This window comes from Rhizobium sp. 768_B6_N1_8 (assembly GCF_051811225.1).
Classification (GTDB): Bacteria; Pseudomonadota; Alphaproteobacteria; order Rhizobiales; family Rhizobiaceae; genus Rhizobium.
The window spans coordinates 1,395,085-1,506,951 of record NZ_JBPWPV010000001.1 but is presented as its reverse complement, the minus strand read 5'-3'; the positions used below and the strand labels follow the sequence as shown (position 1 = coordinate 1,506,951).

Annotated in this window: 112 protein-coding genes, 6 tRNA genes and 1 pseudogene (2 of these 119 cut by a window edge); 43 read left to right on the top strand and 76 right to left on the bottom strand. The window is 59.4% G+C overall.

Going from position 1 to position 111,867, the window contains the following annotated elements; genetic code table 11:
- Positions 1-76, top strand: partial view of a transcriptional repressor LexA gene (gene lexA, locus AB8B33_RS07740; protein ID WP_007822432.1) — the end only. Its footprint begins 650 nt before the window's first position; 76 of the gene's 726 nt are visible here — the last part of the coding sequence; its start codon lies off the left edge, out of view; its stop codon occupies positions 74-76.
- On the opposite strand, the gene AB8B33_RS07735 is transcribed toward lexA, so the two are convergent.
- Positions 57-2,432, bottom strand: a complete 2,376-nt coding sequence (locus tag AB8B33_RS07735; protein WP_439014882.1) for a ComEC/Rec2 family competence protein — start codon at positions 2,430-2,432, stop codon at positions 57-59. The two genes, lexA and AB8B33_RS07735, sit on opposite strands and share 20 nt — an antisense overlap.
- A 341-nt stretch (positions 2,433-2,773) precedes the next feature.
- Between AB8B33_RS07735 and gltA the strand changes: the two genes are divergently transcribed.
- Positions 2,774-4,063, top strand: a complete 1,290-nt coding sequence (gene gltA, locus AB8B33_RS07730) for a citrate synthase (RefSeq protein WP_007822430.1) — start codon at positions 2,774-2,776, stop codon at positions 4,061-4,063.
- Positions 4,064-4,094: 31 nt separating this feature from the next.
- Here gltA and lpxB read toward each other — a convergent pair whose 3' ends face one another.
- The 18 genes from lpxB to AB8B33_RS07640 form a co-directional block, all read right to left on the bottom strand.
- Positions 4,095-5,264, bottom strand: a complete 1,170-nt coding sequence (gene lpxB / locus AB8B33_RS07725) for a lipid-A-disaccharide synthase (protein ID WP_439014881.1) — start codon at positions 5,262-5,264, stop codon at positions 4,095-4,097.
- Positions 5,261-6,142 carry an LpxI family protein gene (locus tag AB8B33_RS07720; RefSeq protein ID WP_439014880.1) on the bottom strand — a complete coding sequence of 294 codons (882 nt, stop codon included), beginning with the start codon at positions 6,140-6,142 and terminating at the stop codon, positions 5,261-5,263. Before AB8B33_RS07720 ends, lpxB begins: the two co-directional genes overlap by 4 nt.
- A gap of 3 nt (positions 6,143-6,145) precedes the next feature.
- A complete protein-coding gene (gene lpxA / locus AB8B33_RS07715; protein ID WP_162748012.1) occupies positions 6,146-6,964 on the bottom strand; it encodes an acyl-ACP--UDP-N-acetylglucosamine O-acyltransferase in 819 nt (272 codons plus the stop codon).
- Positions 6,961-7,428 (bottom strand): 3-hydroxyacyl-ACP dehydratase FabZ, encoded by a 468-nt coding sequence (gene fabZ / locus AB8B33_RS07710; protein ID WP_113322821.1) that lies wholly within the window; start codon positions 7,426-7,428, stop codon positions 6,961-6,963. The genes lpxA and fabZ overlap by 4 nt, the downstream gene beginning before the upstream one ends.
- A complete protein-coding gene (lpxD, locus tag AB8B33_RS07705; RefSeq protein ID WP_439014879.1) occupies positions 7,421-8,482 on the bottom strand; it encodes a UDP-3-O-(3-hydroxymyristoyl)glucosamine N-acyltransferase in 1,062 nt (353 codons plus the stop codon). The genes fabZ and lpxD overlap by 8 nt, the downstream gene beginning before the upstream one ends.
- Before the next feature lie 50 nt (positions 8,483-8,532).
- The gene (bamA, locus tag AB8B33_RS07700) at positions 8,533-10,872 is read right to left on the bottom strand and encodes an outer membrane protein assembly factor BamA (RefSeq protein WP_439017199.1); all 2,340 of its coding nucleotides are present in this window, start codon (positions 10,870-10,872) and stop codon (positions 8,533-8,535) included.
- 201 nt (positions 10,873-11,073) lie between these two features.
- Positions 11,074-12,207 carry an RIP metalloprotease RseP gene (rseP, locus tag AB8B33_RS07695; protein WP_439014878.1) on the bottom strand — a complete coding sequence of 378 codons (1,134 nt, stop codon included), beginning with the start codon at positions 12,205-12,207 and terminating at the stop codon, positions 11,074-11,076.
- Positions 12,208-12,236: 29 nt separating this feature from the next.
- A complete protein-coding gene (locus AB8B33_RS07690; RefSeq protein ID WP_439014877.1) occupies positions 12,237-13,067 on the bottom strand; it encodes a phosphatidate cytidylyltransferase in 831 nt (276 codons plus the stop codon).
- On the bottom strand, positions 13,067-13,810 hold the full coding sequence (locus tag AB8B33_RS07685; protein WP_029869054.1) for an isoprenyl transferase: 744 nt from the start codon (positions 13,808-13,810) through the stop codon (positions 13,067-13,069). The genes AB8B33_RS07690 and AB8B33_RS07685 overlap by 1 nt, the downstream gene beginning before the upstream one ends.
- A 37-nt stretch (positions 13,811-13,847) precedes the next feature.
- Positions 13,848-14,408 (bottom strand): ribosome recycling factor, encoded by a 561-nt coding sequence (gene frr / locus AB8B33_RS07680; protein ID WP_113322813.1) that lies wholly within the window; start codon positions 14,406-14,408, stop codon positions 13,848-13,850.
- A 51-nt stretch (positions 14,409-14,459) separates the two neighbouring features.
- Positions 14,460-15,182, bottom strand: coding sequence for a UMP kinase (gene pyrH / locus AB8B33_RS07675; RefSeq protein WP_007822401.1), 723 nt, complete (start codon positions 15,180-15,182; stop codon positions 14,460-14,462).
- Positions 15,183-15,277: 95 nt separating this feature from the next.
- Positions 15,278-16,204: a translation elongation factor Ts gene (tsf, locus tag AB8B33_RS07670; protein ID WP_113322811.1), complete on the bottom strand. Its 927-nt coding sequence runs from the start codon at positions 16,202-16,204 to the stop codon at positions 15,278-15,280.
- A 239-nt stretch (positions 16,205-16,443) separates the two neighbouring features.
- On the bottom strand, positions 16,444-17,211 hold the full coding sequence (gene rpsB / locus AB8B33_RS07665) for a 30S ribosomal protein S2 (RefSeq protein WP_439014876.1): 768 nt from the start codon (positions 17,209-17,211) through the stop codon (positions 16,444-16,446).
- Positions 17,212-17,434: 223 nt separating this feature from the next.
- Positions 17,435-18,538 (bottom strand): hypothetical protein, encoded by a 1,104-nt coding sequence (locus tag AB8B33_RS07660; protein ID WP_439014875.1) that lies wholly within the window; start codon positions 18,536-18,538, stop codon positions 17,435-17,437.
- Positions 18,538-19,155, bottom strand: coding sequence for a 5-bromo-4-chloroindolyl phosphate hydrolysis family protein (locus AB8B33_RS07655; protein WP_439014874.1), 618 nt, complete (start codon positions 19,153-19,155; stop codon positions 18,538-18,540). Before AB8B33_RS07655 ends, AB8B33_RS07660 begins: the two co-directional genes overlap by 1 nt.
- A 7-nt stretch (positions 19,156-19,162) precedes the next feature.
- On the bottom strand, positions 19,163-20,734 hold the full coding sequence (locus tag AB8B33_RS07650) for a substrate-binding domain-containing protein (RefSeq protein ID WP_439017198.1): 1,572 nt from the start codon (positions 20,732-20,734) through the stop codon (positions 19,163-19,165).
- 11 nt (positions 20,735-20,745) lie between these two features.
- Positions 20,746-21,822, bottom strand: a complete 1,077-nt coding sequence (locus AB8B33_RS07645; RefSeq protein ID WP_439014873.1) for a toxic anion resistance protein — start codon at positions 21,820-21,822, stop codon at positions 20,746-20,748.
- Positions 21,823-22,029: 207 nt separating this feature from the next.
- Positions 22,030-22,869, bottom strand: a complete 840-nt coding sequence (locus AB8B33_RS07640) for a cell envelope integrity EipB family protein (RefSeq protein WP_310389484.1) — start codon at positions 22,867-22,869, stop codon at positions 22,030-22,032.
- A gap of 136 nt (positions 22,870-23,005) precedes the next feature.
- On the opposite strand from AB8B33_RS07640, the gene AB8B33_RS07635 reads away from it, so the two are divergent.
- The 5 genes from AB8B33_RS07635 (at position 23,006) to AB8B33_RS07615 (ending at position 26,305) form a co-directional block, all read left to right on the top strand.
- Positions 23,006-23,473, top strand: coding sequence for a RidA family protein (locus AB8B33_RS07635; protein ID WP_113322799.1), 468 nt, complete (start codon positions 23,006-23,008; stop codon positions 23,471-23,473).
- On the top strand, positions 23,473-24,192 hold the full coding sequence (locus AB8B33_RS07630; RefSeq protein ID WP_439014872.1) for a glycerophosphodiester phosphodiesterase: 720 nt from the start codon (positions 23,473-23,475) through the stop codon (positions 24,190-24,192). The genes AB8B33_RS07635 and AB8B33_RS07630 overlap by 1 nt, the downstream gene beginning before the upstream one ends.
- A gap of 77 nt (positions 24,193-24,269) precedes the next feature.
- Positions 24,270-25,472, top strand: coding sequence for a GNAT family N-acetyltransferase (locus AB8B33_RS07625; RefSeq protein ID WP_113322795.1), 1,203 nt, complete (start codon positions 24,270-24,272; stop codon positions 25,470-25,472).
- 54 nt (positions 25,473-25,526) lie between these two features.
- Complete coding sequence (locus AB8B33_RS07620) at positions 25,527-25,955, top strand: HIT family protein (protein ID WP_439014870.1); 429 nt, start codon at positions 25,527-25,529, stop codon at positions 25,953-25,955.
- 59 nt (positions 25,956-26,014) lie between these two features.
- Positions 26,015-26,305: a Dabb family protein gene (locus AB8B33_RS07615; RefSeq protein ID WP_439014869.1), complete on the top strand. Its 291-nt coding sequence runs from the start codon at positions 26,015-26,017 to the stop codon at positions 26,303-26,305.
- 146 nt (positions 26,306-26,451) lie between these two features.
- On the opposite strand, the gene clpA is transcribed toward AB8B33_RS07615, so the two are convergent.
- From clpA to AB8B33_RS07585, 6 genes are all read right to left on the bottom strand, one after another.
- A complete protein-coding gene (gene clpA / locus AB8B33_RS07610) occupies positions 26,452-28,944 on the bottom strand; it encodes an ATP-dependent Clp protease ATP-binding subunit ClpA (RefSeq protein ID WP_439014868.1) in 2,493 nt (830 codons plus the stop codon).
- 10 nt (positions 28,945-28,954) lie between these two features.
- A complete protein-coding gene (gene clpS, locus AB8B33_RS07605; RefSeq protein ID WP_037072724.1) occupies positions 28,955-29,305 on the bottom strand; it encodes an ATP-dependent Clp protease adapter ClpS in 351 nt (116 codons plus the stop codon).
- A gap of 263 nt (positions 29,306-29,568) precedes the next feature.
- The gene (locus AB8B33_RS07600) at positions 29,569-29,937 is read right to left on the bottom strand and encodes a phasin family protein (RefSeq protein WP_007827401.1); all 369 of its coding nucleotides are present in this window, start codon (positions 29,935-29,937) and stop codon (positions 29,569-29,571) included.
- Between the two features lie 284 nt (positions 29,938-30,221).
- On the bottom strand, positions 30,222-30,425 hold the full coding sequence (locus tag AB8B33_RS07595) for a DUF3126 family protein (protein ID WP_007827403.1): 204 nt from the start codon (positions 30,423-30,425) through the stop codon (positions 30,222-30,224).
- 138 nt (positions 30,426-30,563) lie between these two features.
- Complete coding sequence (gene cysE / locus AB8B33_RS07590) at positions 30,564-31,397, bottom strand: serine O-acetyltransferase (protein ID WP_007827405.1); 834 nt, start codon at positions 31,395-31,397, stop codon at positions 30,564-30,566.
- Between the two features lie 132 nt (positions 31,398-31,529).
- Entirely contained in the window at positions 31,530-32,315 is a 786-nt protein-coding gene (locus AB8B33_RS07585; protein ID WP_439014867.1) for an alpha/beta fold hydrolase, read from the bottom strand.
- 147 nt (positions 32,316-32,462) lie between these two features.
- On the opposite strand from AB8B33_RS07585, the gene AB8B33_RS07580 reads away from it, so the two are divergent.
- Together AB8B33_RS07580 and AB8B33_RS07575 are read left to right on the top strand one after the other, a co-directional pair.
- Positions 32,463-32,708, top strand: coding sequence for a zinc-finger domain-containing protein (locus AB8B33_RS07580; RefSeq protein ID WP_113322789.1), 246 nt, complete (start codon positions 32,463-32,465; stop codon positions 32,706-32,708).
- A gap of 28 nt (positions 32,709-32,736) precedes the next feature.
- The gene (locus AB8B33_RS07575) at positions 32,737-33,885 is read left to right on the top strand and encodes an FAD-dependent monooxygenase (protein ID WP_439014866.1); all 1,149 of its coding nucleotides are present in this window, start codon (positions 32,737-32,739) and stop codon (positions 33,883-33,885) included.
- 15 nt (positions 33,886-33,900) lie between these two features.
- On the opposite strand, the gene AB8B33_RS07570 is transcribed toward AB8B33_RS07575, so the two are convergent.
- On the bottom strand, positions 33,901-35,091 hold the full coding sequence (locus AB8B33_RS07570) for a cystathionine beta-lyase (protein WP_439014865.1): 1,191 nt from the start codon (positions 35,089-35,091) through the stop codon (positions 33,901-33,903).
- Between the two features lie 378 nt (positions 35,092-35,469).
- On the opposite strand from AB8B33_RS07570, the gene AB8B33_RS07565 reads away from it, so the two are divergent.
- The 4 genes from AB8B33_RS07565 (at position 35,470) to AB8B33_RS07550 (ending at position 39,736) form a co-directional block, all read left to right on the top strand.
- The gene (locus tag AB8B33_RS07565) at positions 35,470-36,495 is read left to right on the top strand and encodes an amino acid ABC transporter substrate-binding protein (protein WP_113322785.1); all 1,026 of its coding nucleotides are present in this window, start codon (positions 35,470-35,472) and stop codon (positions 36,493-36,495) included.
- A gap of 102 nt (positions 36,496-36,597) precedes the next feature.
- Positions 36,598-37,800, top strand: a complete 1,203-nt coding sequence (locus tag AB8B33_RS07560) for an amino acid ABC transporter permease (RefSeq protein WP_113322783.1) — start codon at positions 36,598-36,600, stop codon at positions 37,798-37,800.
- A gap of 1 nt (position 37,801) precedes the next feature.
- Positions 37,802-38,947, top strand: coding sequence for an amino acid ABC transporter permease (locus tag AB8B33_RS07555; RefSeq protein ID WP_113322781.1), 1,146 nt, complete (start codon positions 37,802-37,804; stop codon positions 38,945-38,947).
- A 15-nt stretch (positions 38,948-38,962) separates the two neighbouring features.
- Positions 38,963-39,736 (top strand): amino acid ABC transporter ATP-binding protein, encoded by a 774-nt coding sequence (locus AB8B33_RS07550; protein ID WP_007827421.1) that lies wholly within the window; start codon positions 38,963-38,965, stop codon positions 39,734-39,736.
- A gap of 59 nt (positions 39,737-39,795) precedes the next feature.
- On the opposite strand, the gene AB8B33_RS07545 is transcribed toward AB8B33_RS07550, so the two are convergent.
- Positions 39,796-40,134: a hypothetical protein gene (locus tag AB8B33_RS07545; protein WP_439014864.1), complete on the bottom strand. Its 339-nt coding sequence runs from the start codon at positions 40,132-40,134 to the stop codon at positions 39,796-39,798.
- Between the two features lie 191 nt (positions 40,135-40,325).
- Complete coding sequence (locus AB8B33_RS07540) at positions 40,326-40,499, bottom strand: hypothetical protein (RefSeq protein ID WP_439014863.1); 174 nt, start codon at positions 40,497-40,499, stop codon at positions 40,326-40,328.
- A 188-nt stretch (positions 40,500-40,687) separates the two neighbouring features.
- Here AB8B33_RS07540 and AB8B33_RS07535 point away from each other — a divergent pair, with 188 nt between their 5' ends.
- Complete coding sequence (locus AB8B33_RS07535) at positions 40,688-41,212, top strand: DUF992 domain-containing protein (protein ID WP_439014862.1); 525 nt, start codon at positions 40,688-40,690, stop codon at positions 41,210-41,212.
- Positions 41,213-41,360: 148 nt separating this feature from the next.
- Here the strand turns inward: AB8B33_RS07535 and AB8B33_RS07530 are convergent.
- The 5 genes from AB8B33_RS07530 to AB8B33_RS07510 all read right to left on the bottom strand — a co-directional run bounded on the left by AB8B33_RS07530 (position 41,361) and on the right by AB8B33_RS07510 (position 43,645).
- A tRNA-Arg gene (locus tag AB8B33_RS07530) sits at positions 41,361-41,437 on the bottom strand.
- A 57-nt stretch (positions 41,438-41,494) separates the two neighbouring features.
- Positions 41,495-41,800 carry an ETC complex I subunit gene (locus tag AB8B33_RS07525; protein ID WP_310383286.1) on the bottom strand — a complete coding sequence of 102 codons (306 nt, stop codon included), beginning with the start codon at positions 41,798-41,800 and terminating at the stop codon, positions 41,495-41,497.
- Between the two features lie 618 nt (positions 41,801-42,418).
- A tRNA-Pro gene (locus AB8B33_RS07520) sits at positions 42,419-42,495 on the bottom strand.
- An 83-nt stretch (positions 42,496-42,578) separates the two neighbouring features.
- Entirely contained in the window at positions 42,579-43,067 is a 489-nt protein-coding gene (locus AB8B33_RS07515; RefSeq protein ID WP_439014861.1) for a DUF192 domain-containing protein, read from the bottom strand.
- Positions 43,067-43,645, bottom strand: coding sequence for a cold-shock protein (locus AB8B33_RS07510; protein WP_007827433.1), 579 nt, complete (start codon positions 43,643-43,645; stop codon positions 43,067-43,069). The genes AB8B33_RS07515 and AB8B33_RS07510 overlap by 1 nt, the downstream gene beginning before the upstream one ends.
- Before the next feature lie 194 nt (positions 43,646-43,839).
- Here AB8B33_RS07510 and gloA point away from each other — a divergent pair, with 194 nt between their 5' ends.
- The 6 genes from gloA (at position 43,840) to AB8B33_RS07480 (ending at position 47,674) form a co-directional block, all read left to right on the top strand.
- On the top strand, positions 43,840-44,280 hold the full coding sequence (gene gloA, locus AB8B33_RS07505) for a lactoylglutathione lyase (RefSeq protein WP_112545722.1): 441 nt from the start codon (positions 43,840-43,842) through the stop codon (positions 44,278-44,280).
- Between the two features lie 96 nt (positions 44,281-44,376).
- Positions 44,377-45,474: a YcbK family protein gene (locus tag AB8B33_RS07500; protein WP_439014860.1), complete on the top strand. Its 1,098-nt coding sequence runs from the start codon at positions 44,377-44,379 to the stop codon at positions 45,472-45,474.
- A 194-nt stretch (positions 45,475-45,668) separates the two neighbouring features.
- Positions 45,669-45,743 (top strand) — tRNA-Glu (locus AB8B33_RS07495).
- A 74-nt stretch (positions 45,744-45,817) separates the two neighbouring features.
- Positions 45,818-45,892 (top strand) — tRNA-Glu (locus tag AB8B33_RS07490).
- Between the two features lie 232 nt (positions 45,893-46,124).
- Positions 46,125-46,199, top strand: a tRNA-Glu gene (locus AB8B33_RS07485).
- A 305-nt stretch (positions 46,200-46,504) separates the two neighbouring features.
- Positions 46,505-47,674, top strand: coding sequence for a TMEM43 family protein (locus AB8B33_RS07480; protein ID WP_439014859.1), 1,170 nt, complete (start codon positions 46,505-46,507; stop codon positions 47,672-47,674).
- A gap of 29 nt (positions 47,675-47,703) precedes the next feature.
- Here the strand turns inward: AB8B33_RS07480 and recJ are convergent, their stop codons facing one another.
- The 4 genes from recJ to AB8B33_RS07460 form a co-directional block, all read right to left on the bottom strand.
- Positions 47,704-49,506, bottom strand: coding sequence for a single-stranded-DNA-specific exonuclease RecJ (gene recJ / locus AB8B33_RS07475; protein ID WP_310383255.1), 1,803 nt, complete (start codon positions 49,504-49,506; stop codon positions 47,704-47,706).
- Positions 49,507-49,941: 435 nt separating this feature from the next.
- A complete protein-coding gene (locus AB8B33_RS07470) occupies positions 49,942-51,267 on the bottom strand; it encodes a homoserine dehydrogenase (RefSeq protein ID WP_007825159.1) in 1,326 nt (441 codons plus the stop codon).
- A gap of 64 nt (positions 51,268-51,331) precedes the next feature.
- Complete coding sequence (locus AB8B33_RS07465) at positions 51,332-52,549, bottom strand: LL-diaminopimelate aminotransferase (RefSeq protein WP_007825161.1); 1,218 nt, start codon at positions 52,547-52,549, stop codon at positions 51,332-51,334.
- Between the two features lie 224 nt (positions 52,550-52,773).
- A complete protein-coding gene (locus AB8B33_RS07460) occupies positions 52,774-53,196 on the bottom strand; it encodes a hypothetical protein (RefSeq protein ID WP_113322389.1) in 423 nt (140 codons plus the stop codon).
- A 126-nt stretch (positions 53,197-53,322) separates the two neighbouring features.
- Between AB8B33_RS07460 and phaC the strand changes: the two are divergent.
- The 3 genes and pseudogenes from phaC to AB8B33_RS07445 all read left to right on the top strand — a co-directional run bounded on the left by phaC (position 53,323) and on the right by AB8B33_RS07445 (position 57,090).
- Positions 53,323-55,177 (top strand): annotated as a pseudogene (gene phaC, locus AB8B33_RS07455) (class I poly(R)-hydroxyalkanoic acid synthase).
- A 292-nt stretch (positions 55,178-55,469) separates the two neighbouring features.
- Positions 55,470-56,813: a DUF2778 domain-containing protein gene (locus tag AB8B33_RS07450; RefSeq protein ID WP_439014858.1), complete on the top strand. Its 1,344-nt coding sequence runs from the start codon at positions 55,470-55,472 to the stop codon at positions 56,811-56,813.
- A 49-nt stretch (positions 56,814-56,862) separates the two neighbouring features.
- The gene (locus AB8B33_RS07445) at positions 56,863-57,090 is read left to right on the top strand and encodes a hypothetical protein (protein WP_439014857.1); all 228 of its coding nucleotides are present in this window, start codon (positions 56,863-56,865) and stop codon (positions 57,088-57,090) included.
- 12 nt (positions 57,091-57,102) lie between these two features.
- On the opposite strand, the gene AB8B33_RS07440 is transcribed toward AB8B33_RS07445, so the two are convergent.
- The gene (locus tag AB8B33_RS07440; RefSeq protein WP_439014856.1) at positions 57,103-57,954 is read right to left on the bottom strand and encodes a LysR substrate-binding domain-containing protein; all 852 of its coding nucleotides are present in this window, start codon (positions 57,952-57,954) and stop codon (positions 57,103-57,105) included.
- An 87-nt stretch (positions 57,955-58,041) separates the two neighbouring features.
- Between AB8B33_RS07440 and AB8B33_RS07435 the strand changes: the two genes are divergently transcribed.
- Together AB8B33_RS07435 and AB8B33_RS07430 are read left to right on the top strand one after the other, a co-directional pair.
- Entirely contained in the window at positions 58,042-58,743 is a 702-nt protein-coding gene (locus AB8B33_RS07435) for a haloacid dehalogenase type II (protein ID WP_113322394.1), read from the top strand.
- A gap of 22 nt (positions 58,744-58,765) precedes the next feature.
- A complete protein-coding gene (locus AB8B33_RS07430) occupies positions 58,766-59,557 on the top strand; it encodes an aldolase (RefSeq protein WP_113322395.1) in 792 nt (263 codons plus the stop codon).
- A gap of 7 nt (positions 59,558-59,564) precedes the next feature.
- On the opposite strand, the gene AB8B33_RS07425 is transcribed toward AB8B33_RS07430, so the two are convergent.
- Entirely contained in the window at positions 59,565-60,722 is a 1,158-nt protein-coding gene (locus AB8B33_RS07425; RefSeq protein WP_113322396.1) for an aminotransferase class I/II-fold pyridoxal phosphate-dependent enzyme, read from the bottom strand.
- A 206-nt stretch (positions 60,723-60,928) separates the two neighbouring features.
- Between AB8B33_RS07425 and AB8B33_RS07420 the strand changes: the two genes are divergently transcribed.
- The 5 genes from AB8B33_RS07420 to aat all read left to right on the top strand — a co-directional run bounded on the left by AB8B33_RS07420 (position 60,929) and on the right by aat (position 64,849).
- Positions 60,929-61,687 carry a DsbA family protein gene (locus AB8B33_RS07420; protein ID WP_113322397.1) on the top strand — a complete coding sequence of 253 codons (759 nt, stop codon included), beginning with the start codon at positions 60,929-60,931 and terminating at the stop codon, positions 61,685-61,687.
- Between the two features lie 244 nt (positions 61,688-61,931).
- Positions 61,932-62,369, top strand: a complete 438-nt coding sequence (gene aroQ / locus AB8B33_RS07415) for a type II 3-dehydroquinate dehydratase (protein WP_113322398.1) — start codon at positions 61,932-61,934, stop codon at positions 62,367-62,369.
- Positions 62,370-62,390: 21 nt separating this feature from the next.
- Positions 62,391-62,861: an acetyl-CoA carboxylase biotin carboxyl carrier protein gene (gene accB / locus AB8B33_RS07410; RefSeq protein WP_439014855.1), complete on the top strand. Its 471-nt coding sequence runs from the start codon at positions 62,391-62,393 to the stop codon at positions 62,859-62,861.
- Between the two features lie 10 nt (positions 62,862-62,871).
- Positions 62,872-64,224 (top strand): acetyl-CoA carboxylase biotin carboxylase subunit, encoded by a 1,353-nt coding sequence (accC, locus tag AB8B33_RS07405; protein WP_310383234.1) that lies wholly within the window; start codon positions 62,872-62,874, stop codon positions 64,222-64,224.
- Positions 64,225-64,231: 7 nt separating this feature from the next.
- Entirely contained in the window at positions 64,232-64,849 is a 618-nt protein-coding gene (gene aat, locus AB8B33_RS07400) for a leucyl/phenylalanyl-tRNA--protein transferase (RefSeq protein ID WP_310383232.1), read from the top strand.
- Positions 64,850-64,875: 26 nt separating this feature from the next.
- Here aat and AB8B33_RS07395 read toward each other — a convergent pair whose 3' ends face one another.
- The 6 genes from AB8B33_RS07395 to AB8B33_RS07370 form a co-directional block, all read right to left on the bottom strand.
- The gene (locus AB8B33_RS07395; protein ID WP_037106339.1) at positions 64,876-65,316 is read right to left on the bottom strand and encodes a DUF2155 domain-containing protein; all 441 of its coding nucleotides are present in this window, start codon (positions 65,314-65,316) and stop codon (positions 64,876-64,878) included.
- 117 nt (positions 65,317-65,433) lie between these two features.
- The gene (locus tag AB8B33_RS07390; protein WP_113322402.1) at positions 65,434-65,829 is read right to left on the bottom strand and encodes an NADH:ubiquinone oxidoreductase subunit NDUFA12; all 396 of its coding nucleotides are present in this window, start codon (positions 65,827-65,829) and stop codon (positions 65,434-65,436) included.
- A gap of 102 nt (positions 65,830-65,931) precedes the next feature.
- Entirely contained in the window at positions 65,932-66,399 is a 468-nt protein-coding gene (locus tag AB8B33_RS07385) for a GNAT family N-acetyltransferase (RefSeq protein ID WP_310383229.1), read from the bottom strand.
- Between the two features lies 1 nt (position 66,400).
- Positions 66,401-66,907: a GNAT family N-acetyltransferase gene (locus AB8B33_RS07380; RefSeq protein WP_439014854.1), complete on the bottom strand. Its 507-nt coding sequence runs from the start codon at positions 66,905-66,907 to the stop codon at positions 66,401-66,403.
- Between the two features lie 65 nt (positions 66,908-66,972).
- Positions 66,973-68,478 (bottom strand): Asp-tRNA(Asn)/Glu-tRNA(Gln) amidotransferase subunit GatB, encoded by a 1,506-nt coding sequence (gene gatB / locus AB8B33_RS07375; protein ID WP_439014853.1) that lies wholly within the window; start codon positions 68,476-68,478, stop codon positions 66,973-66,975.
- A gap of 77 nt (positions 68,479-68,555) precedes the next feature.
- Positions 68,556-69,065, bottom strand: a complete 510-nt coding sequence (locus tag AB8B33_RS07370; protein WP_439014852.1) for a GNAT family N-acetyltransferase — start codon at positions 69,063-69,065, stop codon at positions 68,556-68,558.
- A 322-nt stretch (positions 69,066-69,387) separates the two neighbouring features.
- On the opposite strand from AB8B33_RS07370, the gene AB8B33_RS07365 reads away from it, so the two are divergent.
- The gene (locus tag AB8B33_RS07365) at positions 69,388-69,645 is read left to right on the top strand and encodes a YjhX family toxin (RefSeq protein WP_310383221.1); all 258 of its coding nucleotides are present in this window, start codon (positions 69,388-69,390) and stop codon (positions 69,643-69,645) included.
- 51 nt (positions 69,646-69,696) lie between these two features.
- On the opposite strand, the gene AB8B33_RS07360 is transcribed toward AB8B33_RS07365, so the two are convergent.
- From AB8B33_RS07360 to AB8B33_RS07335, 6 genes are all read right to left on the bottom strand, one after another.
- Complete coding sequence (locus AB8B33_RS07360) at positions 69,697-69,972, bottom strand: hypothetical protein (protein ID WP_007825228.1); 276 nt, start codon at positions 69,970-69,972, stop codon at positions 69,697-69,699.
- Between the two features lie 72 nt (positions 69,973-70,044).
- A complete protein-coding gene (locus tag AB8B33_RS07355; protein ID WP_439017197.1) occupies positions 70,045-71,184 on the bottom strand; it encodes a slipin family protein in 1,140 nt (379 codons plus the stop codon).
- Between the two features lie 677 nt (positions 71,185-71,861).
- A complete protein-coding gene (locus tag AB8B33_RS07350; RefSeq protein ID WP_439014851.1) occupies positions 71,862-72,362 on the bottom strand; it encodes a GNAT family N-acetyltransferase in 501 nt (166 codons plus the stop codon).
- The gene (gene gatA / locus AB8B33_RS07345; RefSeq protein WP_439014850.1) at positions 72,353-73,834 is read right to left on the bottom strand and encodes an Asp-tRNA(Asn)/Glu-tRNA(Gln) amidotransferase subunit GatA; all 1,482 of its coding nucleotides are present in this window, start codon (positions 73,832-73,834) and stop codon (positions 72,353-72,355) included. Before gatA ends, AB8B33_RS07350 begins: the two co-directional genes overlap by 10 nt.
- 58 nt (positions 73,835-73,892) lie before the next feature.
- Positions 73,893-74,180 carry an Asp-tRNA(Asn)/Glu-tRNA(Gln) amidotransferase subunit GatC gene (gene gatC / locus AB8B33_RS07340; protein ID WP_310383213.1) on the bottom strand — a complete coding sequence of 96 codons (288 nt, stop codon included), beginning with the start codon at positions 74,178-74,180 and terminating at the stop codon, positions 73,893-73,895.
- Positions 74,181-74,305: 125 nt separating this feature from the next.
- On the bottom strand, positions 74,306-75,010 hold the full coding sequence (locus AB8B33_RS07335; protein WP_439014849.1) for a metal-dependent hydrolase: 705 nt from the start codon (positions 75,008-75,010) through the stop codon (positions 74,306-74,308).
- A gap of 176 nt (positions 75,011-75,186) precedes the next feature.
- On the opposite strand from AB8B33_RS07335, the gene ruvX reads away from it, so the two are divergent.
- A complete protein-coding gene (ruvX, locus tag AB8B33_RS07330) occupies positions 75,187-75,678 on the top strand; it encodes a Holliday junction resolvase RuvX (RefSeq protein ID WP_439014848.1) in 492 nt (163 codons plus the stop codon).
- On the opposite strand, the gene AB8B33_RS07325 is transcribed toward ruvX, so the two are convergent.
- The 3 genes from AB8B33_RS07325 to AB8B33_RS07315 form a co-directional block, all read right to left on the bottom strand.
- Positions 75,618-75,947 (bottom strand): DUF6105 family protein, encoded by a 330-nt coding sequence (locus AB8B33_RS07325; RefSeq protein WP_439014847.1) that lies wholly within the window; start codon positions 75,945-75,947, stop codon positions 75,618-75,620. The two genes, ruvX and AB8B33_RS07325, sit on opposite strands and share 61 nt — an antisense overlap.
- Positions 75,944-76,117: a hypothetical protein gene (locus tag AB8B33_RS07320; RefSeq protein ID WP_439014846.1), complete on the bottom strand. Its 174-nt coding sequence runs from the start codon at positions 76,115-76,117 to the stop codon at positions 75,944-75,946. Before AB8B33_RS07320 ends, AB8B33_RS07325 begins: the two co-directional genes overlap by 4 nt.
- A 120-nt stretch (positions 76,118-76,237) precedes the next feature.
- A complete protein-coding gene (locus AB8B33_RS07315) occupies positions 76,238-76,897 on the bottom strand; it encodes a TetR/AcrR family transcriptional regulator (protein WP_113322414.1) in 660 nt (219 codons plus the stop codon).
- 248 nt (positions 76,898-77,145) lie between these two features.
- Here AB8B33_RS07315 and map point away from each other — a divergent pair, with 248 nt between their 5' ends.
- The 5 genes from map to AB8B33_RS07290 all read left to right on the top strand — a co-directional run bounded on the left by map (position 77,146) and on the right by AB8B33_RS07290 (position 83,065).
- Positions 77,146-77,982, top strand: coding sequence for a type I methionyl aminopeptidase (gene map / locus AB8B33_RS07310; RefSeq protein WP_113322415.1), 837 nt, complete (start codon positions 77,146-77,148; stop codon positions 77,980-77,982).
- Positions 77,983-77,990: 8 nt separating this feature from the next.
- A complete protein-coding gene (radC, locus tag AB8B33_RS07305; RefSeq protein WP_439014845.1) occupies positions 77,991-78,806 on the top strand; it encodes a RadC family protein in 816 nt (271 codons plus the stop codon).
- 72 nt (positions 78,807-78,878) lie between these two features.
- Positions 78,879-79,469 (top strand): dual specificity protein phosphatase family protein, encoded by a 591-nt coding sequence (locus tag AB8B33_RS07300; RefSeq protein WP_439014844.1) that lies wholly within the window; start codon positions 78,879-78,881, stop codon positions 79,467-79,469.
- Positions 79,470-79,566: 97 nt separating this feature from the next.
- Complete coding sequence (sthA, locus tag AB8B33_RS07295) at positions 79,567-80,973, top strand: Si-specific NAD(P)(+) transhydrogenase (protein WP_439014843.1); 1,407 nt, start codon at positions 79,567-79,569, stop codon at positions 80,971-80,973.
- Between the two features lie 310 nt (positions 80,974-81,283).
- Positions 81,284-83,065, top strand: a complete 1,782-nt coding sequence (locus AB8B33_RS07290) for a B12-binding domain-containing radical SAM protein (RefSeq protein WP_439014842.1) — start codon at positions 81,284-81,286, stop codon at positions 83,063-83,065.
- 497 nt (positions 83,066-83,562) lie between these two features.
- Here AB8B33_RS07290 and tig read toward each other — a convergent pair whose 3' ends face one another.
- The 4 genes from tig to AB8B33_RS07270 form a co-directional block, all read right to left on the bottom strand.
- Positions 83,563-85,056 carry a trigger factor gene (tig, locus tag AB8B33_RS07285; protein ID WP_007813556.1) on the bottom strand — a complete coding sequence of 498 codons (1,494 nt, stop codon included), beginning with the start codon at positions 85,054-85,056 and terminating at the stop codon, positions 83,563-83,565.
- A 187-nt stretch (positions 85,057-85,243) separates the two neighbouring features.
- Positions 85,244-85,328, bottom strand: a tRNA-Leu gene (locus AB8B33_RS07280).
- A 154-nt stretch (positions 85,329-85,482) separates the two neighbouring features.
- On the bottom strand, positions 85,483-86,073 hold the full coding sequence (locus AB8B33_RS07275; RefSeq protein WP_439014841.1) for a GDYXXLXY domain-containing protein: 591 nt from the start codon (positions 86,071-86,073) through the stop codon (positions 85,483-85,485).
- Positions 86,070-87,188: a DUF2157 domain-containing protein gene (locus AB8B33_RS07270; RefSeq protein ID WP_439014840.1), complete on the bottom strand. Its 1,119-nt coding sequence runs from the start codon at positions 87,186-87,188 to the stop codon at positions 86,070-86,072. Before AB8B33_RS07270 ends, AB8B33_RS07275 begins: the two co-directional genes overlap by 4 nt.
- Before the next feature lie 851 nt (positions 87,189-88,039).
- Here AB8B33_RS07270 and AB8B33_RS07265 point away from each other — a divergent pair.
- The 5 genes from AB8B33_RS07265 to trmFO all read left to right on the top strand — a co-directional run bounded on the left by AB8B33_RS07265 (position 88,040) and on the right by trmFO (position 90,723).
- Entirely contained in the window at positions 88,040-88,186 is a 147-nt protein-coding gene (locus AB8B33_RS07265; protein WP_003558908.1) for a DUF1127 domain-containing protein, read from the top strand.
- A 294-nt stretch (positions 88,187-88,480) separates the two neighbouring features.
- Positions 88,481-88,624, top strand: coding sequence for a DUF1127 domain-containing protein (locus AB8B33_RS07260; RefSeq protein WP_007813564.1), 144 nt, complete (start codon positions 88,481-88,483; stop codon positions 88,622-88,624).
- 121 nt (positions 88,625-88,745) lie between these two features.
- Positions 88,746-88,985, top strand: a complete 240-nt coding sequence (locus AB8B33_RS07255; RefSeq protein WP_007813566.1) for a hypothetical protein — start codon at positions 88,746-88,748, stop codon at positions 88,983-88,985.
- Positions 88,870-89,214: a hypothetical protein gene (locus AB8B33_RS07250; protein WP_439017196.1), complete on the top strand. Its 345-nt coding sequence runs from the start codon at positions 88,870-88,872 to the stop codon at positions 89,212-89,214. The genes AB8B33_RS07255 and AB8B33_RS07250 overlap by 116 nt, the downstream gene beginning before the upstream one ends.
- A gap of 75 nt (positions 89,215-89,289) precedes the next feature.
- Positions 89,290-90,723 (top strand): methylenetetrahydrofolate--tRNA-(uracil(54)-C(5))-methyltransferase (FADH(2)-oxidizing) TrmFO, encoded by a 1,434-nt coding sequence (trmFO, locus tag AB8B33_RS07245; protein ID WP_007813571.1) that lies wholly within the window; start codon positions 89,290-89,292, stop codon positions 90,721-90,723.
- A gap of 56 nt (positions 90,724-90,779) precedes the next feature.
- On the opposite strand, the gene AB8B33_RS07240 is transcribed toward trmFO, so the two are convergent.
- From AB8B33_RS07240 to yajC, 5 genes are all read right to left on the bottom strand, one after another.
- The gene (locus AB8B33_RS07240; protein ID WP_007813572.1) at positions 90,780-91,247 is read right to left on the bottom strand and encodes a hypothetical protein; all 468 of its coding nucleotides are present in this window, start codon (positions 91,245-91,247) and stop codon (positions 90,780-90,782) included.
- A gap of 69 nt (positions 91,248-91,316) precedes the next feature.
- The gene (locus AB8B33_RS07235) at positions 91,317-92,171 is read right to left on the bottom strand and encodes a phytoene/squalene synthase family protein (RefSeq protein WP_439014838.1); all 855 of its coding nucleotides are present in this window, start codon (positions 92,169-92,171) and stop codon (positions 91,317-91,319) included.
- Positions 92,168-92,554 (bottom strand): Mth938-like domain-containing protein, encoded by a 387-nt coding sequence (locus AB8B33_RS07230; RefSeq protein ID WP_007813576.1) that lies wholly within the window; start codon positions 92,552-92,554, stop codon positions 92,168-92,170. The genes AB8B33_RS07235 and AB8B33_RS07230 overlap by 4 nt, the downstream gene beginning before the upstream one ends.
- A gap of 4 nt (positions 92,555-92,558) precedes the next feature.
- Positions 92,559-95,078, bottom strand: a complete 2,520-nt coding sequence (gene secDF, locus AB8B33_RS07225) for a protein translocase subunit SecDF (protein WP_439014837.1) — start codon at positions 95,076-95,078, stop codon at positions 92,559-92,561.
- A gap of 43 nt (positions 95,079-95,121) precedes the next feature.
- The gene (gene yajC, locus AB8B33_RS07220; RefSeq protein WP_439014836.1) at positions 95,122-95,469 is read right to left on the bottom strand and encodes a preprotein translocase subunit YajC; all 348 of its coding nucleotides are present in this window, start codon (positions 95,467-95,469) and stop codon (positions 95,122-95,124) included.
- A gap of 209 nt (positions 95,470-95,678) precedes the next feature.
- On the opposite strand from yajC, the gene AB8B33_RS07215 reads away from it, so the two are divergent.
- Positions 95,679-96,551: an ATP-binding protein gene (locus tag AB8B33_RS07215; RefSeq protein ID WP_113322426.1), complete on the top strand. Its 873-nt coding sequence runs from the start codon at positions 95,679-95,681 to the stop codon at positions 96,549-96,551.
- Positions 96,552-96,683: 132 nt separating this feature from the next.
- Here the strand turns inward: AB8B33_RS07215 and AB8B33_RS07210 are convergent, their stop codons facing one another.
- The 13 genes from AB8B33_RS07210 to AB8B33_RS07150 form a co-directional block, all read right to left on the bottom strand.
- Entirely contained in the window at positions 96,684-98,297 is a 1,614-nt protein-coding gene (locus tag AB8B33_RS07210; RefSeq protein WP_113322427.1) for a peptidoglycan DD-metalloendopeptidase family protein, read from the bottom strand.
- A gap of 162 nt (positions 98,298-98,459) precedes the next feature.
- Positions 98,460-99,113 (bottom strand): protein-L-isoaspartate(D-aspartate) O-methyltransferase, encoded by a 654-nt coding sequence (locus AB8B33_RS07205; RefSeq protein ID WP_439014835.1) that lies wholly within the window; start codon positions 99,111-99,113, stop codon positions 98,460-98,462.
- A complete protein-coding gene (surE, locus tag AB8B33_RS07200; protein ID WP_439014834.1) occupies positions 99,110-99,883 on the bottom strand; it encodes a 5'/3'-nucleotidase SurE in 774 nt (257 codons plus the stop codon). Before surE ends, AB8B33_RS07205 begins: the two co-directional genes overlap by 4 nt.
- A 4-nt stretch (positions 99,884-99,887) precedes the next feature.
- Positions 99,888-101,171 (bottom strand): serine--tRNA ligase, encoded by a 1,284-nt coding sequence (gene serS / locus AB8B33_RS07195; RefSeq protein WP_439014833.1) that lies wholly within the window; start codon positions 101,169-101,171, stop codon positions 99,888-99,890.
- Positions 101,172-101,265: 94 nt separating this feature from the next.
- Positions 101,266-102,093 carry a twin-arginine translocase subunit TatC gene (gene tatC / locus AB8B33_RS07190; protein WP_439014831.1) on the bottom strand — a complete coding sequence of 276 codons (828 nt, stop codon included), beginning with the start codon at positions 102,091-102,093 and terminating at the stop codon, positions 101,266-101,268.
- Positions 102,090-102,731: a Sec-independent protein translocase protein TatB gene (tatB, locus tag AB8B33_RS07185; RefSeq protein ID WP_439014830.1), complete on the bottom strand. Its 642-nt coding sequence runs from the start codon at positions 102,729-102,731 to the stop codon at positions 102,090-102,092. The genes tatC and tatB overlap by 4 nt, the downstream gene beginning before the upstream one ends.
- A gap of 51 nt (positions 102,732-102,782) precedes the next feature.
- The gene (locus AB8B33_RS07180; protein ID WP_007813596.1) at positions 102,783-102,974 is read right to left on the bottom strand and encodes a twin-arginine translocase TatA/TatE family subunit; all 192 of its coding nucleotides are present in this window, start codon (positions 102,972-102,974) and stop codon (positions 102,783-102,785) included.
- 183 nt (positions 102,975-103,157) lie between these two features.
- Positions 103,158-103,880 (bottom strand): SMC-Scp complex subunit ScpB, encoded by a 723-nt coding sequence (gene scpB, locus AB8B33_RS07175; protein ID WP_113322433.1) that lies wholly within the window; start codon positions 103,878-103,880, stop codon positions 103,158-103,160.
- The gene (locus tag AB8B33_RS07170) at positions 103,877-104,737 is read right to left on the bottom strand and encodes a segregation and condensation protein A (RefSeq protein WP_439014829.1); all 861 of its coding nucleotides are present in this window, start codon (positions 104,735-104,737) and stop codon (positions 103,877-103,879) included. Before AB8B33_RS07170 ends, scpB begins: the two co-directional genes overlap by 4 nt.
- Before the next feature lie 25 nt (positions 104,738-104,762).
- Positions 104,763-105,776, bottom strand: a complete 1,014-nt coding sequence (nagZ, locus tag AB8B33_RS07165) for a beta-N-acetylhexosaminidase (RefSeq protein WP_439014828.1) — start codon at positions 105,774-105,776, stop codon at positions 104,763-104,765.
- 108 nt (positions 105,777-105,884) lie between these two features.
- Positions 105,885-109,214 (bottom strand): SPOR domain-containing protein, encoded by a 3,330-nt coding sequence (locus AB8B33_RS07160; RefSeq protein ID WP_439014827.1) that lies wholly within the window; start codon positions 109,212-109,214, stop codon positions 105,885-105,887.
- 62 nt (positions 109,215-109,276) lie between these two features.
- A complete protein-coding gene (argS, locus tag AB8B33_RS07155; protein ID WP_439014826.1) occupies positions 109,277-111,034 on the bottom strand; it encodes an arginine--tRNA ligase in 1,758 nt (585 codons plus the stop codon).
- A gap of 62 nt (positions 111,035-111,096) precedes the next feature.
- Positions 111,097-111,867 carry the 3' portion of a deoxyguanosinetriphosphate triphosphohydrolase gene (locus AB8B33_RS07150; protein ID WP_113325717.1) on the bottom strand. 447 nt of this gene lie beyond the right edge of the window, so 771 of the gene's 1,218 nt are visible here — the last part of the coding sequence; its start codon lies off the right edge, out of view — the gene reads right to left on this strand; its stop codon occupies positions 111,097-111,099.

Genomic DNA, 111,867 nt, shown 5'->3' with positions numbered 1-111,867 from the left:
CGAGACCCGCATCTTTCCGCCGGATCGCGTCAAGGTCCAGGGCAAGCTCGTCGGCCTCATTCGCCGCTATCACTGACCGGTGACAGATTGGCGTCTGCGAATGTGTTACTGCGCCAATCATAGGCGCGGTGGCGCATCCAGGGTCGCCCCAATGTGTCGAATGCGGTTGCGACCTCAATTCCCTTATCGGTGAATCGAAGTTCGACAGAACCTGTCTTGCGCAGCGTCTCGCCGGTAAAGAGCAGCGCGCCGGAACGACAGCGGTCGAAGCGCAATCGGACAGGGGTCACCACAATATCAGCCGTATCGCAGGCTGGTCCGAGATAGGCAGCATTGTCGATGACGGTCAGTTTCTTTCCATTGACGAGCAAAGTGGTGCACCAGGCGCCCTTCAGGCAGGAGAAGCGTGACGGCGGGCTAATGGCGACTGCCTGTCTCATTGCCTCTCTGGCTTCATTCTGTTGGTCGGGTGACAGTTGCAGTCTTTGACCATCAGGCGCAGTGGGCGCCTTGGCAGCTTGAAGCATAACTGGCTTCTGATGCTCTTCGACGGCAAGGGCCCTCTGCCATTGTTCGAAGATGAAGGCGGGCGGCTTTTCACGGTTCGAAGCCATCGCCTCTCCATCGACTATAGCGACCAGGCTGCCATCTTCGGAGATAGCGATATCGGGCATCGCCTCCGATGGAAGAAGGACAACAGCGAGCGTCGAGACCGCGACAATTGCCGTTCCCATGTGCCGCAGCCGGGTTCTGAGCAGGGTCAGCAGCAGAAATCCGAAAACGGCGGTCGGGAAATACCAGCCGGGCAAGCGGCCTACATCTATGTTGCCGCCCCACCCCGCTACTGCCTTTGCGATGGTGATCACCAGATCAAGCCCGAAGCCTGCCACCGGCCATAGCCAGCCGTCCAGACCAAACGGCATCAGCAGCATTGCCAGCATCCCGGCCGGCATGACGATGAAGGTGATGACCGGCATGGCCGCGAGATTTGCCGGCAGGCCATAGGCAGTCAGCCGGTGGAAATGCTCGATCGAAAACAGCGCCGTCGAGAAACCACCGATCAGCGACGTCAGGAAAACGCCACCGAAGAAGCCACCAACCATGAAGAAGGGCTTCATGATCGGCAGCTTGGCAAAGGCATTCTCCCGCATCGGCCGCCCCTTCCAGAGGTCGTAGCCGGCGACCAGTGCAAGCGTTGCGGCAAAGGACATCTGGAAACTCGGCCCTAGCCCCTCCGATGGCGAGACCGCGAGGATCACGAGAGCGGATAGCGCCACGTTTCTGAGACTGATCGACGGCCGGTCGAAGAAGACCGCAACCAGCATAATCGCCATCATGATGAAGGCGCGTTCGGCGGAGACGGCAAAACCCGAGATCAGATAGTAGGCCGTCACCGCAGCAAGCGCACCGGCCGCCGCGATCTTCTTGGTTGGCCACGCCTGGGCAATGCCGGGAAAAAGACTGAGAATGACGCGCAGCCCGACAAAGAAGATGCCAGCGGAAAGCGCCATGTTGAGGCCGGAGATCGCGATGATATGCGCAAGGCCGGACTGCCGCAGCGCCTCCGTCGTTTCATCCGAGATCGCCCGTCTCTCGTCCGTGACGAGGGAGGCGGCAAAAGCCCCGGTGTCGCCGGGTAGTGTGGAGCGAATCCGATCGCCGATGCCGCTTCTCAGGCGGTAGAGCGACTCCAGAATTGCCTCACCGACCGAGTTCGATCGCTCCGGCTGTTCCGCAACCCTCTTGGGTACTCCATAGAAGAAGCCGTTGGCACCGATGCCGTCAAAATAGGCGCTGAAGGCAAAATCATTGAGGTGGGAGAGCGCCGGCCCCGCCGGAGGCGTGAGACGTGCCCTGCCCTCGATGACGTCGCCGAGTTCGAACGGCTGGGCGGCTCCGCGGACCAGCACGGAGATGCGTTCGGGCGGACGCTTGATCTCAGGAGCATCCGTACCGGTGACGTCAAGAATATAACGCCAGCGCCCTTGGCCATCGCCTTCTCGGCGTTCGATCCGGCCGGTCACCGTTGTCGTTACGGCTGAATCGAGGATCAGGGTCTTTGCCCGCCATGTTTCGATCTGCGCGGAGAGCATTCCACCGGCAAAAAGAAGTAGAGCAAGCAGCGTCGCCTGCAGTTTCGTCCGGGCATAACCGCAGAGCGCAACGGCAATAAGGAGAACAAGCAGGCAGAGACCGAGCGACACGGCCGGAAAGTCCGAGGCCGCCAGAAACCAGGTCGCGGCACCTGCACCAAGGAAGACCGGAGAGAAGAGGATGAGGCGACCGTGGCCTGCCTCTTCGGTGGCCATACGCATCGACGACCCGACGTATCGTTTCGCAACAGTCACCAATCGCCATCGAAATGGGATCGCAACCTGGGTCCGAGCCGATTGCGTCACAATGGCGCGCGGGGCAATGCCAGCAAAATCCATCTTTTCATCAATGGATTGCTCTTGTCGTTCTCTTGTCTCTATCCCCGCCATGATCGCCTGGACCCGCCCCCGGATACCGGCAGAATGCAACCTGAAATCAAAACGAGCAAACAATAATCGATTGAAATAAGAGGAAAATTCGCGGGAGCAAAAAATCCAGTCAAATCATGGTGTTCTGATATGCATTTAGCTCATCGCTGCACTGCCTAAAAGATGATGCCGCGATGCACAAAATGGCATCACGGTAACTTGGCATTAGCTTCGCGATCATATAGCTATCGCTTAGGACGCTTAACCCTTATGGCGCTTTTGCGGCGCCACCGCCACCCCGGAGGATCAGCATGACGGATCAAAGCGCTACAATCAAAATCGGTGACAAATCAGTCGATCTCGCCGTGCGAAAAGGCACGGTTGGACCCGACGTCATCGACATCGGTGCCCTCTACAAGAACACGGCTTCCTTCACCTACGATCCCGGGTTTACGTCGACTGCATCCTGTGAATCGAAGATCACCTATATCGACGGCGACGAAGGCGTTCTGCTGCATCGCGGCTACCCGATCGAGCAGCTTGCCGAGCATGGCGACTTCCTGGAAGCCTGCTACCTGCTGCTCTACGGCGAATTGCCGACCGCCGCCCAGAAGAAGGACTTCGACTATCGCGTCACGCACCACACCATGGTGCATGAACAGATGAGCCGCTTCTTCACCGGCTTCCGTCGCGACGCCCATCCGATGGCCGTCATGTGCGGCTGCGTCGGCGCGCTTTCGGCCTTCTATCACGACTCCACCGATATCACCGATCCGCACCAGCGCATGGTCGCCAGCCTGCGCATGATCGCCAAGATGCCGACGCTCGCAGCGATGGCCTATAAGTACCATATCGGCCAGCCCTTCGTTTACCCGAAGAATGATCTGGATTACGCGTCCAACTTCCTGCGCATGTGCTTTGCCGTTCCCTGCGAGGAATATGTCGTCAATCCGGTGCTCGCACGCGCCATGGACCGTATCTTCATCCTCCATGCCGATCACGAGCAGAATGCCTCGACCTCGACGGTCCGTCTCGCAGGCTCCTCGGGTGCGAACCCGTTCGCCTGCATCGCCGCCGGCATCGCCTGCCTCTGGGGGCCCGCTCACGGCGGCGCCAACGAAGCAGCCCTCAACATGCTGACGGAAATCGGCACTGTCGATCGCATTCCGGAATATATCGCCCGCGCCAAAGACAAGAACGATCCGTTCCGCCTGATGGGCTTTGGTCACCGCGTCTACAAGAACTACGATCCGCGCGCCAAGATCATGCAGAAGACCACGCATGAAGTTCTCGGCGAACTCGGCATCAAGGACGATCCGCTTCTCGAAGTCGCGATGGAGCTGGAGCGCATCGCTCTGACCGACTCATACTTCATAGAGAAGAAGCTCTACCCGAACATCGACTTCTACTCCGGCATCACGCTGAAGGCCCTGGGCTTCCCCACGACCATGTTCACCGTGCTCTTCGCTCTGGCTCGTACCGTCGGCTGGATCGCACAGTGGAACGAAATGATCGAGGATCCGGAACAGCGCATCGGCCGTCCGCGCCAGCTCTATATCGGCGAACCTAAGCGCGACTACGTACCGGTTTCCAAGCGCTGAGCGCTGACTTCGAAGCAAAAAGAAAACCCGGTCAGGAATGGCCGGGTTTTTTGTTGGTTAGAACATCGAGCAATATCTGTGCTGCATGCTCTCCAGGCGGCTTTTCTGTCTGCATGCGCTGCCAGATGAGCTCGTAGCCTTCCTTCATCGCCTTGAGCTGGTAGGTGTCGGCTGACAGCCTCTCCATCCAGCGCGCGAGGCTTGCGCCGCGAACGATATCGTTCAGATATTCCGGCACGACCGCGTAGTCGGCGATCAGATTGGGCAGTGCGCCGCTCCAGGTCTTGATGTCTGACGTCAGCATGCGCATGATCCAGTCGACCTTGTAAGCGGAAACGACGGGTACATCAGCCAGCGCCAGTTCCAGGATCACCGTGCCGGACGCTGCCATGGCCGCATCGGCTTCGGCGAAGGCCTTCCATTTCGCTTTGGCACCCACAACGATTTCCGGCTTTATCTTCCATCCCGCCGTCATTTCGCGCACAAACGCTTCCTTGTGCGGCACAGTCGGCAGCATGAAGCGTATCGGTCCATTGCGGGCGACGAACTCATTGGCGGCGGCTTCGAAATAAGGCAGAAGCTTCTTGATCTCGGAGGAGCGCGAGCCGGGAAGAAGCAGGATCGCACCGTTGCCGGGCTGCCGGCCAGCGCGCAGGCGCCGGGTCTCCAGGAGCGCTGCGTCCGCAACCAGACGGTGACCCACATAGGTTGTCGCCGGCCCGTTGAGACGCTGCATCACCGCCGGCTCGAAAGGAAGTACGGCCAGCACATGGTCAACATAGGCGAGCATGCGCTGGGCGCGATATTCCTTCCAGGCCCAGACACTGGGACAGACATAGTTGACGACTGGGAGGTCCGGCAGCGCCTTGCGCACGCGCTTGGCGACGCGATGGGTGAAGTCCGGGCTGTCGATGATGAGCAGGATATCGGGTTTCGCCGCGATGATCGCCGCTACCGTCTGCCGGATGAGAGACCAGAGCTTCGGCAGCTTCGCCAGCACCTGGGTGATGCCCATGATGGAAAGCTCGGAGAAATCGAAGAGCGATTTCAATCCCTGGCTCTGCAACCCCTCACCGCCGACGCCGACGAGTTCGATCGGCCCGGAATGGATCCTCTTTAGCGCGGCAATGAGATCGGCACCTAAGAGATCGCCAGAGACTTCGCCGGCTATGACGGCAATCTTCAGCGGTCTGTCGCTCATTGAAGCCCCCATCCCGGCAAGCCCTTGTCGATACCGCAGACAAAAAGACCGTTTTCGTCTGCCACTTTAATGAGTGCGTCGCGATCAAGCACCAGCGCCCGGCCGGCTTCGATGGCCACTCCTGCAAGCCCGGCGGCTTTGGCGTTGAGCACGGTGGACACACCAATCGCCGGCAGGTCGGCGCGAATATCCTGCTGCGGCTTACTGAGCTTGACCAGCACACCGCGCCGGCGCGGCGATATGCGGCCTGCTGCTCTGAGGTTCGCCACGCGGTCAAGCATGCCGTCCGTGCCCTCAACGCCCTCAACAGCGACGACGCGTCCGCCGATCGATACAGCGCCCTGCCCGATATCCAGACTGCCAAGCACATCCGCCGCCTTGCCTGCGCGCTCTATGTCACGACGATCCTCTTCATTGGGCGAAACAGCGCCCAGCGGACCTGCGGTTGCCAGCAGATCCGGTGCAATCTCATGGGCGCCGACAACACGCAGACCTCGCCCTTCTATCAGCTTGATGACCATCTTCAGAACGGTGTCGTCGCCCCCGGAAAGCAGCGTACGGATGGCGGCGGGTACCTTGGTCAGAATACGCAGCGTCGGCCGCACCTCGCGCCATTCCGGTCGCCGACGGACGCTGCCCGACATGACGACACGGCTCACTCCATACCGCTTGAAAAGCCGATCGAGCGAAGCGAAATCACCGATACCGATCGTGGCGTGGTCGAAACCGTCCCAACGACGGTCGCCCTCATCCTTCAGTATAACGATAACTGGATTTTCGCCGGCCGAACGTGCAGCTTCGGCGACATAGGACGGCAGAAGGCCGCCACCAGCAATGATCGCCAGCCGGCCTTCAGCGGTGTCGCCGTCGGAAGCCACAGATCAGCCCTTCTGTCCCCGGCTCGGCGAAGACAGCGCGCGATCGCTTTCGGCCGCGATGAAATCGAGGATCTCGATCACCTGCTCGCAATCGGCATATTCGTCGCGAATTTGGGCGGCATTCTCGCGGATCGAACCGGCACCCTCGAAGATCGACTTGTAGGCACGTCGAACGGTGTGAATGACAGCACGATCAACGCCGGCGCGCGTCATGCCGACGACGTTGAGACCGCTCAGAATGCCGGGATTGCCGTTCAGCATACCATAGGGAATCACATCGTAGCTGACGGCCGAGAGGCCGCCGACAAAGGCATATTTGCCGACCCGGGTGAACTGGTGCACTGCGGCGCCGCCGCTGATGATCGCGTGATCGCCAACGAAAACATGGCCAGCCAGCATGACATTGTTCGACATGATGACATGGTTGCCGACCCGGCAATCATGGGCGACATGCGAGTAGGCCAGGAAAAGGCTGTTGTCGCCAATCACCGTCGAACCGCCATGTTCGACGGTGCCGGTGTTCATCGTAACGCCCTCGCGAATCGTGCAGTTGCGGCCGATGATCAGCGACGTATCGACGGCGCTGTGACGGGCGCTTTGAGAGTCGCCACCGATGACTGCCGAAGGAAATATACGCGTACCGGCGCCGACGGTCGTCATGCCGAGAACAACCACATGGCTGATCAGTTCGACATTATCGTGAAGCGTGACCTTGGGGCCAACATGGCAAAATGGGCCGACCACCACGCCTTCGCCGATCGTGGCGCCATCCTCGACCACGGCCATCGGATGGATTCTGGCGCTTTCGGCGATCATACTCATGCGTTGTCCTTACGTACGATCATCGCGCCGATATCGGCCTCGGCGACGAGTGCACCGTCGACCTTTGCGTCGCAATGGAATTTCCAGATATTGCCGCGCTGCTTGATTTTCTGCACGTGATATTCAACGCGGTCGCCCGGCACGACCGGCTTGCGGAAGCGGGCATTGTCGATCGTCATGAAGTAGACGAGGTTGCCGGTCTGGCCTTCCTTCTTGGCGCAGATCGCGCCTGCCGTCTGTGCCATGCCTTCGACGAGCAATACACCCGGCATGATCGGTGCTTCCGGGAAGTGGCCGGTAAAATGCGGCTCGTTGACCGTTACATTCTTGATGCCCACGGCGGCATTGTCGCCATCGATATTGACGATCTTGTCGACCATCAAGAACGGATAGCGGTGCGGCAGCAGCTTCATGATTTCCATGATGTCTGCCGAAGAAAGCGTGGCGGCTGTTGCTTCAGTCATTCTTGCCTCCCTTTTTTCCGCGAGCCCCTGATTTTGTCATGAGCTGTGCAACATATTTCAGATAGTCATTTAGAGGACGTGCAGGTATTCCGCCATAGCGGCCGCCCGCGGCAAGATCGGTCATGACACCACTTTTTGCAGCGATCTGCGCGCCATCGCCAATGGTGATATGTCCCTTGAGGCCAACCTGCCCACCGATCTGCACGCCATCGCCGATGATGGTGCTGCCGGCCATGCCGACCTGCGAAACGACGGCGCAATGGCGACCGATACGGACGTTGTGGCCGATCTGCACCTGATTGTCGATCTTGGTTCCCTCGCCGATGACAGTGTCGTCCATGGCACCGCGATCGATCGTGGTGTTGGCGCCGATCTCCACGTTGTCCTGAATGATCACCCGGCCGATCTGCACGATCTTGATCATCCCGCGCGGACCGGGCGCGTAACCGAAGCCATCCTGACCGATACGAGCGCCGTTATGAATGATGACGCCATTGCCGAGGAGTGCACACAGAATGCTCACACCAGTTGCGATGGAGCAATTGCGGCCGATTTTGACATTGGGACCGATGATCGTCTGAGCGCCGATGCGCGTGCCTTCGCCGATCTCCGCGCCAGGGCCGATAATCGCCATCGGCTCGACAATCACGCCCTTCTCAAGCCGGGCGGTCGGATCAATGATAGCGCTCGGCGCGATCTCCGTCTCACCGGATGAAAACGTCACCGGCTTGAGCGCTGCGGGATAGAGAAATCCACCGGCCATCGCGAAGGCAGCATGCGGATTGGAGGAAATCACCACAGGAATATGCGGCGGCACCAGCTGAGCCAGTGCCTTGTCGCAAATCACGGCTGAAGCCTCGCAGGTCAGGAACTCGTCACGGTTACGGCGGGAGAGGATATAACAGATATCTCCCGCCTGCGCCCTGGCTATAGGAGAGACAGAGCGGATAATGACATCGCCATGATCGGAATTGCCAAGCTCTGCCCCAAGAAATTGCGCTAACTCAGCAAGTCTCACGCCTTCATGGGGCAGAAAAAAAGTATTTTGCTCCATCGGCAAAACTCCAGAACGGAATTGAAATTTACAGTTCCGGACTGCCGATATCAGAATTGGTTGTTAATGCCAAACTTGAAGCGCTGAGTCTTGTCGAAGTCTTCCTTCACGACCGGGATCGCGTAGTCGACGCGGAGCGCACCGAAGGGCGACTGCCAGATCAGACCGACACCCACCGAAGCACGCAGCGAGGAACCGTCACCTTCTGCAGTATCCGAACCGAGAAGCTCGACATCGTTGCCGAACAGCGTGCCGGCATCTGCGAAGACCGCGCCGCGCAGGTTGAAGTCACGCGGGAAGCCCGGCATCGGGAATGTCGCTTCGGCAGAAGCGGTAAAGTAAGTCGTACCACCGAGCGGATCGTCCGGGTTGGTGATGCGCGGGCCGATACCCTTGTTCTCGAAGCCGCGAATATCGGAATTGGTCAGCGTGAACTGGTCGAAGACGTTCAGGTGATCACCGAAGCCGACAACATAACCAGCTGAAGCCGAGAGCGAACCGATGATATCGGCATCGTCAGCGAGCAGATGGTAGTAACGGGCCTTACCGTAGATCTTGTAATACTGGGAGTCGCCGCCGAGGCCGGCGATTTCCTGCGTCGCAGTAGCGTAGATACCTTCACGCGGCAAGACGGTATCGTCGAGCGTATTGTAGGTCAGCGTCTGCGATATGGAGGACCGCGTCCACGGGCTCTCGTTGACCAGGTTTTGATAGGTAGCAGACAAATCGGCCAGACTGCTTCCGCTGGAATCGTACTTCATCTGTTTGTAATTATAGCGGAACGTCGTTGCCAGATCTTCAGTGATCGGCGCCGTTACGCGCAGAACACCGCTGGTTTCCTCGTAATCGTAGTTGTCGTTGCTCGACGTCTCGCTGTGATTGACGTCAAAACCGGCGGCAAGGCGATAGCCGAGGAAGTAGGGCTCGGTGAAGTTAAGACCGTAAGCGCGCGAGCCTTCCTGACCACCACCAGCCGAAATGCGGATATACTGGCCGCGGCCGAGGAAGTTCTTTTCTTCGATCGAAGCTTCGAGCAACAGGCCGTCACCGCCGGCCGCATAACCGGCACCGATACCGAACGAACCGGTCGACTGATCCTGCACATCGACAACGATGACGACGCGATCAGGCGAACTGCCCGGCTGGGTCGAAATGTTGACTGAGGAGAAGTAGCCGAGCGCCTCAAGACGGCGCTTCGCGCGGGTGATCATCTGTTGATTGAAGGCGTCGCCTTCGCTGAGATCGAACTCGCGGCGAATAACGTAATCGCGCGTGCGGCTGTTGCCGCGGATTTCGATACGCTCGACATAGGCGCGCTCGCCCTGGTCGACGAGGTATTCGACGCCGATCGTATTGTTGTTCAGGTCGCGGTTGCCGCGCGGCGTGACGCGCGCGAAGGGATAACCGGCCGAAGCAACCTGATCCGAAATCGCCTCGATGGACTTCTGGACTTCCTTGGCGTTGTAGACCTGGCCTTCGCGGGTCCTGACCAGCCCCTGTAGCTGCTGGGCATCAACACCTTCAACGGTCGACTGAACGCTGACCGCGCCGAAATCATAACGCGGGCCTTCTTCGATGTTGAAGGTCAGCGTGTACTTGTTCGTCGCTTCGTCGAAAGCGGCATCGGAAGAAACGATGCGCATGTCGGCATAACCGCGATTGTAATAGAACTGGCGCAGCGCGTCTTCATCAGCGTGCAGCTTGTCTTCGTTGTAGACGTCCTTGCGGGTCAGGAACGAGAGAAAGTTCGAACGCTTGGTCTGGATGACTGCGGCGAGACGTCCGGCACTGTAGGCCTGGTTGCCAACGAAATTGATGGCGTCGATCTTGGTGCGGTCGCCTTCATTGATGACGAAAGCGAGGTTGACACGGCCTTCGCCGAGCGGAACAACCTGCGTGGTCACTTCGACTTCGCTGCGGCCGGTAGCGGCATAGGCTTCCTTGATCGCCGCGATATCGGACTGGATCTGCGCATCGCTATAAGGACCAGCGGCATGCGTCTTGACGACAGCTGCCAGCTTGTCGTCCTTGACCTTGCGGTTGCCGTTGAAGACGACCTGGTTGACGAGCTGCGCTTCCTGAACATTGACGACGAGGGTGCTGCCGGAAACCGAAATCTTGACGTCGGAGAAGTAACCGGTGCCGTAAAGCTGCTTTACGGAGTCGTCGATATCGGTGTTGGAGAAGCTCTTGCCGGGAGTAATGGTGATGTTCGACCGGACGGCCTCAGCACCGACGCGGCTTGCACCGTGTACATCGATCCGCTGAATGACGGCAGCTTCCGCAGCCGTAGCCGAAACGAAAGTCAAAGCACCTGCGCCAGAAGCAACAACACTAGCAGACAGCGCAATCGCCGATACTGCGTTCAAAAACCTTGAACCAGCCTTCATTTCACCCATTACCTTTTTTCCCTCGTCTCCGGCCCCAGGGGACCCCCCGATTCCGGCCACGTGTGTCGTTTTACCCGCTTTTGACATACAAGCAAGGGAGCTCGTTAATTTCTGTTTACTTCATTTCGAAGCGTGACCCATTCGCCACTACAGCTTTGAAACATCGTAAATAAACAGTAATTTTCCCTATCTTTTTACGCGCTAGCCGATGAGCGCGCTAATGTCATTCCAGGTGGCAAAAACCATTAATGTAAGCACCATGGCCAAGCCAATGCGAAACGCAATTTCCTGAGCCGAAGAACCCAGCGGCCTTCCCCTAACCGCTTCCACCGCATAGAACATCAGGTGGCCGCCATCAAGTACCGGAACCGGCATCAAATTCAGCAATCCAATCGAAACTGACAAAACCGCAGCAAGCTGCAGCAACGCGCCTATTCCAAGCGTAGCCATCTGGCCCGAAGCTTGCGCCACGCGGATCGGCCCACCCAATTGGTCGGCTTTCATCGATCCATTGAGCAAATTGCCGATATATTTGAAGGTGCCGGTCACGATGTGCCACGTCTGCGTCACACCTTCATTCAGCGCCTGAAGCGGCGTATAGGTCTGCAGACGGAAGTGGCCAACCTCTTCGTTCGTGACGATCCCGATCAGGCCAACCTCGATCTTGTTGCCGAACTGGTCGGTGATATCGGTGCGCTGCGGCACCATCGGCAGGTCCATCTTCTCGCCGTTGCGCTCGATGGTCACGACGATGTTCTGGTTCGGACGGATGCTGACATAACGCCGCACGTCGTCGAAGGTCTGAACCTTGGTGCCATCGATTGAGACGAGCAGGTCGCCCGGCAGGACGCCGGCTGCCGCAGCAGCGCTATCCGCCTTCACTTCGGCGACGACGGGATCGGACACTGTACGGCCGTAGACCGCGAAAAGGACCGTGAAGATGGCAATAGCAAGGATGAAATTGGCGATCGGGCCGGCTGCAACGGTTGCGGCGCGCTTCCAAAGCTTTGCACCGGCGAAGGAACGTTCGCGCTCCTCATCCGTCATCGCGGCGAGCCTGTCCGTATCCGGCTTGCTGGACGCATCCTCATCGCCGAAGAAGCGAACATAGCCGCCGAGCGGGATCGCCGATATCTTCCAGCGCGTTCCGTGGCGATCGGTGAAACCGACAATCTCCGGGCCAAAGCCGACGGAGAAGGCGAGGATACGGATGCCGCTCCAGCGCCCGACGAGATAGTGGCCCATCTCATGCACGAAGACGAGCAGCGACAGGACGATGACGAAGGGGACGATATAGCCCGTCAAAAAACCGAATATGCCGGTCACCGCTTCCATGACTTCCTTCTTCTATCTGGCCGTAATGATCAAAGGCCGAACAATGCCGCACCGAGCGACGGCGTTCCGCCGCCCTTTATCAGCGAAAAAAGGCCAGCAAGCAAGAACGCTGAAAAACAGGCAAAAATCAGTCCATCGACACGATCCATGACGCCGCCATGCCCCGGAATGAGACGGCTGGAGTCCTTCACGCCGAATTTTCGCTTGATGAAGCTTTCGAAAAGATCGCCTGACTGGCTGAAGACGGACAGGACGAGCGCGATCACCGCGGCACGATCCAGGGCTTCCGGAATCAAAAAATGGACAATGACGGCTCCGGCGATGACGGCTGAAATGGCGCCACCGACTGCGCCCGACCAGGTCTTGCCGGGCGATATGCGCGGAGCAAGCTTTGGACCGCCAAGCGCGCGCCCAACGAAATAGGCGAGAATATCGGTCGCCCAGACCACGGCGAAGATGAAGAGCATCGCGTAGAGGCCAAGCGTTTCATCGCCGCGGATCGCCGCAAGCGCCAATCCGGTGCCGCCGGCATATAAAAGCCCCGGAGCGAACCAGCGGCTGGCACGATGCAGGAAGATCATGGCAATGCCGACCGCAGTCAGGGCAATCAGCATTCCGAACGCATATTCGAACGCACCCGCCAGAACGAGCAGGGCAACCAGCACCTCGCCCACCCAGCCGAGCACGTTGGTCACCGGGTCGCGCACGATCCCTGTGATCGTCGACCATTCGTAATAGATCAGAAGCGCGATCGCCGCCGCCACGGCGCGGAAGATAAAGCCGCCATACCACGTGGCGGCAAGAACGATGATTGCGAGAATCAGGCCTGAAACAATGCGGAGCTTCAGTTCCTGCTTCATCAGGTGTTCACTGCAGCAGCCTGCGCGGAAAGACCGCCGAAGCGGCGATCGCGCGAGGCAAACTTCTCGAGTGCCGACAGGAAAAGCTCGCGGCTGAAATCCGGCCAGTATTCCGGCAGGAAGACAAATTCCGAATAGGCGGCCTGCCACAACAGGAAATTGGACAGCCGCTCTTCACCGCTGGTGCGGATGATGAGATCAGGGTCGGGGATGCCGGCTGTATCGAGCCGGGCGTCGATCAGCGCAGGGGTGATATCCTGCGATCTGAGGCGCCCCTCCTCCACATCCTTGGCGAGGCTCATCATGGCGCGGGCGATCTCATCGCGAGAACCATAGTTGAAGGCGATGACGAGTGTCAGCGCCGTATTGGCCTTGGTCGTCTCCTCGGCTTCCAGCAGAAGCTTGAGGATATCGCTGCGCAAGTTGACGCGGTCGCCGATCACCCTGATGCGCACATTCTGCCGATGAAGCTCGGCCAGGTCACTGCGGATGAAGGCCTTCAGCAGGCCGAGAAGGTCAGTGACCTCAGCCTCCGGGCGACGCCAGTTCTCCGAGGAGAAGGCAAAGAGCGTCAGGTATTTGATGCCAAGATCGCCGGCAGTGCGCACGGTCTGGCGAACGGTCTCGACCGCCCTGCGGTGTCCCATCGTCCGCGGCAGGCCGCGCTGCTTTGCCCAACGACCGTTGCCATCCATGATGATGGCAACATGTTCTGGCGCAGTCAAAAATGAGGTTTCCGACATTTTCCGTCCGGTCTTTCTTGGCAAGGACGCAAGTATACTAGACCTGCATGATTTCCTTTTCTTTCTCGCCAAGCAAGCGGTCGATTTCCAAAATCGTCTCGTCCGTCATTTTCTGAACGCGTTCCGACTGTGCCCGACTTTCGTCCTGGCCGATTACGCCATCCTTTTCGGCTTTCTTAAGGCCGTCCATGCCGTCTCGGCGAACATGGCGAATCGCAACCTTGCTCTTTTCGGCATAGTCATGAGCGACCTTGACGAGAGACTTGCGGCGCTCTTCGTTGAGTTCCGGCAGCGGAATGCGAAGGTTCTGGCCGTCGACGATCGGGTTCAGGCCGAGATTCGATTCGCGAATCGAACGATCCACGGCGCCGACCATGCTCTTGTCCCAGACGGATACCGTCAACATGCGCGGCTCCGGAACAGTGATGTTGGCGACCTGGTTCAGCGGCATGCGCGAACCATAGGCTTCAACCGTCACCGGGTCGAGAATGTTGGCCGAAGCGCGGCCCGTACGCAGCGATGCAATGTCGCTCTTGAACGCGGAAATGGCACCATCCATGCGGCGCTTCAGTTCCTTGATATCGATACCTTCACTCATGTCTATGCTCCCGTATCAGAAGATTTGCGCCGGCAACCGCGCAGCTCCCTATCAGTTGTCGGATACGATGGTCTTGAGACCACCACCCGTCAAGATTTCAGCGAAACGTCCCTTCTCGTGGATCGAGAAAACAACGATCGGAATGGAATTCTCGCGTGCGAGCGCAACAGCGGCGACGTCCATAACGGCGAGGCCCCGGTCGAGAACCTCCTTGTGGGTCAGATGGTCGAAACGCGTCGCCTCCGGATCTTTCTTCGGATCGGCGGTATAGATGCCGTCTACCTGTGTACCCTTGAAGATCGCCTGGGCACCCATTTCGGCAGCGCGCAGCGCTGCAGCAGAATCGGTGGTGAAGAAGGGATTGCCGGTTCCGCCGGCAAAGATCACCACCCTGCCGAGCGACAGGTGATACAGCGTGGCGCGCTGAGAGAAACTTTCGCAGATTTCCGGCATGGAAATGGCCGACAGAACCACCGTGTCAATGTTGAGCTTGCGCAGCGAGGTCGCGAGTGCGAGCGCATTGATGACGGTGCCGAGCATACCCATGTGGTCGCCGGTGACGCGGTCGCCGCCCTTGGACGCAACCGCCACGCCGCGGAAAATGTTACCGCCGCCAATGACGACGCCGACCTCGACGCCCATCTGCCGTGCATCGGCAATGTCGGACGCGATGCGGTCCGCCACCGCAACGTCGATCCCGAAGCCTTGGCTTCCCATCATGGCTTCCCCGGAAGCCTTGAGTAGAACACGTTTATAGATTGGTTCCGACGTCATGTTGGCTCCTCGTATATTGCCGCAATTGCCCGATACACGAAGGGCACCGCGTTGTCACGCGATGCCCTTCGGTTTTCCCAAATACGGCAGCAAGATCAGCCCTTGGCGACAGCGGCGACTTCGGCTGCAAAGTCAGTTTCTTCCTTCTCGACACCTTCGCCGAGGAGCAGACGAGCCATACCGACGACTTCGATCGGGGCGCCGGCTTCCTTTTCGGCTGCTTTGATCGCAGCGCCGACCGTCAGGTCCGGGTTGATAACGAAAGACTGCGAGAGAAGAGCCACTTCCTCGAAGAACTTGCGCATGCGGCCTTCGACCATCTTCTCGATGATGGCTTCCGGCTTGCCGGATTCGCGGGACTGCTCGATGAAGACGTTGCGTTCGCGCTCGGCGACTGCGGCATCGACTTCTTCGGCGCGGATCGCCAGCGGGTTGGTAGCAGCAATATGCATGGCAACCTGGCGGCCGATCGACGTCAGAACGGCCTTGTCGCCGACCGACTTCAGAGCAACGAGAACGCCGAGCTTGCCGATGCCGTCGCCGGCAGCGTTGTGGATGTAGGTCGCGACAACGCCGTGCTCGACTTCCAGCTTGGCCGCACGACGAAGCGTCATGTTCTCGCCGATGGTCGCGATTGCTTCCTTGACGGTGTCGGCGACCGGCTTGCCGGATGCCGGATAGGTCGCAGCCGAAATGGCTTCAACCGTACCGTCCGTGGACAGCGCAACTTCGGCGATGCCGCGTGCGAGATCCTGGAAGGCATCGTTACGGGCAACGAAGTCGGTTTCGGAATTGAGTTCGATGACAACGGCCTTGTGACCGGCGCCGGCGATGGCGACCAGACCTTCAGCAGCGGCGCGGCCCGACTTCTTGTCGGCCTTGGAGATGCCCTTGGCGCGCAGCCAGTCGATCGCGGCTTCGATGTCGCCGTTGGTCTCGGTCAGCGCCTTCTTGCAGTCCATCATGCCTGCGCCGGACTTTTCGCGCAGTTCCTTCACCAGTGCAGCCGTAATCTCGGTCATAAGTTTCCTCTTGTCGGTTCAAGCGGTGCCCGCAGTTTGCGGCGCGGCACCGGATTGAGGCACGAAATGTACCTGTATGTATGACAGCGTTATGAAGACGCGTCACAACAGAATTCATTGAGGCAAAAGCAGTCACAGCTTCCGCCTGAAAAGGGCAAGGCCGCCGAACTTCAAAGAGTCGCGAGCGGCCTTTCCCAATCTTTGCAAGCTTTGACGGAGCTTTGCTCCGCCTGCTTTTATCAGGCTTCGGTCGCCTCATCGAGCGCCGGCTCGAACGGAGCTTCCGCAGAAGCGCCGAGGTCGCGGCCCGATCCGCTCTGCTGACGGGCAATACCGTCGATGGCAGCGCGGGCGATCAGGTCGCAGTAGAGAGCGATGGCGCGCGAAGCGTCGTCGTTGCCCGGGATCGGATAGTCGATCAGGTCCGGATCGCAGTTCGAGTCGATGATGGCGACGACCGGGATGCCGAGGCGCTTGGCTTCGTCGATCGCGATCTTTTCCTTGTTGGTGTCGATGATGAACATCAGGTCCGGCGTGCCGCCCATGTCCTTGATACCGCCAAGGGCCTTATCGAGCTTTTCGCGCTCGCGCTCGAGGGTCAGGCGCTCCTTCTTGGAGTAGCCAGACTGCTCGGACGACAGGATTTCGTCGAGCTTGCGCAGGCGCTGGATCGAGTTGGAGATCGTCTTCCAGTTCGTCATCATGCCGCCGAGCCAACGCGAGTTGACGTAGTACTGGGCAGAACGCTTGGCCGAGTCAGCGATCAGCTCGGAAGCCTGACGCTTGGTGCCGACGAAGAGAACGCGGCCGCCACGAGCAACGGTGTCGGACACGACCTGCAGGGCGCGCGACAGCAGCGGAACGGTCTGGGCCAGGTCGATGATGTGGATGTTGTTGCGATCGCCGAAAATGTACGGCTTCATCTTCGGGTTCCAGCGGTGAGTCTGGTGACCGAAGTGGACGCCGGCTTCCAGAAGCTGGCGCATAGAAAAATCAGGCAATGCCATGCCTTGTTACTCCTTTTCCGGTTGAACCTCCGCAAGGCGAACAGCATCCTCTTCGAAGATGCCACCGGGCGGAAAAGCCGGATTTCTCCCGGACGATCCCATGCCTTACGTGTGGAATGCGCGTGGCCTTACATTCGATTTCCTGCAAAAGCAAGGCTTGCGCCAAAAAATCTGACGAGAACGGACGAATGAGCCGCGCCTGCAATATATACGCGTTGCCGGCTCAGCTTGCCAGCATGTTCAGCAGCGACAGCATCACGCCGGCGTCCGGGATCGGCAGCACGGCATCGATCTCGGCCGGCAACTGGCCGGCAATCGGCCCTTTGGTATCACCGGTCGCCATGCCGAGCGGCCCGCGAAAGCCGTGTTTGGTCCAGGCGAGCTCCTGCAGGCGGGCGCTCGTCAGCGCCTCGATCAGGCGTTCGGCCGTTTCGTCGACGACGATCAGCGGATGGGCCGAATAGACCGTCGGGCGCGGATAGAGGACGACGGGCTTGGCGCCCGGCCCCGACTGGATGCGGCTCCATCGGTCGGCATCGGCGAGCGCCCATTCGACGAGTTGATTCTCATAACCGACAATCATCGGTTCGCCACCGAGGCCGCCTGCCAGATACTGGTCAAACAGCTTGCCTGACGATGGCGACTTGAAACCCATATTGCGGAAGATCGACTGCACCTTGCCGCCGTATTGGGCGAGATCGTCTGATGTCGCGACATTGCCGCTGAAGAGGCTGAGCGCGAGGCCCGAGAACATGAAGCCCGAATTCGACCGGTTCGGATCGGTGGAGACGATGCGCGCCCGGCCGTAGAGTGCATTGACGCCAAGTTTCGACCAATCCGTCCCGGCAAGGATGGCATCAAGCAGCGCCTTCAGGTCGAGCTGGTGATGGCCGTTGATTACCGTCACGAGGCCCGATTTGATCAGCCCGTCCACGACCGGCTGCCACGTGTAGACGACGACAGGCGTGTTCAGCATGACCCTGTCATCGCGGATCTTCACGCCGCTCTGACGGGCGATATCCACCATGATGGAGGAGGACGGCCAAAGAAATTGCGGGTTCTGCGAAAGCAAGGCCCGCTCGCGCACCATTTCGACCGAGCCGGCGACGCGACTGTCGATCGAAAGGCCGTAGCCCTTGATAGCGTCAACGACATCGGGATCGGCAAGGAAAGCCTCCTTTTCGCCGCCGATGAAGCCGAACAGCTTTGTGCGCGTACCCAGCAGGCCCTGCAGTTCCGGCCTGTCGCGGACGGCGAAATAGCCGCCCGTGCCGGCAATACCGGTGGCGAGCAGTCCAACTCCAAAGGCGCGGCGGGAAAGGGCCATCAGCGTCCGAGATCCTCTTTGAGCGATGCCTGGATGAGGCGCAGGTCGGTATCGAGCGTGCCAAGCTCAGCATCGACAAGGCTGTCGGCATAATGAACGAAGGCATCCTCGAGCTTCACCAGCACGGCGCGGACATCCTCCAACTGCTTGACGTCAGGCGCGCGTTTCGCCTCGATTGCCGCAAAGCCCTCGGCAACTTCGGCCGCACGCGGCAGATAGTAGCTGAGGAAACGGCGTACGGAATTGGCACTTTCCGGCCTCGCCTCCACCTCGCGGAAGACATCGGCGGCGATTTCCGCCAGGTGGCGTACGCGCGCCGCCGTCTGCTTGTCGGTAATATCGTCCGCGGCCGTCTCCAGCCTTTGTGCGGCGGGCACAGCCCCTTCCAGCAATTCTCTCGCGAAGGCAACGCGACCGCGGCCGATCACCTTGATATCGAGACCTTCGAAAAGCCTGCGTGGCGCCAGCAGGAAAACGAGGCCGGCAAAAACTAGGAGGCCGATGACAGCGGCAATCCAGAACGGCATGCCGGCAGCAAAAGTCAGAATGGGGACGAGAATGGCCGTCACCACTCCCGCCACGATCCAGTTGCCATCATTGCCGAGCCAGTTACCCATGCCGGTCCTAGTTATAACCGCGTGCGGTGCGGAACGCTGCCGCAAGGTCCGAGCGTCCGTCGAAGACGCGTGCCGCCGTCGCTGTCGCCAGACTGTCCAGCTGGGTCTTGTCCGCATCGCCGAAAGTAATGCCGAAGATCGGCACGCGTGGTTCCATCGCGTTCCAATCGCTCATGAAGGCCGCACTCTGGTCATCGGATCTGCCGTCGGTCATGATGATGATCGCCGGCAGATAACTGGACAGGTCCGCGGTTTTCGCCATCTGCTGGAGCGCCCTGTCGGCGCAGGCATACATATTGGTGCCGCCGCCGGCATGCTGACCAGAAACTGCGTTGAGAAGCCCCTGCTGCTCCATCGTGTCACCCGAAGCCGAGAAGATATCGCGGACATTGGCATCGAAAGGAATGACGAAGATACGGTCGGCCGGCGACCACTGCACCAGCACCTTGCTGGCCTCCTCGGGCGTGAACAGGAAACGCATCGCCTGCTGCAGACTGTTCTCGCCGTCCCCCTGCATCGAGCCGGAGAAATCGAGGCAGAGCGCCGTCAGTGACGGTTTGCGCAGTGCCGCCTGATAGAGCGTAAGCGCCTGGCGGATCACTGTCGGTTCCGGCATACGGATCGCGGTCACCAGTTTGGCCGGATCGAAATTCCAGCTCGGCTGCGGCTCAGCGGCGACGCTGCCGAGCGGCAGGCGGCGACCGGTTTCGGCGATCTTCTTCTGAACATCGGGCGAGCGCAGATAGGCGAGCAGGTCCTTGAAGAAGGTCTGAACCTGGGGACCGCGGCCATGATCGACGAAACCGAGCGGCGAATCCGCCATCGCTACGCCATCGGCAGGATAGATGGCGTAAAGCGGCTCCTTGCCCATACCCGTGAGCTTGTCGTTGGTTTCCTTGATGACCGCCTCATAATTCCACATGGCATCGTAGATCGTGCCCTTGCTGGCGGAATCCGTATAGAGGTCGGCGAGCCAGCCCGAAGAGCCGGAGGAGCGCGCAACACCGGCAAGCAGGCTTCGAACGGTGTCCTGAACCGTCTTGTCGTCGAGATCGCCGGGCTCGATCACTGGCTTGTTGCCGAGCGCACTGGAGAGCATGGCGAGATAGGCGCTGGCACCGGAATTCGATTGGGTAGCCGATGTCATCAGGAACTTCAGTGAGCCGCTGTTCACCGCTGCCAGGATATCCTTCATGAAGACATCCTTGCCGACCCAGCCGAGCTGCTCGGCCTTCGACTTGCGCACGCCGAGGATGACGGGCGTCTGCGCCACCGACGTCAGGTCCTTGACCCTGCGTTTGGTATCGAACATGTCGACCCAGACGCTGGAGGCCGGCCAGACGGCATCCTGCTCGACACCCTGATCGCTTTGCAGCGCAAGGCCGATATCGAGCGTGCCTTCATATTTGAAGGAGCAGGTCGCGTGCTTCTCCTTGCAGAACTCCTCGACGATCGGCTGCAGGACGGTGTTTTCCGAGCCGGAAACGATCGAGAAATTTGGCCCGCTGCTGAAAGCATCGCAGCCTGCCAACGCCGCGAGACCAGATAGCGCCAGTGCGCAGAGGAATGAGCGGATCATGGTTTTGCCGGTCACGCCTGGGTCATCGCCTTCTTGAGATCGATCGTCAGCTGTTCCATCTGCTGCTCGGCCTGGGCCCGCTTCTTGCGGCCCTCTTCCTGCACGCGCAGCACGCCGGTGACGGTGTCGATCAGATCCTGATTGGCCTTGGCAAGCGTCTCCATATCGACGATGCCGCGCTGCGACTGCTGCTCGATGGCGATCGCCTGATCCTTCATCATTTCCGAGGCCTGGCGGATCATGTCATTGGTGGCGTCGGTCACCGACTTCTGCAGGTCGAGGGCCGATTTCTGCTGCGTGAGCCCGAGGAGGATGACCATCTTCTGCTTCCAGGCAGGCACAGTCAGCGCCGAGGTTGCCTGCAGATTCTCGATCAGTGTTTCATCGCCGGCCTGGACGATGCGGATCTGCGGAAGCTGCTGGATGCCGAGCTGGCGGGCCTGCTGCAGATAGAAGATGCGCTTTTCCAGCCGGTCGAGCGCCTGGAGGCTGTCCTGATAGGTCTGCGCTTCCAGCATGCCGCCACCGGGGCCGGAGACTGCAGCGTCGGCTGCGCTCTTCAATTTCGGCAGCTCGACCGAGCGGAAATGCTCGGCGAAGTTCTTGCCTGCTTGCACATAGGCATCGAGCTTTACGATCGACTGTTTCGTCTCTTCATGCAGATCGTCGAGCAGGGCGATGTCGCGACGCAGCGTATCCTTGTGGCGGTCGAGCTCCAGGCCGATGCGGTCGATCTGGCCTGCAACATCCTCGAACTCCTCCTTGAAGCGCTCGAGGCGCGCCTTGGCGGAGAGGAACATACGGCTCAGGAAACCCTTGTCCTTGAGGGACGCGGGATCGAGGCTCTTGGATTTCAGAATGATATCGGTCAAAAGCTTGCCGACATCGTCGAGATCCTTGTTGCGCACCTCGCGCAGGATCCTGTCGGCATAGTCACTGACGGCCTGCTGGGCGCGATCGCCGTAAACGGAAATTCCGGCGCGGTCTGTAATACTGATGGTGTCTGTAATGCGGGCGACTTCCGCAGGATCGGCGGCAATGGCCGGCAGGGAAGCAGTCTGAACAGTTGCGAGATCGGTATCGGCCATTCGGGTCGTCTTTCTCGGCTTGCGGCGCAATTGGTCTTACGAATTGTAAACCCATTATCTGAGCAACTGGGCCATCCACTATGTAGGGTCGGAAAAGGCAGACTTCCACAAAGACCGGCCCGCGATGACTCATCTGCGGGACGACAGTTTAGCTGTACTAGAAATAATATTTTATGACAGATGCTTAAGCTTGTCGCAGACGCGGCCTCACTGGCAGACCGGCGCGGCCTTCTTGTCGAGAAGCTCGAGCTTGGCAAGCTTGCCGGTCAGGACGAAATCGCCGTAATCCATCGTCAGATCCCGCGTAATGCCGTTCTCATAGAGCTTGAACGACATGCGGTAGACCGGCAGGGTGTCGGATTTGGCATTCTCGTTGAAATAGGAGATCGTCACGGGCCAGAAGGCGGCCTTGGCGAACTCGCCGGCATTGCCTGCATCAGCCTCATTCGTGACCGGAGTCTCCTGCTTACCCACGATCGTCGTTGTCACCAGGGATTTGTCGCCATCGTCGGAGCCGTCGAAGACGCGAGCCTCGAAGAAGCGCTTGCCATCCTTGGCGTTCTGAATGACGTCGAGCATGTGCTCGGTCGGAAAGCGGCTTTCCTCGAGTTGCAGCTCACGGCTTGCCGGCTGCGTGAGGTCGACCTTCACGCCTTCCGGCTTATCCTGAGCCGCGCCGTTGACTTCCTTGTCGAGCTGATCGTCGGTGAAAGACTTGGTATCGAAGGTGAACTTGCCATCCTTCAGGCTCTCGAAGGTCTTGGTCTGCTGGTCGCTGACACGCACGTTGTCGCCGGTGTCGATCTGGGTGACGAAGCGGAAATTCGTGGTGAAGCCTTCGCAGTAATTGCCGTCGAACTCATAGACCATGCGGCCATACATGGAGGAGATGCCGGAGCGTTCCGAAGCGTCCTTCAGTTCCAGGTCGTAGATGGCGCGGTGAGCGACGAGCCCGGTTGCGATCGCAGCGCTCGTCGCCGGCGCGGCCGCCCAGGCATTGGCGGAAACGCTTGCGAGAAGAAGAGCGGCAAGTGACGATCGGAACATTCATTAACTCCTGTTGGACTCGTCCGCGATGTTATAAGAACGCTTTCGGCCAAATCGAGGCTCGAAACTGTCACATTAAAGATTCTAGTCTTGATGCATTCTTTTTGAAGAATTGACAACAAAAGCGGAGACGAAAATGTCCGATGTAATCGCAACGCGCCTGTCGGAAATGGGGATAACCCTGCCCGAGGCAGCAGCACCCGCCGCCAATTATGTCCCCTATGTCATCAGCGGCAACCTTCTCTATATTTCTGGCCAGCTGCCGCTCGAAGGCGGTAAGGTTGCCGTCTCCGGCCACCTCGGCAAGACTGTCGATGTTGCCACTGGCCAGCGTGCCGCAGAGCTTTGCGCCATCAACATTCTTGCTCAGGCAAAGGCAGCGCTCGGCGGCAATCTCGGCCGCATCCGCCGCGTCATCAAGCTCAACGGCTTCGTCGCGTCGGCGCCTGATTTTGTCGAGCAGCACCTCGTTATCAACGGCGCCTCGAACCTGATCGCCGGCGTGCTCGGCGAAGCCGGCAAACATGCCCGCGCTGCCGTCGGCATGGCAGCCTTGCCGCTCAGTGCAGCAGTCGAAATAGATGCTATCATGGAAATCGCATAATGACGAATGCCGCCTGGATCAAAGAGCTGCCGGTTGCGCACCGCGGCTACCACGACCTCAACAATGTCGTCTGGGAAAACACGCTCTCGGCTTTTTCACGGGCCGTCGAAGCGGGCTTCGCCATCGAATGCGACCTGCATTACGCCTCGGATGCCGTGCCGGTCATCTTCCATGATGAAGATCTGGAACGCCTCTGCAACCTCAAGGGCGATGTGCGGGAACGGACCTCCCAGGAACTCGGGCTGATCGCCGTCGGCGGCACGAAGGACAAGGTGCCGACGCTGAAGCAGCTTCTCGCGCTCGTGCAGGGCAAGGTGCCGCTTGTGCTGGAACTCAAGGGCCGCGAAGCCGACGACGAGGGCTTTGCCGAATCCGTTCTCGACGTACTCGAGGGCTATGAGGGCAAGGTTGCGCTGATGAGCTTCGACCATTGGCTGCTGAAGGATCTCAAGGAGCTCAACGCGCCCTACCCGATCGGGCTGACGGCCAACGGCAATACGCCGGAGGAATATGCAGGGCATGAGAAGGCGATGGAGATCGGCCTCGATTTCATTTCCTACTATTATGCCGACCTGCCGAACCCGTTCATCACCGACCAGCGCGACAAGGGCGTTCCGGTCATCACCTGGACGGTGCGTGATGAACAGGCTCGCAAGCAGACTTTCGAGAATGCCGATCAAATGACTTTCGAAGGCTTCGATCCGCGCGCGGCAGTTTGACGCTCGCTTTTTCGACAAGATCGTGCGCAGACTGGGAGGGAGCCAACTCCCTCCCCCAACGGCTTCGCATTTGCTTCATGACAGACGAATCGTCAGACGAACTTTCCATCCGCATCGAGCGATCATTCACCGCAATTTCCCCCGACCGCTGGTCCAGGCTTTCGGGAGCATCGAAGACGTGCGACAGCGTCGCCTATAATCCCTTCGTCTCGCATGCCTTTCTCTCGTCGCTGGAAGAATCCGGCTCTGCCACTGCGCAGACCGGCTGGCTTGGCCATCACATGCTTCTGGAGACGGACAAGGGTGAACTGGTCGGCGCCTTGCCCGGCTATCTCAAGAACCACAGTCAGGGCGAATATGTCTTCGATCATGGCTGGGCCGACGCTTTTGAACGGGCCGGCGGCAGCTATTATCCGAAGCTGCAGTGCTCGATCCCCTTCACGCCCGCCACCGGCCCGCGCCTGCTTGTGACCGAAGGCCTTGCCCGCCTGCCAATTCAGAATGCCATGGCGGAAAGCCTCAAGGAGGTCGTCCGACGCCTCGATATTTCCTCGGCCCATATCACTTTTGTGCCCGAGGACGAGATGCCTGTCTTCGAGACCGACGGCTATTTGCATCGCACGGACAAACAGTTCCACTTCATCAATGAAGGCTATGCCAATCACGACGCGTTCCTGGAAACGCTTGCCTCCCGCAAGCGCAAGGCACTGCGCAAGGAGCGTCGAACGGCGGTTGAGAACGGCATCACCATCGACTGGCTGACCGGCAAGGACCTGACCGAAAAAATCTGGGACCAGTTCTTCGCCTTCTACATGGATACCGGCGGCCGCAAATGGGGCCGGCCTTATTTGACGCGCAAATTCTATTCGCTGATCGGCGAGCGCATGGCCGACGACATCCTGCTCGTCATGGCCAAACGCGACGGCCGCTATGTGGCAGGCGCCATCAATTTCATCGGCGGTGATACGCTCTACGGGCGGCACTGGGGTTGCATCGAAGAACACCCCTTCCTGCATTTCGAGGTCTGCTACCATCAGGCCATCGATTTTGCGCTGGAAAAGGGCCTCAAGAAGGTGGAGGCCGGTGCCCAGGGCGAACATAAACTTGCCCGCGGCTACCTGCCGGTGACAACGCATTCCGCCCACTATATCGCCCATGCGGGATTGCGGCGCGCCGTTGCCGACTATCTCGAGCGCGAGCGGGAGGATGTCGAATATATGAATGAGATGCTTGCCGAACACACTCCCTTCCGCAAAGGCGAAAGGCTGCAGGAGGATTGACGCGCTTGGTTCCGCCGCGCTACGCGATCAAGGCAAACACGAGGAGATTTCGCCATGACCAGCGCTGCCTATGACGACAACAACATCTTCGCCAAGATCCTGCGCGGCGAGATCCCGTCGCATCGCGTCTACGAGGACGACAAGACCGTTGTCTTCATGGATGTGATGCCGCAAGCGCCGGGCCATGTTCTGGTCCTGCCGAAGGCACCTTCCCGCAATATCTTCGATGCTGATCCGGCTTCCCTTTCCCATACGATCACCGTCGTCCAGAAAGTCGCGAATGCCGTCAAGGAAGCCTTCGACGCAGATGGTGTGTTCATCGCCCAGTTCAACGAGCCGGCAGCAGGTCAGACCGTTTTCCACCTGCATTTCCATGTCATCCCGCGGCATGAGGGCGTGGCACTCAAGCCGCATTCCGGCAAGATGGAGGACGGCGCGGTGCTCGCCGCAAACGCGGAGAAAATCAAGTCGGAACTCGCGTAACGGAAGCGCCGCCTTATTTTTCGGAATACTAAATTGCTTCATCGATTTAGGAGGAAATCATGATCCGCCACACCGTTGCATTCCGCCTGAAGCAGGCTGCAGGCTCTGCCGAAGAAAAGGCTTTTCTCGATGAGGCGCTGACGCTCAAGCAGATCCCGAGCGTCAGAAATTTCGAGCAACTTCGCCAGACGAGCCCAAAGAACGATTTCACCTTCGGCTTCTCGATGGAGTTCGACGACCAGGCCGGTTACGACGCCTATAATGTCCACCCGCTGCATGTCGCCTTCGTGCGCGACCGTTGGATACCCGAGGTCGCAGACTTCCTCGAGATCGACTACGCGAAGCTCTGACATCCTGAAGCGTGTCGCTGCCACGCTTTAGGTCTTTTCTTGCCCATATCGTTATCGCAAACCACTACACGCTTTCGCGCGACATGCTTTGGAGCAAACAAAAAGGCCGCTTCGCAGCCGCCTTTTTTCATTGTCTGTTGCAAAACTTACTTCTTGCGCGGAACCTTCGGAACCGTCGAGCCCTTCTTGGGAGCATCGCGGACTTCCGGTTCAGGCTGCGGCACGGTCTTGGCCTTCGTCTTCTTGACCGGCTTGGTCTTTAGCTCGCCATCATCCTCATTGACCGCTCCCGGATGAACCAGTTCGGCTTCCGGCTTCGGCTTGATAGGTGCTGTTTCCGGAATGGCTTCCAGAATGAGGCCCGGCTTGCCATCTTCCTTCGGGCCGACGGTGACGTTGACGACGCCGCCCTTCTTCAGCTTGCCGAAGAGGATTTCGTTCGCCAGCGGCTTCTTGATGTTTTCCTGGATCACGCGGGACAGCGGGCGGGCACCCATCTTCTCGTCGTAACCCTTTTCTGACAGCCAGGCGATCGCATCCTCGTGCAGGTCGAAGGTGACGTTGCGTTCGGAGAGCTGAGCTTCCAGCTGCATAATGAACTTCTGCACGACCTTGTGGATAACGGCCGTCGGCAGCGCCGCGAACGGGATGATCGCGTCGAGACGGTTGCGGAACTCCGGCGTGAACAGGCGGGTCAGAGCCTCTTCGTCTTCGCCGGTGCGCTTGGACGAACCGAAGCCGATGGCGGCCTTGGCCATTTCCGAAGCGCCCGCATTGGTCGTCATGATCAAGATGACGTTGCGGAAGTCGATCTTCTTGCCGTTATGGTCAGTCAGCGTACCGTGGTCCATGACCTGCAGCAGGATATTGTAGATATCCGGATGCGCCTTTTCGATTTCGTCGAGCAGGACCACGCAATGCGGATGCTGGTCGACGCCATCGGTCAAGAGGCCGCCCTGGTCGAAGCCGACATAGCCGGGAGGTGCACCGAGCAGACGGGAAACCGTATGCCGCTCCATGTATTCCGACATATCGAAGCGCAGAATCTCGACGCCCAGCGAGGCGGCAAGCTGCTTGGCGACTTCCGTCTTGCCGACGCCGGTGGGACCGGAGAAGACATAGGCACCGATCGGCTTGTTCGGCTCGCGGAGGCCCGCGCGTGCCAGTTTGATCGCGGTGGACAGGGCTTCGATTGCCACATCCTGACCATAGACGACCGAGCGCAGTTCCTGCTCAAGATTGGCAAGAACGGCTTCGTCGTCCTTCGAGACGGTTTTTGCCGGGATGCGGGCCATCGTCGCAATCGTCGCTTCGATCTCCTTTTCGGTGATCAGCTTGCGGCGCTTGGACGGCGGCAAGAGCATCTGGGCGGCACCGGTCTCGTCGATGACGTCGATCGCCTTATCGGGCAGCTTGCGGTCCGAAATGTAACGGGCCGACAGCTCGACGGCCTGCTTGATCGCCTCGTTCGAGTAGCGCAGATGGTGGTACTCTTCGAAATAGGGCTTCAGACCCTTCATGATCTCGATCGCATCATCGATCGACGGCTCATTGACGTCGATCTTCTGGAAGCGGCGGACCAGAGCTCGGTCCTTCTCGAAGAACTGGCGGTATTCCTTGTAGGTGGTCGAACCGATGCAGCGGATCGCGCCCGAAGACAGAGCCGGCTTCAGGAGGTTCGATGCATCCATGGCTCCGCCCGACGTTGCACCAGCACCGATGACGGTGTGGATTTCGTCGATGAAGAGCACGGCGCCCGGATATTCTTCCAGTTCCTTGACGACCTGCTTCAGGCGCTCTTCGAAGTCACCGCGATAGCGGGTGCCGGCAAGCAGCGTGCCCATATCGAGCGAGAAGATCGTGGCATCGGCCAGAGCTTCCGGAACCTTGCCTTCGACGATGCGCTTGGCAAGGCCTTCAGCGATAGCGGTCTTGCCGACGCCGGGATCACCGACGTAGAGCGGGTTGTTCTTGGAGCGGCGGCACAGGATCTGGATGGTCCGGTTCACCTCGGCGTGACGGCCGATCAGCGGGTCGATCTTGCCGCCCTTGGCCTTCTCGTTGAGGTTTACGCAGTAGGCCTTCAGCGCATCCTGCTGCTTCTTCGGCCCGCTTTCTTCCTCGTTGCCGCCGCGTGCGGTCGGCTTGGATTCGGACTCGTCCTCAGCGCCGCGCGGCGGCCGGCTTTCGGAAACGCCGGGGCGCTTGCCGATGCCGTGGGAGATATAGTTGACGGCGTCGTAGCGGGTCATTTCCTGTTCCTGCAGGAAATAGGCAGCATGGCTTTCGCGCTCGGCGAAGATCGCAACGAGCACGTTGGCGCCGGTCACTTCCTCGCGGCCGGAAGACTGGACATGGATCACCGCGCGCTGGATGACGCGCTGGAAACCTGACGTCGGCTTGGAGTCTTCGTCATAACCGGTGACCAGGTTGGAGAGTTCGTTATCGACATATTCCAGGAGCGTTTTACGAAGCGCGTCGAGGTCGACATTGCAGGCACCCATGACCGCGGCCGCATCGGCATCGTCGATCAGGGCGAGCAGCAGATGCTCGAGCGTCGCATATTCATGGTGCCGCTCGTTGGCAAAGGTCAGTGCCTGATGGAGCGCCTTCTCAAGACTAGGCGAAAATGTTGGCACGTTCAGTTCCTCACTTCTTTTCCATGACGCATTGCAGCGGATGCTGGTGCTGCCGGGCAAAGTCCATCACCTGGCTCACCTTGGTTTCCGCTACCTCGTATGTGAATATTCCGCATTCGCCGACGCCGTGGTTATGGACATGCAGCATGATGCGGGTGGCACTTTCCCGATCCTTCTGAAAAAAACGCTCCAGGATATGGATGACGAATTCCATTGGGGTGTAGTCGTCATTCAAAAGCAGTACGCGATAGAGATTAGGCTTCTTGGTCTTCGGCTTGGTGCGCGTGATGACCGAGGTTCGATTTCCGTTATCCCCGTTCCTTTCGCTGTCGTTTTGCATCCGGATCGGTCTGGCGATCATTGTCATTCATTCCTCAATCAATCCGGCAGGCAGCATGGGAGGGGTGCTTTCCCGACGAATATCTGAAACCCTAAGGTAGTTCATAATAGAGCGATTTTAAGCCCCTTGTTTCCGACTGCAATCACAATTCCGCAGGACTTGACGCAAAGGCCAAAAAAGTCTGCGTAAAAACCAGGGCGCGCTTCGGGAAACAAAAAAGACCGGCCGCAAATGCGGTGCCGGTCTTTGATTTTCAATAGGCGGCGCGCAACGCGCCACAAGATTTATGCGGCGGCGGGGGCTACCGGAGTGGCTTTCGAGACCTTGGCGGCAGCGGCGGCCATCGGTGCTTCGTAGGGCTTGTAAGCATTTTTGGCGAGGTCGGCATACATTTCGCCGAGCTTGGTCGCTTCGGAAACAAAAGCCTCATAGGAAGACTTCGCATAATTGGTCTGCAATTCGAAGGCCGCCTCGAAGCTCTTTAGGCCTGACAGCGTCTCGAAATGGGTGACGGCATCCTGGAAGGACTTCTTTGAATATTCGGCCGCCTCGGAGGCAATCGCCTGGAAACCCTTGGCAGTATCGGAATAGCTCTTGAGCATCGAATCTACGGCTTCCTTGCTCTTCCGGTTTGTATCGTCGAAATTGAACATGACCATCCTCCAATTGGCAGTTGCAAGCAGAGGGTAGCTGCAACGCACAAAGAGTCAAGTAGTCTTGTGCATCGCAAAACACCCAATGGTTGCACCCGCTGTCAGCGCTAAAGACCGGATTTTTGGGCACGTTCGTCTTTTATTGATTTTGCTAAAATATATCAGGCGACTGCAACCACAGGGTTAGCAGAAATTTTAGTGAACCAGCGTATTTGGCGATCGGCGCAAACAAAAAAGCCGTGTATCGCCTGGCGATCCACGGCTTTTGATCGATGTGACGGCGATCAGAGATCGACGTCGAGAATTGCCATCGAGAAATTGTAGGAACGGTCGCCGTCCTCGTCATCGATGTAGATGACACCCAGAAATTCTTCGCCAATGTAGACTTCCGCGGAGTCGTTCTTGCGCGGACGCGCCTTCACCACGATCTGCGGGTTCAGCGTGCGTTTGAAATAGGCGTCGAGCTTCTTGATTTCTTCAGGCTTCACTCTTTTGATCTCCGTAAGCGATCTCGGTTGGCCGCTTCTTGCACAGGTAAAGCTGCGCTGTAAAGGTCGCGAGCTCGTGTTAGCAGTGACTGTCTCCACCGGGATCTAGGCGCTTTTACGCATTTTTCCAATGAAGGCTCAGATATCGGCGCCGATAACCTGATCCATCACCCGGGCAGGCTCGGAACAGCCCGCTTCACCGACGACCTTGGCGGGCACGCCTGCCACCGTGGTCTTTGGCGGCACCGCCTTCAGGACGACGGAGCCGGCAGCGACGCGCGAACAGAAGCCGATCTCGATATTGCCGAGGATCTTTGCGCCTGCGCCGATCATGACGCCCGTGCCGATCTTCGGGTGACGATCGGCCCCCTCCTTGCCGGTGCCGCCGAGCGTCACACCATGCAGGATGGAGACGTTATCGCCGATAACAGCCGTTTCGCCGACGACGAGGCCGGTCGCGTGGTCGAGGAAGATACCCTTACCGATGCGAGCGGCCGGATTGATGTCCGTCTGGAAGACGCTGGAGGAGCGGCTCTGCAAGTAAAGCGCGAAGTCGCGCCGGCCGCGGTTCAGCAGCCAATGCGCCAGCCGGTGCGTCTGCAGCGCGTGGAAGCCCTTGAAGTACAGAACGGCTTCCATGAAGCGCAGGCAAGCGGGGTCACGATCATAGACTGCCTGGATATCCACGCGCAGGATCGAGCTCCATTCCGGCCAGTCCTCGAGCATTTCCTCAAAGGTCTGGCGCAGCAGGTTTGCCTGCATGTCGGGATGGTCGAGGCGCTCGCAGATGCGGTGAATGACGCATTCTTCGAGCGAGCGATGGTTGATGACCGTCGAATAAAGGAAGGCCGCCAGCACCGGATCGCTTTCCGCAGCGAGGCGCGCTTCTTCTCGCAGGCTGTCCCAGATAGGGTCCATCACCTTCAGCGGATGGGCTCCCTCCAGCGTGCGGATATCCGTCTTAGCGACCATTTCCGGCCTCCTCATTTCCCGTTGGAATGCGATTATATAGAGGAAAACGCCGATAACATAAATGGGTGCCCGCGGCACACCGGTTCAGCATGTTTTTCTTTGAAATCACGTTTATGTCACCTGCCGGGGACGTCAGCCGGCAGCGACCTTTGCGTAGAATTCCAGGACGGCCTTCTTGAACACCCGATCACCCACGGCGAGCATGTGGTCGCGGCCGGGAATATCGAGTGCTTCGGCGTGAGGCATCAGCGCTGCAAGCTCCTGGGGAGAACCGGCAATATCGTCCTTCGTCCCAACTCCGATCAGGGTGGGCGCATCGATCTTGCCCATGTCAGCGCGGGCAACCAGATCGCGCGAACCCTTGATACAGGCGGCAAGGGCTTCGCGGTCACTCTTCGTCTGCTCGGCAAAGGCGCGGAACATCTGGCCGCGCTGATGGATGACGTCGGCAAGCGACGGTGCAAGCAGCGCATCGGCGATCGGGTCCCAATCGCCCACCCCATCCGTCATCCCGATACCGAGGCCGCCGAGCACCAGCGAGCGGACGCGGTGTGGATGGGCAAGCGCCGCAAAGACGGAGATGCGGGCGCCCATGGAGTAGCCCATCAGATTGGCCTCGGAAATACCGAGATGATCAAGCAGCGCGATCGCGTCACCAGCCATGAACCATGGCCTGTAAGCTTCGGCATCGCGCGGCTTGTCGCTGGCGCCATGCCCTCTGTTGTCGATGGCAATGACACGGTAACCGGCATCCCCTAGGGTCTTCAGCCAGCCCGGATGAACCCAGTTGACGCTCGCCGACGAAGCAAAGCCATGGATCAGCAGCACCGGCGGGCCGGAGGGTTCACCCTCATCGAAGAAAGCGAGTTTCAGTCCATCATGGGTGAAGCTTGAAAATGCAGGCGTATTCAGGTTCATCGGGCCGTCCTTATTTGGCGAGACCATAGTCGAGCGGCCTTTCAGCGTGAAGCCAAAAACTCGCAATGGAGCCATGCTTTGGCACTACACTTTTGCTTCGAAGGCCTATAAAGTCCGCGCAGAATTTCAAAGCATTCGGAGACAGACATGGCCGGCCACAGCATTCCCCACTTCCAGAACGACGGCGGTCACCGCGTTATCGAAGTCGGCGTCAAGGAATTCATGTGCACCGGCGCATCCGCTCCCTTCGATCATCCGCATATCTTCATCGATATGGGCGAAGACAATGAGAAGGTCTGCTCCTACTGCTCGACCCTCTACCGCTACAATGCTTCGCTGAAGTCCAACCAGACAAACCCGCCCGGCTGCGTCTTCCTCGTCAAGGCGGCGTAATTTCCCCCCTCTTTAGATCGGATATCCCATGCCGGTCGAACATGCCGCCATTATCGGTGCCGGAATTGCCGGACTGACGGCTGCTCTGGCACTCTCAAGACGTGGCATCAGTTCGGATATTTTCGAACAGGCGCCCGAGCTTGCCGAGGTGGGTGCCGGCCTGCAGATCTCTCCCAATGCATCGCGCGTGCTTGCCGAACTCGGTGTGCTCGATCGGCTGACCAGCCTCTGGCTCGAGCCGCAATCCATCCGGCTGATCTCGGGCAGTTCGCTGCGCGAACTTGCAGCTGTCCCGGCCGGAAGTTTTGCCAGGAACCGCTGGGGAGCGCCCTACGGCGTCCTGCATCGCAAGACGCTTCAGAAGGCCCTGCTGGATGCCGTCAGCGCCAATCCGCTCTGCGCGCTCCATCTCGGAACACGTTTCGAATCAGACTTGCCACAGGGCCGGCGCCCGGCCGATGTCATCATCGGCGCCGATGGCGTCTGGTCCAGGCTGAGGCAGACAATACCGGGCGCCCCTGCCCCACAATTCTCCGGAAACGTCGCCTTCCGTTTTACCATCGCAGAAGCAGAGGCGCCGGGCTTTCTGGACCGCACCAGCGTCTCGGCCCTGCTCGGCTCCTCGGCGCATATGGTCTGCTATCCGCTGAAGGAAACCGGCGGCTTCAACATGGTGGCGATTACCGCCGGCAATATCGCGCCGCAGGCCTGGCAAGGCGAGCCGACACAGGCTCAGCAGGAGCTTCTGCAGTCACGCTTCCGTCGCTGGCATCCTGTTATTGCCGGTTTGCTCGGGCGGCGCAGCGACATCACCTTCTGGCCGCTTTTCGAGGCAACGCCGGGCAAATGGCAGGACGGTGACAAGATCGTGCTGATCGGCGATGCGGCACATGCCATGATGCCCTTTGCGGCACAGGGGGCCGCGATGGCGATCGAGGATGCATTCGAGCTTGCAGCCTTCCTCGCCACCCGCCCGGTTTCCGAAGCCATCTCGCTCTTTGAACGGCATCGCATGCCGCGCATCGCCAAGCTCCGCCAGCGCGGCGCTTTTAACCGTTTTGCCTATCATGCGAGCGGACCGATCCGTCTCGGCCGGGATATCGTGCTGTCGCTGAAACCGCCGCAAAGCCTCGCCGCGGATCTCGACTGGATTTACGGCTATCGCCCAGTCGGCTGATCAAATGGTGGCTGATCAGACGGCGTTTGCTGCAGCAAAGCCGCGCTCGATATCAGCCTTGAGATCAACGACATCTTCCAGACCGATCTGCAGGCGAATGACCGGACCTTCGGCCGGGGCCCTGGCGATCTCTCGGTCCGAAAGATTGACCAGTATGGCAAGGCTTTCGTAGCCGCCCCAGGAATAGCCCAGTCCGAAATAAGAGAGCGCATCGAGGAAGGCATGTGCCTTCGGCTTGACCTTTTGCGGATCGTCAACCTTCAGCACGAAGGAGAAGATGCCGCTGGCACCCTTGAAGTCGCGCTTCCATATATGGTGCGACGGGAAGCTCGGCAGGGCCGGATGCAGGACGCGGGCAACCTCTTCGCGGTTTTCGAGCCACGTGGCGATTGCCAGCGCGCTTTCGTAGTGGCGCTCCAGCCGGATCCCCATGGTGCGCAGGCCACGCAGGATCTGGTAGGAATCATCAGGCGCGCCACAAAGGCCGAGTGTGCCATGCGTTTCGATCAGCCGCGGCCAGTGCTCGGCATTGGCGGAAATGGTTCCCATCAGAATGTCGGAATGGCCCGATGGATATTTGGTCGAGGCATGGATGGACACGTCGACGCCAAAGTCCAGCGGCCGGAAATAGAGAGGTGTGGCCCAGGTGTTGTCCATCAGCACGACGGCGCCGTGTTTGTGCGCCACAGCCGCGATGGCCGGGATATCCTGCATCTCGAAAGTATTGGAGCCTGGGGCTTCGGTCAGCACGACCGTGGTGTTCGGCTTGAAGAGCGTCTCGATGGCCGCGTCGATCGCCGGATCGAAATAGTCGACCTCGACACCCATGCGCTTCAGGACCGTGTCACAGAAATGGCGCGTTGGACCGTAGACGGAATCGACGACCAGCACGTGATCGCCTGCCGCAACATAGGCCAGGATGGCGACCGTGACGGCAGCGAGGCCGGAGGGCACCAGCACAGTGCCGGCCGAGCCTTCGAGCGCATTGATCGCCTCGGCAAGGGCGTCGGTCGTCGGCGTGCCGCGGGTGCCGTATGTGTATTTCTTGTTGCGCGTCTCCATGGACTTGGCGTCGGGAAAGAGCACCGTGGACGCGCGCACCACCGGCGGATTGACGAAACCGTGATAATCCGCGGGGTCATAGCCGATATGGGAAAGACGGGTATTTATGCCGGCGCCCGGCAGGAGACTGTCTAGATCTTTCATGTTGGAAATGGCCTTCTGGCGAGGGTATGCAAAGGCCGAACTCTTGAACCCCGTCGCCATCAGGGTCAACCCCTACAACTTGACGTGATAGCCTCGCCCGCGAAGCCGCCGGCCTTTACTTCGCGATTTCAGCGCTATTTTTTTCCTCAAGCTAGAGCCCAATTTCTAGCCAAGTGCCTAGAGACGCAGCGCAATCCACCAAAATGCTGAATTTTGCCGCAATTATTGGCCGCGACACTTGACCATAGTGACATTTGCGACTGTGATAGACCCACTCGCGCCGGGAGGGTTGCGGGAAATGGGGAGGTACATGGGCTAGTTCAATCCGGCCACTCCCCGAAAAGATAAAGATAAGACAACGGAAAAAGGTTGGGAAAAATGAAGTACAAGCTCCTGTCCGCAGCAGCCGGCGCAGCAGTTTTCGCTCTTGGCGCTTCGGCCGCTTCGGCCACTACTCTCGGAGACGTAAAGGCAAAAGGTTTTGTCCAGTGCGGCGTCAACACCGGTCTTGCCGGCTTTGCTGCACCTGATGCGTCCGGCAACTGGTCGGGCTTCGACGTCGACTTCTGCCGCGCGGTTTCCGCTGCGGTCTTCGGCGATCCGACCAAAGTGAAGTTCACGCCGCTTAGCGCCGCGAACCGCTTCCCGGCCCTGCAGTCCGGCGAAGTCGACGTTCTGGCCCGCAACACGACCTGGACGATCAACCGTGATACGGCTCTCGGCCTGAACTTCCGCTTCGTCAACTACTATGACGGCCAGGGCTTCATGGTTCGCAAGAGCCTGAACGTGAAGTCGGCTCTGGAACTCTCCGGCGCATCCGTCTGCGTGCAGTCCGGCACCACCACCGAGCTCAATCTCGCCGACTACTTCAAGGCCAACAACCTCCAGTACAATCCGGTCGTCTTCGAGAAACTGGATGAGGTCAACGCCGCTTATGACTCCGGCCGTTGCGACGTCTACACGACTGACCAATCGGGCCTCTACTCGCTGCGTCTGACGCTGAAGAACCCGGACGAGCACATGATCCTGCCGGAAATCATTTCCAAGGAGCCTCTCGCCCCGGCCGTTCGCCAGGGTGACGACCAGTGGTTCGATGTCGTCAGCTGGGTCGGCTACGCGATGATCAACGCCGAAGAATTCGGTATCACGCAGGCCAATGTCGACGACATGAAGAATTCGCCGAACCCGGATATCAAGCGCTTCCTCGGCGTTGAAGCCGACACGAAGATCGGTACCGATCTCGGCCTGACCAATGACTGGGCCTACAACATCATCAAGACCGTCGGCAATTATGGCGAAGTCTTCGAAAAGAACATCGGCCAGGGGAGCCCGCTGAAGATCTCGCGCGGCCTCAACGCTCTCTGGAACAAGGGCGGCATTCAGTACGCTCCGCCGGTTCGTTAATCGGCACTACGCATGAAAAGCCGGAAAGGCGGATAACCGCCTTTCCCTCCTCCTATAAAAAAGCTCCGAAAAGGAGCGCATAACGTGGGGAATTGGCCAGGCATGACGCATCAGGTTGCGGATTCAACATCTTTGCCCAGGAGCGGCTGGAGCTTCCAGTCTGCCCTCTATGACCCGACAGTTCGGGGCATCTTCTTCCAAGTCCTTACCATTGTCTTGCTGGTCGCGCTGATCTGGTCGATTGCTCACAATACGGCAGTCAATTTGGCGCGCGCCAACATTGCATCGGGTTTCGGCTTTCTGAACGGACGCGCCGGCTTCGAAGTCGGCCAGTCGCTGATCCCGTATTCGAGTGATTCGACCTATGGCCGTGCGCTGCTCGTCGGCCTTCTGAATACTATCCTGATCGCCGTTACCGGCATCATCACTGCAACGATTATCGGCTTCGTTGTCGGTATCGGCCGTCTGTCGCGGAACTGGCTGATTGCCAAGCTCTGCACGGTCTATGTGGAAGTCTTCCGCAACATCCCGCCGCTGCTGGTGATCTTCTTCTGGTATTCGGGTGTTCTGGCGATTCTGCCCAATGCCCGTGACTCGCTGCATCTGCCTCTCGGATCATATCTGAACAATCGCGGCCTCGCCTTCCCCAAGCCGATCTTCGGCGACGGTTTCTGGCTGGTCGGCGTTGCCTTCGCTGTCGCGATCATCGCCACTATTATCACCGCACGGTGGGCGCATCGTCGGCAGGCCGCGACAGGTCAGCCGTTCCACACGATCTGGGTTTCGATCGGCCTCATCGTCGGCCTGCCGCTCATTGCATTCCTGCTCGCAGGCGCACCCCTGTCTTTTGATTTCCCGGTCGCCGGCAAGTTCAATCTGACCGGCGGTTCCGTGGTCGGCCCGGAATTCATGTCGCTTTTCCTGGCGCTTTCCTTCTACACGGCGGCCTTCATCGCCGAGATCGTGCGCTCAGGTATCCGCGGCGTGCCCAAGGGACAGACGGAGGCGGCAGCGGCACTCGGCCTGCATCCTTCGGCAATCACCCGGCTGGTCGTCATTCCGCAGGCTTTCCGCATCATCATCCCGCCGCTGAGCAGCCAGTATCTGAACCTCACCAAGAACTCGTCGCTGGCGATCGCGATCGGCTTTGCCGATCTCGTTGCTGTCGGCAGCACGACGCTGAACCAGACGGGCCAGTCCGTCGAGGTGATCCTGATCTGGGCGGTCATCTACCTCAGCCTCAGCATCGTGACCTCTCTGCTCATGAACTGGTTCAATGCCAAGATGGCGCTGGTGGAGAGATAAGATGAGCGACAGTTTCGTCAGAACCACCATACTCGCACCGGAGCCGCCTCCGGCTGGAGAAAAGGGTGCGGCAGCCTGGATACGCCGCAACCTGCTTGCGACACCCAAGGATATCATCCTCACTCTTCTGGCAGCGACCTTCCTCGCCTGGGCTCTACCGCATGCCGTTAACTGGCTGTTCGTGCAGGCGGTCTGGACAGGTCCGGACCGCACCTTCTGCGCCACGACAGTCCAGGGCGGCATTCAGCCGGATGGCTGGAGTGGTGCCTGCTGGGCCTTCGTCAATGCCAAGTTCGACCAATTCATCTACGGACGCTATCCACTCGACGAGCGCTGGCGGCCGACACTGGTCGGCATTCTCTTCGTACTCCTGCTCGTGCCGATGCTCATCCCATCTGTGCCGCGCAAGGGGCTGAATGCGATCCTGCTCTTCGTCGTGCTGCCGATCGTCTCTTTCGTCCTGCTTTATGGTGGCTTCGGCCTCGAAATCGTCGACACGCCGCTCTGGGGCGGGCTGATGGTGACGCTGGTGCTCTCTTTCGTCGGCATCGTCGTCTCCTTCCCGGTCGGTATTCTTCTAGCGCTCGGCAGACGCTCGCATATGCCTGTCATCCGCATGGTGAGCATCATTTTCATCGAGGTCGTGCGTGGCGTGCCGCTGATCACGGTTCTCTTCATGGCAAGCGTAGTGCTGCCGCTTTTCCTGCCGGCCGGCTGGACGGTGGACAAACTGCTGCGAGCGATCGTGGGTGTATCGATCTTTGCCTCCGCCTATATGGCTGAGGTCATTCGCGGCGGCCTGCAGGCCATTCCAAAGGGCCAGTTCGAGGGTGCGGATTCGCTTGGCCTCGGCTACTGGCAGAAGATGCGGCTGATCATCATGCCGCAAGCGATCAAGCTCGTGATCCCCGGCATCGTCAACACCTTCATCGGGATGTTCAAGGACACGTCACTGGTATCGATCATCAGCATGTTCGACCTGCTTGGTATCGTTCGCCTCAACTTCACCGATGCCAATTGGGCAACGGCTGTGACGCCGCTGTCCGGGCTGATTTTCGCCGGCTTCACCTTCTGGCTTTTCTGCTTCGGCATGTCGCGCTATTCAGCATTCATGGAACGCCATCTCGACACCGGCCACAAACGATAAGAATAGGAACCCGCAATGGCAGAGCCTCTCACCAAGAAATTGACCGTGTCGGCGACCGATGTGGCCGTCGAGATCATCAACATGAACAAGTGGTACGGCGACTTCCACGTTCTTCGCGACATCAACCTCAAGGTCATGCGCGGCGAGCGCATCGTCATCGCCGGCCCTTCGGGTTCAGGCAAGTCGACGATGATCCGCTGCATCAACCGTCTGGAAGAGCACCAGAAGGGCCGGATCGTGGTTGACGGCACGGAACTGACCAACGACCTGAAGAAGATCGACGAAGTGCGCCGCGAAGTCGGCATGGTGTTCCAGCATTTCAACCTTTTCCCGCATCTGACGATTCTGGAGAACTGCACGCTGGCGCCGATCTGGGTGCGCAAAATGCCGAAAAAGCAGGCCGAAGAAGTGGCCATGCATTTCTTGAAGCGCGTCAAGATCCCCGAACAGGCCAACAAATATCCAGGCCAGTTGTCGGGCGGCCAGCAGCAGCGTGTGGCGATTGCCCGTTCGCTCTGCATGAACCCGAAGATCATGCTGTTCGACGAGCCGACCTCGGCGCTCGATCCGGAAATGATCAAGGAAGTGCTGGATACGATGGTGGGCCTTGCCGAAGAAGGCATGACCATGCTCTGCGTCACCCACGAAATGGGCTTTGCCCGCCAGGTCGCGAACCGCGTGATCTTCATGGACCAGGGCCAGATCGTCGAGCAGAATTCGCCGGCCGAATTCTTCGATAATCCGCAGCATGAGCGCACCAAGCTGTTCCTCAGCCAGATCCTGCACTGATCAGGCAGATATAACATTCAAAACCCGCCGGCTGATTACCGGCGGGTTTTTCATGCGTTCTAACGGGAAGCCGTAGAGCGCAGCAGACCGAACAGCCCTGCGAGGCCAGAATCATACCCGCTGGAAACGGATATATCCCGACAGCGAACAAGCATCTTCTTCTGGTCATTGACAGACATTTCCCGGAAGCGCTGGAGCACCACTGTCGGCGTGAGGCTGCCGGACCCTACCCCGGTACCGTCGCCGGAACTCGCGCCTCCACCTGTGCTAGCGGCTCCGAGACCAAGGCCGAGATTCAAGCCATTCGGCCCGAAAAGCGCAGGGCCTGTTCCATCACCACCGCCGATGCTGGCATTGACGTTTATGCCGCTGCCCGAATTGCCAAGGGCGACGCTCATTGGATTAGCCCGTGCGAATTAAACGCGGTCAGGTTCCAAATGTTTCAGGGAAGCTGCCGAGAGAAAATCATGGTTAAAATACCCTAAAATTTACTAGATTCGTGCGTTTCAACTTGGGACAAATACCACCTTTGGATGAGGCGACTGACCTCTCGGGCCAGTCGCAAATGCCCGTTGCAATCGTCCTCACGTCAGTTGCGGCCGTCGTTCGGCCGTGACTTTCGTGCCTCGGAACTGCTGGAAGAGGCCGTCTTGCCATCGGGCTGCTGGCCGAAATAAGTCCCGCCAAGATGTCCTCCGGCACTGGTGTTCTCTACCTGCCGCTCTGTTTTCTTGCGGATTTCGTCTGCATTGGTCTTGCTCATTCTGATCTCCATTGTTTGAAAAATGGATATCTGGACAACCGATGCAGGCCGATAGAGTTCCATAAAAGATGGGTGCGGCAGCTTGGCACAGATGACTGTCGGAACCAAAATGACCGCAAAGACTTTCCTGCCTTGGTTATGACAAAGCCGACGTTATATCCTTCCTGCGATATCCAAAGGAGACGAAAATGAAAAAGATACTCGCGACCACAATCGCCGCAGCCTCGTTGCTCCAGGCTTTTGCCATGAGCGCCAGTGCGGCGGACCTGGTACGGACGGAGCCGCCGGTGGCTCCCGATGTAAGCGGGGGCGTGAAGATCGGCTATCTCGATTGCGATATCGGCGGTGGTGTCGGCTATGTGCTTGGTTCTTCCAAGCAGATCGATTGTGTCTTCCAGCCGACGAGCCGTGGCGAATCGCCTGAACATTACAGCGGTGCTTTGCGCAAGTTCGGCGTGGATCTCGGCTTCACCACGCGTGGTCGTCTGCTTTGGGCCGTCTTCGCGCCGACAGCCGGCTATCACCGCGGCTCGCTGGCCGGCCTCTACCAGGGTGCGACCGCTGAAGCCACGCTTGTCGGCGGCCTCGGCACCAACGTCCTCTTTGGCGGCACTTCCGGTTCGATCCATCTTCAGACGATCAGCGTCACGGGCCAGCTTGGCCTCAATGTTGCCGCGACAGGCACGTCCATGACGCTGTCGCCCGAGGGTTAAGGCAGCAAGAGCCAATAAAACAAAGGCCGGCGGCGCGTCGTCATATCCGATGCGCCGCCGGCTTGTTGTTGTTACCGATTCTAATGCTGCCCTTGGCCACGAACAGAGTTCATAGTCATGTCGCGATATCTAGAAAATTCTGAAAAAGTGGCGACCCCTGCAGGACTCGAACCTGCGACCTGCTGCTTAGAAGGCAGCTGCTCTATCCAGTTGAGCTAAGGGGCCGTCTCGCATGTCGCGATCCCGCGACATGCGGCATATTTGTCTTGAACCGCGTACGGATCAATGCGTCCAGGGCTGGGTGCGGGTATAGCGGAAATTATCCGGATAAGCGACGACCTGACGGATGGGATCCTTCGGAGCAATCACGCGGTATTCGATGCCGCTGCGCTTGGCATAGGCTTCTGCGAGTTCCTGCGTTTCGAAGGTCAGCTTGACCTGCTGGCGCATGTCGCCTGACGAGGTGTAGCCCATGATCGGATCGATCTTGCGCGGCTGCTCCTGATCGAATTCCAGCACCCAGAGATGGGTCTTTGCCTTACCGGACTGCATTGCGGTCTTGGCCGGACGATAGATCTTAGCAGACATGCTGCAGTGCCTCCGATATGCGGGCGGCGCCCGCCTTTCATAAATCAACCCTGATCAGGCTCGCTTGCATATCCCAGTATGGCAGCAAGAAGTGAATTTTGATTATCCGCGAATCCTCGTCTTTTCAAGGGAAAAGCGCCGTTATCACAGCATGGACAGGTGAGCGAAACCGATTGCCGCTCCGTGCGTTTCTAATACGGAGCGCCCAAGGCGCAGCCCTCTTTGCAGCCGGGTGTGGATAAGCGGGCAATCCTGTTACACAATCCGAAATGTTTCGGATTGTTGCATGTTTTGATCGCTTTCTAATTGTTATGGCCGGCATAGGCGACTAGGGTGCCTACCAACCGTTGTGACACGGGTGAGAACTATGAGAACCTCTGCAGAATTCCACGCCATCATGATTGGAGCCAGCATCACTGCGTTTTTTTACGCGGCGATCAGTTATGCCCAATATGTCGGCCTGCTTGCTCAGGGCTGAATCACGGCACGCATAGACAGGCGTGCTTTAGCGACGTGAATGATATTGTCGCATGTTCCCGATGCCAAAATCCGCCTTGTGACGGCAACGCAACAAATTGTGGCGCCAATCTCAAATCACTAGGGATATAGGGAAAAACATGGTCGGAGTGGAGAGATTCGAACTCCCGACCCTCTGGTCCCAAACCAGATGCGCTACCAGACTGCGCTACACTCCGAGCCGTTGTTGGCAGCGGGAATACACGCTTCCCCCTGTCCTAGCAACCCCATAAATCCACCTAGGCCGGCAGATTTCACAGGCTTACTTCGCCTTTTTCGTTGTCGTGGCGCTGACGATACGATCGCCGGGGCGGATATTGAGCTTGCGGGCGATGCCGGCGTTTATCTCGACCACATATCGGACCTCACCCATCGAATCGATGATGTCGCGGGAATAGGGCGTGGCGTCTTCCTTGATATGGGTGATCACGCCCCTGTCGTCCGCAAAGAGCATGTCGAGCGGCAGGACGGTATTTTCCATCCACATGGTGACACGCCGCGATACGCCGAAATCAAAGATCATGCCGACGTTCTCGGCCATCGTCTTGCGGAACATCAGGCCGTAGGCGCGTTGGTCGCCGGTGGCAGCGATCTCTACGGTGAAGTGCAGCATTTTGCCCGCAGCCGTCTGGATGATCAGCGGTTCTCTATCGAAGTGCATGTCCTGCTGTGCAAATGCCGGCAGGGCGACCATGAAAAAAAGCGCCATGGAGGCGCTTCTCATCATCTCAACGGAGAAAAGGCTGCGCATCAGTGAGACCGGCCAACCGGGCTCGGAACGTCAGGATGGATCTCGGCAGCCATCAGGCCCTTCTCGCCGTCGCCGAAGCGCACCAGCACCACCTGGCCGGGGCGCAGTTCGGTGAGGCCGAAGCGGCGGAGCGTTTCCATGTGAACGAATATGTCTTCCGTGCCCTCACCGCGCGTCAGGAAGCCGAAACCCTTGGTGCGGTTGAACCACTTGACCAGGGCGCGCTCGAGGCCACTGGTTGCCGTGACCTGCACATGGGTGCGAACCGGAGGCATCTGCGAGGGATGGATCGCAGTCGATTGATCCATGGAGAGGATCTTGAAGGCCTGGAAGCCACGCTCGCGACGCTGGATAAGCGCGACGATTCGGGTGCCCTCAAGAATGGTCTGGTAGCCGTCGCGTCGGAGGCAGGTTACGTGCAGCAGCACATCCTGCATGCCATTGTCGGGAACGATGAAGCCAAAGCCCTTGGCCACGTCGAACCATTTCACCACGCCGGTGATTTCAACGAGGTCAACCGGTTCCCCCGACAACTCCTCAAGGTCGGTAAAGCCATTCGATGAAATCCTGTCAGCCATGTCGCCAGCCCCTCAATACGCGTCACACTGTTACGGTTAACTGATTCTTGAAATCAAGATTAACATCTTGGTAACGGATAAGCGCAAGTCCTAGTTTTCGGTTATTCCCAACTGTACATTTTATAGCGATGACTTGCCCGAAACTGGCGTCTGTTACTCCAGATGGGCTAGCCTAAATAGAGAGAGGAAACACAATGCGTTATCTCCACACCATGGTTCGCGTCAAAGACCTCGACGCTTCCCTCCATTTTTACACCACACTCTTCGGACTCGAGGAAATCCGCCGCCATGAGAACGAGAAGGGCCGCTTCACGCTCGTTTTCCTGGCCGCTCGCGATGATCTCGACCGTGCCCGCAGCGAAAAAGCTCCCTGCCTGGAGCTCACTTATAACTGGGACACGGAAGATTATACCGGAGGACGCAATTTCGGTCACCTCGCCTATGAGGTGGATGACATCTACGCGATCTGCCAGAAATTGATGGACAATGGTATTACGATTAACCGCCCCCCGCGTGATGGTAACATGGCCTTCGTACGCTCGCCCGACGGCATCTCGATAGAGATCCTGCAGAAGGGCGAAAAACTGGCCCCGGCCGAACCCTGGCTGTCCATGGGCAATACCGGCGCCTGGTAAGCCAAGCTGCAGGCAAGCTTCACGAGGCATTCTCCGGTTCTATCGTAACGGAAGCGCGCTTTCGGGCGCCTTCCGCATTCACCGGAGATTTCTCGGTTGCCCAGAAACAACAAGCGGATTGCCCCTCCGAGCCGGCAGGCTGTCGGTGCTTTGCTGATCGCCAGCTCTATCCTGGCGCTTTCCGGCTGCGTCTCCGACAAGAAGGCGCTTGATTCGGCCGCCGTCGCCACACCGGCTGTGGGGGGACAGCCGGCGCCGAGGCTTGCAGCAGCAATGCCCGCCGCATCGTCCCCCGCGTCGAAACAGCTCTATCGCGATCCGATGCTGACCAATGTCTCCGGTGTCAATCCGCAGGCAGCAGTGCAAGATCCGAATGCGGCAACGGCCGCGCCGCCCGTCGATCCGTCTATGCAACAGCAGCAGCCGGCCAATATCGGCGGTCTCGTCATGCAGTCGACGCGAATCAATGCGCAGGCGATGAGCATCTTTTCCGATCATCAGCCGCTGCCGCAGAACAATTCGACCTCGACGGTCATCCAGCGGCAGGGCGTGAACGCCTACGCACCTGAGAACGCTGGCCCAAGATCGAGCGTGTTCAGCGCGCCGCCCGAGCCACAGCAAGGCGAGATGCTGCCGCAGCAGTCGTCACAGAATACCAGCACGAAGCTTGCGCCTGATCAGACGGCTTCGCTTGCCGGCGGAAGCATTCCGGGATCGACGATGAATGCGCTCTACAGCGCGCCGAAGCAGAACCTGCTCAGCAGCCTTTCCGGGCTGCTGCAGAAGGCATCGCTGCCCGGCATGACGCGTGTGGCGCCGAACGGCCTGCATGTGCAGAACGACAGCGTCCAGGTCGGCTGCTTCAAGCCCGATCTCATGCGGGTCATCAAGACGGTCGAGACTCATTTCGGCAAGCCCGTCGTTATTACATCGGGCTATCGCGATCCGCAGCACAATCGTGAAGTCGGCGGCGCCGAGGAGTCGATGCACAAGAGCTGCGAGGCCGCCGATATCCAGATCGACGGCATCAGCAAATGGGATATCGCCCAATATATCCGCTCGCTCCCGAACCGCGGCGGTGTCGGCACCTATTGCCACACGGATTCGGTCCATCTGGACACCGGCAATGCCCGAGACTGGAACTGGGGCTGCGGCCGCAAGAGCGCGCCGATCGCTTCGGCAAGGGCGATCTGACCTTCCCCCTCTGAAAGAGTGACGTAGGGAAAGCGGCCGGACCCCGATTTCCAGCCGCCACTGCAGCTCTTTGATTCAGCTGCAATAATCTTCATTTTCCACAAGCGGAAACGGCTTGTCATTTTTTTGAAAAATTTCGAATTTGCCGCTTGCGGGATCGGAAGTGCCTGACTATAAGGGCGCCACCACAGCACGCGCCCTTCGTCTATCGGTTAGGACGACAGATTTTCATTCTGTAAAGAGGGGTTCGACTCCCCTAGGGCGTGCCACTTCTTCTTCCAATTCGACATTATACTTACCGCTTGCGGAACGCATTGCGCTTTCCTATTTGAGCTGAAAGCCTGCGCCCTTCGTCTATCGGTTAGGACGACAGATTCTCATTCTGTAAAGAGGGGTTCGACTCCCCTAGGGCGTACCAAAAGCCACCGACCGAAATTTCACGAAGAACTAAATTTGTCCTGTCATATGGTGACCCACCGCTGCAGGCCAACAATTCACGCAGCGACAAGGTCTGGCGAAGACAATCATTCCCGTCCGCTTTCCACTTTTCCACAAGCCCAGAAAAAATCTGCATAATCCGGCGAAAAATTCTCATTTTGCCGCTTGCGGCGCAGAAAGGTGCTGACTATAAGGGCGCCACCACAGAGCACGCGCCCTTCGTCTATCGGTTAGGACGACAGATTTTCATTCTGTAAAGAGGGGTTCGACTCCCCTAGGGCGTGCCACTCTCCTTCATCATTTCCCTGTCTTTTCATAGAGTTCCGTTCGCGGATCCAACTGTGCTTGTCGCGCGAGTTGATGGGGCAAATGCAATGACATCACGCATCATACGCTGCCGTCTGCAGAACGAAGCTCGGCTCGTGAACTCGCTCCGCAATCTTCGGAAAACTCATTCTTTTCAACGATATGATCAGCCCAAAAATGGTTTTCGGTATTTACCGGGGATTAGCGGGCGGCGTCTAAGATCATCAAGGCATTTCTGCTGACACGGCACTCCAACATACTCCTGAGCGACAAGGGATTTTCGGATATGAGCCATACGGAAACGACCTATACCTCGTGGTTTGAGCGCATCAAAAGCGCGCTGATCGGCGCATTGGTCGGCCTTGTTCTGCTTATCGGATGTATCTGGCTGCTGATATGGAACGAAGGACGTGCGATCCAGACCTATCGCGCTCTGTCCGAAGGCGCGTCACAGGTGATTTCGGTCGATGGTGCGGCTATCGATTCGGCCAATGAAGGCAAGTTGGTCCATATCAGTGGCGCGGTGAAATCCGATCAGATCCCGCAGGATAGCCAATTCGGCGTCATCGCCGATCGGGCCGTCGGCCTTTCCCGTAGCGTCGCGATGTATCAGTGGGTGGAAAAGAGCGAGAGCCAGACCAAAAAGACATTGGGTGGCGGCGAAGAAACGACGACGACCTATTCCTACACCAAGGAATGGCGCTCGGACATCGTCGATTCGAGCCGCTTCAAGCAATCTGATGATCATCAAAATCCAACCAGCATGCCTGACGGCGCCACCTTCACGGCAAAAACGGCGCATGTCGGCGCCTTCTCGGTACCAGGCAAGGATGTGGCGGGGATCGGCGACTATTCGCGACTCGCGCTCACCGACAGCGACGTGCAGCGCATAGCGGTGCAGGTTGGCGCCAGCCGGCCGGCAAAGCGCAATTCCGAGGGTGCCTATATCGGTCTGAACGAAAACCTGCCCGACGTCGGCGATCTCAGGATCACCTACCAGAGAATCGACGTGGAAACGGCAAGCATCGTCGGCAAGCAGAGTCACAGCGCGCTCGTTCCCTACGAGACGACCAACCACCGCGATATTTTCCTTACCGCTGATGGCCATGTGGATGCCGGCCAGATGTTCAAAACGGCAGAGAGCGAAAACAGCATTATCACCTGGCTTGTGCGCGCCTGCGGCCTCATCGGCTTGTTCGTCAGTTTCAAGCTGATGTTTGCGCTCCTGCCCATCCTCGCCGACCTGATTCCGTTTCTCGGCTCGGTCATCGGCTTCGGCACGAGCATCGTGGCCTGCGTGTTGACACTGCTCGTCGGCCCTGTTGTCATCGCCATAGGCTGGTTCGCCTACAGGCCGCTGTTGTCCGTCGGAATCATTGCGGGCGGCATATTGCTTGCCGTGATCGTCACTCGCCTTCGCAGAAAAGCACCGCTTTCTCAGCCGCAGCCGGCCTGATCTCTTTCCAAGCCTAGCCCTTCAGCCAGTCACTTGGCCGGTGCGCCGTCGCTGATACGCAGCTGGATTCTGCGCGAGCCCTGATAGTGTTCGGCACCGAGCGAGCCTGCGACATGCAGGTTGGCGCCGCGAGAGTTGAGAAGCAGGTTGCCGAGCGGGGTCTCGGCAGCCCTGAAGGCTATGCCGTCGAGGCGCGCACCGTCCATGGCTTCCAGCGTCACCTTCACATGCCGCTCGCCGACCAGGCGGGAATCACGCACACGATGCGCCGGTATGGCAAAGACTGGCTGGGAATGTCCCGAGCCATAAGGCCCCGCCGTTTCCAGACGGTCGATAAGCTCGATCGTTGCGCCGCTTGCAGCGATAGCACCATCGATCTTCAGCGTTTCATTGGCAACAAGAGCCGATACCGTCTTCTGTGCTTTCTCGATGAAGAAGGCTCTCAGCAGGCCAAGCTTGCCGCGCTCGACGGTCAAGCCGGCAGCCATGGCGTGACCACCGCCTTTCACAAGCAGTCCCTCGTCGACCGCTGCACGCACCATCCTGCCCATGTCGAAGCCGTTGATCGAACGCCCCGAACCGGTGCCCCTGCCTGAGGGATCGAAGGCGATGGCGAAGGCGGGTCGCTTGAACCTCTCCTTCAGGCGCGCGGCAATGAGGCCGACAATACCGGGGTGCCATTTCTCATGCGCGGTGACGATAACGGAAGCCCCCTCGCCGTCTCCATACTCGGCCAGCGCTTCGGCCTCGGCCTCCTGCAGCATGATCGCTTCCATGGCTTGCCGCTCGCGGTTGAGCTCGTCCAGCCGCTGAGCGATGGCTTCGGCTTCTACGGCATCGTCCAGCGTCAGCAGGCGGCTTCCCAGCGCAGCATCACCGATTCGCCCGCCGGCATTGATGCGCGGGCCGATCAGGAAGCCGAAATGATAGGGCGTAACAGGACCTGCCAGGCCCGCCTTGCGGAATAGTGCCGCAAGACCGGCATTGCTCTGGTGGCGCGCCGCGACCAACCCCTTGACCACATAGGCGCGGTTGAGGCCCTTGAGGGGCACGACATCGCAGACGGTCGCGAGCGCCACTATATCCAGCCACTGCAGGAGATCGATCGCGAGAATGCGCTTGTCTCCAGCCTCGCGCAGCAGGCGCAGCGTTGCAACCAGCACCATGAAGACGACACCGGCCGCACAAAGATGCCCTAGCCCGGAAAGATCGTCTTCGCGGTTTGGGTTGACGAGGGAGTGGCAAGGCGGCAGCTCGTGTGTCACCTGGTGGTGATCGATGACGACGACATCGATGTTGCGGTCCGCGGCAGCCGCCAGCGCCTCATGACTGGTGGAGCCGCAATCGACCGTGACGATGAGGCTAGCGCCGTTGTCGATCAACTGATTGATGGCCGTCGGGTTAGGCCCGTAACCTTCGAAGATGCGATCGGGAATATAGATATGCGCCTTGACGCCGAAATGGGTCAGGAAGCGATACATGAGCGCGGAGGAGGCTGCACCATCGACATCGTAGTCACCGAAGATCGCGACGGGCTCGCCGTCACGGATCGCAGCGGCAAGGCGCTTGGCGGCCTTCTCGCAGTCCGTCAGCTTGTAGGGGTCTGGCATGAGGCTGCGGATGGTGGGATCGAGGAATTCGACTGCCTCATCCACCGTCACGCCGCGGCCGGCAAGCACACGTGCGATCAGATCCGGCAGGCCGTGCATCTGCGACATGGCGAGCGCGCGGTTCTGCCCCGCCTGATCGAGGCGTGAAACCCAGCGATTGTCGAGAACCGATTTTTCGACGCCCAGGAAGGCACGCGGTACCGGATCGACCTGATCTGCCATGCCAAACTCCGCTTTCATCATCTGCCCTTTTTACAGATGCAGGGCAGATAGCAAAGCGGTGATTTCAAGCCTGTGGATTACCAGAAAATTGCCCAGATAACCAAGCCGATAACAAGCAGCTGGACGAAGAGGATCGAAAGCAGGATCAGGAGCGTGGCCCAATTCCGCCCTCGCGGCGCCTCGCGCTCGAAGGCAGCTCCAGGCGCCGTAGGGTCAGATTTCTGCAAGCCCGCCTGAGGGTTTTCGATCTCCGTCCGAACATGATCATGCGTATGCTCGATATTCCTCAACCCGCGACTCCAACGGCTCCCAGGTTGATTATATCTATATCTACATATCTGTTAATATAAATTCGGCGAAATGCTTTGATTAATAACAGAAAACCCGTCCGAGCGACCTCGGACGGGTTGAACCGTTCCAAATTGGAACAAAGCGTCAGGATTCTTCCTTGGGACGCTCGATGCGGATGACCTGTGGTTCTCCGACGAGGTAGCCTTCTTCCTTGATTGCAGCGACCGCCTTGCGCACCGAATCCTCCATGGTCGCATGGGTGACGAGGATGATCGTCTGGTGGTGCGAGGGCGCCAGATGCTGCTTGGAACGCTGGACGATCGATTCCAGCGAAATTTGGTTTTCCGCCATGCGCGTGGCGACGCTGGCAAAAACGCCGGTGCGGTCGAGAACGGTCAGGCGGATGAAATAGCCGCCCTCATGGCTCTGGATCTGCGCCTTGCGGTAAGTCTCAAGCGACTTGGCAGGATGGCCGAGAACGGGAACGCGCTGGGCGCCCGGCTGGCTCTTGGCGATGTCGGCGATATCGCCGAGCACCGAAGAGGCCGTGGCGTTGCCGCCGGCGCCGGGGCCGACCATCAGCAATTCGCCGAGGATATCGGATTCGATTGCGACCGCATTGGTAACGCCATCGACCTGGGCGATGACGGAATCGACCGGCACCATGGTCGGATGCACGCGCTGTTCGATGCCGGTATCCGTGCGTTGGGCGACGCCGAGCAGCTTGATGCGGTAGCCAAGGTCGGCGGCGGCGTGGATATCGTCGATCGAGATATTGGTGATGCCTTCGAGATAGATATCGTCGGCGGCGATCCTGTTGCCAAAGGCAAGCGTCGTCAGGATCGAAAGCTTGTGGGCGGTGTCATTGCCTTCGATGTCGAAAGCCGGATCGGCTTCGGCATAACCGAGGCGCTGAGCTTCCTTCAGGCAATCGGCAAAGGACAGGCCTTCCTTCTCCATCTTGGTGAGGATGTAGTTGCAGGTGCCGTTCATGATGCCGTAGACGCGCGAGATCGTGTTGCCCGTCAGCGATTCACGCAGCGCCTTGATAACAGGGATGCCGCCGGCAACGGCCGCTTCGAAGTTCAGGAGCGAGCCCTTTTCTTCGGCGATCGTCGCAAGCTCGACGCCGTGATAGGCAAGCAGCGCCTTGTTGGCGGTCACCACATGGAGACCGCGGGAAAGAGCGGCGCGAACAGCTACGTTTGCAGCCCCTTCAGCGCCGCCGATCAGCTCGACGAACACGTCGATATCGGCCTTTTCGGCCAGTTCTTCCGGACGCTCGTACCAGGTGATGCCAGTCAGATCGATGCCACGGTCCTTCGAACGATCACGCGCCGAAACTGCCGTAATCGTAATCGGGCGTCCGCAGGTGACTGCAAGTTCATTGCTTTTCTGCCTGATGATGCGAACAAGCGAGGCGCCAACGGTGCCCAAGCCCGCAATGCCGATTTTGAGGGCATCTGCCATGGATCGATCCTGAAATGTCTAGTGAGAGACAGCCGCAAATCTGCGGCTGTCTTCGAGGTTGGAATTAACGGTGGGCGTTGAGCGAGATAACGTTGTGCATCGTCTCGTCCGCCGTCGACATGAACTTCTTGATGTTGCGCGCAGCCTGGCGGATGCGGTGTTCGTTCTCGACAAGCGCCAGACGAACGTAATCGTCACCCTGTTCGCCGAAACCGATACCCGGGGCAACGGCGACGTCGGCCTTCTCGACCAGAAGCTTCGAGAATTCCAGCGAGCCGAGATGACGGAACTTTTCCGGGATCTTCGCCCAGGCGAACATGGTGGCAGCGGGCGGCGGCACTTCGAAGCCGGCCTTGCCGAAGCTCTCGACCATGACATCGCGGCGGCGCTTGTAGACGTTGCGGACTTCCGCAATGTCGGAACCGTCGCCATTCAGGGCATGGGTTGCGGCAACCTGGATCGGCGTGAAGGCACCGTAATCGAGGTAGGACTTCACACGCGTCAGTGCTGCGATCAGCCGCTCGTTGCCGACCGCAAAGCCCATGCGCCAGCCGGGCATGGAAAAGGTCTTGGACATGGAGGTGAATTCAACCGTCACATCCATTGCGCCCGGCACCTGCAGAACCGACGGTGGCGGCTCGCCATCGAAATAGATTTCCGAATAGGCAAGGTCCGACAGCACGATGATGTCATGCTTCTTGGCGAAGGCGATGACGTCCTTGTAGAAGTCGAGGGTCGCCACGAAGGCCGTCGGGTTCGACGGGTAATTCAGGATCAGCGCCAGCGGCTTCGGGATCGAGTGGCGAACGGCGCGTTCCAGCGGCGGGAAGAAGCTCTCGTCCGGCTCGACCGACATGGAGCGGATCACACCGCCAGCCATCAGGAAGCCGAAGGCATGGATCGGATAGGTCGGGTTCGGGCAGAGGATGACGTCGCCCGGTGCGGTGATGGCCTGCGCCATGTTGGCGAAGCCTTCCTTGGAGCCAAGGGTAGCGACCACCTGCGTATCCGGATTGAGCTTCACGCCGAATCGGCGCGCATAATAGGCAGCCTGCGCGCGCCGCAGACCGGGAATGCCCTTGGAGGACGAATAACGATGGGTGCGCGGGTCCTGAACGACCTCGCAGAGCTTGTCGACGATCGCCTGAGGGGTCGGAAGATCAGGGTTTCCCATGCCGAGATCGATGATATCGGCCCCGCCCGCTCGCGCGCTCGCTTTCAAACGGTTGACCTGTTCGAAAACGTAAGGCGGCAAACGCCGGACTTTGTGAAACTCTTCCATCTCTTTCCCCATGGAAATGCGGCCAACCTGACCGCTGTCGAAGCTCGTTCCGTCTCCCGGCATCTGCGATACGAGCTTCAGACTCGCAGCGCCGTATTCCTCTTCAACTTAACTGCGCGGCAAATCTTTGACGGAGAAGCCGCGCACGAAGCGCATTATCGGGAAAATTGCGTCTTCCGATCCATCCGGAAGGCTTTGCGTCCAAATCGCCTTAAAGGCAAGGCTTATTTGGTGATTTCGGAGAGCGTCGCGGCCCCGTGGTCGGCGGCAAGCGCGCGCATCTCGGCGACGCGACGCTGGTACTCCGCTTCCGAGATTGCGCCCGACTGCCGCTTGGCGGTCAGGGCCGTCAGCTGGTGCTGAAGCTCGGCCGCCTGTTCGTCGCTCATCTGCACATTGGCGGCCGTCAGCGGCGCACCGAACGACGGGTAGCCGTCCGGGCTTTTGGTAAGGCCGCCTTCAACGGGTTCGCCCTTGGAGGCCGGCATCACGACTGCCGTCGGCGCTGCCATGCGCTGGGCAAAAGCCTTCTTCTCCTCAGCGGTCTTGTTGCATCCGGCAAGCGCAATGGCCATGGCCGCGGCCGCCGCGCAGATTGCTGCGGTGCGGGTGAAGGTCGCGATATGCCCAATGCCTGTCGTCGTCATGCCTGATGATCCAATCCTGCCTGCTTCGACTGTTAAATTCGTCGCAGCGACAAAGCAATAGCATGAGAGCGGGCGCGCGGAACTTGTTTTCTTCATCGCCGCAGATGTACAACGAATGAACAGTGGATGCTGCCGCCGGAGGAAGTGCGTGACCGACAGCAAGCGGGAGAATGGTGCAAAGGTGGATTTCGACGCCAAGGATCTCGATCCCTATCTCCTGAAGGATCCCGAGGCCATGGCGATGAACTTCGCCCGTGCGCTCGAAAACCTCGGCAGGGCAGCTTCGGCGTGGCTCGGCCCGCGTGAGCGCGGCGAAATCTCCGACACGGTCGTCGAACCCGTCACCGATATGGTGAAGACGCTCTCCAAGGTGACGGACTACTGGATTTCCGATCCGCGCCGAACCTTCGAGGCGCAGACGCAGCTGATGAGCTCGTTCTTCGGCATATGGATGAACTCCGTGCAGAGGATGCAGGGCAGCCCGCTGGGAGCGGAACCGATCGCACGGGTGGATAAGCGTTTCGCCGACGAAGACTGGCAGAAGAATCCCTTCTTCGAATTTTTAAAGCAGGTCTATTTCGTGACCGCCGACTGGGCCGAAAAGCTGGTTGCCGAGACCGAAGGGCTGGACGAGCACACCAAGCACAAGGCCGGCTTCTATGTGAAGCAGATTACGGCAGCGCTCTCGCCCACCAATTTTGTGGTCACCAATCCGCAGGTCTACCGTGAGACGATCGCAACGAGCGGCGAAAACCTCGTGCGCGGCATGAGGATGCTGACCGAGGATATCATTGCCGGTCGCGGCGAACTCCGCATGCGCCAGACCGACATGACCAAATTCGCCGTCGGCCGCGACATGGCGCTGACACCGGGCAAGGTGATCGCGCAGAACGAAATCTGCCAAATCATCCAATACGAGCCATCGACGGAAACCGTGCTCAAGCGGCCACTGCTGATTTGCCCGCCGTGGATCAACAAATTCTACATCCTCGATCTCAACCCGCAGAAATCCTTCATCAAGTGGTGCGTGGACCAGGGACATACGGTCTTCGTCATCTCCTGGGTCAACCCGGATAGCCGCCATGCGCTGAAGGACTGGACGGCTTACGCAAGGGAAGGCGTCGATTTCGCACTGGAAACGGTCGAGAAGGCAACCGGTGAGAAGGAAGTCAACGCCATCGGCTATTGCGTCGGCGGCACGCTGCTTGCCGCAACCCTTGCCCTGCACGCCAAGGAAAAGAACAAGCGCATCAAGAGTGCAACGCTCTTCACCACCCAGGTCGATTTTACCCATGCCGGCGACCTGAAGGTCTTTGTCGACGAGGAGCAGCTTCAGGCGCTGGAAGCGCATATGCAGGCGCTCGGCTATCTCGACGGCTCGCGCATGTCGACAGCCTTCAACATGCTCAGGGCGAGCGAGCTCATCTGGCCCTATTTCGTCAACAACTACCTGAAGGGCCAGGAGCCCCTGCCCTTCGACCTGCTGTTCTGGAATGCCGATTCGACCCGCATGGCTGCGGCCAATCATGCCTTCTACCTGCGCAACTGCTATCTCAGGAATGCGCTGACCAAGGATGAGATGGTCCTCGACGGCAAGACCTTGTCGCTGAAGGACATCAAGATACCCATCTACAATCTCGCGACCCGCGAGGATCACATCGCGCCGGCAAATTCCGTCTTCGTCGGCAGCCAGTTCTTTGGCGGCAAGGTGCAGTTCGTTGTTGCAGGCTCCGGTCATATTGCCGGCGTCGTCAATCCGCCGGACAAGCATAAGTATCAGTTCTGGACCGGCGGCCCGGCCAAGGGCGACTATGATGCATGGCTTGCCAAGGCAAAGGAGACGAGGGGTTCCTGGTGGCCGCACTGGCACGCGTGGATCGAATCGCAAACCGGCGAGCGCGTGGCTGCCCGCAAGGTGGGTGGAGCAGCACTCAATGCGATCGAGGAAGCTCCGGGCAGCTATGTGATGGCGCGCAGCTGAAAGCACAAAAATTTCCCGCCGCCTGGTCGCCCTCACCGAGCAGTGACATACCGATCGCGGCAAACCTTTGAAAAATAGCTTTTTCTAAGATATTACGTCTCTTTTCGCGACAATCGAAACGGAACCCTGCACCTGTAAACTAATTGGAAACCATAGTTCGTCATCCTTAAGAAACGGTCGCTTGTCGCGAATGGGCCAAAATTCGGCCTTTTTGGGCAGTTAGCGGCTCCGGCAAAGATCCGTAAGTCAGTGCTGCCGGCCTGCGTAGCGCGTTTTGGAAGACGAGTAGAGTATGGCGTTTGCGGTAGGGACGTTCAATAACGTCGCCCCTTTTGGCGGATCCGCTGTTCATTCAGGCAGATCTCGCGGTTTACTCACCGGCATCGCAATAGCCGGACTTTTGACCTCCACGTGGCTTATCGGCACGATTGCCACAATGCAATCCGTATCGATGCCCTTCTCCTCACCGAAGGAGATCGCTCCGGTCACAGCAGCACCAAGGCCAACGCCTGTTGCCGTCACGCATGAGCGGCTTATCCATGTCAATAAGGCTTCGCGGCTTGCAGCATTCAATGCCAAGCCGGTCATGCCGTTAACGGCTCAGATTATCCAGTCTCACGCCGAGAAGACCTCGGCGGCATCGAGCGCAAAGCTCGCGCTCGCCAAGACCAATCGCCTCCCCGTTGCCGTCGCGGAACTTCAGCCGGTGGCCGTCTCCGACAATCCGCGCTTCAACAAGGAAGACACTGTCAAGGCGGTGGCAGCCGTCGTCCAAACCGCTGCCGCCACTCCTGCCGAGGATGGCGCCGACCGGATCATCATCCCGTCGAAGGATGCAGTCGCTGCGGCCGAAATGCCGGCTATGCTCGCTCTAGCCGACGCCGGCCCACGCGTCATGCCCGCTCCCGTCGAACTGCTGCCGGCGATCCCCGCTGCTCTCGCCGCCAACAAGCCGGCCGAGATGGAGGTTGCCGAGGCAGACGATGGTGCGCGGCCTTTCGATCTGGTTCTCACCCCCGATGAGGATTCCGTACCGCTCCCGATGGCGCGGCCCGATGGCCTCGTCGGCAAGCCGGCGCCTGTCTCCAAGGGTTCGCAGCGGACTGCCGAGCCTGTGCTTGCCTATGCCAAGCCGAACTCGCCGATCGAAGATGACGAAGACGATGCGGTGCCGCGCTATGACAAGCCGGTCTTTACGCCGCGCTTGCGCGCTGGTGTGGCGATCTACGACATTGAAAACGCTACCGTCTACCTGCCGAACGGCGAGCGGCTGGAGGCCCATTCCGGTCTCGGCAAGATGCGCGACAACCCGCGTTATATTGATCAGAAAATGCGCGGACCGACGCCGCCGCACACCTATAACCTAACGATGCGCGAAGCCCTGTTCCATGGCGTGGCGGCCATTCGCCTGACGCCGGTGCAGGGTTCGGACGCGATCTTCAACCGTGTCGGTCTGCTGGCACACACCTATATGCTCGGCAGGAACGGCGACTCCAACGGCTGCGTTTCCTTTAGGGATTACAAGCGCTTCCTGGCTGCCTACAAGCGTGGAGACATCCGGCAGCTCGTCGTGGTGCCGCGGATGAACAACAAGCCGGCTTCGACACTCGCCTCGCTCTTCTCCTCACGCACCTAGAGCCTTTCCTGGTCAGATTGCAGCATTCTGTTGGCTCAAACGGAGTCGGATGGTCGACCGGCCGGCGCGCGTCGTAGCCCAGATCTACGGCCAAGCCGGCCGATCGATCAGGCGACCCGTTTCAGCCAACCCCGGTGGTTTGCTTGCAAACCAGCTAGGGCCGGGCATCTTTCCGCCAGGATCAAAGGCGATCGGCTCGGACGTACCTAGGGGTATGCCCTTCGCCCATCGCCTTTGCCCTGACGAAAACCTGCTCCGGCAGAATGCTGCGATCTGACCGAGAAAGGCTCTAAAGATTGGCCGCGAGGAAATCGGCGAGCGACCGGCTCTCCGCCGTGAGGCGCATCTTTCCCCTGACGAGTGCGAGTTCGGATGCCGGCTGCGGATCGAACCCGTCTGCTGCTCCAAGCCGGCGATGTTCAGGCAGGACGGCATCCGACGGCAGCAGGCTGATGCCGAGGCCTGAGGCGACCGCCGCCTGAACGCCCATCAAACCCTGGCTCGTATAGGCGATGCGCCAGCGCCATCCGCTGCGCTCGATGAAGCAGATCGCCCGTTCACGGTAGATGCAGCCGACAGGAAAAACAGCAAGCGGGACCGGCTCATTCCTCACCGACCGGCGCGTGCTCTCGACCCAGATCAGTTCCTCCTTCCAACTCGCCAGACAGGCACCATCACCGGGTTCCCGCTTGATCAGTGCCAGATCGATTTCACCCGTATCGAGAAGGCGGCGAAGCTCGACGCTCCAGCCGCTGACGGTGTCGAGCCTAATATGCGGTGAGGCAGCGGAAAAACCGGAGAGAAGATCGATGAGCCTGCGACCGGCAAAATCCTCGGGAACGCCGAGCCTGACGGTCTTGGGCGCAGCGGGCTTGCGCATGACGTCCATTGCCTCTTCTGCCGTCGCCAACAGACGTCGGGCATAACTCAAGAGAATTTCGCCCTCCTCCGTCGTCTGGATACCACCCGTCGATTTGTCGCGCAGAAGCAGGGTGTGGCCGATATTGGCCTCGAGCTTCTTGATCTGCTGGCTGACGGTGGACTGGGTCAGGTGAACACGCTCAGCCGCCCGCGTGAAGCCGCCGGCATCAACGACCGCTGCGAAGGTCCGGAGAAGATCGAGGTCAAAGGCGAAGCTCATTCGGTTTTCCACTGTCCGTAATTATCACATTTAATTTCTCAATGACGCTGTTCTTTGTCAACATGAAGCAAATCATGGAGATGAGAGATGACCCTTCCCGGAAACCGACCAACCTGGCTGACCTTCGATTGCTACGGCACGCTGATTCAATGGGATGAAGGCCTGCTTGCTGCCATGGGCGCGATCCTGTCAGCCAAAGGCCGCGATATCGACCAGGCCGCCTTCATTGCCGTCTATGACCGCTACGAGCATGAACTGGAACAGCAAAAGCCGCACCGATCCTTCAGCCAAGTCACGGCTCTCGCATTGGAACTTGCCATGAAGGAGTTCGGCCTGCCATTCCACACCGCTGATGCCCATCTGCTGACATCCTCTATCGGCCGGATGCCGCCGTTCCCGGAAGTGGTAGAAACGCTCGGCAGGCTGAAAGCTGCCGGTTTCCGGCTTGCCATTATTTCCAATACGGACGACGCGATCATTGCCGGCAATGTCGCGCAGCTCGGCGGTTTCGTCGACCGGGTGATCACCGCGGAGCAGGCGGAAGCCTATAAGCCCTCGCCGCAAATCTTCCGGCACGCCTGGAAAACGCTCGGCATCGGCATGGATGATCTCGTACATATCTGCGCCAGCCCGCATCTTGACCTTGCCGCCGCGCGAGAACTCGGTTTTCGTGCGATCTGGGTTGATCGTGGCACGGGACGGAAACCGCTCAGCGACTACCGCCCCAACGAGATCGTGCCCACGCTCGACAAGGTACCCGGTCTTTTTGCCGCACACGGCTGGATGTAATTGACGCGATAGGAGACAAGACATGGCCCATGAACTGAACCTGGCGAAGGGACAGCCGGCGATATTGCGCAATCTGCCGCTCGATACCGACGAGATCTGGCAGGCGCGTGTCGATCTCGCAGCGTGCCTTCGAATGGCGGCGCGGCTCGGGCTTGAGGAAGGCATCTGCAACCATTTCTCGGCAGTCGTGCCCGGCCATCCCGATCTCTTTCTCGTCAACAGGCTCGGCTGGGCCTTTCAGGAGGCAACGGCTTCATCGCTGCTGATCTGCGATTTTGAAGGCAACGTCATTGCCGGCGACGGCGTGCCAGAGGCAACAGCCTTCTTCATCCATGCCCGCCTGCACAAGATGTCGCCGCGCGTCGGTGCGGCCTTCCACACGCATATGCCGAATGCGACAGCGCTCAGCATGGTCGAGGGCGATCCCTTCATCTGGGCTGGACAGACGTCACTGAAGTTCTATGGCCGCGTCGCCGTCGACGAGAACTATAGTGGACTGGCGCTCGATGAACGTGAGGGCGACAGGATCGCAGCCGTGCTCGGCGACAAGGACATCCTGTTCATGAAGAACCATGGCGTCATGGTCTGCGCGCCAAACATCGCCGAAGCCTGGGACGATCTCTATTATCTGGAGCGCGCCGCAGAGGTTCAACTCAAGGCGATGAGCACCGGACGCCGGCTGGTGCCGGTATCAGAAGAGATTGCTGAACAGGCGGCAAAGCAGATGCGTGAAGGCGATCCGGAAAGTGCCCGCCTGCATCTCGAAAGCGTCAGGCGCGTTCTCGACCGGCAGGCGCCCGAATATCGGACCTAGGCCTCGCCTATTTCAGCCATACGCCGATGCGCTCTACCGCTTCGGCGATCTCGGCTTCTGAACCGGCATAGGACATGCGGAGCGTACGCGGTCCTTCCACCGGATCGAAATCGAGGCCGGGCGTGGCGGCGACGTTGATTTCCGCCAACATGCGGCGCGCGAAATCCATGCTGTCATTGGTGAAGCGCGATACGTCGACATAGGCGTAGAAGGCGCCATCCATGGGCGACGCCGGTGCAAGGCCGATCTTCGGCAGCCGGTCGAGCAGCAGTTCGCGATTGGCGGCATAACTTGCCTTGACGCGATCCAGTTCCTCGCTGGCGCCGAGCGCTGCTGTGGCTGCGATCTGCGAAAGCTCCGGCGGCGAAATATAGAGGCTCTGGGCGACGCGCTCGATCGGGCGCACCAGCCGCTCAGGCAGCACCATCCAACCGATGCGCCAGCCGGTCATGCAATAGTATTTAGAGAAGGAGTTGATGACGATCGCCTCGTCCGTCAGCTCCAGCGCGCTCGTCTCTTCGCCTGCGAAGGTGAGGCCGTGATAAATCTCGTCGGAGATGAAGGCGATGTCATTGGCATCGCAATAGGCGGCAAGCGCCTTCAGGCCTTCGCGGCCGGTCACCGTGCCGGTCGGATTTGCAGGGCTTGCAAGCAGCACGCCCTTCAGCTTCACGCCCTTTTCCTTCTGGATCGCTTCGAGGCTTTCGGGCGTCAGCGTGAAATGCGTTTCTGATGTGACGGGCACTTCGACCACATTGAGGCCGAGGGCACCGAGGATGTTGCGATAGGCAGGATAGCCCGGCCGGGCAATGGCAACCGCATCGCCGGCATCAAAAAGCGACAGGAAGGCGAGATTGAAGGCCGCCGACGAGCCGGTTGTGATGGCAATGCGGACGGGATCGATCTCAAGGCCGTGGCGATCGCGATAGTGCCAGGCGAGCGCATGTTTCAGCAGCGCTGTGCCGAGCGCATCCGTATAGCCGATCCGCCCCTCGGCAAGCGCTGTGCGGGCGGCCTCAAGGGCTGCCTGGGGAGCTGGATGCGAGGGCTGGCCGACAGCCATGGAAATGACGGGGTGACCGCCTGCCCGTCTCTTCGTCGCTTCGGCCAGAACATCCATGGCGTGGAATGGTTCGACTTCGCTGCGTTTCGATATGGAAAACACGATCACTTCCTGCCTGGCTTCAGATAAAGGCCAGACAATTGCCGCAATAATCGGCTCATCACAATCCCGCGAGGGCTTGGATCGGAGGAAAATTCCTGTTTGATGGCGGCCCGACGCGCCGTAATTTGATGCGGACGCATCCAAGCCCATTAACCCGGCGATGGTATTTTTCGTTCGAAAACCCATCAGTCGACGACGAGGATACCATGGCCTTCTTCTCCAAAACGCTCACCGCGCTGGTGCTTGCAGCCTCCATCGCCCTTCCGGCTCAGGCATTTGCATTCGACGACCAGCAGAAGAAGGAACTGGGTGAATTCATCAAGCAGTATCTGATCGAAAATCCGGAGATCATGCTCGAGGTGCAGGATGCGCTGCAGAAAAAGCAGCAGATGGCCCAGCAGGTGAAGGCGACCATGGCCATCGAGAACAATACCGACGGCATCTTCGATTCCAAGAATGACGTGACACTCGGCAACCCGAAGGGCGATGTCACCGTCGTCGAGTTCTTCGACTATAACTGCACCTATTGCCGTCACGCCCTGCCCGACATGCAGGCGCTCCTGAAGAAGGACAAGAATGTCCGCTTCGTGCTGAAGGAGTTCCCGATTCTCGGACCGGATTCGGTCGCGGCACATCGCGTGGCAGATGCCTTCCGCCGGCTTGCGCCTGAAAAGTACAGCGATTTCCACGTCGCGCTACTCGGCAGCGACGGCCGCGCCTCCGAGGATACCGCAATCCAGGTCGCCTCCTCTCTCGGCGTCAGCGAAGACAAGATTCGCGCGGAGATGAAAAAGAGCCCGAACGATGACATCGTGCAGGCGACCTATCAGCTCGCCGCCAATCTCGGCATCAGCGGTACACCGTCCTATGTGATCGGCAACGAAATGGTGCCCGGCGCCGTCGGCATCGACGATCTTGAAGCCAAGGTGAAGAACATGCGGGCCTGCGGCAAGACGAGCTGCTGAACCCGCGCTCATCAAATCGCCTAAATCGAAGCGTTTCAGCCATGTGGACAAACATGGCGCGACGTCCCTTGCCGATTCTGTAAGGGCTTTCAATAAGCCCGCGTGGAGTCTATAGGTGGCGCTCGCGCATTCCCGTGCCTTTGCTGCCGATAGGCTGGCACAGGACGCGATGAATACAGTGAACCGCGTAGCGGTCGCTTGATCCCGAGAGGATCAAGAGCCGGTGCGCCAAACGGAACATTCGATGACGCAAACGATTTTTGTCCTGAACGGGCCCAACCTGAATATGCTGGGCAAGCGAGAACCTGGCATCTATGGCGGCAAGACGCTCAAGGACATAGAGGCGGACTGCAAGGCTGCGGGCCGCGAACTCGGCTTCGACATCGATTTCCGCCAAAGCAATCACGAAGGCACGCTGGTGGACTGGTTCCACGAAGCGGATGAAAAGGCCATCGGCGTTGCCATCAATGCAGGCGCCTATACGCATACGTCGGTCGCGCTGCATGATGCGATCCGTGCCATTTCCATTCCCGTCATCGAGCTCCACATATCCAACGTGCACGCGCGGGAAGAATTCCGCCACAAGTCGATGATCGCACCCGCATGCAAGGGCGTGATCTGCGGCTTCGGGCCTCATAGCTACATCCTGGCGCTGCACGCGCTGAAGAACATCACGGCATAAGAAGAAGACAGGGCAACACTCATGGCTGAAAAGAAATCCGGTATCGATCAGGCACTGATCCGCGATCTCGCCAACATCCTCAAGGACACGGATCTGACCGAGATCGAAGTCGAACAGGAAGATCTGCGTATCCGCGTTTCGCGCGCAGGCACGCCCCAGTACATCCAGGCACCGATCGCAGGCCCTGCTTATGCGGCGCCTGCAGCGATCGCAGCAGTCCCGGCCGCCGCCGCTCCGGTAGCAGCCGGCCGTAACCCGGCCAATACGGTGAACGCACCAATGGTCGGCACGGTCTATATGGCTCCGGCACCGGGCGCGCGCGCGTTCATCGAAGTTGGCGCCACCGTCAAGGAAGGCCAGACGCTCCTCATCATCGAAGCGATGAAGACGATGAACCAGATCCCCTCACCGAAATCCGGCAAGGTCACGGAAATCCTTGTCGAAGACGGTTCGCCCGTCGAATACGGCCAGCTGCTCGTCGTCGTCGAATAAGGCTTTGCCAATGATTTCGAAGATCCTCATAGCCAATCGTGGCGAGATCGCCCTTCGCGTGCTGCGCGCCTGCAAGGAGCTCGGCATTGCAAGTGTTGCCGTGCATTCGACGGCCGATGCCGACGCCATGCATGTGCGCCTTGCCGATGAGAGTGTGTGCATCGGCCCGCCGCCGTCGCGCGAAAGCTATCTCAATATTCATCAGATCGTCGCAGCCTGCGAAATCACCGGCGCTGACGCCGTGCATCCGGGTTATGGCTTCCTGTCGGAAAATGCCAAGTTCGCCGATATTCTCGAAGCGCACGGCATTACCTTTATCGGCCCGACGGCGGAACATATCCGCATCATGGGCGACAAGATCACCGCCAAGACCACGGCCCAGGAACTCGGCATCCCGGTCGTTCCCGGCTCCGATGGCGAAGTGAAGACCGAAGAGGATGCACTGAAGACGGCAGCCGAAATCGGCTATCCGGTACTGATCAAGGCAACGGCCGGCGGCGGCGGACGCGGCATGAAGGTTGCCAAGACCGAGGCCGACCTGATCGAGGCATGGTCGACGGCCCGCACCGAAGCGGCCGCTGCCTTCGGCAATGACGCCGTCTACATGGAAAAGTATCTCGAAAAGCCGCGCCACATCGAAATCCAGGTGTTCGGCGACGGCGAAGGCAATGCGGTCCATCTCGGCGAACGCGACTGCTCGCTGCAGCGCCGTCACCAGAAGGTCTGGGAAGAAGCCAACTCGCCTGCCCTCAATGTCGAGCAGCGCATGAAGATTGGCCAGATCTGCGCAGACGCCATGATGAAGCTGAAATATCGCGGCGCCGGCACGATCGAATTCCTCTACGAAAACGGCGAGTTCTATTTCATCGAAATGAACACCCGTCTGCAGGTGGAACATCCGGTCACCGAGGCCATCACCGGCATCGACCTCGTGCATGAACAGATCCGCGTTGCCTCCGGCGGCGGGCTCTCGGTCACGCAGGATGAAGTACACTTCCACGGCCACGCCATCGAATGCCGCATCAATGCCGAGGACGCACGCACCTTCGTGCCCTCGCCCGGCACGATTACGCATTTCCATGCACCGGGTGGACTTGGTGTGCGCATCGATTCCGGCGCCTATCAGGGCTACAAGATCCCGCCCTATTACGACAGCCTCATCGGCAAGCTGATCGTGCATGGCCGGACACGCGTCGAATGCATGATGCGCCTGCGCCGTGCGCTCGATGAATTTGTCGTTGACGGAATCAAGACGACGCTGCCACTGTTCCAGGATCTCGTTTCTAACCAGGATATCGCCAATGGCGATTATGATATCCATTGGCTGGAAAAGTATCTCGCCAACAGCAAGCCGGCAGCGTAGGACAGGAATGGCAGGAGCGCGCAGGAAGTCACCAGGTATTACCCCGGAAATCCTCCTGCGCGCCTATTCGATCGGCCTCTTTCCCATGGCCGAATCCGCCGACGACCCGGAAATTTTCTGGGTCGAACCCGATGTCCGCGGTGTCCTTCCGCTGGGCGATCGTTTTCACGTTTCCAAAAGCCTTCGAAAGACGATCAAGCAGAGGCCCTTCGACATCCGCTTCAACAGCGATTTCGATGCCGTGATCACCGCTTGCGCGCAGGAAACATCCGACCGCCCAAGTACCTGGATCAACGAGACCATCAGGACACTCTATTCCGCCCTGCACCGCATGGGCCACGCCCATTCCGTCGAAGCCTGGGATGGTGATGAATTGGTCGGCGGGCTCTACGGCGTGTCGCTTGGCTCCGCCTTCTTCGGGGAAAGCATGTTCTCGCGGCGCACCGATGCTTCGAAAATCTGTCTCGTGCATCTAGTCGAGCATTTGCGCCAGAAACATTTCACCCTGCTCGACACGCAATTCACGACTGAGCATCTGAAGACATTCGGTGCCATTGACGTGCCTAAGGCGGACTATGCGCTACTGCTCGCCGCCGCAATGGAATCGCCGCATCTCGCGTTCTAGGGAACGATTATTCCGTCAGAAAAAGCTTATTTCGCGCCGGCGCTGTCCGGAGGCGGGACGTCGGAGTTCTGCTTGCAGTCTTTTAACCAGACGTCATAGATCGGATGCTCGACGGCGTTGAGGCCGGGGCTGTCGGCAAACATCCAGCCGGTGAAGATGCGGCGGATCTTGCGGTCGAGCGTGATCTCGTCGACTTCGACGAAACCATCGATCTTCTGGGCTTCCGACTGATCGCGCGAATAACAGGCCTTCGGCGTCACCTGCAGGGCGCCGAACTGGACCGTTTCGTTGACATAGACGTCGAAAGTGGTGATACGGCCGGTGATCTTGTCGAGGCCGGAGAAGACGGCGACCGGATTGTCGATGCGGGCAGCCTGTGCCTGATTGGAAAGAAGCCCGGCGGAAAGCGCCAATAGCGATACAGCTCCCGCAGCCGGCAGGACCGTGTTTCGCAGGGAAAGCTTCATATCTACCCGTCTCCAGCACATATCAGGTTCATGGCCGCAGCGATTGCGGCCAACCTGCGGGTAAAGGTCAATTGTGGCCAAAGCGCGGGGCAGAACCCGCCATCAGATGCTTGACGCTCAGTTGCCCGGCGTCCAGGCGTCGTAGTCACCGGTCACGCGCGGACGTTCGCCGGCAACCGAGAGCGAGCCCGGCGGACGGTAAGCCTGCGGCGAACCGGTCGGGTTGGCGCGGTGCGGCTTCTGCCATTCCTTAGCGACGTAGGTTTCCTTGGACGGAGGAACATCGGTGCGGTGATGCATCCAGCCGTGCCAGCCCGGAGGAATGGCGGAAGCTTCGGCGTAACCCTTGTAAATCACCCAGCGCTTCGGCAGGCCGTAGGAGGAAAGACCGCCTTCGTAATAGACATTGCCCAACTCGTCTTCACCAACGCGCTTGAAGCCGCGAAGGGCGAAGAGCGTGCCGAAAGTGTAATTGTTCCACCAGGTGAAGGTGTGCAACAGGAACTTGATCATGTCTTTTCCTCGTGGCCGCAGGACGCGGACGAAAGCAGATAGGCTTTTTCGCTTATGCCGCCGCCAAGCCGAATTGTCCAGTGATTCCCGCCGAAACTACGGTCATTTCAGAGCCATCTTGAAACCGAGATGCGATGGCTTGAAGCCCAGTCTTTCGTAGAAACGATGGGCATCCTTGCGTACCGCATTCGATGTCAGTTGGACGAGCCGTACGCCGCGACCTTTCGCCTCGGCAATGGCAAATTCGATCATCCGCGCACCGATGCCCTGCCCGCGCATATCGGAGCGCGTCTGCACCGCCTCAATGATCATGGCGGATGAGCCGCGTGCATTGAGCGAGGTGGTGATCATCGTCTGAAAGGTGCCGACGACGTCAGCGTCCCGTTCGGCAACATACAGCGTCTGGTTGGGAGACGCAGCGATCCCCGCAAAGGCGCGGGCGTACTCCGGATAGGCCTCCGGATCACTCGTATCCCCATGGCCGCCGAGCTGATCGGCAGCAAACATGGCAATCAACGCCGGCAGATCGGCTTCACGTGCTTCGCGGATGATAATGTCGCCGGATGCCATATCAGTGGAGCTCGAGCGCTTTCTCGAAAACCAGCGTCGGAACGCCGGACTGGCCGGGGCCACTGTTCTCATTGCGTCCGGCTTCGACGAAACCGAGCCGGGTGTAGAAATAGATGGCTTCGTGGTTCTGAACCTCGACTTCCAGCCGCATGATTTCCGCATCCGGAAAACAGGTCTCAAGCTCCGCGAAGATATCGCGGCCGATGCCCTGGCGCTGCAGATCCGGCTTTACATAGAGGAGATGCAGCATGACAGTCTTCGTCATCTCGGATGACATGGCCGCATAGCCCATGCCGCCAATATTCCGACCGTCATCGGCAACGAGGAATTCGGCATTCTTCTTCGTCAGCCGCGCCTTCAGCGCAGCCGGCGAAAAGAGATGAGCGATCAGTTCTTTGACCTTCGCAACGCCATGGCTTGCATCATAGGCCGCATGGAAACTCTCGACCAGCAGGGCGCGGACATTCTCCAGATCGCGCTCGCCAGCCGTTCGGACGAAATAAACCAAGACCTTCTCCTCACGGTATCGGTCTTCCGAACACCGCTCCACGCTGTTTGGCCGAGGCCGTTGGCTTATTCTTCCTCGATGCTGAGCTTGGCCTTGACGAGGGCCTGAACAGCCTGCGGATTGGCTTTGCCGCCGGTCGCCTTCATGACCTGACCGACAAACCAGCCGGCAAGCGTCGGCTTTGCCTTGACCTTGGCGACCTGGTCCGGATTGGCGGCGATGATCTCATCGACAGCCTTCTCGATCGCGCCGGTATCCGTCACCTGCTTCAGGCCGCGGCTTTCGACGATCTCGGCGGGATCGCCGCCTTCGTTGAGGATGATCTCGAAAACATCCTTGGCGATCTTGCCGGAGATGGTCTCGGCCTTGATGAGGTCGATGATGGCGCCGAGCTGAGCCGGGGAAACCGGCGTTTCCTCGATATCCTTGCCGGTGCGGTTGAGCGCGCCGAGCAGATCGTTGATGACCCAATTGGCGGCGGCCTTGCCGTCACGACCTTCGGCAACGGCTTCGAAATAATCGGCGATCGCCTTTTCCGAGACGAGCACGGAGGCATCGTAGATAGAGAGACCGAGCTCGCGGACGAAACGCTCTTTCTTGTCGTCGGGCAGTTCCGGCAGATACCGAGCAAGATCACGGACAAAGGCGTCGTCGAATTCGAGCGGCAGCAGATCCGGATCGGGGAAATAGCGATAGTCATGCGCATCTTCCTTGGTGCGCATGGACCGCGTCTCGCCCTTGTTCGGGTCGAAGAGACGGGTTTCCTGATCGATGGTGCCGCCATCCTCCAGGATACCGATCTGGCGGCGGGCTTCGTATTCGATCGCCTGGCCGATGAAGCGGATGGAGTTGACGTTCTTGATTTCGCAACGCGTGCCGAAGGGCTCGCCCGGTCGGCGCACGGAGACGTTGACGTCGGCGCGCATGGAGCCTTCGTCCATGTTGCCGTCGCAGGTGCCGAGGTAGCGCACGATGGAGCGCAGCTTCGTCATATAGGCCTTGGCCTCGTCAGAGGTGCGCATATCCGGCTTGGAGACGATTTCCATCAGCGCAACGCCGGAACGGTTCAGGTCCACATAGGACATGGTCGGATGCTGGTCGTGCATCGACTTGCCGGCGTCCTGTTCCAGGTGCAGGCGTTCGATGCCGATCTCGATGTCCTCAAACTGGCCCTGGCGATCCGGGCCGAGCGAGATGACGATCTTGCCTTCGCCGACGATCGGGTCCTTGTACTGCGAGATCTGATAGCCCTGCGGCAGGTCCGGATAGAAATAGTTCTTGCGGTCGAAGACCGAACGCTTGTTGATCTCGGCCTTCAGGCCGAGACCAGTGCGCACCGCCTGCTTGACGCATTCCTCGTTGATGACGGGCAGCATGCCGGGCATGGCCGCATCGACGAGCGAGACGTTCGAATTCTGCGGCTTGCCGAACTCCGTCGAAGCGCCGGAGAAAAGCTTGGAATTGGAAAGCACCTGGGCATGGACTTCCAAGCCGATGATGACTTCCCAATCGCCGGTGGCGCCGGGGATATAACGTTTCGGATCAGGCGTGCGAACGTCGACAATGGTCATGAGATGCTCTTCGAAGGCTGTTCTTTTCAACAGGTGAGGTAAAGGAAATGGCCTGCCGGTGCAAGGCTTTCGGCAGCCTAGAAACCCGGGCCGTAGCCTTCCGGCTCCTGCGGGCCGAGATGCTTGCTGAGACCGACTGATGGCACGTCGCGGTCGAGCTTCGGATTATAAGCGACCGAAAGCCAGTGGATCGTGTAGCCGTGCTTCTGGAAGAAGGAGATCGCCTCCGTATTTCCAGAATGGGTCTGCATCGCCGCCTCCTCGAAGCCCTGCTCGAAAATATCAGACTCGATATGCTCCAGAAGCGCGGTGCCGAGGCCCTGACGATTGAAGCTCGGATCGATCCAGAAGTCAGAGATGGTCTCGTCCAGTCCTTCGCGCGCGGCCCAGCCGGCAACCTGCCCGTTCTGTTCGACGACAGTGATGGTGAGCCAGTTATTATCCACGAACGTTCGGAAGGCGGTGCGGGCTCCATCCGTCATGGCGTCCGATTCGCCGATCAATGCCATCGCTCTTTGCCAGGCTCGCAAGCCGATTTCGCTCAAGAGCGCCGTGTCGCCTTCGCGGGCATTGCGAATGTGGATCAATGGCACCTCCGCGTTACTACAGAGTAGTAGACCATTGAGTCGGGCAATTTTCCAGTCCCTGCAATGAGATGAAGAAGCGAAAGCAATATTATCGGCGGCTTTTTTGTTCCGCTGCGGCTGATTGACCGGATTGTGGTTGCTGATAAAAAGCCCGTCAGAGGTGTTTTATGTCTAACCTGCCTGAGACCCGGTAAAGGCCCTGCCCGCAAGCACAGCCTCGCGCGCATGGGCCCTAAAAACGAAGCCGCGGCGTATCGGCTAAACCCGAACGCCAGATCGTTTTCGTGCGCCTTCCTGAAGGCGCGTTTCCGGATCAACAGCAATGGACATCTCGCGCGCAGAACAGCGCATCCTGCACCTTATGGCCCAGGGCGGCCGTATCGAAATCACCCGAGACGACAATAAAAAGATCGAAACGGTAAGTTGCTTCACCCGCGACGGCTGGGTCTATCCCGGCTTCGGCATGGAGCTTTTCCGCAAGCTGAAACGGCTGAAGGCAATCAAATCTTCCGCCGGCCAGCCCTATCGGATCACCGAAAGAGGACTGAAGCTCGTCAGATCGCAGCTCGATAACAGATAGGTCTGACAAAGCCTGGCCGCGCGGCGCCGTCGTCGTGCGGCCAGGAACGTTTCAGAGCTTTTCAGAAAGCTCCGGGCGCATCGCCGCCCATTCTTCGGCAATCGTGCCTGCTCCAATCGTCTTGCCGGCGCGGCGATACCAATAACCGGCGTTCCAATCGTCGCCTTCGACGCGGTGGCAAAGGGCATGGCCCCAGTCGAAAACCTGTTCACCCTCGTGGTTCTGGCAGATTTCGTGAACCGCCTCCCACTCTGCGCCCAATTTAAAGCCACTGGCGGCGAGGCGATCAAAGGCCCCGATCAACCGCGCAAGATCCTGTTTCGGCATGAGGCCCTCCTCGCAAAGACCTCCCTCTATAACAGGCGCCGCCTCGAAATCCGAGACGGCGCCTGCCTTTCTTCAATCACGGAGATTGATGATGTCGTTCATCAATCCGCCCGTGCCGTTGTGGATGGTCAGGTGACCAACCTTGCCGGCAATGGTTTCAAGAGCCTCAAGCTCCTTCAGGCGCAGCATGACCGGGTTTTCGGCCATGACCTTCGCCGTGTTGAGGAGCGAACGCGTGGCGTTCGTTTCCTCACGGCGGCGAATGACGTTCGCTTCGGCCTGCTTCTCAGCAGCAACGACCTGGTTGAGGATCTCGCGCATCTCGCCCGGCAGGATCACATCCTTGAGTTCGATGCCGGAGACCTCGATCCCAATCGTCGCCATGTCCTCGCGGACCTTCTCGGCGGCCTCCGCATTGATCGTCACCTTACGCTCGAGAATCTGATCCAGTGTCAGGCTGCCAAGCGTGCGGCGGAAGACGAACTGAAGCGCGCGGTAGAGCGCATCCGAAAAGTCCTTCACCACAGTCACCGCCTTGACCGGGTCTACGACACGGTATTCGGCAGAGATGTTAATACGGATCGTCACGCGGTCACGGGTCAGGAGTTCCTGGCCAGCAACATCGAGCGTCTGCCACTTCAGATCGATCACCTTCACCTGGAAAGCCTTGCCGACATTCCAGAAAGCGTGAACGCCTGCGGAAAGCATTCCGGACTGCACACCGTCGACGAAAAGCAGGCCGACCTGCCCTTCATTGACCAGATGCACGCTCACTGCCTCAACCTTTCGGGCCTGCAGAATGCGGCGCCTGAGCTCTGGATCGACCGTCAGATTTTCAGAAACACCGATCCTCTTTTCTGTCCAGGGTCCAGCGTCCTTCCAGACTGCCAGCTTCTGGTTCGGCAGCATCACTGCGAAGATCGCGCCATCCCGTTCGATTACCGCCACCTCGAAGGCAGCGGTACGGAAAACGGTCAGATTCTGCTTGGCGACATCGGGGAGCTTGTCGAACAGAGCCTTCTCATAGGCCGAAACGAATACCGGGTTGTTCAGGTCGTGACGGACAATCTCCAGACTATTGCGTGTGTTCGGCAGCCAATGCAGACCCGATCCGAATACACCGATAATCTGGCCCTTGTTCAGGGCGATCACACGTTCGTTTTCCTTCACAAGGACGCGCCTGCGTCCCAAAATCATCGAGAGAAGTTCTATCATGTTCGTTACTCCTTCGGTTCGCTAAGTCATCGACCGAATTTTCCTTGTGTTTGTGTTTCAATCATTCAGTTCAGGCATTCACACCCGGTATTGATCCGGGAACCGGTGACAGGCTGCGTTTGCGGAAGAACAGGAGAGGATGTCGCGGCAAACAGACGGGCCTTGGAACGCGCTCCTCGGCAGACCGGCTTGCGGCTTGATCGTCACTGTCACTCTGGCTTGCGCCCCTGGTTCTGGAATGGGCCGAGACCTTTCGGCCTCTTTCCGCTCCTCGACATTCCGGTCCCCGAACCGTCAATTTCAGCTTCTCTGGTGCCGCGAACCAGCGCTTGGAGAAGGATTCGAACCTTCGACATTCAGGTTACAAGCCTGACGCTCTACCTACTGAGCCATCCAATGGTGCGGAATGGGACTCGAACCCGCGACCTCCGGATGATAATCCGGCGCTCTTCCTCTGAGCTATATCCGCTTCCGACCTCCGATGCGGCATCCGTATACAGCGCGGCAAAGCCGACTGCACGGGAGGAGGTTTTGAACTCCATCCGTTGACGTCCACACCGGCTGACGACCGGGAGGCGGTGTTTAGGGTATTTCGTGGTGTTATGGCAATGGGAAAAATGAAACGCTAAGTTGCGATCGACTGTGCGTTGCGCAAATGCAACAGGCTCTCGGGGCTAATCTTGAGCCAGCTGCTTCTGCAAATGCACCTTTTCGAGCGGAACACCCATGCTCTTGGAAAACTCGATCCCGTGCCAGATGATGGCGAAGCCGCAGCGTTTGTAAAGCCGGATCGCGCCGTTGTTTTTGGCGTGTGTATCGAGCCGCGCCGTGTCCAAACCTTCGCTTTTCATCAATTCGCAGAGGTGGAGCAGAAGAGCCTTACCGATGCCTTTGCCCTGATGAGCGGGATGCACCCACAGATCGGAAATATAGTTCGGGGCATTTTCGCGTGCGCCCCAGCCGACGATTTCGCCATTCAACTCGGCAACAACGATTTCGGCTGCCGTCGTATTGGCGAAGGTCGCGAATTCCTGCCGCACGCGCTCGATAATGTCCGAATCGCGGTAACTGTCTTCGTAGGGATCGCTTGCTGCCCATGCGGCAAAACCGACAACGCCGACCGTTTGAAGGTCGGCGTCTTTGATTTTTCGGATCGTGAGGTCCGTTACCACCACTTGGCTGGCGTGAACTTGCCGGCGGCCTGCTCGATGACATGGGCGGTTTTGAAGAGGGTTTCCTCGTCGAAGGCCTTGCCGATGAGCTGCAGGCCGAGCGGCAGGCCTTTGTGGTCGAGGCCGGCGGGAACGGCGATGCCCGGCAAGCCGGCCATGTTGACCGTCACCGTGAAGATGTCGTTCAGGTACATCTTGACCGGATCGGCGGCGAGGTTCTCGTCTGCAACGCCGAAGGCGGACGACGGGGTGGCCGGCGTCAGGATGGCGTCGACGCCGGCATCGAAGGCCAGTTCGAAGTCGCGCTTGATGAGCGTGCGGACCTTCTGAGCTCGCAGGTAGTAGGCATCGTAGTAGCCGGCCGACAGCACATAGGTGCCGATCATGATGCGGCGCTTGACCTCCTGGCCGAAGCCGGCAGCGCGCGTCTTTTCGTACATATCGACGATATCCTTGCCGTCGACGCGCAGGCCGTAGCGTACGCCATCATAACGGGCGAGGTTCGAAGAGGCTTCAGCGGGTGCCACGATGTAATAGGCCGGCAGGGCGTATTTGGTATGGGGCAGCGAGATGTTGACGATCTGCGCACCTGCATCCTTCAGCCAGGCGATGCCCTGCTGCCAGATGGCTTCGATCTCGTCGGGCATGCCATCGACGCGATATTCGTTCGGAATGCCGATCTTCATGCCCTTCAGCGACTGGCCGATGGCGGCTTCGTAGTCCGGCACCGGCAGGTCGACGGAAGTGGTGTCCTTGGCATCGACGCTTGCCATCGACTTCAGCAGGATCGCAGCATCGCGGACGTCGCGGGCGATCGGGCCGGCCTGATCGAGCGAAGAGGCAAAGGCAACCGTGCCCCAACGCGAGCAGCGACCGTAGGTCGGCTTGATGCCAACCGTGCCGGTGAAGGCTGCAGGCTGGCGGATCGAGCCGCCGGTGTCGGTTGCGGTAGCACCAGCGCAGAGATGCGCGGCAACGGCTGAAGCCGAACCGCCAGACGAGCCGCCCGGAACGAGTTGCTGGTTGGAGCCTGCGGCGCGCCAGGGATTGATGACTGCGCCATAATGCGAAGTCTCATTGGAAGAGCCCATCGCGAATTCGTCCATATTGAGCTTGCCCAGCATGACGGCGCCGTCATCCCAGAGGTTCTGGGTTACGGTCGATTCATAACGCGGCTCGAAACCATCGAGAATATGGCTGCAGGCCTGCGTGTGCACGCCGACGGTAGCGAAGAGGTCCTTGATGCCTAGCGGAATGCCTTCGAGATCGCCGGCCTTGCCGGAGGCGATGCGCTCGTCGGAATTCTTCGCCATAACACGGGCGAGATCCGGCGTGACCTTGATATAGGCATTGAGCTGGCCATTGGCCGCATCGATCGCCGAGATATAGGCCTCGGTCAGTTCGGTCGCGGTGATTTCCTTGGCGCGCAGCTTCTGGCGGGCTTCGGCAATGGTCAGGCTGGTGAGTTCGCTCATCGTGTTTTCGCTTCAGATCTGGAAATGGCAACAGGGTCGGAAAGAGGCGGCCAAGGCCTTATTCGACGACTTTCGGCACCAGGAAGAAATTGTGGTCGGTGATCGGCGCATTGGCAACGATATCGGCGGCCTTATTGCCGTCATTGACGACATCGGTGCGCTTCTTCATGTCCATCGGCGTCACCGAGGTCATGGCCTCGACGCCCTCGACATTCACTTCGGAAAGCTGCTCGACGAAGCCGAGGATACCATTCAATTCGCCGACCATGCGATTTGCCTCTTCTTCCGAGACGGCAATACGGGCAAGGCGCGCAACGCGCTTAACGGTGGCGAGATCGACGGACATGGCATTCTCCGGATAGGAATTTTCCTATCGCTATAAAGACCATGTCCGTCCTGTGCAACGGGTTTGCCTTTTCGGCAATGCAGAATTCCTGGCCCCAAACCCACCAGGATTTGGGGGCTTGTGCATCAGAGCGACAGGCTTTCGCCAGGCTTCGGCGCCTTCACTTGCGTCTTCGACGCTTCCATACCAGCAATGAATTTTTCCGGCGTCTGGTCGATGATCGGGAAGGTGCCGTAGTGGCAGGGAATGGCTGTCTTGAAATTGAAGTAGCGCTGGCAGGCGAGAGCCGCCACCGCACCACCCATGGTGAAACGGTCGCCGATCGGCACGATGCCGATATCCGGCTGATGCAGCTCGTTGATCAGCGCCATGTCGGAGAAGATATCCGTGTCGCCCATGTGGAAGAGGCTTGGCTCGTCGTCGAAATGCAGCATGAGGCCGTTCGCGCTACCGAGCGAATGGGAAACGCCGTCTTCAGTGGTCTGTGCGGAAGAATGCAGCGCATTGGTGAAGGTAGCGGTGAAGCTGCCGAGCGGGACGGTGCCGCCGGTATTGCCCATTTCGAGTTTATCGACCCCCTTGGTTCCGAGCCAGGAGGCAAGATCGGCATTGGCGAGAACGACGGCGCCGGTTTCCTTGGCGATCTCCACGGTATCGCCGACATGGTCGCCATGGCCGTGGGTCAGCAGGATATGGGTGGTGCCGCTGGTCACTTCCTTGATATCCTGGCCGACGAAGGACGAATTATAGGTCAGGAAGGGATCGATCAGGATTTTGGCGGCTTTCGTCTCTATCCGGAAAGCAGAATGGCCGAGCCAGGTGATCTTCATGAAAAGTCTCCTTTATTACATGATGCAAAAGCGATTTCCGGGCCAGAACGGTCTAAAGCAATTCCGGTCGGAAAACCGTTTCGCACTTTTTCTGGAATTGCTCTAAGGACATAGCCGATATGGCCGCAAAGAAAAGCGGTGGGAACTTCAATTTCTTTTGAGAGGATGACACGGCAATGACGGTGCTTACGATCGAGGAACTGGCCGGAACGCTCGGTCCTGGACAGGCAATCGCCGGCCTCGATCTCGGCACCAAGACGATCGGTCTTGCCATGTCCGATCTCGGACGCCGCTTTGCGACGCCGCGCCCGGTCCTCAAGCGTGAGAAATTTACCAACGACGCCGAGACGCTGCTGAGCTTCGCAGCAAAGGAGAAGGTCGCGGCCTTCGTCATCGGCCTGCCGATGAATATGGATGGATCCGCAGGACCGCGCGTGCAGGCGACGCGGGCTTTCGTGCGCAACATGGAGCAAAAGACCGCCATTCCCTTCATTTATTGGGATGAGCGGCTATCGACGGTGGCTGCCGAACGTGCCCTGCTGGAAATGGATGTTTCGCGGGCAAAACGCGCCGAACGGATCGATTCGGCTGCGGCAAGCTTCATCCTTCAGGGAGCGCTCGACAGGCTTTCCTTGCTGGCGAGATCTGCCGACGGCACGGAAGCGTGACGCGCCTTCCACCAGGTGGCGATCTGGCGGCGCTTGCGGAAGCCCATGATGGCGAAGACGACGAGGCTGTCGACGGCAATCGCGCGGGCGACGAGCGGCGGGATTTCCTGCGGCGGCAGGCCGAGCGCCTTGCCGTAAATCTGGAAGGTCAGGTCATGGACCTGCCGCGTCAGCATGAAGATGCCGAAGTTCAGATCGTAATAAGAAAGCCAGTACCATCCCGCCAGGAAGACGATCGGACCGGCCCAGAAGATCAGAAACCACTTCATGCGGCCTCTCCTTCGTGCTTGTGTAGGACCGGCATATCAAGGGAAACGAGCCAGACCGACGATGCCATGATGCAGAGTACGAGCGTGGGCACGGCGATATCCAGCGCCAGCACGGCGAAAAACATCATCGCCGCGACAAGCAACGCGGTTCTGGCTGCTCTGGTTCCCATCACTGAACTCGGGTCCACAATTGTTACATTTCTAATGTGGGCCACACTGGCGAGTTAACCAGCGTCACGCAACGTAAACCAATTGTTAAGGTTAATGGCCGGGCGGAGGCTGTGGATTGTTCAGCCGTAGACGCCGCGCACCAGCCGTTTCAACGCGGTGGCCGCCTTCTCCCAGTCCTTGCCGTTCTTCAAAACCAGACCCGCGCACTGACCGCCGGCGGCCGCCGACAGCACAAGATGCTGGATCGAGGCAAAGATCAGCGCATTGACGGCTGCCGGATCGATGCCCTTCGGCGGCGTCAGCGAGCCGCGCATGCGATCCAGCCACAGTCCGAGCGCTTTTGAGCGCGCCTCGGAGAGACGCCTCACTTGCTCGGTATTTTCCGAGATCTCCCAGGCGACGATGCGGCGCATTAGGGGATCGTCGCGCAGCGCTTCCAGGAAAAGCAGCGACAGCCGCTCCATGAGATCGCCATAGGTCAAGAGGAACATGCCGCCGGTATCTTCGGGGATGCGGTCCTTGACCCAGTTGCCGAGATCGGCGCCGATCGCCTCGACGAGGCCGTCGAGACCACCGTAATAGCGGTAGATGAGCTGCTTATCGCAGCCGGCGCGGCGGGCGACGGCATTGATGCCGAAATTCTGGAAACCCTCTTCCGCCAGCAGGTTCTTGGCGGCTTTCAGGATAGCGCGTTCCGTAGCGCTTCTGTCGCGGATACGCTTTTCAGGCTCATTGGCACCCGTCTGTTCGAGCGCGGCCATGGCAGTTTCATTCAGCATTCGGTCAACCCCGGTCTGTCACCAATCGGTGAGTAACAGTGGAATTTTCCGTTCACAATCCTATCTTATTGAGAAGACTGTGGATATTGATGGTCCGCAGCTCTGCTGACGCTGGTGGGCGGCCCGGCGGCATTTTTTCACCCGGTACAACGCGCCCGAGAAATCTTGCCCATGCGGTTGATCGCGATGGACGAACCCGGCATAGCTGCATTATGAAAAGAGACGACAATTTCTGCTAAGGCCTTGCAATGGTGAATTATATCGAAGCCTCCTCCGCGCCGCCGAAGAATACCGGCGCCATCAGGCTTTATGGCCCTGAAGCATTCGAGGGAATGCGCAATGCGTGCCAGATGACCGCGCGCTGCCTCGATGCGCTTGCCGATATCGTCAAGCCGGGTCTCGCAACCAATGAAATCGACCGCTTCGTTTTCGAATTCGGCATGGATAACGGCGCCTATCCGGCGACCCTGAACTATCGCGGCTATACCAAGTCCACCTGCACTTCGATCAATCATGTGGTCTGCCACGGCATTCCCGATGACAAGCCGCTGCGCGAGGGCGATATCGTCAATATCGACGTGACCTTCGTCGTCGACGGTTGGCATGGGGATTCGAGCCGCATGTATCCGGTCGGCCAGGTCAAGCGCGCAGCCGAACGTCTGCTGGAAGTGACCTATGAGTCGCTGATGCGCGGCATTGCCGCCGTTCATCCCGGCGCGCGCACCGGCGCGATCGGCGAAGCGATCCAGACCTATGCCGAAGCGGAGCGCTGCTCCGTCGTGCGCGATTTCTGCGGCCATGGTGTCGGCCGTCTCTTCCACGATTCGCCGAACATCCTGCATTACGGCCGCGCCAATGAAGGGCCGGAACTGCGTGAGGGCATGATCTTCACCATCGAGCCGATGATCAATCTCGGACGCCCGCATGTGAAGGTGCTGGCGGACGGCTGGACCGCCGTGACGCGCGACCGGTCGCTATCAGCGCAGTACGAACATACGGTCGGCGTGACCGCCAATGGCTGCGAGATCTTCACGCTGTCGCCCGCCGGTCTCGACCGGCCAGGCCTGCCGCCGCTCAACGGGTAACACTCGCCATGGCGAAAGGTCCCGTTCCGCAGGTTGGCAACGACGAACTGCCTTTCGACATGGACGAGGATATCGCTATGGACGAACGGGCGTTTTTCGGACAGCCGTCAAAGGCGGCAGCTTCCGCCAAAAAAGCCGCCCTGCCCGCCAAGGAAGAGCATTATCACGGCCATCGCGAGAGGCTGCGCAATCGCTTCCGCGACCATGGCGATACGGTGCTTGCCGATTATGAAATCCTCGAACTTCTGCTTTTCCGGCTGATCCCGCGCCGCGACACCAAGCCGATTGCCAAGGCACTGATCGATCGCTTCGGGTCGCTTGCCGGCGTCTTCGGCGCACCGGCAGCGCTGCTGCAGGAGGTCAAGGGCGTCGGAGAGGCGGTGGCGCTCGATCTGAAGCTGATATCCACCATTAGCCATCGCACGTTGAAGAGCGAGCTCAAGGGCAAGCAGGTGCTTTCCTCGTGGTCGTCGGTCATCCAGTATTGTCATGCGGCCATGGCGCATGAGACGCGCGAGCAGTTCCGCATTCTTTTCCTCGACAAACGCAACGCGCTGATCGCCGACGAGGTGCAGGGGCGCGGAACCGTGGACCACACACCCGTGTATCCGCGCGAGGTGGTCAGGCGGGCGCTCGAGCTTTCGGCAACGGCGCTTATTCTCGTCCACAACCATCCCTCGGGCGACCCTACACCATCGCGCGCCGATATCGACATGACGAAGATGATCATCGATGCTGCAAAGCCGCTCGGTATTGCCATCCACGATCACATCATCATCGGCAAAGACGGACAAGCAAGCCTCAAGGGCCTGCGCTTGATATAAGACTGCGGCTAAGGCATGAAAAAGCCATCTTGGCGTTCTCCAAGCTGAATGACTGACAACAGGATGGGAATTATGGGCATTTCTCCTGGTCGCTTGTACGCGCCGCCGAGCCTTCGATCGCTGATACGACTGACACTTCTGCTGCTCGTCGTAACCGGTCTCTATCTCGGATACCTGCAGGTTTCGACCAATGTTCATGCGGTGGTCGATGGCCAGGTCTACCGCTCCGCCCAGCCTTCGCCCGCGAAGCTTGGCGAACTCGTCAAGGAGTACGGCATCAAATCCGTACTGAATCTCCGCGGCGATAGCAGCGGCGAGGCCTGGTACGACAACGAGGTCGCCGCAGCAAAGGGCCTCAATGTCCAGCATATCGATTTCCGTATGTCGGCGACGAAAGAACTCTCCATCGAGGAAGGGCGCCAGCTGATGGCGATCATGGCCGCCGCGCCCAAGCCGCTGCTCATCCACTGCAAGGCCGGCGCCGACCGTACGGGACTGGCTTCAGCCATCTACGTCGCCGGCGTTGCCAAGGAAGGAGAGATCGCGGCGGAGTCGCAGATCTCGCTGACATACGGCCATCTATCGCTTTTCTTTATCGGCGCCTACGCGATGGACCGCACATTCGAGCGGCTTGAGCCAATGTTCGGCTTTTTGAACTCCTAAACTGCGCCGGAATACAAACTGTAACATTGACCGGCTACCGATGAACGCGCGACATTTCGCGTCGCAATATGATTCCAATTCCAGTTCGGGGCTAAAGATGTTCCAGTACGATCTCGTGGTAGTCGGCAGCGGTCCGGCAGGGCGCCGCGGCGCAATCCAGGCTGCAAAACTCGGCAAGAAAGTGCTGGTCATCGAGCAGGGAAAACGTGTCGGCGGTGTGTCCGTCCATACCGGCACGATCCCTTCCAAGACGTTGCGCGAAACCGCACTCAATCTTTCCGGCTGGCGCGAGCGCGGTTTTTACGGCCGCAGCTACCGCGTCAAGCAGGAGATCAGCGCTGAAGACCTGCGCCGTCGCCTGCTGATCACGCTGGATCATGAAGTGGAAGTGCTCGAACATCAGTTCGCCCGCAACCGCGTCCAGCATATCCGCGGCAAGGCAAGCTTCGTCGATACCAATACCCTGCAGATCATCAAGGACGACGGCGACACAATGACGGTGACTGGCGCCAGCATCCTGCTCGCCGTCGGCACCAAGCCGTTTCGGCCTGACTACATGCCCTTCGACAACAAGACCGTGCTCGATAGCGACGAACTGCTCGATATCGAGGAGCTGCCACGCAGCATGGTCGTCATCGGCGCCGGCGTCATCGGCATCGAATATGCAACGATCTTTTCGGCGCTGGATACGGTCGTGACCGTCATCGATCCAAAGTCGACCATGCTCGACTTCATCGACAAGGAAATCATCGAGGATTTCACCTATCAGCTGCGCGACCGCAATATGAAGCTGCTGCTCGGCACGAAGGCCGAGAAGGTCGAGCGACTTGAGACAGGCAAGGTGCAGCTGACACTCGACAGCGGCCGGCATCTCGTGACCGACATGGTGCTTTTCGCCGCCGGGCGCATGGGCGCCACCGATACGCTCAACCTGGATGCCATCGGTCTTGAGGCGGACAGCCGCGGACGCCTGAAGGTCAATCCCGAGACGTTCCAGACGTCCGTGCCTAATATCTACGCCGCCGGCGACGTTGTCGGCTTCCCGAGCCTTGCCTCGACCTCAATGGAACAGGGCCGCATTGCTGCGCGCGTCGCAATCGGCGCCGTTGCGAAGGAACCGCAGAAATATTTCCCCTATGGCATCTATGCCGTGCCTGAAATCTCCACCTGCGGCCTGACCGAAGAGGAAATGAAGGAGCGTGGCATTCCCTATGAGTGCGGTATTGCCCGTTTCCGGGAGACATCGCGCGGCCACATCATGGGCCTCGATACAGGGCTTCTGAAGCTCATCTTCTCGTTAAAGACGCGCCGCCTGCTGGGCGTACACATCGTCGGCGAAGGTGCTACCGAGCTCGTGCATATCGGCCAGGCTGTGCTCAACCTGAAGGGTACTGTTGAATATTTCGTCGAAAATACCTTCAACTACCCGACGCTTGCAGAAGCCTATAAAATCGCCGGCCTCGATGCGTGGAACCGCATGGGCGACATAAAATCTGAACTTTGAAGAAGCGAGGGAACGCCCTCGCCTTTCCAGGCTAGAGCACGTAAGCCACTGATCCTCAATTCTTATTTTACTACTGCGCGCCTCATTGCACGCTGTTGGTGGCTGCCTGTGGTCTGCGGCAACTGCCTATATCCTATGTCAAAAGATATTGGTAAGGTCAGGTGTTCGTGCCTTGCATTGTTCTATTGCGTTTTGCCTATCGCCTTCCCAAGTATGGGGCGCGCCTTTCGACAGCCTGAAATCCGTGTCTTAGACCGGCCTGCAGTACCACCAAGTCCAGCTATGCAGACCACAACGAAAGATAGTTATTTTGCCCGATATTTCAGAGGCTGCTCGCAGACGGTTTCAGCTCGTCCTGATAAAGCCGTCGCATTATGACGACGACGGCTACGTGATCCGATGGTGGCGGGCAATGATCCCCTCCAACTCGCTGGCGGCGATCTTTGGGATTGCCGCCGAGTGTGCGGAGCGGCAGGTGCTTGGGGCCGACACCGCCATCGACATCACCGTCATCGATGAGACCAATACGCGGATCGATTTTGCGGCGCTGATCTCCCAGTTCAAACGCAATGACAACTTCGGGATGATTGCGCTTATCGGCGTCCAGTCCAACCAGTATCCTCGTGCGCTCGATATCGCCCGCCCCTTCCGCGAAGCCGGACTGCCGGTTTCGATGGGTGGTTTCCATATCTCGGGATGCCTGTCGATGCTGAGTGGCGATGCCATCGGGCTCGACGAATGCCGCAAGATGGGTGTTTCGATGTTTGCGGGCGAGGCTGAAGGACGGCTGGAGATGGTGCTGCGCGATGCAGCCGCCGGCGAGCTGAAGCCACTTTACAATTTCATGAACGACCTTCCCGGCATCGGCGGCACGCCGGTACCTTTCCTGCCGAAGGATAATATCCAGCGCACGCTTGGCCTCAGCACCAGTTTCGATGCGGGCCGCGGCTGCCCCTACCAATGCTCCTTCTGCACGATCATCAACGTGCAGGGCCGCAAATCCCGCTTCCGCTCGGCTGACGATGTCGAGAAGCTGGTGCGCATGAACTGGGCGCAGGGCATCCATAAATTCTTCATCACCGACGACAATTTCGCCCGCAACAAGGACTGGGAAGCGATCTTCGACCGGCTGATCGAGCTCAGGGAAAAAGACGGCATTCCGCTCGGCCTGATGATCCAGGTGGACACGCTCTGCCACAAGATCCCAAACTTCATCGAAAAATCGAAGCGCGCCGGCGTCACCCGCGTCTTCATTGGCCTCGAGAACGTCAATCCTGACAATCTGACCGCCGCCAAGAAGAACCAGAACAAGATCACCGAATATCGAAAGATGCTGCTGGCCTGGAAGGCACAGGGCATCATGACGCTGGCCGGTTATATCTTGGGCTTCCCGGCCGACACGCCGGAATCGATCCGTCGCGATATCAAGATCATTCAGGAAGAACTGCCGCTCGACGTCATCGAATTCTTCATTCTGACGCCCCTGCCCGGCTCCGAGGACCATCAGGTCCTCTGGAAGAAGGGCATCGAGATGGATCCTGATCTCAATATCTACGATGTCGAGCATGTCTGCACAGCGCATCCGAAGATGAGCAAGAAAGAGTGGGAAGATATCTATCAGGAGGCCTGGTCGCTCTATTACTCGCCTGAGCATATGAAGACCCTGCTGCGCCGCGGAGCGGCAACCGGCATCAAGCTCTCCAGCCTCGTCAAGGTACTGGTGTCGTTTGCGACCACCGTGCCTCTTGAAAACGTTCATCCACTGCAGAGCGGTCTGGTTCGCCTGAAGCATCCTTCGGAGCGCCGCCCCGGCCTGAAACGCGAGCATCCGCTGCTCTTCTGGCCGCGCTTTGCCTTCGATACGATCCGCAAGCACGTATCGCTCGCCGGCACGATCATCAATCTCAGTGTTTCGGCCTTCCTGATTGCCCGCGATGCCGGCGCCAAAAGCTACATGGACAAGGCTTTGACACCGGTCGCCGAGGACGACGAAGATGTTCTCGACCTCTTCACCAAGACCGCCGGGGGCACCGCTGCCGTCAGCCACATCAAGAAGGTTGCCGAACTGACCCATGCCCGCAAAGCCGTGTAGAACGCCCTGCGTCCATCTGGACGCATCAAGGACGCTCTAACTCTTTGAATCACTCTATCCGACATCCGAAAATCGATTCCGATTTTCGGATGGTGCTGCAGGCGTATTTGTTGAGGGACCAAGAGAGAACGGCCACGTGATCTCGTGGCAGCGACGTGACGTCAATCTGCCGCCCGACCCCATTCTTAAGTTAATGGCGGTCGCGTCCTGTCACAGCCTCTATATCATCCAGTTGTCAAAGCAAAGCAGGGGCCGATCAATCGTCCCGTCTCTCGTCGCTCCAGCCAACAGCATGAACCGCTCTGGAGCGTGTACGCTTGATCGAACCCGGCCTAGTGCCGGTTCTCGATCCTGTGTCGTGGCACCGCTTTGGCTTGGCTTCGCGTCTTGGCCGTGGGGCACGCCGATCTGAGCACGATCAGTCTGATTTCAGCGCGTCAACAAAAAAGCCCTGCCGCGAGCGGCAGGGCTTTTTGAATTTCAGCTTGAAAAACCGATTACTCGGCGCTGTCCTCGGAAGCCTTCTTCTTCGGAGCAGCCTTCTTCTTCGGAGCGGCTTCTTCGCCTCCGGCAGCTTCTTCAGAAGCTTCGGCCTTGGCAGCAGCCTTCTTCTTCGGAGCAGCCTTCTTGGTGTCGGCCTTTTCAGTGCCTTCGCCTTCTTCGTCGGCGAGCAGCTCTTCCTTGGTCACCTTCTTGTCGGTGACGGCGATTTCGGTCAGCAGGTGGTCGATGACCTTTTCTTCGAAGATCGGAGCGCGGATCGAAGCGGCTGCACCCGGCTGGCTGCGGAAGAACTCGAGGATCTGCTTTTCCTGGCCCGGATACTGGCGCAGCTGTTCGTAGATCGCGCGCTGCATTTCGTCTTCGCTGACTTCGACGCCGGCCTTTTCGCCGATTTCGGAGAGAACGAGACCGAGGCGGACGCGACGCTCGGCGAGCTTCTGGTACTCTTCGCGCGCCTGTTCTTCGGTGGTGTCCTCATCCTCGAAGGTCTTGCCGGACTGAGCGAGGTCGTTGCTGACCTGGCTCCAGATGCCGTTATATTCGGCTTCGACAAGCTTGGACGGGGTTTCGAACTTGTAGAGCTCGTCGAGCTGGTCGAGAATCTGCCGCTTCAGCTTCTGGCGCGTCAGCGAGCCGTACTGGGATTCGATCTGGCCGCGGACGATTTCCTTGAGGCGGTCGGCAGATTCGAGGCCGAGCTTCTTGGCGAGTTCGTCGTTGATTTCGACATCAGCCGGAGCAGCAACTTCCTTGACGGTGACGTCGAAGGTGGCTTCCTGGCCAGCGAGGTTCTTGGCCGGATAGTCGGCCGGGAAGGTCACAGTGATGGTCTTCTCATCGCCAGCCTTGAGACCGACGAGTTGCTCTTCGAAGCCTGGGATGAAACGGCCGGAGCCGAGAACCAGTTCAGCGTCCTGATCGGTGCCGCCGTCAAAGGCAACGCCGTCGACCTTGCCGAGATAGTCCATCTTGACGCGGTCGCCGTTGGCAGCCTTGCCCTTCTTTTCGGCGTAGTCACGGGCGCTTTCAGCGACCTTGAGAACCTGCTCGTTGACTTCGTCGTCGGAGATGTCGACGACTTCGCGCGTGACCTTGATGCCCGCGTTGGACTTCAGCTCGATCGGCGGGAGAACTTCATAAGAGAGGGTGAATTCGAAATCCTGCTCGGCGGCGAGGATCTTGTCTGCCTCGTCCTTGTCTTCCGTCATGTTGATTTCCGGCTGGGTAGCCGACTTTTCTCCACGGCTGGACAGGATCTGGGTCGGCTGGTCGCGCACGATCTCGTTGACGAGATCGGCCATGATGGACTTGCCGTAAACCTTCTTGAGGTGGGCGGGCGGAACCTTGCCCGGACGGAAGCCGTTGATGCGAACCTTGTCCTTTACGTCGGCAAGGCGCTCGTTCAGCTTGTTTTCCATGTCCTTGGCCGGGATAACGACCTTGATTTCGCGCTTCAGCCCTTCAGCGAGCGTTTCGATAACCTGCATGTCTTCCTACCTTCATTTCAGTGGCGGCCGTGCCCAGACGCCGTTCGTTTCGGTGAGCACGACGCCGGCCAACTGCCGCACGTGGCTTTTTCTCAATTCCTGTTCGTTCCGTTCTAAGCGGAACAGCACTCGCTTTCCGGGTATCCGGGACAACTAAGTTCCAGTCCTCCCGCCCTGCAAGGCAGCTTGGTGCGGGTAGAGAGACTTGAACTCCCACGCCTTGCGGCACCAGAACCTAAATCTGGCGTGTCTACCAATTTCACCATACCCGCGTTCGCAAAACCGCATGCATATGCCTGCGCATGAGGCCTTCCGGAGCGCGGCGTCTCTATATCATCCGATTCAGAACAGGCAAAGGAAAAATGAACGGCAAATGACAGGGATTTGCGGGCAAAAGCGCACCGTTCCCGTCAGCCACCCCGGCTCTCAATAGAGAGGCTCCTCGTAGGCCGGCTTGCCGTCCACAACGAGGCTGCGGATCTGCGCGGCACCAGAGGAGGAAACGCTGGCAGCGATCGAAACGACGCCCTCGTTCCGGGCCTCCTCCAGCGGCCTGCCTTCGCCCTCCGGCACGTAATACCGCTCTATCCCGTATTCGACGCGGATCGTTTCGCCGTTATTGGGACCATAGCTATAGAAAGGCAGGCTGCGCAGTACGACCGTATCTGCTGCTGTCGGCAATTCCTTGAATGACGATTCGGCAATGCCCCAGAAGCCATCCTGCTGGCGCTTGAGGCGCACCCACAGGGTCTGCTCGCCGGCTTCCGCCGGAATGCCGCCGGTGACTGTCGAGATCGGGACCGACGATATATCGTAATTCAGAACCACGTAGTCGCCACGCAGAAAATCGCGCGGATCAACCGGGGCCGTCTTCAGCAATACTTCGGCGCCGCTTGCCAGGATAGAAGCACGGCTCTGGATGATGTAACCGAGGATCAGCGTCTGCAAGCCAGCGACGAGGATCGCGGCAACAATATAAGAGCGGCCAGCCTGTGGTTTTGCGAAGGCAAAGCTCATGCGCGTTCCTCCCCTGCCTCAACTGTTGCTGGTCCGGCCGCGAAGCGTCTTTCGAGGCGGATGACAACCCAGGCGACGGCTGCGACCACCAGGCCCGAGAACAGGAAGAGGCTCGACGTGCCCAAGATCGTGCCGACCGTCACCGAGGCCAGATAGAGCATCTCGGCGGCGAAGGCGCCATAGGCCAGATAGCGTACGGCGCCATTGTCCCGGCCATGCAGCACGATGCCCACAACGGCGGCGGCAAGCGTTAGCAGGCCGATCACGACCATACGCCCGCCTTCGTCCATCTCGGTATGAAGCAGGAACAACCCCATGATGGCGACGAGGAAACTATAGAATGCCGGGGCGGCACCTGCGGTCCTGACGAGCGTAGAGATCGGGCGGATGGGCAAAGCTGTCAGCAGGAAAGCCACCATGCCAAGGACGGCGAAAGCGATCGCCACGGAGATCTCTTCCGTCAGCACATAAAGCCAAGCGAGCCAGCCGACCACCAGCAGATAGGCGAGATGGCGCGCCCGATCGGCACCGGTAAAGCGCACGAGCCCGATAACAACAGCCGCCATGACAAGCGGCGCATAGGGACCAGAGCCGACCCAGCGCGTATCGAAATTCTCAAGATAGACTGCAAAGGAGGCCCAGGAGAGGAAGCCAGCGACAACGGTCACCGCAGCCGAGCGGAATAGGATTGCTGAAACGGTCGCCACGGCAAACCACAGATACATGACCGTCTGCTCGTCGCCTGAGAGATGATACATCTGGCCGATGAGCGAGATGGCGCCGCCAAAGCTCAGCGTACCGACGATGAGCAGACCGCCGGCGGTAGCGAGCGCGCCGCGCATAAGAAGAAGTGCAGCGCCGATGTGAACCGCCCAGATGAGCGCCAGCATCAGGCCCACGCGGACAAGGCGCGGGATATACTCCCAGTTCGAAGCGACGAGAAGCAGCAGGGCGGCCCCGAGCAATACGGCCGCCAATCCCATCAGCACGCGGCCGAGGCTGAAACTTGCCGGGCGCGTATCGTATTCGGCCAGCAGCGTCTTCGCCGTCTCTTCCTCAAGGAGCCCCTTCTCCACCCAGAGCGAGAGATCCCGCCCCAACCTGCCGCGATACATGCCCTACCCCGCATTGATCCGCCATCTTCGGCTTCTGCATTTATAGCGCAGGATCGGCGCTCGGAAACGCCGGTATTTGAAATATGCAAATTCCTCACTGGTCTTAATTGGGTCAGCCATTAACGAAACACTAACCGCATCATTGCTAATATATAAACGCCACACAGGAGGCATGCATGAACCGCATAGCCCTCATGAATATATTGCACTGCAAAACAATCAAAAGTCATACTATTTAACTCATATCGAAGCACGGGGATGGCGCCCCGGCCCGGTTTTCCGGAAGCCTGCGGATGATATGTCCGTGACGAGATTCGCAGACGCGCACTCCTCCTCCCAGCGCCCTGCGATAGACTGGCAACACTCCTCCTCCCAGTTGCCAGTCACCATCATGACGCCCACCGGATCCTCCCCCGGTGGGCGTTTTGCTTAACAGGTGGTTAAACGATTAGCATGCCAGCTTTTCGGGCCTTCGCGCGAATCAAGGTAAAGCAAGCGTTAAGCCGCCTGGGGCAGTCGGTAGAGCGCTTCAGAGCCCGAAGCCTGTTGTTGTTCGCCGAGCCGCATCGAGAAAATGCGCCTATAGGAAAGACCATTCGCGGACGGCCCGGCAGGCCAAATATCCATCTGCGAAAACGGCAGCCTGAGAAAAAATCATTCTGCCTATTCGTTGACCAGAAAATGGCCAAAGCGTGTAAATAACGGCCCGAGCTTTGCGAATCATGCATAGGTGGCTTGAAATCTTGGCTCTGTTAGTTCTTCGCGGCGCAACATATATTCCGGTCATCAAATAGAGGTCAGCGCCGAAGACAGGCTGCTGGCAGGATCAAGCCCTAGGAAAGGGGATTAACATGAACTTCTCTCGCTCTTTCAATAACTGGCGCAAGTATCGTCAGACGGTTACTGAACTCGGTCGCATGACCAACCGCGAATTGCATGACCTCGGCATCGACCGTTCGGACATCCATCGCGTTGCTCGCGAAGCTTCCGCCCGCTAAGTACAGGTAATCGCTGCTCCTCCGAAGCAGATTGCCTTCCCAAAACGCCTGCTGCCTCCGCAGCGGGCGTTTTCTTTTTGCCTATCGGGCCAGACTGCCGCAAAAGTTGCGGAAGTGTTAATTCCTGGCCTGCTCAAAAATCGTGCTCTGCGTAATTAGCGGGCATCAGATTGCACAATTGCATAGCAGACGCCTTTTATTTGCACTGCACAATATCAGGGATCTCCACTATATAGATGTCAACCGCAGACACGGCGATCCCGCCGGTCGCGCAAGACATCCGAGGAAAAGATCATGAACCCGATCCGCATTGCAAAGAGCTGGATTAGCTACCGCCGCACGCTCAACGAACTGGGCAACCTGTCCAACCAGACCCTGTCCGATATCGGCGTCAGCCGTTACGACATCCGCAGCATCGCATCCCGCTCGTTCCGCTAATATAGCGAGCACCATTCCCCAAGACGGCGCCATCAGGCGCCGTTTCGTTTTTGGCTTTGCCTCGCCTTATCGGAACCCTGGGGCTTTCCGGCAGTTCTCCTTGACGAAAGGAGACCATCCCATGGCAAACCAACTCAATGCAGGCTTCACCGGGCGACCCGCCAACAAGCCCGAGGGCATCCGCAAGGCTGCTTCGGATACCGCCTCCGCAGTCAGGCGTGAGGTGCAGGCCGTTGCGACAGGCGCTGCCGATCACCCTCACATGGCAAGCTCTGTCGTCGTCGGTATCGGCGTCCTCGCCTTCAGCATCGGCTATCTGCTTGGGCGCCAATCCGCCGCGCCGGACCGCTTCTGGAGGTGAGATGATGACCAGGACCCTCCCCGAAAAACCAGATAAGAGCACCCGGTCGCCAAAGGGCGGAATCGATACGCTCAACGAACATGCGCCGGAAACAACTCCGGACGACGTTCCTAACCTTGCTGCGCAACGGGAAGCGGCAAGGGAACATAGTGACGCCTATATCGTCGACACCGATCTGGAGGATGCCGACCAGCGCGAGGCATCGCCCGGAACACGAGAGCAGAGCTAGTTACCTTGCGGCGCCGGAAGGCGCCGTTTCGATTCTGCTGTTGGATCGCGTTCCCCGCCGTGATATCAGCCGCCAATGACCAAGAACTCCTCATACTCCCCTATCCATGTCATCGGCGGCGGACTGGCCGGCTCTGAAGCTGCGTGGCAGATCGCCAATGCTGGCGTTCCTGTGATCCTGCATGAAATGCGCGGCGTGCGCGGCACGGATGCGCACAAGACCGATGGACTTGCCGAGCTTGTCTGCTCCAACTCCTTCCGCTCGGACGATGCCACCAGCAATGCCGTTGGCGTCATCCATGCGGAAATGCGCATGGCCGGTTCACTGATCATGGCATCGGCCGACAAACATCAGGTGCCGGCAGGTGGCGCGCTGGCAGTCGACCGCGATGGCTTCTCTGATGCCGTAACCAAGGCAATCCACGAGCATCCGCTGATCACGGTCGTGCGCGAGGAAATCTCCGGCCTGCCGCCGAAGGAATGGGATTTGGCTGTTATCGCCACCGGTCCGCTGACGGCCCCGTCGCTTGCGAGTGCCATCCAGGCGGAAACGGGTGAGGATTCTCTTGCCTTCTTCGATGCCATCGCGCCGATCGTCTATCGCGACAGCATCGACATGGATATCTGCTGGTATCAGTCGCGTTATGACAAGGTCGGTCCCGGCGGCACCGGCAAGGACTATATCAACTGCCCGATGACCGAAGAGCAGTACAATGCCTTCGTCGATGCCCTTATTGCCGGCGACACTGTTGGATTCAAGGAGTGGGAGGGCACGCCCTATTTTGACGGCTGCCTGCCGATCGAGGTCATGGCCGAGCGCGGGCGCGAGACGCTGCGCCATGGGCCTATGAAGCCGATGGGCCTCACCAATGCGCATAACCCGACCGTGAAAGCCTATGCCGTCGTGCAGCTTCGCCAGGACAATGCGCTCGGCACGCTCTACAACATGGTCGGCTTCCAGACGAAGTTGAAATATGGCGCGCAGGCCGATATCTTCCGTATGATCCCAGGGCTTGAGAGTGCCGAATTCGCCCGGCTCGGCGGCCTGCACCGCAACACCTACATCAACTCGCCCACCCTGCTCGATCCGTCGCTGACTCTGAAGTCGCGGCCGGGCCTGCGTTTTGCCGGCCAGATCACCGGTTGCGAAGGTTATGTGGAAAGCGCAAGCGTGGGTCTGCTGGCCGGCCGCTTTGCCGCCGCGGAACGCAAGGGAGAGCCAGTTTCGCCTCCTCCTGCAACAACGGCGCTCGGCTCGCTGCTCGGCCACATCACCGGCGGCCATATCGTCACCGATGAGGAGCCCGGCAAACGCTCATTCCAGCCGATGAACATCAATTTCGGTCTGTTTCCGGAGCTTCAGCCCGGCTCTATCGTCAAGCCTGAAGGGGTCAAGCGCTTCCGTGGCAAGGACAAGACGGTCATGAAGCGGCAATTGATTGCCAAACGGGCGCTTGCAGATTGCGCCGCGTGGCTGGGTCAGGACCTCAAGCTCGCCGAAAGCGCCTGAGATCGGGCATTTCCGTTTTTCTTCGGTTTACGGGAATGCCCTATGTTTTGTTTTGACTAATGGCCGTTTGCGGCGGACGAATTCGGCGCAGGCAATTCCTTATCCGGCTCGGCGATATAGTTGCCGAGCAGCCAGAGCGACACTTCCGACGCCTCCTTGGCCGAAGCAAACTCGTAAGTGCCGTTGTGATGGGGCGCATTGATAAATTCGATGCTCAGCCCCCTGCCGGTTTCAGAAGCCAAAACCCGCACAGTACCGGGCTCGATCAGATGGCAGGCGAAGTGGCGCGACATGTTGCGCATGAAGCCGGCCTTGTTGTCATGCAGACGCACGAAGACGGCCTGACCGTCAACGGTCGCCTGAAGCTGGCGGATCGCTTCATTGGGGAATGCGCGCCCAAACTCGATGATGGCAAGGCCCGTGTCATGCAGGCCATCTTCCTTGTTCTGAGCAGCCATGCGCGTAGCCACGAAGGCGAAGAAGATGACGATGGCGAAAAGAACGCACCAGACGATAATGCCCACGCGGATTCTCCGTTTAGAATGGGGTTATGCCTGACATAACGCGCGAGACTTGCGCGAGTTTGACCGTTGTCAGATTTTCTTGCGCATGCCGGCAAATGCCATGCGCATCTGACGGCGCCATTGCGGCTCTTGCAGCGAGGTTTCCAGAACAGCCGCACCGCGCTTCTGTGCCTTCACCAGCACCGGTTCCGCAAGCGCAACCGGCAGGAAGGCGGGCAGCACAGATGGCGGCAGGGCAGACGCCCTCGCCTTGGCAAGGTGATCGCGGCCGAGCCCGGCAAACGCTTCGATGGCTGCAGAGATGCGCGGCTTGTCCGCACCAGCCAGGAAGGTCTCCCGGTCGAGGCCCGTCGCCGAGAGAATTTCGAGCGGGATATAGACCTGGCCACGGCGTTGATGGAGCGGCATCAGCAACAGCATGCCGGAAATGGCCTGCGCCACGCCGGCATGACCGGCCGCATCTGCAGATTTCATCGCCTCTTCCGGGGAAAGGATGAGGCCTGCAAGCTGGATAAGTGCTGAGGCTGTTTCGCCTGCATAGCCTTCCAGCACGGTTCGACTTTCCATCGGGTCGTCGTAGAGATCGAATATTCGCGCCTCTATCATATTGACGAGCGTCTGGCGTGGAAGCCGGTGCGTCTCGACGGCCGAAAGAAGGGCTGCCGCGAGCGGATTGGCCTCGGTCGAACCATGTGCATTGCCTTCCAGAAGGTCGCGCCAATATTGCATGCGGATCTCGCCGGGCAGCGGCTCGTGCACGAGGTCGCGGATACGCGCGAGTTCGGCGTTGAAGGCATAGAGGGCGGCGAGCGCACCGCGCTTGTCATCAGGCGACAGCAGGCAGGCGAGGTAGCGATCGCGATCGATGTCGCGCAGCATCGCCAGGCTGATCTCCTGGTTCGTCTTCGGATCGGCCATGTTCAAACCGCAATCAGGGCGGCGGCGACGGCGCGCTGTTCGGAGAGCATGATGTTGAAGGTGCGCACGGCAGCACCCGTGCTCATTGGATCGGAAGAGATACCCCGTGCCTTGAGAGCAGCACGCAACTCCTGGGGCAGGCGGCGAAGCTCCGTGCCCGTGCCGACGAGCAGCACTTCGATATCGGCGGCTTCATCAAGCACACGGCGGAAATTTTCCACCGACAGCGGCTTCGTCATGTCCATATCCCAGCCGTGGATGCCCGATGGCAGGCAGAGGATGGAGCCGCGATGCGACATATCCGCAAAGCGGAAGCCGCCATTGCCATAGGTGTCGATGGGAGCGCGGCCCGGGAAATGGGCGTCGCGGATTTCAATGCCTTTTGCCATGTATCTATACCGCCGGCTTGCCGGATTTCATGCTGATATCGCCCTCGTCCTCGCCACCGCTCTCCCGGCGCAGCCGGAAGATGATGAGAACGGGCGCGGCTATATAGATGGAGGAGAATGTTCCGAGCGCAACGCCGAAGAGCATGGTGAAAGTGAAGGAGCGGATGACGGCGCCGCCGAAAATATAGAGTGCAAAGAGCGCAAGCAGTGTCGTGGCCGCCGTCAGAATGGTGCGCGAGAGTGTCTGGTTGATTGCCGCATCGATTAGGATCGGCAGTGGCATCTTCCTGTAGCGCTTGAGGTTTTCGCGCATGCGGTCATAAACGACGACGGTATCATTCAGCGAATAGCCGACGACGGTCAGGAGTGCTGCGACGCTCGTCAGATTGAATTCCATACCGGTCAGCACGAAGAGGCCGAGCATGATGATGACGTCGTGCAGCGTCGCAACAATTGCGCCGACCGCAAACTGCCACTCGAAGCGGATCCAGATATAGACGAGGATGGCGAATAGCGAAGCAAGGATGCCAATCGTCGCCAGCATCGTCAGTTCGCCGGAGACAGCCGGGCCGACAACCTCGACACGGCGGAAATCGTAGTCCTCGGCCAGTTCGCCGCGAATGAATGTTGCGACCGACTGCTCGGCATTTTCGCCGCCATCCTGCGAGCCAACACGGATCAGGGCGTTGGTGGCATCGCCGATGCGCTCAACGCGCACCGGTCCGAGGTTCAGTTCGTTGAGACGGGCGCTGAGATCGGCAATATCGGCATTGCCCTGCTTCGCCTTGACCTCGACCAATGAACCGCCGGTAAAGTCGATGCCGAGCTGCAGGCCTACCGTTGCGAAGGCGAGCATGGCGGCGATGCAAAGTGCTGCCGATGCCGTAAAGACATAGCGGCGAATACCCATGAAGCGGATATTGGCATGCTCGAAGAGGCCGGTCAGCGCGCTCTTCGGCAGATGGCGAGGATGGCGTCTTGCAAGCCAGGCAACCACGAAGCCGCGCGTCAGCGTGAAGGCCGTCAGGATGGTCGTGAGGATGCCGACGGCCAGCGTCACGGCAAAGCCGCGAATGGATTCGCTGCCGACAAAGAAGAGAATGACAGCGGCGATGAAGATCGTGACGTTGGCATCGACGATGGTAGCGAAAGCCCGCGAGAAGCCACGCTCGACCGCCTGGGCGAAGGTGGTATGCGGCACTCTCTCCTCTTCGCGGATGCGCTCATAGATCAGCACATTGGAATCAACGGCCATGCCGACGATCAGCACGAGGCCTGCAATGCCTGGAAGCGTCAATATCGCACCCGCAAGGCTCAACACTGCGACGATCAGCACCAGATTGAAGGCCAGCGACACGACGGCGATGATGCCGAGCATCCGGTAGAGCGCGATCATCAGCGTTGCGACGAGCACGACAGCGACAATGCCGGCGACAAGACCGGAGAAAACGGATTCCGAGCCGAAGACCGGGCTGACGGTGCGCTCTTCCACTGATGTCAGCGTCGCAGGCAGTGCGCCGGCCCGCAACATGACGGCCAGATCCTGAACGCCCTCTTCGGAGAAATTGGCTGATATCTCGCCGCTACCATCTGTGATCGGCGCTTCGATGACCGGGTTCGCCATGACTTGATCATCAAAGACGATGGCAAGATGTTTTCCCACATTGGCGGTCGTTGCCTGCGCCAGACGCTTTGCCGTCTCGGCATTCAGCCGGTAGACAATGGCGCTGTCCTGCGTTTGCGGATCGGTCTTCGTATCGACTTCGGCAAAATCAGCGCCTGTCGCTATCGCCGTGCGATCGACGAGATAGGGAACCGGCGGATCATCCAGCGAATAAAGCACCTGCGATGTCGCGGGCCAGCGGCCGGCAAGCGCCTGCTGGCCGGTCATGCTCTCATCAATGAGGTGGAAGGAGAGCGCGGCGGGTTCGTTCAGCAGGTTCTTCAGCCGTTCGGCATCGACGGAGCCTAGAACCTGTACCGCGATACGATCGTCCCCGTCAGGACGAACAGTGAAATTCTCTTTGCCGAAACCGGCGATGCGGCGGGCGACAATATCGAGCGAGCGGGTCTGCGCAGCAACCGTATCGGCATCGATCGCCTTGTCGGAGATCTGCAGCGTCAACTGGCCGTCATTGCTCTGCTGCAGCGAGACATTAGCTGAGGTCAGTGATTTCAGGAGATCGGCTGCGGCCTGAAGCTGCGCCGTATCGGTAACCTTGACCGTCACCGTCTGTGCAGTTCCGGTAAGCCCCGTATAGCGGATGCCGGCTCTACGAAGCGCATCACGAACGCTGGCAACCGTTGCCTCGAGCCGGCCACGGATAATGTCGGAGCGTTCGAGGCGGAGTACGATATGAGAGCCGCCCTGCAGATCGAGACCGAGGGTGACGCGATCCTGCCGAATCCAGCTTGGCAAGGAAGAGAGCTGCGCCTGGCTCAGGAGATTGGGCGCAGCGACGATAACTGCGACAATCGCGACCAACCAGATCAGAAGTGTCTTTAAGCGGGAAAAATGGTGCATTCTCTCGACTATCTTCCGATCCGGCGGGTGTTGCTATCGCATGTTATGCAGCGTCGGCCTTGACCGGCTCGCCCTTTACGCGGACTTCGGAAATGCCGGTGCGGACGATGCGGACGCGCACGCCTTCGGCGATTTCGACTTCGACTTCCTTCTCGTCGACAACCTTCGTGACCTTGCCAACGAGGCCGCCGCCGGTAACGATCTGGTCGCCGCGACGGATCGCCTTCAAGGTCTCTTCACGCTTCTTGGCCTGCGCGCGTTGCGGGCGGATGAGCAGGAAATACCAGACCACCATCAGCGGCACGAACAGGATGATCATTTCGAGGCCTGAGCCGCCGAAAGCACTCGTGGCGTCAGTTGCGCTCTGGGCAAATGCCGGGGTGAAAAACATGCTAAGCTCCTCAGGCTATGGGCGGCGGAACCCCGCCTCTCTTTTCAAGTCGCCGGACTATAGTTGCAGCCTTTATGAATGCAACAAAAACAGCCGGAAAGCGTACCGATTCCGCTGCCTCATAACCTTTCCGCTGTGGAAAGGCCATGCTACCCGGCATCAAAAAAGCGAAAGCGGATTATCGCTGCAATCTATCAAGGAGGCACCCGATGGCCGAAGAAATCAATAGTGTTCTGCTTCAGGAGCTGAAGAGGCTTGCGGATGCGGTCGAACGGTTGGCGGGACCGGCGCCCGCTGCCAATGACTGGAACGCCGCTGACTGTTTCGTCTGGTCCCCTGCGCGCCATTATCTGCAGCCCGTCAGGCGTCCCAATCGCGTGGCGCTAAAGCTTATCCGTGGCGTCGATCACGTGCGCGACATCCTGCACGAAAACACCGTGCGTTTTGCCGAGGGCTATGCAGCCAACAACGTGCTGCTCTGGGGCGCGCGTGGCATGGGCAAGTCCTCGCTGGTCAAGGCCGTGCATGAAGATGTGCGCCGCGAGAGCAGCGTATCGTTGAAACTCGTCGAAGTGCATCGCGAAGATATTGCCAGCCTGCCGACGCTCCTCGACCTCCTCAAGGATACGCCGCATCGCGTTATCGTCTTCTGCGACGACCTCTCCTTCGACCACGACGATACCGCCTATAAGTCGCTCAAGGCGGCGCTCGATGGGGGCGTGGAAGGGCGGCCGGACAATGTGCTGTTCTATGCCACGTCCAACCGGCGCCACCTGCTGCCGCGCCACATGATGGAAAACGAGCAGTCGACGGCAATCAATCCGTCCGAAGCTGTCGAGGAGAAGGTGTCACTCTCGGACCGCTTCGGCCTGTGGCTCGGCTTCCACAAATGCAGCCAGGAAGATTATCTGACGATGATCGATGGCTACGCCGAACACTTCAAGCTCGGCCTTGAGCGCGAGAGGATGCATGCCGAGGCGCTGGAATGGGCAACGACCCGCGGCGCCCGCTCCGGTCGCGTTGCCTGGCAATATATCCAGGATCTGGCCGGCCGCATGCGCGTCCATCTCGACCGCGCTTGAGCATTTCCTCACGCGTGTCGTTCTAGCAAAATCACTGCGGACTTTGGGCGACACGCCTAAAACGACAAAAGCCCGGCTGCTGGCCGGGCTTTTGCACTTTCCTGAGACGCTCTACCTGCTCAGAAATCTCACCTATTCAAGAAATGTCATGGGGTTGACCGGGGACGCATCCTTGCGAACCTCAAAGTGAACCTGCGGCTGCTTGACGTTGCCGCTCATGCCCGACATGGCGACCGTCTGGCCACGCTGGATCTTCTGGCCGCGGGTAACGCTCAGCGTATCGGCATTGCCGTAGACGGTGACGGTGCCGTCGTCGTGACGGACGAGAACCGTGTTGCCGAGTTCCTTCAGGCCGTTACCGGCATAGATGACAACGCCGTTTTCGGCAGCCTTGATCGCAGTCCCCTGCGGAACCGAGATATCGATGCCATCATTGCGGCTGCCGTTGACGTTGGCGCCATAGGCAGCGATCACCTGGCCGCGAACCGGCCAGCGATATTTGCCGATGCCGGTGGCTTCAGGAGCAGCAGCGCTGACATCGGACTTCTTCTCGACGTCATCGACTGTCTGCGTGGCGGCAGGGGCCTTGTAGGGCGCCGGCTGCGCGGAGGCCGTCTGGACCGGGGCGCTCGCCGGCTGGGCAGGCTTGACCTGCTCGACCTTCTGCGCCGGGATGGAGGCCGTCTTGATCGTGTCGGCAGAAGCTCCGCCGTTCGGGATCTTCAACTCCTGGCCGATGCGGATCGAGCTCGCCGACAGATTGTTGGCTGCCTTGATATCGTCGATGTTGGCGCCCGTCGCCTTGGCGATCTTGGCTAGCGAGTCACCCTGCTTGACTGTGTAGGTTCCCGCGGCACCATTCGGATTCTTGCCGCCTGCCGGAGGAGCTTTGCCCGTTGGATCTGCACTCGCGACAGTCTTGTCGCGAGCCGAATTGGCACCCGGAACGACAGCAACCTTCTGCTCCTGGCCCTTCGTCGGCTGCGGCAGGTCGCCAGGCTTGGAAAGGTCGGCGGACTGAGCTGCAGCCTTGGCAGCATTGTTGCCGCCGTTGAAGGTCGGGATGAGGATCGCCTGGCCGGGCTGCGCAGCTGAAGCCGTCTTCAGATTGTTGACACGCAGGATTTCCTTTTCCGGAACGCCGTAGCGGCGGGAAAGGACAGCGATGTTTTCACCCGGACGCAGCGTGACCGACGGAGCATTGGTCCCCGACCAGCCCGAAACCTTCGGCGTCGTGCCCGTCGTCAGCGTATCGGGAGTAACTCTCGGCGCATTCATGCCCGCCGGAGCGATGCGATCGGGCTTCGGAGCGGCTGGAAACGGCTGGGCAAGCGCAACGTCTCTTTCCCGCTGACGGGGAGAAACGGACCCTGCGCTCGGCGGCGCGAGTTCGGTGCGCTGAACGGAAACCGGTGCGGATGCCATCCGTGCGGCGGAGCCGGATGTGGCAACCGGATCATAGCTCGGGCGGCCCGGATAGGGCTGGCTCATCGTATTATTCTGAGCGTAAGACGGCTGCATGGCCGAACCACCAAGATCGGCGCGCGGCACCGGGTCGCCCTGCGGCCCGTTGAAACCCCTGCGCGGGATCGAATTCGTCGTCATCTGATCCTGCCCGGAGGAAGAAAACAGATTGCCGAAACGTGTTACATCGGAGCTGCAGCCTGTTGCTGCACTCGCCAGCAAGGCGACGACCAGAAAATTGCCGGCCGATTTCCCGAACTTCGGCGAAAGACTGAAACGCATGACTCGACCCACTTAGAACGCAACCATTTGTGAATCTATTAAAGCGCGTTAGTGTTACCATGCGGTTAAGGCGCTGGAATCAGTGCTATATTTTTGAGAACTTGATAACCATAAGTTTGCGGGCGAAAAATCATAGCCCGTCGGGCCTTGCGGGCTGCCGGTCTAGAGCTGCGAAGCAAGCCTTGGAACAATCGGCAGATAGGGAGCGTCGAAGAGCTCTTCCCGCTCGAAGCGGCTGCCGGTCTTTGTCAGCCGCACCATGCGGCATTCATTCTCGGAGATCATCAGCGGCGCAATCATGGAACCGCCGGACACCAGCTGATCGGCATAGAAGCGCGGCATGGAATTGAAAGCGGCCGTAACGAGGATGCGGTCAAAAGTGCCCTCGCCCTGCATGCCGCCGCTGCCATCGGCCTGGCGGATGATGACGCTGCGCAGGCTGAGCTTTTCCATGCGGCGCTGGGCCGAAAACGTCAGCGTCTTGTAGCGATCGACCGTCAGCACGCGTTCTGCAATGCGACCGATAACCGCCGCGGTAAAGCCGCTGCCCGTGCCGATCTCGAGTACGCGCTGACCGGGGCGGACCTTCAGGTGATGCAAAAGACGGACGGCGAAATCGACGCCCTCCAGAAATGAGCCGCACTCGATCGGGATCGTGCGGCTGGAATAGGCGTTCTCGGTAAATTGCGGCGGGACGAAAAGCGAGCGCGGCGTCTGCTCGACAGCCGTCAGCAAATCGATGTCGGAAATGCCTTCCGCGCGCAATCTCAAGACCAGCGCTGCGAAGCCTTCCTTCTCGGCCAGTTTTGCCGTCAACCCTTTACTCCGCGTCCGAGGGCCCGCGCCACGCGGTCCGTCACGGAATAATCGGTCAGATCAAGTTTCAAAGGTGTTACCGAAATCTTATTATGCTTGAGGGCGTGAATATCGCTGCCCTCGGTAAAGGCGCCGGCGCGTTCGCCGAATTTCAGCCAGTAATAGGGGAAGCCACGACCATCCGTGCGCGCATCGACCTGCAGGTTGAAGGCAAGCTTGCCTTGCGCGGTCACTTCAACGCCCTCGACTTCATCGGGACGACAGTTCGGGAAGTTGAGGTTCAGGAAGGTGCCTTCAGGAAGATCGACCGTCATCAGCTTTTCGAGCAGCGCCGGAGCGTGAGCCTCGCACACCTCCCAGGGCAGGATGCGGGCACCGTCATCATAGATATAGGCCTGACTGAGGGCGAAGGAGCGCACGCCCTGCATCGTGCCTTCGATGGCGCCGGCGATGGTGCCGGAATAGGTCACGTCGTCGGCGACGTTGGAGCCGGAGTTAACGCCGGACAAGACGAGGTCCGGCTTGATATCCAGCACCTGCTTGATGCCCATGATGACGCAATCGGTCGGCGTGCCGCGGAGCGCATAGTGTTTGTCGGAAATCTTCCGGAGCCGCAACGGCTCCGAAAGGCTGAGCGAATGCGCAAGGCCGCTCTGGTCGGTTTCGGGGGCGACAATCCAGACATCGTCAGAAAGCGCCCTTGCGATCCGTTCCAGCGCACCCAAGCCTTCGGCATGGATACCGTCGTCATTCGTCAGCAGGATGCGCATGGTCTCAAGCCGCCCGTTCGATCTTCGTCAGGCCGCCCATATAGGGCTGCAAAACGTCCGGAATCGTGACCGAACCATCCTCGTTCAGATAATTTTCCAAGACCGCGATCAGGCAGCGGCCGACAGCCGTACCGGAGCCGTTCAGCGTATGAACGAACTTCGTTGCCCTGTCGTCCTTGCCGCGATAGCGCGCGTTCATGCGCCGCGCCTGGAAGTCGCCGCAGACGGAGCAGGACGAAATCTCGCGGAACGTATTCTGGCCCGGCAGCCAGACTTCGAGGTCGTAGGTCTTGCGCGAGCCGAAGCCCATATCGCCCGTGCAGAGCGTCATCGTGCGGAAATGCAGACCGAGGCGCTTCAACACTTCTTCGGCACAGGCCGTCATGCGCTCATGTTCGGCGAGCGAGCTCTCGGCGTCGGTGATCGAGACCAGCTCGCACTTCCAGAACTGGTGCTGGCGCAGCATGCCACGGGTATCGCGGCCGGCAGATCCCGCCTCCGAACGGAAGGATGGCGTAAGAGCAGTGAAGCGCAGCGGCAGCTTTTCCTGATCGAGGATTTCTTCACGAACCAGGTTGGTCAGCGTCACTTCCGCGGTCGGGATGAGGTAACGACCATCCGTCGTCTTGAAGAGATCTTCCTCGAACTTCGGCAGGTTGCCGGTGCCGAACAGTGCCTCGCCCCGCACCATCAACGGCGAAGACACTTCGGTATAGCCGTGTTCGGTTGTGTGGAGGTCGATCATGAACTGGCCGAGCGCGCGTTCCAGCTTGGCGAGCGGCCCGGTCAGCACCGTGAAGCGCGAACCGGAGAGCTTGGTGGCACGTTCGAAATCCATATAGCCGAGGGCTTCGCCTATTTCGAAATGCTCCTTCGGCGCGTGGTTCCAGCGCGGCCTTTCGCCGACGATACGCGTTACGACATTGTCGTGCTCGTCCTTGCCGACAGGCACCTCATCGAGCGGCACGTTCGGGATGCGCGAAAGCTGGTCGTTGAGCTCGGCGGAAAGTGCACGCTCTTCCTCTTCGGCAGCCGGCAGAGTTTCCTTGATCTCGGCGACCTCGCCCTTCAGCTTGTCGGCAAGCTCGGCGTTCTTCTGCGCCATGGCCGCACCGATCTCCTTGGAGGCGGTGTTGCGGCGGGACAGCAGATCCTGCGCCTTCTGCACGGCGGAGCGGCGCTTCTCGTCAAGGGCGATGAGAGATTGCGACTGAGGCTCCGCTCCGCGCTTTGCAAGGGCGGCATCGAGGGCCTCGGGATTCTCACGGATCCATTTGATATCGAGCATCGTCGTTCCAGATCGTTTCAACAGGAATGAACCGGTCGGAGAAAACCCCGACCGGATGGGAAACGGCAGAACTCAGTGAAATGTCCTGATGCGCTCAGACGCTGTCCGTCTTGGCGACGTCAGAGGATTCGCTGGCCTCTTCAAGCGCCTGTTTGGAACGCTGACGCTCCACGAGTCGTGCCGCGTAGATGGAAATCTCGTAGAGAAGGATCGTCGGCAGCGCAAGGCCGATCTGGGACATGGGATCGGGCGGCGTCAGCACCGCGGCTACGACGAAGGCAAGCACGATCGCAAACTTGCGCTTTTCAGCCAGCCATTGCGACGTGAGAAGACCGACGCGGGCCAGAAGCGTGGTGATGACCGGGAGCTGGAAGACGAGGCCGAAGGAAAAGACCAGCGTCATGATGAGGCTCAGATATTCCGAAACCTTCGGCAAAAGCGAGATTGCCACTTCGTCATGGCCCGGTGCCTGCTGCATCGACAGGAAGAACCACATGACCATCGGCGTGAAGAAGAAATAGACCAGCGCGCCGCCCATGAGGAACAGGATCGGCGATGCGATCAGGAACGGCAAAAAGGCCTGGCGTTCGTTCTTGTAGAGGCCGGGAGCAACGAACTTGTAGATCTGTGCTGCGATGATCGGGAAAGCAATCACAAGACCGCCGAACATGGCGACCTTGACTTGCGTGAAGAAGAATTCCTGCGGCGCGGTGTAGATGAGCTGGGCTTTCTCGACATCGAGATGAGCCCAGCCGACAGCGAGCTTATAGGGATAGACCAGATAGTTGAAGATGTGCTTGGCGAAGATGAAGCACGCGATGAAGGCAATGAAGAAGGCTGCGATCGACCAGATCAGCCGCGTGCGCAGCTCCATCAGGTGCTCGATCAATGGCTGCGGCTTGTCTTGTGTGTCACCGCTCATGCCTCATCCTTCTTCTTTTTGGCGGCCGGCTTTGCGACAGCGGCCGGCTTCTTTGTCGCGGCAGCGCGCTTCGGCTTCTCGACCGGTGCCGCGACTAATGCAACGGCATCAGCCTTGTCTGCAGCCTTCACGCGCGGCTTGCGCACGGCCTTCGGCTTTTCGGCCACGGCGACCGGAACAACGGTGGCGGCAGCGACCGGCTGCGGCGCAGGAACGACCGGCGGTGTTTCCGGCAGGCTCATGGACGGCGCCGGCACGGAAACTTCCGCAGGCGGCACTTCCGTCGCAGTCTCGGCGCCCTGCTCTAGCGGGCGCTGTTCTGCCGGCTTCTCGACCTTCGTCGAATTCTGCAGGTCGGCTTTGATCTCGTTGCCCATCTGGCGCAGCGGGTTCATCGCCTCGCGCAGGCTGTTGACCGGGTTGAGTTTCTGGGCGTCGCTGATCGTGCTACGCACGTCGTCAAGCTCGGCTTCGCGAAGCGCTTCGTCGAACTGGGCACGAAACTCGCCCGCGACCTTGCGGGCACGTGCCGTCATCTTGCCGAAAGCGCGCAGCATCGGTGGCAGATCCTTGGGACCGACAACCACGATCAGAACGACCGCGATAACCAAAAGTTCGGTCCAGCCAATATCGAACATGCAAGGCTCCTGAACGGGCGGCGCGGGGGCAGCGCCCTTTCCCGTACGTGATTACTTCGTTTCGTCGGCCTTGTGATCGACGGTCTTTGCTGCTTCCGGCGCGTCTTCGTCCGTCATGCCCTTCTTGAAGCTCTTGATGCCCTTGGCAACGTCGCCCATCAGTTCCGGGATCTTGCCGCGACCGAACAACAAAAGCACGATGGCCAGAACGATCAGCCAGTGCCACATGCTAAAAGAACCCATTACCCATACTCCCTGTTGCGATGTTCCCTCGATGTAAGAATTTCCAATACGGTTTCCAACATCAATCCTTCTGGATTGAGCTTAATGTCACGGTATCGGCCTTTGTGACAAGTCATTCATCCATCGAAAAGTCGTGATTGACATTGTTTTGCGCGGGCGTGGCAAAAGCAAGACCAAGCTTCGTTATTCCTCGGACGCGCCGCCGGGGGCCAGCAGTCCGAGTTCCTCGAGATCCATCTGGGTGATCGGATCCTCATCCTCGGTCAGTTCGTCGTTCATGAGGGGCGAAGGAATATTGAAATTGGCGGGGATGCGGCCGGACAGGAGGCCGGCACCCTTCAGCTCTTCGAGGCCCGGCAGGTCGCGCAATTCCTCAAGGCCGAAATGGTCGAGAAAATCTCGCGTCGTGCCGAGCGTAACAGGCCGGCCCGGCGTGCGGCGACGGCCACGGAAACGCACCCAGCCCGCCTCCATGAGAACGTCGAGAGTGCCGCGGGAGGTCTGGACACCTCTGATGTCTTCGATCTCGGCGCGCGTCACCGGCTGGTGATAGGCAATGATCGCAAGCACTTCGAGTGCTGCACGAGAGAGTTTCTTGACCTCGTTCTCGTCGCGGCGGATGACGAAGGAAAGATCTGCCGCCGTGCGGAAGGCCCAGGCGCTGTCGACCTGCACAAGATTGACGCCGCGCGGCGCGTACTGCTCCTTCAGGCGCAGCATGATCTCATGCGCGTTAAATCCCTTTGGCAGACGTTCGGTGATGAAGCCTTCGGATACCGGCTGGGCGGAGGCGAAAACCAACGCTTCAGCTATGCGCTCAGCCTCTATTTCAGCCTGCAGATCGCGGACAATGCCCTCGCCTTCCCCGTCTTCGCCTTCAAAGTCATCGTCTTGCGCGTCGATCAATCCGACTGCTCCTGTTCGACCACTTGCAAGGTGGCATGTTTCGGGCCGCGGCGCATATAGATCGGCTGGAAGGCGCCGTCCTGGCGTATTTCGAGCTTCCCTTCGCGCACTAGCTCCAGCGAGGCGGCAAATGCGCTGGCTACGGCAGTGACGCGCTCGGCGGGACTGGCGAGATAACGCAGCAGATATTGTTCGAGCACTGTCCAGTCGACGATGTCGCCGATCAACTGGGTCAGCAGTTCACGGGCATCGGTAAGCGACCAGACATTGCGGCGCTCGATCGTCACCTGGGTGATCGCGTGGCGCTGGCGCAACGCCGCATAGGCGCTCAGGAGGTCGTAGAGGTTGGCAACATAATCGGACTGCTGGCGATCCGGGATATGCTCCGGCGCGCCGCGGACAAAAATATCCCGGCCGAGCCGGTTGCGGTTGACAAGACCGTCGGCCACCTGGCGCATCGCTTCCAACCGCTTCAGGCGAAAGGCGAGCGTTGCAGCCATCTCCTCACCTGAAGGGCCGTCGTCCTTCACCTGCTGGGGGATCAGCAGTCGCGATTTCAGGTAAGCGAGCCAAGCCGCCATGACCAGATAATCGGCGGCGAGCTCGATGCGGATACGCCGCGCGCTTTCGACGAACTGCAGATACTGCTCTGCAAGGGCCAGGACGGAAATGCGCGACAGATCGACCTTCTGGTTGCGAGCCAGATAAAGCAGGAGATCGAGCGGGCCTTCGAAGCCAGCGACGTCGATGACGAGTGCCGGCTCATGAGTAGCGCGCTCGGCGCCATTCTCCTGCCACAGCTTGTCCATCGGCGTTGCCGCCGCCTGAGACCGCTCCGTGCCCTTGATCGTGTTCACCCTACCCTACCTTTCAGGCCCCTGCTCACGCTGTCGCAAACATCGCGTCGAATTCTGCTCTTATCGCTGCCTCGTCCGTAGCATCGGCCGTCGGGAAACCTTCCTCGACCAGTCGTGCCCGCTCGCGCGCAAGACCTGTCAGCGGCGGAACATTTGCCACGACCTCACGCATCTCGTCCATATAGCCGTTGCAGTGCAGCACGATATCACAGCCGCCTGCAATGATATTCGCCGCTCGTTCGCCGATTGTGCCGGCAAGCGCGTTCATCGAGGTATCGTCCGACAACAGCAGTCCCTTGAAGCCGATCTCGGTGCGGATCACCTCATCGATCACCTTGCGGGAGGTGGTGGCCGGATTATCCGGGTCGATGGCCGTGAAGACGACATGGCAGGTCATCGCCATCAATTCGTCCTTCATGGCAACGAAGGGCGGGAAGTCGTGGGCTTCCAGCTCCTCGCGCGACACCGTTACGACGGGCAGCTCCAGATGCGAATCCGCAAAACCGCGCCCATGCCCCGGCATGTGCTTCATGACCGGCAGCAGGCCGCCGGCTTTCAGCCCCGCGGCTGCGGCCCGCCCCATTTCCGTGACGGTGACGGGATCGCCGCCATAAGCCCTGTTGCCGATAACGTTGCTGCTGCCTTCGACCGGTACGTCCAATACCGGCAGGCAATCGACATTGACGCCAAACCTCTGGAGATCGAAGGCATGCAGGCGCGACATCAGCCAGGCGGCGCGCAGCCCAAGCGCCCGGTCGCGGCGATAGAGATCGCCAAGCGCCTGTCCCGGCGGATAATGCTGCAGGATCGGCGGGCGGATGCGCTGGACGCGGCCGCCTTCCTGATCGATCAGCACGGGCGCGTGCCAACCGACGCATTGGCGCAGCTCGGCAACGAGATCGCTGATCTGCTGGGCTTCGGAAATATTTCGTCCGAAAAGGATGAAGCCCCAAGGGCGTTCAGCCTTGTAGAAGGCCTTCTCTTCATCGGTCAGCTTAAGGCCGCTGCAGCCGAGGATCATTGCTTTTGATTCGGTCATACTCGAATCATAAGGGCCACCCCGCGAATTGCGAGCAAGCTCAAGCGCGATCCCACAAAAAAGAACGGCGGGACAAGCCCGCCGCTCCGATAAGACTAGCCAGAAAGCTCAGCGCGAGATGAGGCAGCTTCCACCGGCAGAGCGATACTGCTCGCAAAGGGCGGCAGCTTCATCCTTCGAGCCGGCCGGGATGCGGACGCGGTAGAAAGTGCCCTTACCGGCAATATCGGCCTTACGGATTTCGTAAGCACGGCCACCGAGCACGCCAGCGAACTTCTTCGACAGGCTGGCGTAGGACTTCTTTGCTTCATCCTCTGACGGCAGCGATGCGATCTGGATGCCGTAGCCACCGCTTGCGGCGGTCGGAGCCTGCTGTGACGGCGGGGCAGCGGCTGCTGCCGGCGCGGAAGCGACCTGTGTCGGTTTCTGCTGAGCCGTCGGGCGGACATTGCCGTTTTCGGTTACCGTGCCGACGACATTGACCGGCTGTTCGGCCGGGCGAGCCGTTGGGACGGGCGCTGTATCGGTCGGCGCAGCCGACGCTGTATCGGTGATCGGTGTCGTCTTGACTGCGCGAACCGGCGGATCAACCTGATTTGCGTTGGCAGCGTTCACCTCAGCCACCTTAGCCGTCTGAGCCGGCTGGGCTGCAGGCGTCGTTCCGACAGGCGGAAGAGCGGTGGACGCGACCTGATTGCCGTTGCTTGCCGGGAAGCTTGCAGCAGACGGCGTCGCTGCCGGCTGGGCTGCGGGCGTTGCCGATGCCACCTCATTGGCCGGTGCGGATTGCTCGACAGGTGCCGGCTCCTCGCGGGCAACGAGCGTGCCGTCCGGCTTGACGATCATCGTGCGGACCTTGCGCGGCGAGACGGACGGTGTCGCATCGTCATCGGCAGCGGACGCGTCCGCGGTCGCGTTGTGGTCGGGCAGCAAGCGCGGATCCTGCGTCTCGCCGACGGCAGTCGGCAGCACGGAATCGCCATTGCCTTCATCGTCATCAGGCGAGACTTCAGGCGTCAGCGTGCGTTGAACGACATCGACCGGCTGTTCGTCGGAGGAGACCAGAGCCTTCTGCTTCGGCTCTTCGGCGGCACCTGCGACACGATCATAGACGGCCTTGTCCTGGTTCGGCACGGTCTTGCCGCCCGGATTTTCGGGAGCGACCTTCACCGGATCCTTGTCGGCAGTAATGACGCGCGGCTCGCCGGAGCCGGCGATGCTGAGGCCGGCACCGTTGGACACCCAGCTGTAGACGCCGTAAGCGCCACCGGCAAAAACGACCAGCATGGCGGCTGCAGCCAGCAGGCGGCGCATGGAGCGAGCGCGGTTGAAATCGGCAGTCTGGCTTGCGGATTCGATATGGACTTCGGAAACGTTCTCGCGGCGCTCGACCGGCTCGCGCACACTGCGGCGGAAGTCCTCTTCCAGCGCGCGTTCGAAATCATCAAGACCGTCGGCGAAGGCGGTGCTTGCCGGTTTGACCGCAGCGGCAGCCGATGCAGCAGCGGCCGGAGGCGCCCAGGCAGGGGCGACCGGCGCTTTTTCCTGCCGCTTGGCAGGCTCGAAGAAGCTTGCGATCTCGGCATCGAGATCGAAATCGAAATCCGCGGTCTTTGTGACCGGCTCCGTATGCTCGACAGGCGGCAGGGTCGGAACATGCATATCCTCGACCGTCTCGGGACGTTCTTCCGGATCGGAGATCATCGAGGGATCGAAGGGCAGATCATCGGTGGATTCGTTTGCCGGCGCCGGCTTGGCGTAGCTCACCGGAGCAGGCTGCGGCTCCGGCACGAAAACCGGTGCGGATTGCGGCTGCGGACGCGGCGCAGGCTGCGCTGCGACCAAGGGTGCTGCACGCACGGGCTCGGGCTTCGGCTGCGGAGCCGGCTGCTCAGAGAAATCGAGATCGGCGAGCTCCAGCTCGATGCCGGCGAGATCCAGTTCGAAATCGTGGCCGGCGAAGGGATCTTCGGCCTCCAGTTCCGGCTGACGCGCGACGACCGGCGCTGGCGCGATAGGCTGCGACACCGGCTCTATCGGCTCCCGAACGACCGCTTCGGGTTGACGAAGAACGGGCGTCGCACGGCTCATCGGCACAGGCGCAATCACCGTCGGCTGAGCCGGTGCACGAGCAACGGGCGCTTCGAAGACAGGCGCTTCGAAGATAGGGGCCTCAAAGACGGGCGCATCAAAGACGGGGGCCCGGAAAACAGGCGCGGCAGGAGCCGAGACCGGCTGCGGCACCGGTGGCGTGGCAACAGTCTCAGGCGTCGCGGCAACAGGTTCGGACACGACGGAGGCACCAGCACGCTGCGGCACGGGATAACGGGAAACATCCGCCAGAAGATCGTCGAGATCAAAGGCATCCGTATCAAAGGCTGACTCCGGCGGCGCCTCCGTCAAGGCTGCATCGGCATGGACGTCACCTTCGGCGGTCGCAGCAATCAGATCGAAACCGGCATTGTCGGGCTCGGTCGGCTCTTCGAAGGCAGCAACATCTTCGAACGTCGCGACAGGCTCTTCAGGGAGGGCGACTTCTTCGTGGCGATCAATCTCGGCCGGAAAACCGAAGGAGGCCGCAACCGGCTCGAAATCTGCCGCTTCAACCGCGGCGACCGCCAGAGGCTCTTCAATTACCTCAGGCGCAACCACTTCGGGTTCGACCGTCAATTCCGGTTCGGCAACAAACTCGGGCTCGTCGACCAAGGCTTCAACCGGAGCCTGAGCCGGCTCAATAACAGTTGTATCGACAACTGGTGTCTCGACGACCGGCTCTTCACGACGCGGCGCGTGAAAATTGGCGAGTGGCAGACGAATGCTGGCAGCCGACCACTGCGGCGCCTTCGCCGGCGACTGAACGGCCGGAGCGACAGGAAGAGCGCCGCCGATCGAAAGCTCAAGCTCTTCGATCAGATCGCGGGCGCCACCATAGGCCGTCAAGGTAACCGGAGGTTCTGCGGAAACAGCGACAGGCTTTGACGGAGCGGGAGCCCAGTCGGTGGCGACAGGCGCTTCCCATTCGGCTGCGACCGGCTCAGGCGCGGCTACTTCGGGAGCTATGGCAGTTTCCGTAGAAAATTCGGGCTTGACGACAGGCGTCTCGAAATCGGACATAACCGACGGCGCGAGCTCCTCGCCTATGGAGGGCACGTCCTCGTGGACTGGCTCGGCATAGTCGTAGGTTTCGACTTCCTGAGCGATTGGCTCGGCCGGATGATCGAGATCAGCCAGGGGACGCGGCGCATCGTAACGCTCGAACTCACGGAGAAGCTCGTCCTCGAGATTGAGGACCGGCTCCTGCCGCTGAGGCTCATCTACAGTATTGGCCGCAATTCGAGGTTCAAAGCCGACGATACGAGCAAGTTCAGCCAACGGATCATCGTCGGCAAACATATCGTCTTTACCGCGCGTGTCATACGCAAGTCGTTTATCAGCCATGCCCATCCCACTCAAAAAACGCAAACACTTCAATGCCAGCGCATTGTGGGGAAATGGTGACGTTATCGCATTTCGTCCGGTGCGGCAGTACCTGTAATGGCAAGTCCCGACTTCAAAACCGACGCGACAGCGTACACCAGCCCAAGTCTGGCAATACTTGATTCTCGGTTCTTATCGTTAACAAATCGTAATTCAGTCTGATCTTTACCTTTGTTCCAGTGGGCATGGAAGGCGCTGGCAAGATCATAAAGGTAAAATGCGATGCGATGCGGCTCCTGAGATTGGGCTGCACTTTCGACGATACGCGGGAATTCTGCAGCCTTGGCAATCAGCTGCAATTCGGCAGAATCCGTAATGCTTGCAACGGATTGCGCCAAAAGCTCCGGTGTCGGGGCGAGATCCGGGAAGGCTTCCTTCGCCTGCCGGAAGACGGACATGCAGCGGGCATGCGCATACTGCACGTAGAAGACCGGATTATCTTTGGATTGTTCCGTTACTTTGGCGAAATCGAAGTCCAACGGCTCCGAGTTCTTGCGGTAAAGCATCATGAAACGGACCGAATCACGCCCGACTTCTTCGACGACATCGCGCAATGTGACAAAATCGCCCGAGCGCTTCGACATCTTCACCGGCTCACCGTCACGGTAGAGCTTGACGAGCTGGCAGAGCAGCACCGTCAGCTTCGCCTTACCGTCGGAAACGCCGCGCGCAACCGCCTCGAGACGCTTGACGTAGCCACCATGGTCGGCGCCGAGCACATAGATCATCTCGTCGAAGCCGCGGTCAAACTTGTTCTTGAAGTAGGCAAGGTCGGCAGCGAAATAGGTATAGGAACCGTCCGACTTGATCAGCGCACGGTCGATATCGTCACCGACTTCAGTCGAGCGGAAGAGCGTTTGTTCGCGGTCTTCCCAATCCTCAGGAAGCTGGCCCTTCGGTGGCGGCAGCGTGCCCTTGTAGACATAGCCCTTGAAGGTCAGGTCGTTGATCGCCGTGCGAATGGCAGCCGCGCCGTTGGCATGCAGCGTGCGCTCGGAGAAGAAGATATCGTGGTGGACGTTGAGAGCGGCCAGATCCTCGCGGATCATCACCATCATCATCTCGATGGCGCGATTCTTGACGATCGGCATCCACTGCTCTTCCGGCATGTTGTGCAGGCGCACGCCATATTCGGCAGCGAGCGATTCTCCGACCGGGACCAGATAGTCGCCGGGATAGAAACCTGACGGAATCTCGCCGATCTTCTCGCCGAGCGCCTCGCGGTAACGCAGGAAGACGGAACGAGCGAGCACATCGATCTGCGAGCCGGCATCGTTGATGTAATATTCCTTGACGACATCGTAGCCGGCAAAGGCAAGCAGGTTTGCCAGCGCGTCACCGACGACGGCGCCGCGGCAATGACCGACATGCATGGGGCCCGTCGGGTTGGCCGAGACATATTCGACGTTGACCTTCTTGCCCTGCCCCAGGCCCGAGCGGCCGTAGCCGGTGCCTGACTGGATCATCGAGGCAAGCAGGCGCTGCCAGTAGCCGACGGAGAGCCTGATATTGATGAAGCCCGGGCCGGCAACCGAAACCTCGGCGACGTCGGTGTCTTCCTGCAGCTTGGCAATGATGATTTCGGCAAGCGCGCGCGGATTGGTGCCAAGCGGCTTGGCAAGCACCATGGCGGCGTTGGTCGCCACATCGCCGTGGCTCGCATCACGCGGCGGCTCGACTGCAATGCGACCGAAATCGAGCTCGGATCGCTTTTCCTTGACCAGATCGAGCTGTTCAAGGGCGTTTTTAATCCTGGCTTCAAAATCGGTAAAAAGGTTCATCGCATTCTTCCATGCACAGGCCGTGCCAACGGGTTTGCCGGCGGCTGCCGGGCGCCCGCTGCCTATCGCAAATCCGGAGTGTGGTCAAACAATCGCCTGTGGGCACTGATGGCATAAGTATCCGTCATGCCGGCCAGATAATCGCCGACATGCCGCGCTTTCGGCGCATCGGAAAGGCCGGCGATATGGTCGACCCAATAATGGCTTTGCATCTCCTTGGGATTGGCCATGTAGGCGCCGAAGAGATCCTTGACGATCTGGGCGGCACCAGCGCGGATGCGCATAATATCTGCATTCCGGTAGATGCGCTTGAAGAGCATCGCCTTGATCTGCCTGTCGGTCTCGGCCATCTCATCCGAAAAGGTCGCAATCACATGATCCGCCTTACGGATATCATCGGCACTCTGCGGTTTCAGCTCTGCCAGGCGCTTCTGCGCCACACCGATGACATCCTCAACCATGCGCGTGATCTGGCGGCGCATGATTTCATGCGTGAAGCGGCTCGGCTCCAGATGCGGGTAGCGCTCCCTTACCTCGGCCATTAGCCCGGCAAGGAACGGAATTTCCTCCAGCATCTCGAAATTCAGGTAGCCCGAGCGCAGACCGTCATCGATGTCGTGGGTATTGTAGGCGATATCATCAGCAATCGCTGCTGCCTGGGCTTCCAGGCTCGCATAGCTCGCAAGTTCCAGATCGTGCAGCTCGCAATAATCAAGAATCGGCTGCGGCACCGGTCCACGCGTGCCGACGCCATCGGCCGTCAGCAGCGGACCATTGTGCTTGACGAGGCCTTCGAGGCTTTCCCAGGTCAGATTGATGCCGTCGAATTCGGC

What these genes read in the sequence shown, in the direction of transcription:
- AB8B33_RS07160 (WP_439014827.1), bottom strand. Translation starts at nt 109,214, where the DNA reads ATGGCTGATAAACGACTTGCGTATGACACGCGCGGTAAAGACGATATG.
- recJ (WP_310383255.1), bottom strand. Translation starts at nt 49,506, where the DNA reads ATGGCAGATCAGGTCGATCCGGTACCGCGTGCCTTCCTGGGCGTCGAA.
- secDF (WP_439014837.1), bottom strand. Translation starts at nt 95,078, where the DNA reads ATGCACCATTTTTCCCGCTTAAAGACACTTCTGATCTGGTTGGTCGCG.
- AB8B33_RS07540 (WP_439014863.1), bottom strand. Translation starts at nt 40,499, where the DNA reads ATGAGCAAGACCAATGCAGACGAAATCCGCAAGAAAACAGAGCGGCAG.
- AB8B33_RS07230 (WP_007813576.1), bottom strand. Translation starts at nt 92,554, where the DNA reads ATGGCAAAAGGCATTGAAATCCGCGACGCCCATTTCCCGGGCCGCGCT.
- lpxD (WP_439014879.1), bottom strand. Translation starts at nt 8,482, where the DNA reads ATGGAGCAAAATACTTTTTTTCTGCCCCATGAAGGCGTGAGACTTGCT.
- AB8B33_RS07625 (WP_113322795.1), top strand. Translation starts at nt 24,270, where the DNA reads ATGACAGACGAATCGTCAGACGAACTTTCCATCCGCATCGAGCGATCA.
- AB8B33_RS07420 (WP_113322397.1), top strand. Translation starts at nt 60,929, where the DNA reads ATGGCCTTCTTCTCCAAAACGCTCACCGCGCTGGTGCTTGCAGCCTCC.
- tig (WP_007813556.1), bottom strand. Translation starts at nt 85,056, where the DNA reads ATGCAGGTTATCGAAACGCTCGCTGAAGGGCTGAAGCGCGAAATCAAG.
- map (WP_113322415.1), top strand. Translation starts at nt 77,146, where the DNA reads ATGGTGAATTATATCGAAGCCTCCTCCGCGCCGCCGAAGAATACCGGC.
- AB8B33_RS07690 (WP_439014877.1), bottom strand. Translation starts at nt 13,067, where the DNA reads ATGAAGCAGGAACTGAAGCTCCGCATTGTTTCAGGCCTGATTCTCGCA.
- trmFO (WP_007813571.1), top strand. Translation starts at nt 89,290, where the DNA reads ATGACCAAGAACTCCTCATACTCCCCTATCCATGTCATCGGCGGCGGA.
- AB8B33_RS07270 (WP_439014840.1), bottom strand. Translation starts at nt 87,188, where the DNA reads ATGTATCGCGGCAGGTTGGGGCGGGATCTCTCGCTCTGGGTGGAGAAG.
- AB8B33_RS07600 (WP_007827401.1), bottom strand. Translation starts at nt 29,937, where the DNA reads ATGTTCAATTTCGACGATACAAACCGGAAGAGCAAGGAAGCCGTAGAT.
- gatB (WP_439014853.1), bottom strand. Translation starts at nt 68,478, where the DNA reads ATGACCATTGTCGACGTTCGCACGCCTGATCCGAAACGTTATATCCCC.
- AB8B33_RS07440 (WP_439014856.1), bottom strand. Translation starts at nt 57,954, where the DNA reads ATGAGCTTCGCCTTTGACCTCGATCTTCTCCGGACCTTCGCAGCGGTC.
- AB8B33_RS07620 (WP_439014870.1), top strand. Translation starts at nt 25,527, where the DNA reads ATGACCAGCGCTGCCTATGACGACAACAACATCTTCGCCAAGATCCTG.
- AB8B33_RS07685 (WP_029869054.1), bottom strand. Translation starts at nt 13,810, where the DNA reads ATGTCGGAAACCTCATTTTTGACTGCGCCAGAACATGTTGCCATCATC.
- AB8B33_RS07515 (WP_439014861.1), bottom strand. Translation starts at nt 43,067, where the DNA reads ATGCGCAGCCTTTTCTCCGTTGAGATGATGAGAAGCGCCTCCATGGCG.
- AB8B33_RS07580 (WP_113322789.1), top strand. Translation starts at nt 32,463, where the DNA reads ATGGCCGGCCACAGCATTCCCCACTTCCAGAACGACGGCGGTCACCGC.
- rseP (WP_439014878.1), bottom strand. Translation starts at nt 12,207, where the DNA reads ATGGAAGCGGTGACCGGCATATTCGGTTTTTTGACGGGCTATATCGTC.
- cysE (WP_007827405.1), bottom strand. Translation starts at nt 31,397, where the DNA reads ATGGTCGCTAAGACGGATATCCGCACGCTGGAGGGAGCCCATCCGCTG.
- rpsB (WP_439014876.1), bottom strand. Translation starts at nt 17,211, where the DNA reads ATGGCATTGCCTGATTTTTCTATGCGCCAGCTTCTGGAAGCCGGCGTC.
- AB8B33_RS07615 (WP_439014869.1), top strand. Translation starts at nt 26,015, where the DNA reads ATGATCCGCCACACCGTTGCATTCCGCCTGAAGCAGGCTGCAGGCTCT.
- AB8B33_RS07660 (WP_439014875.1), bottom strand. Translation starts at nt 18,538, where the DNA reads ATGGCCCTTTCCCGCCGCGCCTTTGGAGTTGGACTGCTCGCCACCGGT.
- serS (WP_439014833.1), bottom strand. Translation starts at nt 101,171, where the DNA reads ATGCTCGATATCAAATGGATCCGTGAGAATCCCGAGGCCCTCGATGCC.
- AB8B33_RS07430 (WP_113322395.1), top strand. Translation starts at nt 58,766, where the DNA reads ATGGCCCATGAACTGAACCTGGCGAAGGGACAGCCGGCGATATTGCGC.
- nagZ (WP_439014828.1), bottom strand. Translation starts at nt 105,776, where the DNA reads ATGACCGAATCAAAAGCAATGATCCTCGGCTGCAGCGGCCTTAAGCTG.
- AB8B33_RS07525 (WP_310383286.1), bottom strand. Translation starts at nt 41,800, where the DNA reads ATGTCTGCTAAGATCTATCGTCCGGCCAAGACCGCAATGCAGTCCGGT.
- aroQ (WP_113322398.1), top strand. Translation starts at nt 61,932, where the DNA reads ATGACGCAAACGATTTTTGTCCTGAACGGGCCCAACCTGAATATGCTG.
- AB8B33_RS07335 (WP_439014849.1), bottom strand. Translation starts at nt 75,010, where the DNA reads ATGAAGATCACCTGGCTCGGCCATTCTGCTTTCCGGATAGAGACGAAA.
- lpxA (WP_162748012.1), bottom strand. Translation starts at nt 6,964, where the DNA reads ATGAGTATGATCGCCGAAAGCGCCAGAATCCATCCGATGGCCGTGGTC.
- frr (WP_113322813.1), bottom strand. Translation starts at nt 14,408, where the DNA reads ATGAGTGAAGGTATCGATATCAAGGAACTGAAGCGCCGCATGGATGGT.
- radC (WP_439014845.1), top strand. Translation starts at nt 77,991, where the DNA reads ATGGCGAAAGGTCCCGTTCCGCAGGTTGGCAACGACGAACTGCCTTTC.
- AB8B33_RS07320 (WP_439014846.1), bottom strand. Translation starts at nt 76,117, where the DNA reads ATGGGAACCAGAGCAGCCAGAACCGCGTTGCTTGTCGCGGCGATGATG.
- AB8B33_RS07325 (WP_439014847.1), bottom strand. Translation starts at nt 75,947, where the DNA reads ATGAAGTGGTTTCTGATCTTCTGGGCCGGTCCGATCGTCTTCCTGGCG.
- AB8B33_RS07555 (WP_113322781.1), top strand. Translation starts at nt 37,802, where the DNA reads ATGAGCGACAGTTTCGTCAGAACCACCATACTCGCACCGGAGCCGCCT.
- argS (WP_439014826.1), bottom strand. Translation starts at nt 111,034, where the DNA reads ATGAACCTTTTTACCGATTTTGAAGCCAGGATTAAAAACGCCCTTGAA.
- accC (WP_310383234.1), top strand. Translation starts at nt 62,872, where the DNA reads ATGATTTCGAAGATCCTCATAGCCAATCGTGGCGAGATCGCCCTTCGC.
- gatA (WP_439014850.1), bottom strand. Translation starts at nt 73,834, where the DNA reads ATGAGCGAACTCACCAGCCTGACCATTGCCGAAGCCCGCCAGAAGCTG.
- AB8B33_RS07640 (WP_310389484.1), bottom strand. Translation starts at nt 22,869, where the DNA reads ATGTTCCGATCGTCACTTGCCGCTCTTCTTCTCGCAAGCGTTTCCGCC.
- AB8B33_RS07215 (WP_113322426.1), top strand. Translation starts at nt 95,679, where the DNA reads ATGGCCGAAGAAATCAATAGTGTTCTGCTTCAGGAGCTGAAGAGGCTT.
- AB8B33_RS07180 (WP_007813596.1), bottom strand. Translation starts at nt 102,974, where the DNA reads ATGGGTTCTTTTAGCATGTGGCACTGGCTGATCGTTCTGGCCATCGTG.
- AB8B33_RS07445 (WP_439014857.1), top strand. Translation starts at nt 56,863, where the DNA reads ATGGTCGACCGGCCGGCGCGCGTCGTAGCCCAGATCTACGGCCAAGCC.
- AB8B33_RS07550 (WP_007827421.1), top strand. Translation starts at nt 38,963, where the DNA reads ATGGCAGAGCCTCTCACCAAGAAATTGACCGTGTCGGCGACCGATGTG.
- clpS (WP_037072724.1), bottom strand. Translation starts at nt 29,305, where the DNA reads ATGATCGCCAGACCGATCCGGATGCAAAACGACAGCGAAAGGAACGGG.
- surE (WP_439014834.1), bottom strand. Translation starts at nt 99,883, where the DNA reads ATGCGCATCCTGCTGACGAATGACGACGGTATCCATGCCGAAGGCTTG.
- AB8B33_RS07570 (WP_439014865.1), bottom strand. Translation starts at nt 35,091, where the DNA reads ATGAAAGATCTAGACAGTCTCCTGCCGGGCGCCGGCATAAATACCCGT.
- AB8B33_RS07255 (WP_007813566.1), top strand. Translation starts at nt 88,746, where the DNA reads ATGGCAAACCAACTCAATGCAGGCTTCACCGGGCGACCCGCCAACAAG.
- tsf (WP_113322811.1), bottom strand. Translation starts at nt 16,204, where the DNA reads ATGACCGAGATTACGGCTGCACTGGTGAAGGAACTGCGCGAAAAGTCC.
- bamA (WP_439017199.1), bottom strand. Translation starts at nt 10,872, where the DNA reads ATGAAGGCTGGTTCAAGGTTTTTGAACGCAGTATCGGCGATTGCGCTG.
- gatC (WP_310383213.1), bottom strand. Translation starts at nt 74,180, where the DNA reads ATGTCCGTCGATCTCGCCACCGTTAAGCGCGTTGCGCGCCTTGCCCGT.
- pyrH (WP_007822401.1), bottom strand. Translation starts at nt 15,182, where the DNA reads ATGACGTCGGAACCAATCTATAAACGTGTTCTACTCAAGGCTTCCGGG.
- AB8B33_RS07470 (WP_007825159.1), bottom strand. Translation starts at nt 51,267, where the DNA reads ATGGCAGATGCCCTCAAAATCGGCATTGCGGGCTTGGGCACCGTTGGC.
- AB8B33_RS07535 (WP_439014862.1), top strand. Translation starts at nt 40,688, where the DNA reads ATGAAAAAGATACTCGCGACCACAATCGCCGCAGCCTCGTTGCTCCAG.
- AB8B33_RS07465 (WP_007825161.1), bottom strand. Translation starts at nt 52,549, where the DNA reads ATGGAAGAGTTTCACAAAGTCCGGCGTTTGCCGCCTTACGTTTTCGAA.
- AB8B33_RS07460 (WP_113322389.1), bottom strand. Translation starts at nt 53,196, where the DNA reads ATGACGACGACAGGCATTGGGCATATCGCGACCTTCACCCGCACCGCA.
- tatB (WP_439014830.1), bottom strand. Translation starts at nt 102,731, where the DNA reads ATGTTCGATATTGGCTGGACCGAACTTTTGGTTATCGCGGTCGTTCTG.
- AB8B33_RS07315 (WP_113322414.1), bottom strand. Translation starts at nt 76,897, where the DNA reads ATGCTGAATGAAACTGCCATGGCCGCGCTCGAACAGACGGGTGCCAAT.
- AB8B33_RS07510 (WP_007827433.1), bottom strand. Translation starts at nt 43,645, where the DNA reads ATGGCTGACAGGATTTCATCGAATGGCTTTACCGACCTTGAGGAGTTG.
- sthA (WP_439014843.1), top strand. Translation starts at nt 79,567, where the DNA reads ATGTTCCAGTACGATCTCGTGGTAGTCGGCAGCGGTCCGGCAGGGCGC.
- AB8B33_RS07480 (WP_439014859.1), top strand. Translation starts at nt 46,505, where the DNA reads ATGAGCCATACGGAAACGACCTATACCTCGTGGTTTGAGCGCATCAAA.
- AB8B33_RS07395 (WP_037106339.1), bottom strand. Translation starts at nt 65,316, where the DNA reads ATGAAGCTTTCCCTGCGAAACACGGTCCTGCCGGCTGCGGGAGCTGTA.
- lpxB (WP_439014881.1), bottom strand. Translation starts at nt 5,264, where the DNA reads ATGAGCGACAGACCGCTGAAGATTGCCGTCATAGCCGGCGAAGTCTCT.
- fabZ (WP_113322821.1), bottom strand. Translation starts at nt 7,428, where the DNA reads ATGACTGAAGCAACAGCCGCCACGCTTTCTTCGGCAGACATCATGGAA.
- yajC (WP_439014836.1), bottom strand. Translation starts at nt 95,469, where the DNA reads ATGTTTTTCACCCCGGCATTTGCCCAGAGCGCAACTGACGCCACGAGT.
- AB8B33_RS07450 (WP_439014858.1), top strand. Translation starts at nt 55,470, where the DNA reads ATGGCGTTTGCGGTAGGGACGTTCAATAACGTCGCCCCTTTTGGCGGA.
- accB (WP_439014855.1), top strand. Translation starts at nt 62,391, where the DNA reads ATGGCTGAAAAGAAATCCGGTATCGATCAGGCACTGATCCGCGATCTC.
- AB8B33_RS07260 (WP_007813564.1), top strand. Translation starts at nt 88,481, where the DNA reads ATGAACCCGATCCGCATTGCAAAGAGCTGGATTAGCTACCGCCGCACG.
- AB8B33_RS07735 (WP_439014882.1), bottom strand. Translation starts at nt 2,432, where the DNA reads ATGGATTTTGCTGGCATTGCCCCGCGCGCCATTGTGACGCAATCGGCT.
- gloA (WP_112545722.1), top strand. Translation starts at nt 43,840, where the DNA reads ATGCGTTATCTCCACACCATGGTTCGCGTCAAAGACCTCGACGCTTCC.
- ruvX (WP_439014848.1), top strand. Translation starts at nt 75,187, where the DNA reads ATGACGGTGCTTACGATCGAGGAACTGGCCGGAACGCTCGGTCCTGGA.
- AB8B33_RS07275 (WP_439014841.1), bottom strand. Translation starts at nt 86,073, where the DNA reads ATGAGCTTTGCCTTCGCAAAACCACAGGCTGGCCGCTCTTATATTGTT.
- AB8B33_RS07435 (WP_113322394.1), top strand. Translation starts at nt 58,042, where the DNA reads ATGACCCTTCCCGGAAACCGACCAACCTGGCTGACCTTCGATTGCTAC.
- AB8B33_RS07650 (WP_439017198.1), bottom strand. Translation starts at nt 20,734, where the DNA reads ATGATCCGCTCATTCCTCTGCGCACTGGCGCTATCTGGTCTCGCGGCG.
- AB8B33_RS07390 (WP_113322402.1), bottom strand. Translation starts at nt 65,829, where the DNA reads ATGATCAAGTTCCTGTTGCACACCTTCACCTGGTGGAACAATTACACT.
- gltA (WP_007822430.1), top strand. Translation starts at nt 2,774, where the DNA reads ATGACGGATCAAAGCGCTACAATCAAAATCGGTGACAAATCAGTCGAT.
- AB8B33_RS07210 (WP_113322427.1), bottom strand. Translation starts at nt 98,297, where the DNA reads ATGCGTTTCAGTCTTTCGCCGAAGTTCGGGAAATCGGCCGGCAATTTT.
- AB8B33_RS07365 (WP_310383221.1), top strand. Translation starts at nt 69,388, where the DNA reads ATGGACATCTCGCGCGCAGAACAGCGCATCCTGCACCTTATGGCCCAG.
- AB8B33_RS07575 (WP_439014866.1), top strand. Translation starts at nt 32,737, where the DNA reads ATGCCGGTCGAACATGCCGCCATTATCGGTGCCGGAATTGCCGGACTG.
- AB8B33_RS07655 (WP_439014874.1), bottom strand. Translation starts at nt 19,155, where the DNA reads ATGGGTAACTGGCTCGGCAATGATGGCAACTGGATCGTGGCGGGAGTG.
- AB8B33_RS07630 (WP_439014872.1), top strand. Translation starts at nt 23,473, where the DNA reads ATGACGAATGCCGCCTGGATCAAAGAGCTGCCGGTTGCGCACCGCGGC.
- aat (WP_310383232.1), top strand. Translation starts at nt 64,232, where the DNA reads ATGGCAGGAGCGCGCAGGAAGTCACCAGGTATTACCCCGGAAATCCTC.
- AB8B33_RS07565 (WP_113322785.1), top strand. Translation starts at nt 35,470, where the DNA reads ATGAAGTACAAGCTCCTGTCCGCAGCAGCCGGCGCAGCAGTTTTCGCT.
- AB8B33_RS07635 (WP_113322799.1), top strand. Translation starts at nt 23,006, where the DNA reads ATGTCCGATGTAATCGCAACGCGCCTGTCGGAAATGGGGATAACCCTG.
- tatC (WP_439014831.1), bottom strand. Translation starts at nt 102,093, where the DNA reads ATGAGCGGTGACACACAAGACAAGCCGCAGCCATTGATCGAGCACCTG.
- AB8B33_RS07300 (WP_439014844.1), top strand. Translation starts at nt 78,879, where the DNA reads ATGGGCATTTCTCCTGGTCGCTTGTACGCGCCGCCGAGCCTTCGATCG.
- AB8B33_RS07385 (WP_310383229.1), bottom strand. Translation starts at nt 66,399, where the DNA reads ATGGCATCCGGCGACATTATCATCCGCGAAGCACGTGAAGCCGATCTG.
- AB8B33_RS07560 (WP_113322783.1), top strand. Translation starts at nt 36,598, where the DNA reads ATGACGCATCAGGTTGCGGATTCAACATCTTTGCCCAGGAGCGGCTGG.
- AB8B33_RS07265 (WP_003558908.1), top strand. Translation starts at nt 88,040, where the DNA reads ATGAACTTCTCTCGCTCTTTCAATAACTGGCGCAAGTATCGTCAGACG.
- AB8B33_RS07545 (WP_439014864.1), bottom strand. Translation starts at nt 40,134, where the DNA reads ATGAGCGTCGCCCTTGGCAATTCGGGCAGCGGCATAAACGTCAATGCC.
- AB8B33_RS07585 (WP_439014867.1), bottom strand. Translation starts at nt 32,315, where the DNA reads ATGAACCTGAATACGCCTGCATTTTCAAGCTTCACCCATGATGGACTG.
- AB8B33_RS07645 (WP_439014873.1), bottom strand. Translation starts at nt 21,822, where the DNA reads ATGGCCGATACCGATCTCGCAACTGTTCAGACTGCTTCCCTGCCGGCC.
- AB8B33_RS07360 (WP_007825228.1), bottom strand. Translation starts at nt 69,972, where the DNA reads ATGCCGAAACAGGATCTTGCGCGGTTGATCGGGGCCTTTGATCGCCTC.